Here is an 81267-nt window from a genome sequence, read left to right on the forward strand (position 1 = left end):
CGCCTGCAGGAACGACCAAGCCAAATCACTCGGCCGCAGGAACGTGAAGAAATAGTGGAAATAGACGCCCGACGACTGACCGTAGAGGTCTACGGTGATCAGTTGCGCCGCAAGAAAAGACATGACGACTGCGACGGAGTAGATCGGCACGATCGCAACCATGCCCGCGGTCACCCGCGTGGATACCAGGTACGACATGGACGGTATGCCCGTGACCTCGAGCGCGTCGATCTCTTCGCTGATCCGCATGGCACCCAATTGCGCCGTCGATCCCGCACCGATGGTGGCGGACAAGGCGATTCCGGCCGTGATCGGCGCCATGATTCGAACATTGCAGAAGGCGGCGAAGAATCCGGTGAGCGCCTCGACGCCGATATTGCCGAGCGAGTTGAAACCCTGGATCGCGGCCAGCGTGCCACCAGCGAAGGTCATGAAACCGACGATCGCTATGGTGCCGCCGAGGACGGCGAGTGTGCCTGTGCCCATGCCGATCTCGGCGATCAACCGCAGCGTCTCCCGCTTGTACGCGCGCAACGCGTGTGGTGCGTAGCGCGCAGCTCTCCAGTAGAAGATCGCCTGCTCGCCGAAGGACTCGAGGGTCCTGCGTGGCGCGGCGGCAAATGTCGATAACGTTGCCATGGTTACTTTCCCGTTCCGTATTTGACGCCGACCGCCGTGGCGATGACATTCACGGCGAACAGCGCCATGAAGGCATAGACCACGGTTTCGTTGACCGCGTCGCCCACGCTCTTCGCTCCGCCTTTCACCGTCAGCCCGCGGTAGCACGCGACCAGCCCGGCGATCAGCCCGAAAATAAAGCCTTTGGTCTCGGAGATGACGACCTCGGGAGTGCCGGTGACGAACGTCAGCGACGACACATAGGCGCCGGGCGTCACATTCTGAAAGAACACCGAGAATATGAAGCCCCCGACGATCCCGATCGTGATGACCAGTCCGTTCAACAGCAACGCGATCACCGTCGAGGCCAGGACCCGCGGCACCACCAGTCGCTGGATCGGATCGATGCCGAGCACCCGCATCGCGTCGATCTCCTCGCGAATGGTGCGAGCACCCAGATCAGCGCAAATCGCGGTCGCCCCGGCGCCGGCCACCACGAGAACGGTGACCAGCGGCCCGATCTGGGTGACCGCGCCCAGCGCGGCCCCGGCGCCGGACAGGTCGGCGGCGCCGAACTCCACCAGCAGCACATTCAGCGTAAAAACCACCAGCACGGTGAACGGCACCGCGACCATGAGCGTCGGCACCAGCGACACCCGCACGATGAACCAAGCCTGCAGCACGAATTCGCGCCATTGAAACGGCGGCTTGACCATGGCGCGAAATGTCGCCGCGCACATTTCGAAGAAGGCGCCGACGGAACGCAGGGTGTTATCGACCAGCTTGCTGGCCATGGCTTTTCCTCCTTGACACTCACGCCATCGAGAACTCACTCAACGTATGGCGAGAATCACGGGGGGCGCGATATACCCCGGGGGGAAGCAGGCCACCCGATCGGGGGAGATCCCGATCCGCGGTACTGCTCCAGCTACGGCCCTGACGTCGGGTTTTCCGTTGAACGCCACTCGAATTCGCTCGCCTCGGTGACCTCTCCCGGACGTCGGAGCCACCACTCTCCCCCCTTCGGGAGGGGATATCGCCTCTCGCCAGAGGATGTGGCGAAAAAGACCGCTGATCAAGATGGTTTACGGCTAGCAATCCATTCCAGAAGGGTGAGCTGATATGCCGGATCCGATTTCCGTGATCGCGACCATCGTGATGGCCGCGACGGGTGCGATCGACAACTCCGACCTTCCGACAGACGCCAAGCTGAATATCGACAATGCGATCACGGCAGTCGCGTCCTTGCTCGAGCCGAATGCGCCTGCCGCGCAGCCGGATACGGACTCCCTTCCCACGACATCACCGGAAGACTCCGACCAGCCCGCACCCGCCCCACCGTCCGCCCCGCACAACGCCGCTCCTGCGCGGGGGCACGACGACAGCGGATACCCGCTCCCCCCAGACCGTTTCGGATCGGTACCGGTGAGCGATGCCGCAGCGGTGCCGGTGATGGGCGGCGGGAACATCGCCGCATTCGTGCCATGGCTCCGCCAGGCCGGCGCCCTGTGCCCGGGTATCAAGGCACCGACCCTGGCGGCGCTCTACGCCGCCGAGAACGGATTCCGTTACGGCCCCGACGCTCCCGTCTCACCGGCCGGTGCCCTCGGCCCGGGCCAGTTCATGCCCGGCACCTGGGCGATCTACGGCAAGGACGTGCACGGCACCGGCGCGCCGGACGTGTTCGACATCGGCGATTCGGTGATGGCCTCCGGGCATCTGCTGTGTGACAGCTACCAGCAGATCGAATCCTGGAAGGCGCGGGGACTGGTCGCCGGAGACACGCTCGATCTGACCTTGGCCGCATACAACGCGGGTGCCGGAGCCGTGCTGCGATCGGGCGGAATGCCTTCTGGCAGTTACGATTACGAGAACCAGACCAAACCCTACGTCGTCCGGATCCGCGCCACCGAAGAACGCTACGACTGGCTCGACGCGGCACCGGACCTGCTGCGGTTCGCAACGGACCTCGGCCACCGGATCGTCACGCAGGCACTGGAATACCTCGGAACTCCGTATGTCTGGGGCGGCGGCGGTAGTGATGGGCCCAGTCACGGCGGCTTCGACTGTTCCGGGTTGACGTCCTTCGCGGTACACGCGGCCACCGGCGGCACGGTGACCCTGCCGCGCACCTCACAGCGTCAGTGGCAGATCGGCACCGAGGTTCCGCTCGCGGATGCGGCGCCCGGTGATCTGCTGTTCGGCAGCTGGGGCCCCGACGGCCCGGGTCACGTCGCGATCTACCTCGGAGACGGCCGGATGATCCACGCGCCCACGCCCGGCGGCGTGGTCAGCATCAGCCCGATCATGACCGGCATGCACGCCCGCCACCTCGAATGAACGTTGGAGGTCGCGGCACCACTGGGAAGTCCGTCCGGCGGTGCCGCGACATGTTCCATGAAATCAGCCGGCGGACGATACTCTCTGCACCCCGCCAGGGGATATCGGTAGCTCGAAAGGGGTGGATTTCGCTATTCGGTCCGGAAAGGTCAGCGGTTCAGCACGCCGACGTCCGAGGTGTGACCGAGACTGCAGGTCAGGTAGTCGATCTGGCGGTGTATGAAGTACAGTGTCGGCAGCGGAAAGACCATGAATGCCAGATTCATGAACAGGAACTTGAAGCCGAGGCCATAGATCCGTCCCTGACCGATGTCGCCGAATCCCGCCCGGACCTCGGAGATGAAGTACACGCACGTGGTTGCCGTGATCATCGCGATGTGCAGGAACGCCCACCATAGTGCACGCACTCGCTGCTCGTCGGTGGTCTCGGGGCGTATCAGCTTCAGCCACGGGAAGAGCACGGTAGCTCCGCTGCTCACGGCAACCAGTTCCAACGCGAACATATACGCGATGATGCTTGCGGCCAATCCGACGTTGCGCGGCTCGGAAACGCCGGCGATCTCCGAGTATCGCCGCGCTGTCACAGCGGAATTCGCTGCGGAGCTGGGTCGCCGACCGACCCCGTGGTGGTTCTCGCCGCCGGTGCCGTGATCGGGCTGATCTCGGCGCTGATGGATCTGGGCGGGTCCGAGGCCGATCTGGATGCCGCACTGAACACGGCCACCGTACTGCTCGACGCGATCATCGAACAGGCACGGAAGCCGGCCGGAGTTCGTCCGCTATTCGGCCCGCAGTGACCACGCGATGGCCTGTGCCCGGTTGGCCGCACCGAATTTCCGGAGAATGTGCTTCACGTGCGATTTCACGGTGCCCTCGGTGATGACCAGCTGTTCGGCGATCGCGCGGTTGGTGGCACCCGCGACCATCAGCGCGAACACCTCTGCCTCCCGCTCGGTGAGGTCTCCGACATTCCCATAGCCCGCCGGCGCGAGAATCGGTGTGGACTCCTGGTTCTCGGCGTGGCCCTGCCGCGCCATCTCGATTCCGGACTCGCACAGATCATCCATCCGGTCCACCGCGACCGCGAGCAGGTCTCGAACCTGATCGCGCTGTCGGCGCAGCCGCTCGAGCAGGACCGTGCGCTCGTAGATATGACTGAAGCCGTCGGTGAAGGCCCACAACACATCTCGGTCGCCTTCATCGGTGCGCCGCGTCAGGGGCGAATGGTCCGCGTGCACAAACCCCACCACCTCGTTCCCGTGCACGATCGGCGCGACGACGTACGAACGCGACCCCCCGGCGTCGACGATTATCGGCCGATAGACCTGGGCATTGGACGTGTCGTACACCAGCGACGGCCGGCGTTTGGCCAGTAACTGAGCCTCGGGCGCCCGGGGGTCGAGCGGGATGGTGCTGCCGATCCAGTTCGCGAACCAGGATTCCGACTGCCGCTCGGTCGTGAAGTGCGCCAGCCAGGGATGCCACGACTGCCCCTCGACGCGGGACATGACCGCGCGCTGAAAACCGCAGCGCAACACGATTTCCTCGCATGCGATATCCAGCAGCGCCGCGGTATCAGGAATGGCCCGCAATCGGCTCAGGCCGGCCGCGCATTCGGCCAGCCGCTGGCCGCGCTGACCCGTGTCGTGCAGATACAGATCGATGGCGAGCTGCTGTAGTTCGAGGGTCAGCCCGCACAGTCGCTCGGCGGTCGCGGTGTCGGCCGCTTTCACATGGCGTAGGCGGGCGATACAGAAATGGATGAGGTTGGCGACGACTTCCGCCGACCGCCAGGGCCCGTCCCACTCCACACGCGGCAGCGGGGTAGTTCCCCCGACCGTGTCGAACACCGCGTCCCGCAGGACCTCCAGCCGCGCCGCGAGTTCACCCTCGCGCCGCCGCCACCCCTGCCGGATACGACCCGCCGGACTGCACGCGGTGATATCACTGGCCATTGCGACTGCCATAGTCAGATCCGCCGTTCGTTGTTCCTTGCTCGCAGATAGCGTGCGATCGCGCCTGCCCGGTTGGGTGCGCCCATCTTGTGCAGGATGTGCTTGACGTGGGACTTCACGGTGCTTTCGGCCACCGTGAGCCGGTCTGCCACTTGCGCGTTGGTCGCGCCGCTGGCCAGCAGCGCCAGTACCTCGCGCTCGCGAGCGGTGAGTTGCGCCAGACCCTCGGACGGGGAACGCACCGTGCCCTCGAACGCGGGCAACGCAACCACCTCGCTCGCCGGGACCTCTACGGCGGTGCGAATCGCCGGACCCGGCAACCGAACCGACGGGTCCGCGGGGACGTCGAGGAGCTGCTCGGCGCCCAGGAATGCCTCGGACACCAGCTCGCGCTGGCGGGCGAGGCGCGATTCGAGCACAGCTCGTTCGTAGATCAGGCCGACGCCGTCGGCGAAGGTGCGCAGGCTGTCGCGATCGGCCTCGGTCAGCGGTCGCTCCGAGAGAAAGGCATCCGCATGCAGCAGGCCGACCACCGTGCCGTCGGCGACTATCGGCGCCACCACGTATTCGCGGGTGCGCGAGACCTTCATCAGAACACGGAAGGCGCGCGGTTCTTGCTGCGCGTCGTAGACCAGTGCGGGCAGCCGCCGCCTTACGATCTCCGCTTCCACCATCGGCGACGCCAGCGGGATCTCCAGTTCGGTGATGTAGTCACTGAGTTCACGATTGAAGCCGCTGTCATGGCCGTCGGAGAGGAACAACAGCCTGGGTACCCAGCTCGAGCCGCGGACCCTCGAGATCATGGCCCGGTCGAAGGCGCCAGCGGCGCACAGCTCCGCGGGTGCGGCGTCCAGCACCTCGTCGGCGGTGGTCTTCGCGCGCAGCCGCGCGAGGGCTTCGAAGATCCGGCCCGGCGCGTAGCTGGGCTGATCCAGGGCGTGTTTGCGCAGCGTCGAATGCACCGCACTGACATCGGTCAGCAGCTCGCACAGGTCGCCGGCATCGACCGTCCCGCTGTCCGCGGCGGCCAGGCGGCGGTTCATCCGTTCCAGAGTGACGTCGAGCAACTGCAGATACGCCCCGTTCGCACCACCGCCCGCGGCCTGCACCGCCAATTCGCTCACCCGTGCGTTGAGCTCGGAAATACGGGCTACCGACATGGCGAATGTCTGCCCTGATGCTGTTGCCGGTGCCCTCATCGATCCCTCGAACCTCGGGTTAACAATGTGTTTCTGAATTCACTTGGAAGTCATGATCGGTGATGCACATCACTGTGTCAAGTGACCGCTATTGGCGGATCTCGGCTGCACAGTGCTCCGCCTATCGCCACTTTCGGAGCTAACGGTGCCCGGCGAACATGGCACTGTCAGCACCTATGTGACTCGTGATTTACTTTTCCGATGGCATTGCCCGACTCTCTCGCCCATCGACTGACCATTCCCGCCATCGCCGCGCCCATGACGAGCGTTTCCGGACCGGAGCTCGTGATCGCGGCCTGCCGCAACGGCGTGATCGGTTCGTTCCCCACGCACAACGCCGCCACCACGACCGAACTCGACGCCTGGTTGCATGAGATGCAGGCGGCGCTGGACGTCGGGGATCGCACCCGGCCGATCGCCCCGATCGCCCCGAATCTGGTGGTGCACAAGACAAACGACCGCCTCCGCGCCGATCTCGACTGCCTGGTCCGGCACGGCGTCGAACTGGTGATCACCAGCGTCGGTTCACCCGAACCGGTGATCGAACCGTTGCACGAGATCGGCTGCCGAGTCTTCGCCGACGTGTCCAGCATGGCCCACGTGTGGCGCGCACTGGACATGGGTGCGGACGGACTGATCCTGCTCACCGCGGGTGCGGGCGGGCAGACCGGATGGGCCAACCCGCTGGCCTTCGTGCGGGCGGTCCGGCCGCACTTCGACGGTCCGATCGTGCTGGCGGGCGGCATCTGCGACGGTACCTCGATGCTCGCCGCCCAGGTCCTCGGCGCGGACCTGGTGTATCTCGGGACCCGGTTCATCGCGACCGGCGAGAGCCGTGCCGACGACGCCTACCGGACGGCGTTGATCGAGTCGACGCTCGATGATGTCAAGCTGTCCACCCGCGTCGGCGGCATCCCCGCCAGCCTGCTCGCGAGTTGGCTGGCGCTCGACGACGCGCACCCCGCATCCGAGGCTGCCTCCGGCTTCCAGCAGGATCGGCTGCTCCGAAATCGCACGGCCTGGAGCGCGGGACACAGCGTCACCGGGGTCGATGCGGTCACCTCGGTCGACGAGCTGATCGAGCTGATCGGCGGTCAGTACCGGCTGGCGCAGGAACAGCTGCGACTTCAGCTCACCAATAGTTACCTTCAGATCACTTCATAGCCTGCTGGTGGCAGTGATTAGGGAAGTCTCCGAGGTTTTACGCGGTCAAAGGTGGTTTCCAACACCGCCCTTCTTGAGTTAGTGTATCGCCATTCACTAACTCGGTCAGGTTTCCATGCCCGTCCGGGAGGTGATCGCGACACTCGAATCGAAAGGGCGTACGGATGCCCGTACTCAAGTCCGAGGTCGACACCGCATCGTCGACGTATCTGGAGAATCACCGCGTGCAGTCCGCCGCGGTCGGCGCATTGAACGACCAGTTGCGGCTGGTAGCGGCCGGCGGCGGCGAGCGTTACGCCCGGCGCCACCACGATCGCGGCAAGCTGCTGGTGCGGGAACGGATCGAACTGCTCATCGACCGTGATGCTCCGTTCCTGGAACTCTCCGCGCTCGCCGCCTGGGGCACCGAGTTCAATGTCGGCGCCGCCATCGTCACCGGTGTCGGCGTGGTCTCCGGCATCGAATGCATGATCATCGCGCACGATCCCACCGTGCGCGGTGGCACGATGAACCCCTACACGCTGCGAAAGAACCTGCGGGCCTTGGAAATCGCGCGTGTCAACCGGCTCCCGGTGGTGTACCTGGTGGAATCCGGCGGCGCCGACCTGCCGACCCAGGCGGAACTGTTCGTGCACGCCGGCCGGATCTTCCACGAACTGACCGAGATGTCGTCCATGGGCATACCGACCGTCTCGCTGGTCTTCGGCAACTCGACCGCGGGCGGGGCCTACGTGCCAGGCATGTGTGACTACGCCGTCCTGGTCGACCGGGCGGCCAAGGTCTTCCTGGGCGGACCGCCGCTGGTGAAAATGGCCACCGGCGAGGACGCCGACGACGAGGAGCTCGGCGGCGCGGACATGCACACCCGTGTCTCGGGCCTGGGCGACTACTTCGCGGTGGACGAGATCGACGCCATTCGCATCGGCCGCGACATCGTCGCTCACCTCAACTGGAACAAGCTCGGTCCCGGACCGTCGCAGCCTTCCGACGAGCCGCTCTACGACGCCGAAGAATTGCTCGGCATCGCCTCCGGAGACCCTCGCGTCCCGTTCGATCCGCGCGAAGTCATCGCCCGTATCGCGGACGGCTCGCGTTTCTCCGAGTACAAGCCGCGCTGGGGCACCAGCATCGCGACCGGGTGGGCCTCGATTCATGGTTTCCCGGTCGGCATCCTCGCCAACACCCGCGGCGTGCTGTTCAGCGACGAAGCCAAGAAGGCAACGGAATTCATCCTGCTGGCCAATCAGACCGACACCCCGCTGATCTTCTTGCACAACGTCACCGGGTTCATGGTCGGCACCGAGTACGAGCAGGGCGGCATCATCAAGGACGGCGCGAAGATGATCAACGCCGTCACCAACAGTGACGTCCCGCACATCAGCATCAATATGGGCGGTTCCTTCGGCGCCGGAAATTACGGAATGTCCGGTCGCGCATACGATCCCCGCTTCATGTTCACCTGGGCCAATGCCCGGCTCGCCGTGATGGGCGCGCAACAGCTCGCCGGCGTCATGTCCATTGTCGGCAAGGCATCCGCGGCCGCGGCCGGACGCGAATTCGACGCCCAGGCAGACGCCGAGCGCACCGCGGCCATCGAGCGGCAGATCGAGGCCGAATCGCACCCGTTCTTCCTCTCCGCGCGGCTGTACGACGACGGCGTGATCGATCCCCGCGATACCCGTGCCGTCCTCGCAATGTCCTTGTCCGCAGCCCATTCCGCCAAGGTCGCCGGCCGCCGCGGTTTCGGCGTCTTCAGGATGTGAGTAGTCCCATGCCCTCGATTACCAAGCTGCTCATCGCCAATCGCGGTGAGATCGCGTCCCGGGTCATCCGCACCGCCCGCCAGATGGACATCGCCACCGTGGCGCTGTACTCCGACGCCGACCGCGACGCGCCCCATGTGCTCCAGGCCGACGAATCGGTGCACCTGCCCGGAACCGCACCCGCCGACACCTATCTGCGCGGCGATCTCATCCTCGCCGCCGCGCGGCGCACCGGGGCGGACGCCATTCACCCCGGATACGGATTCCTCTCCGAGAATGAGCAATTCGCGCGCGACTGCGCAGCGGACGGGATCATCTTCGTGGGCCCGAGCCCCGAGGCCATTGCCGCGATGGGCTCGAAGATCGAAGCCAAGCGCATGATGGCCGCCGCGGGGGTGCCGGTCCTGCCCGGGGCCACGGTCGAGAACGAGTCGGACGAGGATCCGGACCGACTCAGTGCCGCAGCGCATCTGATCGGCTTCCCCATTCTGGTCAAGGCGGCCTTCGGCGGCGGCGGTCGCGGTATGCGAATCGTGACGGATCAGCATCAGCTGGTCGAAGCTGTGCGCAGCGCCCGGCGCGAGGCCGCGTCCGCCTTCGGCAACGGCACGGTGTTCCTCGAGAAGTTCGTGGAATCGCCCCGGCACATCGAGGTGCAGATCTTCGGCGACAGCTTCGGCACGGTCGTGCACCTCGGCGAACGCGAATGCTCGATCCAACGGCGCTATCAGAAGATCATCGAGGAGTCCCCTTCCACAGCGGTCGACGAGACACTGCGCGACGAACTCGGCCGAGCCGCGGTGGCGGCCGGCAAGGCGCTGTCCTATGAGGGCGCGGGCACGGTGGAATTCGTCATGGCCCAGGATGGCTCGTTCTACTTCCTGGAGGTCAACACCCGGCTCCAGGTCGAGCATCCGGTCACCGAGCTCGTCACCGGCATCGACCTGGTTCGCGGCCAGCTGCTGGTTGCCTCCGGCGCGCCGCTGCCGGAGGAGATGATCGACGCGATGCCACGCGGCCACGCGGTGGAGGTTCGCCTGTACGCCGAAGACGCGGCGGCGGGCTTCATCCCGGTGTCCGGCACCCTGACCACCCTCGAGTTCCCGGCGCTGGACGGCATCCGCGTGGACTCCGGATTCACCTCCGGCTCACAGGTCAGCACCTTCTACGACCCGATGCTCGCCAAGGTGATCGGCTACGGACCCGACCGTGCCTCGGCCTGCGACCTGGTCGCCCGGGCACTGCGCGAGACCCTGGTTCACGGTGTGACCACGAACCGAGACCTGCTCATCGGCATCCTGCGCGAGCACGAATTCCGTTCCGGCGCCATCGATACCGGATACCTCGACCGGCATACGCCGGCCGAGCTGATGGCACGGCCCGCGAATGCCGAATCGGTGGCGGCCGTGCACGCCCTGGTGGCTGCGCTCACCGCCCAGTCGGAACGCCGGACCCGCACCTCGGTACTGCCGGGCCTCCCGTCCGGATTCCGCACCCTGGCCAGCGCGCCCCAATCGGTCTCCTTTCTGACCGGTGACGAGACGATCGACGTCGAATACCGCTTCGACCGCTCGACGCTGACCGCCCGGGTCGGCGACTGGCAGCCGGAAGGCCTCGAGGTCATCGAGGCCGGTGCGGACCTGCTCGACGCCGTCATCGATGGCGTCCGGCGGCGCTACCGCGTCACCCGCTCCGGCGCAACGTATTTCGTCGACAGCATTCTCGGCTCCACCGAGCTTCGCGAGGTCGAACGGTTCCCGGATCCCAGCGATACCCAGGAGGCCGGATCACTGCTGGCCCCGATGCCCGGCACCGTGGTCCGAATCGAAGTCGCCGAGGGACAGACCGTGGCGGCCGGTGATCCGGTGGTCGTGCTGGAAGCCATGAAAATGGAGCACACCATCCGCACGCCCGCCGATGGCATCGTGGTGAAGATTCCGGTTTCGGTTGCGGCACAGGTCGATTCGGGTCAGGTGCTGGCCGTCGTGCAGGACGGAGCGGCCGATGAGTGACGCGGTGCGCTACCAGGTCTGCGATGGCGTGGCCTGGCTGACCATCGACTGCCCCGAGCGGCGCAACTGCCTGAGCAAGGCGGTACGGGACGGGCTGTTCGACGGGGTACGCCGGTTCAACAGCGACGACGCGGCGAAGGTCCTCGTCCTCACCGGCGCCGGTGAGAAGGCGTTCTGCGCGGGCGGCGATCTCGAGGAGATGAGCCAGGAACAGCTGGCGATTCCGCCGATCGACTACGTCCCGCAGTTCGGGCGCAATATCGAGGTCGCCAAACCGACCATCGCCGCGGTCAACGGCGCGGCCTTCGCCGGCGGCTTCCTGCTCGCCCAGACCTGCGATCTGTGCGTCGCCTCGACCACGGCCACCTTCGCGATCTCGGAGGTCAAGGTGGGCCGCGGATCCCCCTGGGCCGCACCGCTTCCGGCGATGATTCCGCGCCGGGTCGCGATGGAACTGGTGCTGACGGGCGCGCCCCTCACCGCCCGCCGGGCCCATGAGATCGGATTCGTCAACGTCCTGACCGAGCCCGATGAATTGCGTGAGCGTGCACAGGAATTGGCGCTTCGGATCGCGGCCAATGCGCCGCTGTCGGTGCTGGCGGGCAAGCGGACGATGGGACTGTCGGTGGAGTATCCGCTGCGCGAGGCATTCGAGCGGGCCGAGGAGATCTGGGCCCCGGTCTATACGAGCATGGACGCGCAGGAGGGCATGGCGGCCTTCGCCGCCAAGCGCGCCCCGCAATGGAGGGGAATCTGATGGGCTTGGACTATCCCGCGCTGCTGCGCGACCTGGAACGCGAATCCGACCGGCTCATCGACTGTCTCTATTCGGCCGCGGAATCGGATTGGGAGGCACCGACTCCCGCCGCGGGCTGGGCGGTCCGCGACCAGATCTCGCACCTGGCCTTCTTCGACGACTTCGCCCACCTGGCCATGACCAACGCGAATCTGTTCCGGGTCGAGGCCGCCGAGCTGACGTCGCTCGGACCTGACTTCCCGGACCGGGCAGCGGAACGATACCGGCACCTGACCCGGTGCGATCTGCTCAACTGGTTCACCGAATCCCGCCAGCGATTGCTCTCCCAGTTCACCACCGACGACCCGAAGCGGCGACTGCCGTGGTTCGGGCCGGATATGAGCGTGGCATCCTCGGCCACCGCTCGGCTGATGGAGACCTGGGCGCACGGCCGCGATGTCTACGACACCCTGGGCGTCGTGGCGCCCCCGAGCCCCGGGTTGCGCAGCATCGCCCATCTCGGGGTCAGCACCTTCGCGTTCGCGCATCGGCTGCGCGGGCTGCAGGTGCCCGCCGAGCCGGTGCACGTCACCTTGAACGCACCCGACCGCGACGAGGTGTGGACCTGGGGACCGGCCGACGCGGACAACCGGATCAGCGGCCCCGCCGAGGATTTCGTGCTCGTCGTCACCCAGCGCCGGCACCCCGACGACACCGAGCTCACCATCCAGGGCGATGTCGCATCGGCCTGGATGGCGATCGCGCAAGCCTACGCGGGCGAGCCGGGACCCGGACGTCCCAGCCGAACCGCCACTGCCCGAAGGGAATTCGACCGATGAGCCGACAGTCCACCCCGCGGCGTCCGATACGCATCGGGAACGCGTACGGGTTCTACGGCGACCGTCTGGCCGCGTTCCGGGAGATGGTGGAGAAGGGCCCGGTCGACGTGGTGACCGGTGACTATCTCGCCGAACTCACCATGCTGATCCTGTGGAAGGACAAGCAGCGCAACCCGGAGACCGGGTACGCGAAGACCTTCATCCCGCAGTTCCAGCAGGTCGCGCACATCTGCGCCGAGCGCGGTATCAAGATCGTGGTGAATGCCGGCGGACTCGACCCCGCGGGGCTGGCCGACCGGGTCCGCGCCGTCATCTCCGAGGCCGGGCTCGACCTGTCGGTCGCGCACATCGAAGGCGACGACCTGATTCCCGAACTGCCACAGTTGCAGGCGGCGGGACACTCGTTCCGCCACCTCGACACCGATGTCACCCTGAAAGAGTCCGGCGTCGAGCCGGTTTCGGCGAACGCCTACCTCGGCGGGTGGGGCATCGCCGCCGCGCTCGCCCGCGGGGCCGATGTGGTGATCACGCCGCGGGTGACCGACGCGGCACTGGTGCTGGGCGTCGGCGCATGGTGGCACGACTGGCGGCGCACCGATTTCGACGCGCTCGCCGGCGCCGTCGCCGCGGGCCACATCATCGAATGCGGGCCGCAGGCCACGGGCGGCAACTATTCGCAGATCCACGAGATCACCGACCGCCGCTATCCGGGTTCACCGATCGTCGAACTCGCTCACGACGGTAGCTTCGTCATCACCAAGCACGACGGCACCGGCGGGCTGGTGTCCCCGGGCACCGTGACCGCACAGCTGCTGTACGAGGTCGACTCCCCGATCTACCTGAATCCGGATGTCGTAGCGCATTTCAACTCGCTGTGGGTGACCCAGTCCGGTACCGACCGGGTCCAGGTGACCGGCGCGACCGGCTCGCCGCCGCCGTCGCGGCTCAAGGTCGCCATGAACTATCTCGGCGGGTACCGCAACACCATGACCCTGGTACTGACCGGGCTCGATATCGAGGAGAAGGCACGCTGGGCGACCGAGTTGCTGTTCGAAATCCTCGGCGGCCGTGAGTCCTTCGACGACGTCGACGTGCAGCTGCTGCGCTATGACCGCCCCGAACCGACCCGGCTGAGCGAAGCGTGCGCGCACCTGCGGATCACCGTGAAGGACCGCGAGCGGGCCAAGGTGGACCGGGCCTTCTCCAACGCGGTGCTGGAGCTGGCCGTCGCCGGATACGCCGGCTTCCACACCACCACCCCGCCGTCCTCGGCGTCGGAGTTCGGCGTCTACTGGCCGACCCTCGTACCGGCAGATGAGGTCGAACAGGTGGTGGTGCATGCCGACGGCACCCGCGAGCCCATCGCCCATTGCCCGCAGACCGACGACGGCTACAGCGGGGTGATCGATAGCGACGAACCGCCCTCGCACGCTTACGATTTCGGCCCGACCGCGCGGCATCCGCTGGGTTCGGTGGCGGCCGCCCGCTCGGGAGACAAGGGCGGCAAGGCCAACGTCGGCATCTGGACCGACACCCCGGAGCGGTGGGAATGGCTGCGGAACCACCTCACCGTGGAGAAATTCACCGAATTGGTGCCCGACGCACAGGGATTCGAGGTCCGCCGCTACGAGTTCCCCAACCTGCGCGCACTCAACTTCGTGGTCGTCGGATTCCTGGGTGACGGCGTCGCGTCCTGCACCCGGACCGATCCGCAGGCGAAGGGACTGGGCGAGTTCCTGCGCGCGACCTACACCGACATTCCCGACAAGCTGGTAGGAGCCTGCTGATGGACTTCGCTGAATCATCCGAACAGCAAGAACTTCGGCGTGCGGTCGCTGCAATCACCGGCAAGTACGGGCCCGGCTATTACGCCGAGCGGGCGCTCGCGCACGAGCCGACGACCGAACTCTGGCAAGAGCTGGCAGACCACGGTTTCATCGGTATCAACCTGCCCGAACAGTATGGCGGGGGCGGTGCCGGCATGACGGAACTCGCGATGGTGTGCGAGGAGACGGCCGCCCACGGGTGCCCGCAATTACTGTTGCTGGTTTCGAGCGCGATCTCGGGTGAACTGCTGACCAAGTACGGCACCGAGGCGCAGCGCCGGGAGTGGTTGCCGCGCATGGCGGCCGGCACCAAGGTCGTCTTCGCCATCACCGAGCCCGATGCCGGATCCAACAGTCATCGGATATCGACGACGGCGCAGCGTTCGGGCGACGACTACGTGCTGAAGGGGACCAAGTACTACATCTCGGGAGTCGACGAGGCCGCCGCTTTGATCGTGGTCGCCCGCACCGGGCTCGACGAAGCCACCGGCGCGGCCCGCATGTCGCTGTTCCTGGTGCCGACCGACGCGTCCGGACTTGTCAAACACCCGCTGCCGGTGGGAATCAGCCTCCCCGAAAAGCAGTTCACTCTGCACTTCGACGAGGTGCGACTCCCGGCCGATAGCCTCATCGGAGTCGAAGGCGAGGGCTTCCGCCAGGTATTCGACGGCCTCAATCCGGAACGGATCACCGGTGCGGCGGTGTGCGTGGGCATCGGCCGATTCGCGGTCGAACGCGGCGCGGACTACGCACGGACCCGATCGGTATGGGGATCGGCGATCGGCGGCTACCAAGGGATCTCGCATCCCCTCGCGAAGGCCAAGATCGAGGTCGATCTCGCGGCGATGATGACCGCGAAGGCCGCCTGGCTGTATGAGAACGGACTGCCGGCCGGCGAGGCGGCCAATATGGCGAAATACGCGGCCGCCGAAGCGGCCGTGGCCGCCGCCGACCAGGCCATTCAGATCCACGGCGGAAACGGGCTCAGCACCGAATACGGGCTGCTCCCCCAGTGGGGGCTGGCGCGATTACTGCGAATCGCGCCGGTCAGCCGCGAGATGATCCTCAATTACGTTGCCCAGCACAGCCTTCGGCTTCCGAAGTCGTACTGATGGAGACACCATGACCGAAGCCACCGCCGAACACGCGGATGCCTATCCGCCGAGCGCTGAGTTCGCGGCCGCCGCCAATGGCGATACCTTTCTCTACGATCGGGCCGCTGCCGACCGGGAGGGCTTCTGGGCCGAGCAGGCACAGCGACTGTACTGGGCACAGCCCTTCAGTCACGTCCTGGACTGGGACGAAGCACCTTTCGCCCGCTGGTTCGCCGACGGCAAGCTCAATGTCGCCTACAACTGCGTGGACCGGCACGTGCTCGACGGGCACGGCGACCGGGTCGCCATCCACTGGGAGGGCGAGCCCGGCGACTCCCGCGACATCACCTATGCCGAGCTGCTGGCCGAGGTATCGCGTGCCGCCAACTACTTCACCGGTCTGGGGCTGGCCGCGGGTGACCGGGTCGCCATCTACATGCCGATGGTCCCCGAGGCCATCGTGGCCATGCTGGCCTGCGCCCGTCTGGGCCTGACCCACTCGGTGGTCTTCGCCGGCTTCTCCCCCAGCGCCCTGCGCCAGCGCGTCGACGACGCCGCGGCCAAGCTGGTCGTCACCACCGACGGCCAGTGGCGGCGCGGCAAGCCGGCCCCGCTGAAGGCGGCCGTGGACGAGGCTCTCGCCGAGGGTGATTCGACCGTCGAGCACGTACTCGTGGTGCGCCGCACCGGCATCGAGACCGCGATGACCGAGGGCCGCGACCTGTGGTGGGACGAGACCGTCGCGCTCGGCTCTCCCGAGCACGAGGCGCAGGCCTTCGACGCCGAGCACCCGCTGTTCATCCTCTACACCTCCGGCACCACCGGAAAGCCCAAGGGCATCCTGCACACCTGCGGCGGCTACCTGACCCAGGCCGCCTACACCCACCACCACGTGTTCGACCACAAGCCCGGCCGCGACGTGTACTGGTGCACCGCCGACATCGGCTGGGTGACCGGGCACAGCTACATCGTGTACGGCCCGCTGGCCAACGGCGCCACCGAGGTCGTCTACGAGGGCACCCCGAACTTCCCCGACGAGCACCGGCACTGGCAGATCATCGAAAAGTACGGCGTCACCATCTATTACACGGCGCCGACGCTGGTGCGCACGTTCATGAAGTGGGGCCGCGAGATCCCGGATTCGCACGACCTGTCCAGCCTGCGGCTGCTGGGTTCGGTGGGCGAGCCGATCAACCCCGAGGCCTGGCGCTGGTACCGGGATGTGGTGGGCGGCAACCGGACTCCCATCGTGGACACCTGGTGGCAGACCGAGACCGGTGCCATCATGATCTCGCCGCTGCCGGGCGTCGCCGCGGCCAAGCCGGGTGCGGCCATGACCCCGCTGCCGGGCATCTCCGCGAAAGTCGTCGACGAGGAAGGCAATCCGGTCTCCCTGGGCGAGACCGAGGCCAACGGGTACCTGGTGCTCGACGAGCCGTGGCCGTCCATGCTGCGTGGCATCTGGGGCGACAACGAGCGGTACAAGGACACCTACTGGTCCCGCTACGCCGAGAAGGGCTGGTACTTCGCCGGTGACGGCGCCAAGCTCGACACCGACGGGGACCTGTGGGTGCTCGGCCGCGTCGACGACGTCATGAACGTGTCCGGCCACCGCATCTCGACCGCCGAGGTGGAGTCCGCGCTGGTGGGCCACTCCGGCGTCGCGGAGGCGGCCGTGGTCGGCGCGTCCGACGAGACCACCGGCCAGGGCATCGTGGCGTTCGTGATCCTCACCGCCGAGGCCACCGACACCGGCGCGGACCTGATCACCGAACTCAAGGCCGAGGTCTCCCGGGAGATCTCCCCCATCGCCCGCCCGCGCGAGATCCACGTGGTGCCGGAGCTGCCGAAGACGCGTTCGGGCAAGATCATGCGCCGCCTGCTGCGCGACGTGGCCGAGGGCCGCGAACTGGGTGACACCTCAACCCTGGTGGACCCCAACGTGTTCGAATCCATCCGCGCCCAAAGGTCATAGCAACCGCCCTGCATCCGCGAACACCCGAACGCCAATGGTGGACACGGCAAACGGCAACATCCACAAGTCGAAGACGACTTCCATACTCGGAATATCCAATGGGCGTTCGGGGCCGCCGGTCCGTTATGCGACATGGTTTGTCGGTCATAACCAGAGTGGTTGACACGGCAGGGGCCGCAGTGCTTTTCGCACATCGAGGTCGATCTGGACCATAACTGTTCCAGTTAGATTGGCGGCCTCGGCGAAGCGGCGAGCGGCCGCCCAGTCGGCCCGATAATGCAGTGGGGCGTGGCCCGGAAACCGCACGATCACATGGCATTGCACTCCGGCCATGGACGGACTCCTTCACAGCCACGGCATACCCTCCCTGGTACGCCAACCGCGTGCCGCTCGAAAATACCGAGCGAAACGTGTGGACGGGGCACAACTCGCACCCGGGCCGGTACGGCGGACAACTGGCTCATCAGGTCTCCTAACCTCGAAACCTAATGGTCCAACCATATACCTCTTGTCGCATCCCCCTGAGTGGGAAGTGGTGTGACCCGATAGGGTGAGCAGTCCGATCGGCGAGCGCAGTTGTCATGGGCGGCCGGGTGGCCAGCGAGGCGCTGCGATCTTCCGGCTCGCGAATCCGCAACAACGGACACTAGGGAACTTTATGGACCAATGTTAGTATTGGTCTAACCAAAAGAAGGTAGGTTCCCCTATGGTTTCCTTCGCATTCACAGACGAACACGAAGAGTTCCGCAAGACCCTCGAGGCATTCAGCCAACGCGTGCTGCTGCCCGGATACCGGGAACGCGCCGCCTCGGCGCAGTTCCCGTTCGATATCTACGAAAAGCTCGGCGACCTGGGCGTATTGGGTATCGGATTGCCGGAGGAGTACGGCGGAACCGGGCACGAGGACCCCATCCTGCTCGGCCTCGCGACCGAGACGCTGGCCTATGGCGACGTCAATATGGCGGGGGTTCCGGTGCAGATCGGACTGTCGGGCTCGCAGCTCGCCTACGCGTCGAAGGAGGTGCAGGAGCGCTACCTGCCGCCGCTCATCGCCGGTAAGGAAACCATCGCGATCGCGCTGACCGAGCCTGGATCGGGCTCCGATGCGGCCGGCCTGCGCACGACCGCGACCAAGGTGCCGGGCGGGTGGAAGCTCAACGGTGAGAAGACCGCCATCTCGTGGGCGATGAGCGCAACCGTCGCGCTCGTCTACGCGCGTGAAGGCGGGACCACCCGGGCGTCCGGCGTCAGCTGCTTCGTCGTTCCACTGGACTCCCCTGGCGTCGGCCGCAGCCATATGCCCGGCATGGGCTGTCTGCCATTGGGTTGGGGCGCACTGCATTTCGAGGACGTGTTCGTGCCGGACTCGCACATCGTCGGCGAAGCGGGCCGGGGCTTCCAGTCCGTGATGAACCACTTCGACTTCAGCCGGGCGGCGCTGGGTCTGCTCTGCCTGGGCGCCGCCAAGCAGAGCCTCGAGGAGGCCGCGCTGTACGCCCAGCAGCGCGAGGCGTTCGGCCGGCCCATCGCTGAAAACCAAGGCGTCTCTTTCCAGCTCGCGGAGCACGCCACGTATGTCGAAGGCGCACGGTGGACCTGCTATCGGGCGCTGTGGCTGCGAGAGACCGGTCAGCCGCACACTGCGCTCGCGTCGATGAGCAAATGGTGGGCTCCGGTCGTGGCCAAGAACGCGATCGAGGCGGCCATGCGTATTCACGGAAACCTCGGATACTCGGTGGAATTCCCACTACAGCAAAGGTTCCGGGACGTGATGGCGTATCTGGTCGCGGACGGCACCGCCGAGATCCAGAAGAAGATTATCGCCAAGGACATCTTCACCCGCGGAACGGTGTCGCTGTGACGGCCACGGCCCAGGCGGGTAAGTCCGCGAGCGAGCTTCCGGGTCCGAAGAAGCTGGCCGACAGCGGCGCGTTGATCGTCGGTGGCACCGCGGGGATCGGGCTCGCGACCGCGCGACAGCTCGCGGAAGCCGGCGTCCCCCGGATCGTCATCGTCGGGCGGACCCAGAAACGCGGCGAGCACGCGAAGGCGCTGATCGAGCAGGAGGGCTCGGATGTGACCTTCCTCCGGGGCAATCCGCTCGATCCGATCTCGGCGAACTACATCGCCGAACAGGCCGAGGCCCTGCTCGGCGGCATCGACATCCTGGTGTGTTCCACGGCGGCCGAGGTGCGCCCGGAACTGTTCTCCGACATCCCGATCGCCGATATCGAGAGGACCTTCACCCATCTGGCGCTGCCGTCGATGCACATGGCGAGTGCGGTACTACCCCTGATGCGCACCCGGCGTCAGGGCGTCATCGTCAATCTGGCCTCCGACGCGGGCAAGTCGGCGACGCCCGGAGAGGCCGTCATCGGCGCGGCAAAGGCGGGCATTGTCATGTTCACCAGAACCATCGCCATCGAGGCGAAGCGTGACGGCATTCGTGCCAATGTGCTGACGCCCTCGCTGGTGAACGAGACCGGCTCGACTGAACGCATCACCAGCGGCGGTTTCAGCGCGAAACTTTTCGCGAAGGCGGCCCAGCAGGCGCATCTCGGCGTGCCGGTCGCCGATGACATCGCCGCCGCCGCGGTCTTCCTCTGCTCCCCCGCCGCGAGCCGTCTCACCGGCCAGGCGATCAGCATCAACGGCGGCATCTCCGCGGTCTGAACAGCGCGGTGCCGACGGAAACTGCCCAGCAGGTTGCCGTCGGCACCGCGGTTTCCGGCAGGGCCGGAATTCTCAGCAAACGCTGTGACGGTGAATCGACCACTCGTCTGACGAGGTTCCGCTCGAGATGCCGGCGATCAGTTGCTGGGGCGGAACCGGAGTGCCGACCAAGTGTCGTCGATGGCGATTTGCCGCATGGGCTGCAGGCCCCGCTTCGAGAGTGCGGCAGTCAAGATGTCGCGGTTCAGATCCGTACCCAGCTGTCCACCCTTCGGGTAGGCCAGCCAGGCGAGAGCATCTCGCCGTGCGGCGTCGAGCACGGCATCCGCATCCGCTCCGACCAGGTCGTTGGAGTTGATCACAAAGCCGAGCACCGCATCGGCTGAGCCCGCGTTGCCTGCTGACTCGATGTCCAGTTGAACATCTTTGGGCTTGCCCAACACGACGACACTCTGTCCAGGCTTGATCTGCAGCTTCCGCGGAATGGTCATTCCATTATGTTGCCACGTCGAGGGCGGTGAACCCCTCGGCGACTACGTCCGTCGCACCAGCGCACACAAAGAAACTGGGCGGGAATCGGACTGATGATCCGAATCCCGCCCAGTTCGCTACCGCGAGTGTCGATCAGACGCCTCGCTGCGCTTTGCTCGCCGCACTGGCCGCCTTGCTGCGCTCGCGCGCGTCGGCCCAGTCCTCGGCGCTCATCGAGGTGAGACCGGCGAAAGTGCCCGGCCCGGCGAGCATTTGGCCGCCATCCATGGCGATGGTCTGCCCGGTGAGGTAGTCGCACGCGTCGGACAGCAGAAAGGCGGTCAGGTTCGCAAGCTCCTCGACGGTGCCCATGCGGCCCATCGGGATCTGGTCGGCCTGTGTCGCGCCGACCGAGCTCTTCTCATTGGGGTTCAACATCTCCCACGCGTAGTCGGTGGGAATGGGGCCGGGCGCCAGGGCATTGAGCCGGATACCGTAGCGCGCCCATTCGACGGCGAGGGACATGGTCATCGCATGGACCGCCGCCTTCGCCATCGCCGAGGGCACCACGAACGCCGACCCGGTCCACACCCACGTCGTCAGGGTGGACAGCACAACGCCCTTGTCGCCGCCGGCGATCCAGCGCCGGCCCGCGGCATGGGTGGTGTTGAACGAACCGCCCATGACGGTCGAGGTCACTGCCTCGAACGCCCGCGGACTCAGCGATTCGGTCGGCGCGATGAAGTTGGCCGCCGCGTTGTTCACCACGCCGGTCAACGGCCCGTGCTGCGCCCAGATCTCATCCATCGCCGCGTCGACCGCTTCGGCCTGTCGCACGTCGACGGCCTGCCAGTGCACCGTCCCGGGCGCGCTCGCCGATGCCTCCGCCGCCGCTTCGGTGAGAACTGCGGGACGCCGTCCCCACAGGTGCACCTGTGCACCCAGATCCACAAGATGCCGGGCCAGCCCCCTTCCCAGGCCCGTCCCACCCCCGGTGATCAGAATTCGCTTGCCCGCAAGCACATCGGGAGCGAAAAGGGAATTCGACATCCCTGCTGGTCCTCTCGGATCGGTGATGGGATCAATTACCGCGGTACTTGGCGAAGTCGGGCTTGCGCTTCTCGTTGAAGGCGGTGATGCCCTCGCGGGCCTCGTCGGTCTCGCCGAACATCTTCAGGCTCGAGTAGGCCATCTGGCCGATCGAGGCGAAGTGCTCGGTGTCGGTGTTGAGCGACTGCTTGAGCACCTTGAGCGCGGTCGGCGACAGCTGCAGGATCTCATCGGCCCAGGTCCGGACCTCGGCGCGCAACTGGTCGGCCGGGACCACCTTGTTGACCAGGCCCCATTCCTCGGCCTGCTGCGCGCTGTAGCGCCGGCACAGGAACCAGATCTCGCGGGTCCGCTTCTCACCGATCACGCGGGCCAGGTAGCCGCTACCGAAACCGGCGTCGAAGGAACCGACACGCGGGCCGTTCTGACCGAAGACCGCGTTGTCTGCCGCAATGGTCAGATCGCAGAGCACGTGCAGCACGTGGCCGCCGCCGATCGCGAACCCGTTGACCGCGGCGATCACCGGCTTGGGAACGTCGCGGATGACCCGGTGCAGGGCGTCCACCTCGAACAGACCGCTGTCGGACGGGCCGTAATCACCGGACTCCATGCGCTGCTTCTGGTCACCGCCGGTGCAGAACGCCTTCTCCCCCGCTCCGGTCAGTGCGATCGCACCCACTTCGTCACTGGCCCATGCCTTCTTGAACGCCTTGACCAGTTCGTCGACAGTGCGGGCACGGAACGAGTTGTACCGATCCGGCCGGTTGATGGTGATCCAGGCGAGGCCGTTGTCGACCTCATACGTCACGTCTGTGAAGTCAGTCATTGACTCGTTGATCCTTCCTGCGGACCCGGTTTGGTCCGACCGTATGACTAATGTAGAGCAGTTAACGGCCGTTATCAAGAGTCGAACGGTGACTACCTTGTGCAATAGCCTATCCTGATAACGCTGGTTAACCGTCGTGTAGATTGGCGCGATGGACAGAGAGCGGAAAATTCTCGATGCCGCCGCCGAGCTCTTCTACGAGAAGGGCTTCCACGGCACCAAGGTCGACGAACTCGGCGCCCGCGCCGGGGTCAGCGGGCCGGCCCTGTACCGGCACTTCGGCGGGAAGAACGAGATCCTGGCAACTCTGTTCAACGAGGCCATGGACGAACTGGGACGTGCGACCGGGGTTCAGCACGAAGATCCGGATCGCGATTTCGAGCGGCTGGTGCGCCACCATGTCGAGTTCGCGATCTCGAACCGGCACCTGGTCAATGTTGCGCAGCGGGAAGATCGTTCACTGGTCGAGCCGTGGCTGCGGCAGGTGAACAGGCGCCGGCTGAAGTATGTCGAAGGCTGGGAGGCGGCGGTACGGCGCTGCCTGCCGGATGCCACGACGGCGGAGGTCGCCATCGCGACCCAGTCCTGTCTCGGCATGCTCTTCTCGATCGCGTACTGGCCGACCAAGATCAGCCGTACGCCCGAACTCGCGGACACGATGGTAGCCAGCGCGCTCGGCATGCTCGACTCCTACCGGCAGCGCTGACTGGTGGCACCGATCAGGAATCGGCCGGGCACAACAGCTCCCGCACCGCGGCCGCATGGTCGATGCCGGCTTCGACGGACTCGGCCGCGACGTTGAGCGTGAGGGTCCCGGCGCCCGCGGCGACGAACGGCCGAAGCCAATCGGCCACCTGCTCCGGCGTACCCGCGGGCGCGACATTGCGGAACCGCTCCCGCGGCAGGTGATACAGCGCGGCCATTTTGCGACCGAGGAGGTCGTCGGCCTTGGCGGAGTCCGAGTCCAGGCCGCACCACACATTGATCCCGAACCAGTCAGGTTTGCGCCCAAGGGAATCCGCGGCTTCCATGATCTGCTCCCGGGTGGCACCGAACCTGCGCGCCGAGCAGAACACTCCCAGCCAGCCCTCGCCGTAGCGGGCTGCCCGCCAGATCGCGGCGTCGCCCTTGCCACCCACGATGATCGGAATGGAGGGCACGGGCGCGGGCAGGATTCGAGCGTGGTCCAGTTCGAAGAACTCGCCCCTATGGGTGACTTCCTCGCCGTCCAGCAGTGCCCGCACCAGCGCCAGGGTCTCGTCGAGTCGCCGCCCGCGGGTAGCCGGGTCGACACCGGAATTGCTGATCTCCGAGCGGTCCTCGCCGCCTACCCCCACCCCCAATACCAGTCTGGCGGGGGCGATTTCGGCCAGGGTCGAGAGCTGCCGCGCGGCGAGCATCGGATGCCGCAAGCCGAGCAGGTAGACGCCCAGGTGCACGGCGAGCTCGTCATGCGTCGCGAGCACCGTCGTGGCCGAGATCAGTCCATCGAACCCGGTGCCATCATGAAAGCTGATGTGATCGCCGACCGCGACATGGCCGATCCCCGCCGCGGCGATCCGCTCCAGGATCCGGCGGCGCCGGAGGGGGCTCGGATCCAGAATCGTGTCGTGCACGGACAACCCCAGCCGGATCATGCCCCGTGCCTTTCTCGTCCAGGTAGCCGAGTACTCACGCCAACTCCTCGATGTGCGATCAATCGGTATTGGACATACCATATACCCTTTGCGTCTGGACCTTGATACGCTGCCGCAATGAGATCGGACGAGCCCGGCGAGGACGAGGTGGCTTTGCTGGAAAACGTCGGTATCGCGTTGTACCAGTTGCGGCACCGAACCGTTCACACTCCGACCTCGACCACCGTGACGCGGCGAGATCTCGTCCGGGACCTGGTCGTCGATATCGTCGATCGTGCGGCCGGAACGGCGACGATCAATGACGTCGCCGAGCAACTGCTGGTCACTCCGTCCATCGCCCGGCGACTGGTCACCGAGTGCATCTACCGAGACCTCGTTCTCAGAGTGCCCGCCGATCACGACCGGCGACGCTATTCGCTGCACCTGACCGAGGCCGGCATTGCGTTACGCGATCGGCTCCGCCGCCACTATCGCCAGGCGTTCGAGCACGTCACCCGGGATTGGCCCGCCGACGAGCGACTCGAGTTCGCTCGCCTGCTGCACAAGTACGCCGCCCCGTGATCACGTCGGCTATCCGCAATGACCCGCCATTGGTCCGATAATAAACTCATTTCAGTACCGCCGTGCCCGCCCGTGTGTAGTCACGACCGACCCGTTGACGGCAGGTTTTGCTTGCTCACTTGTTCGCGAGAACAGAATCGGCCAGACCGTTTGTCGCTTGGACCATATGCTCGACAGGTGTAGAAGCGCCTGTCTATGGTGGGGCGGTGTTGAGGGCCAAGTTCGGTATCAGAGGCCGCATCCTGTCCATCGCCCTGGTGCCGAGTGCAGCCCTTCTCGTGGTCGGCGCCGTCATCGCCGAATACCTGCAGCACCTGCGCGAGTACGCCCATGAGGCCGGCTTCTACCGCACCGAGCTCGACCAGCTCGGTGCGCATCCGAGGCCGGAGGAGCGAACAGGGGAGGCAGGAAACAGATGAACTGGGTGGGAATCGCCGATGATCTGCGGCGGCATTGGTATCTGTACGCGGCGATGCCGTTCTTCGCGTCGGCGATCGGATGGTTCACCAAACTGGTCGCCGTCGAAATGCTGTACCGGCCATTGGAATTCAAGGGCATCCCACCGTATCTGGGCTGGCAGGGCCTGATCCCGCGGTATTCCGCGCGGATGGCGACCATGGCGGTGGACCTGATGCTGTCGCGGTTGCTCGATCCGCAGGAGATCATCGATCGGATCGATCCCGCCGAGCTGGCCGCGCATGTGCAGGAGCCGATGCTCGAGACGGTCGAAGGCATCGTGCACGAGCTGATGATGCGGCATCAGCCCGGGCTGTGGGAGTTGTTGCCGGATCAGGTGCGGCACTTTCTCATTCGGCGCATGCAGGGTGACGCGCCGCAGTTGATCGCGCAGATGATGGACGACCTCAAGGAAAACGTCGATCTCGTGTTCGACCTGCGCACCATGGCCATCGACGCGCTCATGCGTGACAAGGCGCTGACGGTGCGCCTGATGCGGGACCTCGCGACGCCGGAGCTGCGCTTCATGGTCCGCTCCGGTCTGGTCTTCGGATTCGTCCTCGGACTGGTCCAGGCGATCGTCTGGGCACTGACGCACTCCACGCTGATCATGCCGCTGTTCGGTGCGTTCGTCGGGTACTTCACCGACTGGCTGGCCTTGCAGATGATCTTCCGGCCCATCTACCCGAAGCGCTATCTCGGCGTATTTACTTGGCACGGACTGTTTCACAAACGCCGGGACGAGGTCGCGCTCGACTACGGCGAACTCGTCGCCGCCGAGATCCTCACCCCGGCCAACATCATTCACGCCATGATGACCGGTCCGCAGTCCGACAGATTGTTCTCGCTCATCGACCACGAGATCCAGCGTGCGATGGATCAGCAGCTGGGGCCGGCCAAGCCGATCGTCGAATTCGCTTTCGGCAGCAGCCTCAATGCCATGAAGCACGATTTGGTGAACACTGTGCGGGAACGGCTGCCCGAGAGCACCGAGCAGATCGAGCGGTACACCATGGAAGCTCTCGATGTCACCGGCCTGATCATCGAGAAGATGAAGCTGATGACCAACGAGGAGTACGAGAACCTGCTTCGCCCCGCCTTCAAACAGGACGAATGGAAGATCGTCCTGGTGGGCGCGGTGCTCGGCTTCCTGGTCGGCGAGCTCCAGGTGGCAGTCCTGCTGCACTGACCATCCCTTGCTATTTGGTCCGTCCTTTTGTATATTCAGACCGTGACCATCCTGGGCGACGTGGACAGGAGCTTCGGCAGCGCGGGTGGCGCATCCGGCCGATTCCGGCGATCGCCGGGCATAAACTGAACACGCACGATCCCACCCCGACATGAAGCAAGACCATGGCCGACCCCCACCCATTGGCGACACAGCGTGATCGGCCTCCAGACATAGACAAGGAACTGGAGGACGCGGGTTTCGATACCCCCCGCATCGTGGGCCAGGGCGGTTTCGGCATCGTCTACCGGTGCCGGCAGCCGGCTCTGAGCCGCGACGTCGCGGTGAAGGTACTGACCGCACGGCCGGAGCTGGATCCGGAGAACGTGGAGCGATTCCTTCGCGAGCAGCACGCGATGGGCGCGCTCTCCGGCCATCCCAATATCGTGCCGGTGCTCGAAGCAGGCACCACCAGCCATGGGCAGCCGTATCTGGTGATGCCCTACCACTCCCATGGTTCGCTGCACGCGAGGATTCGCCGCGACGGCCGGCTCCCGCTCGAGGAGGCGCTGCGGATCACCGTCAAACTGGCCGGCGCCCTCGAGACCGCGCATCGGGCCGGAATCCTGCACCGCGATATCAAGCCCGACAATGTGTTGCTCACCGATTACGGGGAGCCCCAGCTCACCGACTTCGGGATCGCCCGCATCGACGGCGGATTCGAAACGACCACCGGGGTGGTGACCGGGTCACCGGCCTTCACCGCGCCCGAGGTGCTGCGTCGCGGAGTTCCCACCGCGGCCTCCGATGTCTACGGGCTCGGGGCGACGCTGTTCTGCATGATCACCGGCCATGCTGCCTACGAACGCCGCTCCGGCGAGCAGCTGGTCGCCCAATTCCTCCGGATCGCCGGCGAATCCACGCCCGATCTGCGCCCCGACGGCATCCCGGACGACGTGTGCGCCGCCATCGAGGCCAGCATGTCGCACAACCCCTCGGATCGTCCGAAATCGGCCGCCGAATTCGGTGAGCTGCTCCGCACCATCCAGGGCGCGCACGGGATGCTGGTCGAGACCATGATGCTGCCCGCCGACGGTGATCTCGTGGACCAGCACGACGGTGGCCTTGCGGAAGAAATCCGGACCGGCCGAGCCCGATCACTGCGGCGAACGCCGACCCCGCCCACCCCCGACACCAAGTACCGGCCGACCACCTCGGCCCGGGCTCAGGTCCAGCGGGACCGGCTGCTCGAGCTGTTGCGCACCGATGTCAGGCCGCGACTCATCGTCATTCATGCTCCCGCTGGGTTCGGAAAGAGCACGCTGGCCGTGCAGTGGGCCCGCTACCTCGACGAGGACCAGCACGTGGCGGTGGCCTGGTTGAATGCCGATCACGACGACAACAATCCCGTCTGGTTCCTCACTCACCTGGTCGAGGCCGTCCACCGAGCCTGTCCGGAGCTGGCCCCCGGGCTGGTCAGCGTTCTCGAGGAGCAGGGCGAACAGGCCATGCGCTCCGCGCTCACGACACTGATCAACGACATCCACAGTCGCCGGACGCGCGTCGCGGTCGTGATCGAGGACTGGCATCGGGTCACCGACGCCAAGGCCGTCGGCGCGCTGCGTTTCCTGCTCGAGAACGGCTGCCACCACCTGCAGATCATCGTCACCAGCCGGTCATTGGAGGGACTTCCGCTGGCGACCATGCGGGTCCGCCGCGAACTCATCGAAATAGATTCCACCGCACTGCGTTTCGATGTCACAGAGGCGAAGGCCTTCCTCGTCGAGCTGGGCGGGCTCGGCCTGGACGCCGCCGCGGTGACCAAGCTTCGGGACTGCACCGAGGGCTGGGCTGCCGCGCTGCAGCTGGCCAGCTTGTCATTGGCCGGGCACTCCGATCCGACGGCATTGATCGGGCAGCTGACGGGACGTCATCACTCCATCGCGGAGTACCTGGCCGAGAACGTGCTCGACGCGGTGAGTCCCGAATTACTCGATGTACTCCTCGAAACCTCACTGCCCGAGCGGATCTGCGGCAGCCTGGTGACGGCACTGACGGGCCGTCCGTGCGGGCATGAGCTGCTCGAGGATATCGAGCGGCGAAACCTGTTCCTGCGCCGCGTCGACGAGGACGGCGAATGGTTCCGCTATCATCACCTGTTCGCGCAATTCCTGCGGCAACGACTGGAGCGTCGCGGTCCCGGACCCGTGGCCGAATTACACCGGGCGGCCGCAACGTGGTTCGGCGACCACGAAATGCTCAGCGAGGCAATCGATCACTGGTCAGCCTGCGGCGATACCGAGCAGGCGGTAGACCTCATCGACGCCCGCGCCGCGGGCCTGGTCCAGCACGCTCAGTTCGCAACCCTGTGCGGGCTGGCCGCGAAACTCCCACCGGCACAAACCTCCGGTCGTCCCCGCCTCCAGCTCGCACTGGCCTGGGCCCATGCGCTGCTGCGCCAACCCGACGACTTACACGCGGCGCTACGACTCGCCCGGGGCGCACTCGAATCCGGCGAGGCCGATCCCGATCTCCTGTTCGAGGCAGACCTTATCGATTGCGTGGAGGCCGCTTTCGCCGATCACATCGACGAACGCGTCGACACCCTGGTCGCCGATTGCCTATCCAGAACCGCCACTCTCACCCCGTGGGTCCTGTGCGCGGCGGCGAACCTCGCCGCATATCTGTCGAACTGCCGCTTCGAATACGATCGCGCACGAGAATGGCTCGACTGGGCCGCGCCCTATCATCGGCAGATCAGCGGGACATTCAGCCTGATGTACAGCCATTGCCTGGCCGGCGTCGCCGCCCGGGAACAGCTCGACATCAACGCGGCCGAACGCAGCTTTCGCCGCGCACTCGAGATCGCCAGGGCCGACTCCGGTGCTCAGTCCTACGAAGCGCGGCTAGCCGGTGCGATGCTCGGCGATCTCCTCTACGACCGCGACCAACTCGACACCGCCGAACAATTGCTCGACGCTGCCTTCGAACTCGGAATCCAAGGCGGCCCGGTCGAATTCCTGATGGCGATCTATGCGACCGGCAGCCGGATCAAGGCCCTGCGCGGAGATCTCGAGGCCGCGACACGACGACTCGATCAGGGCGCCCAGATCGCCCGCACCCTGATGCTGCCGCGGCTGGCCGCACGCATCGCCGACGAGCGGGTCCGGCTCGGACTCACCACCACCGCCACCAACCACACGGAACCACCCACCGCGGGCGACGGCATCGCGAGGCTGACCGCTGAACTCCACGAGGACGCCGCCATCCGGTCACTTCTGCTGTCCGGAACGCCCACCGCAACGGCCACCGCATGCGCGCGCGCCGCGGCCCTGCGGGATTCCATCGATGCCGATCGCCGCCCGAGAACCGCGCTGTCGGCCCAATTGCTGCACGCTGCGTGCCTCGCGGCGGCGGGCCGCACCACCGAAGCCGAGAACGCACTCATCCCGGTCCTGGTGAGCTGCGCCGACATCGGCCTTATCCGACCGCTGTGTGATGACAGTCCCCAGATCACCGCGTTGCTTCGAGCCCTCGACACGGATCTGAGCGAAGGGCGCTGGGAGACAGGCCGGCCGGAGATTCCGGCACGCTTCCTCACGATCGTCCTGAACGCCGGTAACAGCGCGCCGCTGCCCGCTACTCGAGCGCCGGGTCTCCGATAATGCCAAATGGTCTAATAGTTTGCGCATGGAGATAAGCTTGCCCGACCGGTACGAGGGGAGCGGACGTGCCGCAGCACATCGATCACGACTGGATCGCCGAGTTCGCGGCGAAGCAGCAGTTGCGCGAGGATATCGATCACATTGTCACCCACGTCAAGGACCGGGTGCGGACGGAACTGCCGGAGCTGCCCAGGGACGTGGAATTGAGCCGCGCCAACGAGGCGAGCATCCGCGCCCAATTCCGGGAGTTCCTGGTGGCCCTCGACCGCACCCCCTTCGAAGTCAGGGTTCCCCCCGAGACGACAGACCTGGCTCGCACCATCGCGCGCCGCAACCTCGATATCGGAATACCGGTCAAAGGGTTTCGGATCGGCCAGAAGGTGTTCTGGCAGTATGTGACACGGACGGTCGACGAAACGATCAACGACGCGTCCGAGCGACCGGCCGCACTGGTCGCCCTGTGGGAGTACGCCACCGAGTGGATGGACGCGATGCTCGAAGCCGGTATCGCCGCCTACAGTCACGAGCGCGAACAATTGCAGCGCGGCGCGATCGGCCGGCGGACCGCGGCCATCCACGCCGTATTACGCGGCGAATCGGTCGATGTCGACGATCTGTCGCTCACCTTGGGACACCCGTTGCGGCAATTCCAGACCGCCTTCGTGCTGGAGGCCGACCAGAACGCCGCTGAACCCGATGCGATCCGCTTACTCGAACGGCAGGCCGCCGACTTCGCCGCCGCACTGGGTAGCTCTCGGCCATTGACGTTTCCCAGTGCGGCCCGCGGGCTGTGGGCATGGGTGGCGACGCCCCGGCCGCCCGGGGATGCGGACGGGTTGCCGGAACCGCGTGCGGGAGTGCGCGTCTCGGTGGGCACCTCCATCCACGGGGTAGCCGGATTCGTGCGTAGCCATCGCGAGGCCGTGGCCGCGCAGCGAGTCTCGGCAACCGGCGTCCGCGGCGGCTCGCTGACCAGATACTCGGACGTGGAACTGGTCTGCCTCACCACGGGGGACGGCAGTATCGACGCGATGCGCGCACTCATCGCACGTGAGCTGGGGCCCTTGGCAGTTCGAGGTGATTCGGCCGCGCGGTTGCGTGAAACGGTACGCGTGTACCTCGCCGATGGTTGCAATGCTGCCCGGGCCGGAGAAGAACTCGGCGTTCACCCCAATACCGTGCGCTATCGCGTGCGCCATGCCGAGGAAGTCCTCGGTCACCTGATCGACGAGCGACGCGTGCACATCGAGCTCGCATTGCGAGCGCTGCATGCCTTCGGCGACAGTCTGCTGACCGAGGAACGACCGACCGACCGCTGACAGGGCGGCCGGATCGACGCAGCCTTCTCAGGCGTTGCCGGTGAGCCCGAGGAAGTCGGCGACCACGCGGTTGAACTCGTCCGCACGCTCGATCTGCGTCCAATGTCCGCAACGGGAGAAGACGTGCAGATCCGCCTCCGGCAGCAGATGCAGCATGTTCCAGGAGACGTCCACCGGGACCACTCGGTCTTCCCGGCCGTGAATCAGCAAGGTGGGCACCGTGATAGCCCTGACCTGATCCTCGGTGATACCGAGACGACCGCCAGCGTGATCAGGGTGGAAGAACATGGTGCGATACGCCTCGTGCGCTCCCGGCGCGGCGCTAGCCTCGTACCGGATCCGGACGAGATCGTCGGTGATCATCGACTTGTCGACCGCGAAGTAATTCCGCAGCAGGTTTCCCATCGCCTCCAGCGAGGGCTCATAACCGCGCAGCGCGTCGAGCCCCTCGGTCGGCGTCATTCCGACGCCGGGCGAGCCCATCAGCACCAGGCGGTCGAGGCGTGCCTGATCATCCTCGGCCATCTGCATCGCGATCCGGCCCCCGAGAGAATTGCCGACCACGGAGACCTTCTCGAGGCCGAGAGCGTCCAGGAAACGCCACGCGTGGTCGGTCCAGGTCCGGAGTGAATAGTGCACGTCGGCCGGACGCTCGGTGTGGCCGAAACCGACCAGATCCAGCGCGACGACCCGTGCTGAGCGGGCCAGCGCCGGGATGGCGTGACGCCAGTTCGCCCACGCCGACACTCCCGGGCCGGACCCGTGCAGCATCAGCACCGGATTCCCTTGCCCCGCATCGTGATAGTGCGTCGAGATCCCTCCGGCATCGAGGTACCCGCCGGTTTCCAGGCTCGCGGTCGCAGTCATGAAATTCCTTGTTCCTTTGTCTCTGGAATGTCGTCTGTCTCGGGGATGTCGGCTGCGGTCAGCGACCGGCGGAATCGAGCGGCGAACGGCCTTCGAGTTCTCTGTTGAACAGCAACAGATCCCGTAGTGCGCCGGGATCCGCGCTCGCCCTCCGGTAGTACTCGAGCTCCGTCTCCAGCCGGTCATGGTCGCTGATCTGGGAGATGAGGTGTTTGCGGCTCGCACTCAGCGGTGCGGCGTGGTCGTGGAAGATCCGGCGCCGGTCCGCGGCGTACACGTCGAGCACGGTGTCGTCGGCGTGCCCGCCCAGAACCGCGCTCAGCGCCTCGGTGAGGCGGAACGCGTCGAAGAAGGCGCTGATCGGGCTGTGGCCGACCATACGATTGGTGACATGGGCCGCCTCACCCGCCAGCAGGACGCGGCCCACCCGGTACCGCTCCGCGCTCCGCTGGTGCATACGTGCCGAATGCCATTCCAGGACAGCGTATTCGGCCTCGTCGCCCACGGCCCGCAGAGCTTCGGGTATCCGCTCGGCCACCCGATCCACCGGCAGTGTCAGCGGCTCGGCGAAGGTGTAGCGCCACCGTCGGTCGTCCACACGCTGCACGACGGCGCCGTACCGGTCATCGACCTGGAATGTGGTGCCCGCGTAGCCCAGCTCGGCAAGATCACCGTCGATCAGCGCCACCACACTGCGCTCGGGCCAGGTGTATCCGGGAAACCCGAGGCCGATGTGGCGACGTACCGCGCTGTGAATGCCGTCGGCTCCGACCACCCAGTCCGCACGTATCCGACCGGGTGCGCCCCCACCGTCCAGGATCACATCGACGCCCGCATCATCTTGTGCGAGACCGACCAGGCGCACATCGCGCTCGATCCGCGCCGTGCTCTCGATCGCCAAGTGCTGCTCCAAGATCCGGCAGAGGGCCGCTTGCTCGAGATGCAGGGTGAGGGGAAAGGGCGTGATCCCGTCCAGCACCCGCAGATCGAGGTCGATCCGCTCCCCGCTGCGCAGCACGCGCAGGCACCACCTGGTCGATGCGAACCCGGCCCGCAGCGCGTCGTCCAAGACTCCGAGCCGATCGAGCCCGGGTAGCACCGACCAATCGTGCGCGCAGTAGGCGGATGCTATGCCATCGCGTCCGGTGTCGGCCACGAGCACCCGGAACCCGGCGCGCGCCAACCCCAGCGCGGTCACCAATCCGGTGGGATCCGCTCCCACCACGACGACATCGGCCTCGCTCATCGGATGCTCCTCGGCGTGTACCGTTCCGCGGCAACGGCTCCGACGTCGACCGGCTTGCCGATGAACGCGAAACCGTTGGCCGCGAGGATGTCTCGCGCGGTATCCGCACTCAACGCCCCGGCCGCCCGCGCGGCCGCGAGGAAATCCCGGGCACCCTCGAGCTGGCCGGGGATGAAGGGGTAATCCGTGCCGAGCATGACGTGTCCTGGACCGAAGCGGCTGACCAGTAGCCGCAGGTGCTCGGGGTCGAAAACCAGGGAGTCGACCCAGAGCGAGCGCAACAGTTCGTCGAGCCGGTCCTGATCCGCGTCGTGCCAGATCCGCGCGCCGAGGCTGAGCCTGGGATAGGCCCATGCGAATGAGCCGCAACCGTGCGCCAACGCGACCCGCAGAGCGGGGAAACGCGCGAGCACACCACCGAAGACCAGGGCCGTGGCGGCGATCGCCGTGTCGGTGATCATGCCGAGCCCGAAGTCGTAGGGCTGCCCGGCCCGGCGGATCACCCCTCCCCCGCCGTCGGTGGGATGCACGAACAGAACCGCGCCGAGAGACTCCGCGGCCTCGAAGAAGGGAGCCAGCCGGGGTGCGTCCAGATCTTCACCCGCGATCTGGGTGCCGATCTCGACGCCCACCAGGCCGAGATCGACCACCACGCGCCGCAACTCCTCGATGGCCGCGCCCACATGGGGCAGCGGAACGGTGCCCAGCCCGGCCAGCCTGCCGCGCGAGCCGGCAACGGCAGCCGCGATCGAGTCGTTGGTGGCCCTGGCGCAGGCGACACCGAACGCCTCCTCGGCCCAGTAGGCCAGCATCACCGGCACCGGGGAGATGAGCTGCACCGCGACGCCAGCGACGTCCAGTTCGGCGATACGGGCGTCTACATCCCACAACGCTGAGCGGACGGTCCGGAAAGACTTGTCCCCCAGCATGATCGAGCCACCGTCCGGGCTGTCCACTCGGAGCGTCGGCCAGCGCGAGTCCTCGATGCCCGCGAGGGCATCGGACACGTCGAGGCCGAAAAAGTGGGCATGGGTGTCGACTGCCGCTGTCGAGGATGTGCGCTCGGTTGTCAGGTCCACGTCGTGTCCGAATCCGATTGGAAGTAGGGGCTGTCCTGGCACTTCGGAAGCTAGCCGCACACAGACTCGGCGAGTATGCCCGGTTCCAGCCGCCGGAACCGCCGACCCGGATCCGGGTGAGGGAGGCCACGATGTGCGTAGTACCGTGAGTCGAGTCGCCTCATCCGAGGCAAGAGGTGCACAATGCCGTTCGCCGATGCCCAAAATCGTGAATCCGCCGAGGGCGAACCGCCGTCGATCCTGTCGAAGGCGTTCGATCTGCTGCGCGCGTTCAACCCCCATACGCGCGTGATGACCCTCAGCGAACTGTCCCGCGCCTCCGGGCTGCCCAAATCCACGGTGCATCGCCTGCTGGCCCGGCTGGTCGATCTGGGCGCGGTCGAGCACCACCGCGCCGGCTACAAGATCGGCCTGGCCATGCTGCAACTCGGCTCGTCCACCCCGGCCGGATACATGCGGGACCTGGCCATGCCGCACCTGACCACGCTGCACCGCTGGAGCGGGCTGACCGTGCACATGGCCGTGTTGCGGCAATACGACGTGGTCTATCTCGAGAAGCTGGCCCTCAGCGACTCCCCGTCATCGATCACCGCCATCGGCGCTCGGCTGCCCGCGCACTGCACCGCGCTGGGCAAGGCCCTGCTCGCGCACGAGAACTTCGACGACCTCGCTGACTTCCTGCCCCGCCCCTTGCCGATGATGACACCGAACTCGATCGCCGACGTCGAGGTTCTCATCGAGCAACTGCGGCAGATCCGCGCGGAAGGCGTCGCACGCGAGTCCGAGGAAGCCCAACCGGGACTCGCCTGCATCGCCGCGCCGATCTGCATGAACGGTTTTGCAGTGGGCGCGATCTCGGTGGGATTCCCGGCGGCGCTCTCGGTGCCGCCCAATCTGGCAGGCGCGCTGCGCACCACCGCCGCGCAGATCGGCCGCGAGGTCGATGCTGGGCTGGCCCGGGGCCGGGAGAGCTGGTTCCCGCGGGAGTTGTGACCCCTCGAAGTGGCTCGTGAGCGCCGGTGACGAGAAGAGTCGCTTGCGCGCGTCGGCCACCTCCCGGAACGCCGCGTACAGGCCATGGGCGAGCTCGGCGAGCGCGCCAGAGGAGTACGACAACACTTCGGTTCGGAAGAGTCGTCGGTCAGCGAATCGGTTCCAGTCTGCTTGCGTAGCAGCGCATGTACGGTGCAAGCCCTGTGCAAGGTGGGGCGCCGACAGTGCTGGCATGACTTCTTCCCCCGTACCCGAGGCCGATGATCGTGCTAGATCAGCAGTTTGGTCAGCCGCTACTACAGCGCCGTCGACGAGCAGCGCGTGGACCGCGCACTTGTCGATGCTGTGTTCGCCGAGGATGCTCGGTGGGTCAGTCCGACCGGGATAGTCCGTGTCGGTCGTGACGTGATCGCCGATCAGCAGGCCAAAGCGGTGAGCATGTTCCGCGCAACCCACCATGTCACCTCGGACTATCTGGTCGATATCGAGGGTGATGCGGCTCGTCTGCGCGCGAACCTGACCGCGATGCACCTGTGGGGTGCTGGTGCCAACGATCCTGCCGCGCTCGAATCGCATTTCCTGGCAGGCGGTGTGTTCGAAGGACGTGCGGTCCGAACCGATGCGGGGTGGCGGTTGGTGGAGTTGAGGCTGCGGATCGTGTGGCGGACAGGCGCTCTGCCGATCCATGTCGATCCCGAATCTGTGAGGTAGTAGCGGGCCGATGAGCCGCAGGGGCCCTCGACAGAGCCACCGAACCGCGGCCGAAACCGCCAACGAAACCGCAGCGGATTCCGCGGCCAGAACCGACACCGGGACCTGCGTGCAGGCAGCCGCAGCCTAGGACGACTCACCAACGAACCAAACGCGCCCCGGCAATGGTTGCCGAGGCGTGTTTTTCGGGGTTTCAGCCCGTAACAACCTGCCAGCGTTCCAGCTCGGATTTCACCGATGGCTTGCCGTTCCACAGGTGGAGCTGAAAATCGGGATCCTTGATCTTCGCTTCCGTCTTGAAAGCTGGATCCAGGTCCGCGACGTACAGCGCGAACGTCCGGCCGCCGAGGTCGGTCCCTTTGAGCGCCTTCGCGATATCGGTTGCGATCGGCCGCAGCGCGTCGGCGTTCTTGGATGTCGGGACACACAGGTCGATCGCGACGCCGACAAGCCCCGGCTTGTCGTGCTGAGTGCTCACGCGCCCGGTCACCACCTTGACGCCGGCAGGCAACTGGAGACCGTCAGTGAACGCCTGAAGCTCAGGATCATTCGCGGGCGCCGCGGGATAGCAGGCGGCCGGATCCGCGCCCGCCGCAGCAGACGACGACGCGGCCGTCGTGACTGGCGGCGCAGTGGCGGCCGCGGCCGTCGTCGTGCTGGCAGGCGGCGAGCTGGGCGCGGCGTGGGGCTCATCGTCGGCAGTCCCGCAACCGGCGAGCAGCAGGGCAGAAAACGTGAACGGAAGTGCGACAGTGGCTCTCATATCGTCCCCTCGGTGAATGTGCCGCGAGAGTACAGCTAACGACCGCTCGCGGGCTACGAATACGGACTATTCGGGCACGCATTGTCAGCGCACAAGCGAGAGCCCCCAGCCTTCTCCTATGGCTGGGGGCTCCGGAAGGCCCTGGGCACGGTTGCAATCGGGGGCCGGGCCTTCGTGCGAAGTGCTCTCAGTCGTCTATCGCTTCACCCCCTCTCTCGGCTCCCGGGCATCGGAGTGGCCTACGGGCTCGAGCGCCAGCGCCTCGGCCAAGTCGGTGGCGAATACCTTGGTTCGCCAGTGGTGGCACTCGGCCGGGTTTACGGTCTGGAGGTCCGCGAAAGCCGTTACGCGCCGCGGGTTTCCGCCTACGTGCGCCATGCTGGGAGTGATCACGACCGCGCAATCGATCTGGCGCAGAAGCCGGTACAGCATCCCCATTCGATCCTGATTCGAGTTGTCCACCGTGAGCACCTGAGCAACGCGCAGGCCCAACGCGTGGGCTCTCTGCCGGGCGTAGAACTCCGCCCAGTCCAGATCCGCCTTCGTAGTCAGCAGCGGACGGAAGATGTAGATCACGGCCTTGTCCGGTTGCGCGAGGCTCCTTGCCATTTCGAGCGCTTCAGCTAGCTGGTCCGGGTTGTCGTCTGGTTCCGGCGCGTCGGTCACGGTCCGCCCCTTGTCGTCGTCTCGTCGTCGTTTGGGGCGACTCGAGGCCGGGACGACGAGCACCGGCCCCGAGTGCCCACCTGGACGGTAGGAATCGAGCGCGGTCAGCAGCGAGGAGTGTGCAAGAACTTGGAAGAAATACCCAAACACCAACCAAGTTCTTGCACGCGGGCGGATGATGGAAATGCGTGGGAATACCGCGCATTCCACAACTGAGGGAGCCGAATCATGCGGCTGACATTCCTTGGCAAGGGCGGATCCGGAGATCGAGACTGCCCGTCCCTGTACGCCACCGACCGGGACAGTTTCCTCGTCCAGGGCTGGAAGACCGACCAGCCTGACACCGTCGAAATCCCGCATCTACTGCCAGGTTTCGCGGACCCGGATACGTTCATCGGTGCGACCATGACCGACACTGGGCGCGGCACGTTCGCGGTGTCGGGCCGTCCGATCACCGACGCCGAGACGATCGGCCAACTCACCTTGGCGACCGACGAGACCGCGGTCGAGGTACCGAAGCGAGAGAGGACGTTCTACGGTGCTGATAGTCCCCGGACCCGCCGGTGATGATCTGTTCCGCGAGGCGCAACGCGAGGCGTTCCACCTCGAGGTGCGCGACTCGTATGCAGTCGCATCGGAATCCGAAGGGCTGAGGCGGTTTCTCGCGGGCGAGCCCGACACCACCGACTATGACCGGCGCCCGTGGGCGCAGTTCATGCGGGAGACGACCGCCCGCGGGGTCGCAGTTCGAAGGGTGCGGGTCGTGAGTGCCCCGCACTCGGACTATCAGCGCTGGTTGCTGTCGATCACCGGCAGCAACGTCGCCGCTGGCGAAGACATCCGGTATGTCCCGCGGCACCTCGCCGGAGACGTCCCGCCGGATGACTGGTGGCTGTTCGACGGCGAGCTCGTCGCGTACAACCTCGTCGACGACGACGGCTGGCCCGCGGGAATGGCGGTAACCAGCGACCCGCGAATCGCCGAGTACTGCCGCAGGGTGCGAGACCGGCTCTGGTCCATCGCGACGCCGTACGCCGAATACGTCGGCACCGTCCCCAGGTGACGAACGCCGCCCAGGACGCTCGGGAAGCCCTCGGCCAGCGCTTGCGTGAAATCAGGCGCAGGGCACAGCTTTCCGGGCGTCAGCTCGCCGCACTGGCAGGCTGGCACGAGTCCAAAGTTTCCAAGCTCGAATATGGCAAGCTGCGCGTCTCGGACGCCGACGTGCGCGCCTACTGCACGCACGCCCACGCCGAGGCCCACCTCGACGATCTGCTCGCCACGCTGCACAACATCGACACCGCATACATGGAAATGCGGCGCCTGCTCAGCGGCGGCACCGGGCGCAGTCAAGACGTACTGGTCCGGCTCGCCGAACGAACCAAACTCACCCGCATCTATCAGAACGTGCTGATACCAGGCATTTTGCAGACACCCGACTATGCGCGCGCGATCCTGGAACGGTCCGTCGCCCGGCACGGATTGACCGACGACATAGACGCCGGCGTCGCGAAACGCATGGAACGTCAGCAGTTCCTCTATCGCGGCGACCGGCGGTTTCATATCGTGCTGGCCGAGCAAGCCCTGCTGACCACCATCGGCGACAACTGCGTGATGACCGGGCAGCTCGACCGCCTGCTCGTCGCAATCGGACTTCCTCGGGTCACTATCGGAGTCGTCCCGGCCATCGCTGAGATTCCACAGCAGACAACCAATTTCGTCATGTTCGACGACCGCATGACCACCGTAGAGACCATAACGGCCGAGCTGACGATCACCCAGCCGCGCGAGATCGCTGTGTATGGACGGACATTCGACATGCTCGCCGAGCTCTCGGTTACCGGCAGCGCCGCCCGCGCACTCATTCTGGCTGCGGCCGAACGCCGCAGCGCCGACGGTCAGTAGCGGTTGTCGACCTCATCGTCCAAACTCGGCCGGCCGATCCGGCACCTCGACGTTAAACATGCACGCAACGTCAACCTCAAGACCCACGAGCCGACTCCGCCATGCCAGCCGACTCATGGGCCGAAGCCGTCGGGGCTCAACGGAAGACGGCGAACGTCTTGTTCGAGTTGAAGATCTCCGTGACGACGAAGTCCGACCAATCCAGCCGCATATCGAGTTCGGACATGGCCCCGAGCAGGCAGTACCAGTTCAGCATCTCATGCTGGCCCGAATCGATGATCTGCTTGCTCGTGCGTGCATTCCACAGGTCGTAGTCGGCGGCCACCATCGCGTCGTACAGCTCCTGATCCGACTCGGTGTCGGGCCGCAGGTGCCAGCCTTTGTCGTGCAGGAACGCATGCGACCAGCTCGACGAGGCCACCAACGCGACGCGTTCACCGCTGTCTCGCGCGAATCTTCCTACGGCACGCCCGAATTCGAAGCAGCGCAGCGGTGACGGACCCGGCGGATCGAGGTCTTCGCCCGCGTTGATGTCCGCGAAGCGCGCGATGCCGCCCTTGCGGGCGATGACGTGCTCGCCGTAGCAGTTCACCGCCATCGGCACTATCGGGTAGGGGAATTCGCGTCCGACATGCTCGTAATCGAGGAAGAGCTGGGTGTTGCCGAACGCATGCGGGAAGTGGATGCCCGTACGCGGCTGATAGGAGTACGCGACGTCCACTCCGGAGTCCAGAACCCCGCTCACCACGGACTTGGCGAACTCCGGAGCGCCGCGCATGACGAACGATGTATCCGACGGCAGGCCCCATACATTGGGCACCTTCAACATGTCGAGCACCCCGAACGGCTCGACCACCGTGTCCGGATAGGCCAGCACGCAGAAGGAAGGGATCACCTCCTCTCGAAAGTTCTCGTACTGGTCGTCGCCCCATACCATCAGCACGTCCGGACGGAATTCGTCGATCGCCGTGCGACACCGGCGCAAATTCTCGAGCAGCCGGTTCCGGTGCGCGGCCGCAGCATTCAAACCTTTGTCGTCACCCCACTCCTCGCGGGCGAGTTCACGCCATCCGGCCGGATCCTTCATCGCCTGCGGGATGTCGGGATCTTTGAGCGTGCTCACGAGCAGACTCGCCATATGCGTGTCCGCGCCGGCCAGCAGCGGATAGTGGGTCAGACCCACACCGAGTACTTCAGCCACAACTTTCACCTCGATTGCTCTTCGATATCGGGCCTGTTTTGCGATGTCAGGACGGGGCCCCGACGGACTCCGCCGCGAGCTGTCCGCGGGCGATGGCCCTGCGGAACTTCATCAGCAGGCGCGGGTTGTCGACGACCAGCGCCCCGACCAGCACGCCGTTCTCGTCGGCGTACACGGCGACCAGGTCATCGGTCTCCACGCCGCCTCGGATGATCGCCGTCCCGAGCGCCGGCCTGCCGATGATCTGGATTCGCCTGCCGTACTGGTCGGACCAGACGTAGGGCAGGGTCGCGCGCGGGAGCGGCTCGCCGAGCAGCGCCGCCGCGACGACGGCGGCGTGGTCGTTCGCGTTGGTCCAGTGCTCGACGCGCAGGGGCTCGCCGTAGAACGGATGCTGCCAGCGGGCCACGTCGCCGACGGCGTACACACCGGGAAAGCCGAGCACGCCCAAGGACTCGTCACAGCTGATGCCATCCGCGAGCGGCAGACCGGACCTCGCGAGCCAGTCGGTGGCGGGTCGCGCGCCGATACCCACCACGACGAAGTCGGCCGGCAACTGTGTTCCATCCGAAAGTCGCACTGCCGTCACGCGTTCGGCACCGACGAAGCCGTCGAACCGTACGCCGGTCCGGAGACCTGATCCGTGCAGCGCGTGCAGGCGGCCCAATGCCTGCCCCACATCGACGCCGAGTTGCTGGGCGTGTGGCGCCTGCTGCGTCTCGACCAGGGTCACCTCGACACCGTGGGCCCGGGCAGCGGAGGCAACCTCGGCGCCGATGAAACCCGCGCCGATGATCACGCCACGCCTGCCGCGTATCAGCTCGCGGCGGAGCGCGGCCGCATCGTCAGCCGTGCGCAACGTATAGACGTTGTCCAGCGATTCGGCGCCGGGCAGGGTTCGCGCGCTGACACCGGTGGCGATGACCACGTTGTCGTAGCCGATTTCCGAACCGTCGTCGGTGACAACCACTTTCCGCTGGACGTCGAGTCCGACAGCGCGGACACCGGTCCGCAGATCGACCTCGAGCGCATCGATCTCCTCCTGTGTCAGCAACCGGACCGGTGCAGCCCCCGCGCGGGTGTCGAGCATTTCCTTGGAGAGCGGGGGCTTGTCGTATGGCAGCTGACATTCCTCGCCGATGATCGTCACGGCGTCCCGATATCCGCGCGCACGCAACGCCTGTACGGTTCTCACTCCGGCGACCGAGGCGCCGACTACCAACAGTCCCACTGTGTTTCCCATTTTTTCGTCGCGCCTCAGCCGAGGACGTAGACGTTTCCGTCGATGATCTCCACGCCGAATGTCGCGAGGGCGACGGTCGCGGGGAAGCACAGCGGACGGCCCGTGCGAATGTCGAAGCGTGCCATGTGCAGCGGGCAGATCACCTCGTTTCCCTCGAGGTCGCTGTCCTGACCGAGTGACCACTCCTCATGGGTGCAGATGTCGGCGGTGGCGTAGAAATCGCCTTCGTCCGTGCGGAAAAGGGCGATCGGAATGTCGCCGGGCACGGTCATGGACGTGCCCTTGTCCAACTCGTCCACGGTGCAGGCGAACCGCCGGTGCTTCGTCCCGATGCCTTCCATCAAGCGCCTCTCAGACATTTCTCGCTCGGTCGACGGGATTCGGTCGAATCCCTTGACCGCAGTGTGGGACGTGGGGAAGGGCTGACACAGAGCCGGTTTCACTCGCCGGAACCCGTCGGCCGATGCGGTGGTTCCGACGGACGGAACCGGACCCTGCTTTCCCGCACGGAATGGTGCACCGTCGCGACATCCGGCAATGGGCGACCGAAGGAGTTCTGTGGTGTCTGAATATGTGATCGATGACAGGGATATGCCGCGGTTCAAAGTCAACCGGCAAGTCATGACCGATCCCGAGGTGTTCGCCAGAGAACGAGACCGCATCTTCGAGCACAGCTGGCTGTACCTGGGCCATGAAACGGAGCTGCGGAAGAAGAACGACTTCAAGACGCGCACGGTCGCGGGCCGGCCGTTGATCTTCGCACGCGACAACACCGGAGAGATTCGTGTCTGGATCAACTCGTGCCCCCATCGCGGCGCCATGCTGTGCCGGGAGCCGCGCGGCAACGCCCGCTTCCTGACGTGCTTCTATCACGGATGGAGTTTCAGTACCGCCGGGGACATGGTCTCGATGCCGGGCGACGATTCCTACAGTGAGGATTTCGCGCGCCCCGACCTCGCGGCGCCGCCCCGGGTCGACTCCTACCGTGGGTTCGTGTTCGTCAGCTTCGATCCCGCCATCGTCGACCTCGAGACCTATCTCGCGGGCGCGACCGAATACCTCGACCTCGTCTGCGACCAATCCGAATCGGGGATGGAGGTTCTCGACGGCACCCACGAGTACTCGGTGAAGGCCAACTGGAAACTGTTGGTGGAGAACAGTGTCGATGGCTACCACGCGGTGTCGACGCATCAGCGGTATTTCGAGATGGTGCTCGCCGCCCGCGGCAAGCTGGACCCGAACGCGCTCGGCGAGTCCCGCGGCATCGACCTCGGGAACGGGCACGCCGTGATGGCCGGCTCCCCGACCACCGAGGGGCTGTTCGGACGACCGCTGTCGGAGGCCGGTACCGCGGACCGGGCCGCGCGGTTCGACCGGCTGCGCGAACGCTACGGCGACGGCTGGGTCGATCGGATGCAGGGCAATCGGAACATGATCATCTTCCCGAACCTGGTGATCATCGACCTGGTCATGGGCGTGCTCATCCGCAAGATCGACCCGATCAGCCCGGACTACATGGAGGTCACCGCCTGGGAGCTGGCCCCGCCCGAAGAGGGCGGCGAACTGCGCAAGCAGCGCCTGGACAACTTCCTCACCTTCTGGGGGCCCGGCGGGCTGGCCTCACCGGACGACGTCGAAGCGCTCGAGACCTGCCAGGTCGGATATGGGGGACGCAAGGAGCTCGGGTGGTCCGATATCTCGCGCGGCATGAACAAGACGGCCAACTCGGGCACCGACGAGCTCCAGATGCGGGCGTGGTGGCGCCGTTGGAACGAGCTGATCACCGGTGAGCAGTTGCCGCCCGAGCAACAGGACGAGCTGGCAGACGTTCTGAAAGCGCCCAGGCAAAGTCCGAACCCCGCCCAAGCGACGGTCTGAGGACGCCGGCCAACACGACACCAGCTTGCGCAAACCGAGAAGGCGGTCGGAAGAAGATCTCTTCCGACCGCCTTCTCGATCGCCGAGCCCCGACGTCAGGCGGAGAGCGCCGTCCGGCGCCGGCTCCAGCGTTCGGCCCGCGGTGTCAAGCGCGGAGCCACCCTGGCCACCAGCCACTCGATCGTGCGCTGCCAGCCGTCGTAGGAGGCTGCATAGCCGAGTCCGGTACTGCCGCCGCGGTAGAAGTCACGCCCGACACCCGGATAGATGACGGTGTGGGTGAATACCTCTGACCCGGTGCGGAGCCGGTTCGCGAGCGCATCCACGTCCGCGATAGCGACATCGGGATCGACCGCACCGAACAGGCCGAGCCAGGGTGTGCGCATCGCGCCTTCGAAGTCCGCCAGCGAGGCTGGGCTGCCGGTGTCCGGATCGACGGTCGGTGACATGCTGACCGCCGCTCCGAAACGGAACTCGGCGGCCGCGGAAAGCACGGCTCGGCCACCGGAGCCCAGACCGACCATTCCGATCTGTTCATCGGCCCAACCTCGTTCGGCGGCGCACTCGACCAGAAGCTCAGGGCGGACGCGGGCGGGCCCAGCTTCGACCGCAAGTGACTCGTACCCGTGCTCAGCCAACAGGTTCATCACCACATCGGCATCGCGGTCGAGGCCGCCACGGTCGCAGAGCACCAGCACGAAGCCCTGCGGGATACTACCGAGCGAGATCTCCAGGACCGGAACCGTGGCGGTCGCGACCGCCACCGTCGAGCGGGCGGGCGGAATCAGCACCGTGTCGTTCATGACTGCTCCTGCACCGGATGCGGGGTCCACGGCCAGTACTTCGCCGTCGCGCCGCCATCCACGGTGATATTGGTCCCGGTGACCATCGCGCTCTCGTTGGACGCCAGGAACACCACGGCCCCAACATAATCCGCGGGTGTCGGCAGCCGCGACAGTGGTAGTTGACCCTCGAAATCCATCCGATATTCACCAGGTCGGCCCATCAGCTCCGCCATCCGGCTCCGCATGGCCGGATCCGTCGGCGCCGTGGCAGTCGGGGTGAACCCGTTGACCCGAATACCGTATTGCGCCAACTCCATTGCGGCCGATCTGGTGAAGTTCACCAGCCCGCTCTTGCCCGTTGCGTAGCCGATATTTCCCGGCTGTCCCTGCCATGCCGCCGTCGACAGCACGTTGATGATGCTGCCGGCGGTCTTCGTCTCGATCATCGAGTTGGCCACGGCGCGGGTGAAGAGAAAGGACCCACCGAGGATGACATCGAGCTGGCGCCGGAAGTCGGTGTACGCCATTGTCAGCACGCCCTGCTGTTGGAAGAACACGGCATTGTTGACGAGGATGTCGATCTTTCCCCACCTCTCGACGGCCGCGGCCGCGGCCGATTCGGCATGTCCCTGGTCGGTGACATCACCCGAGATGGCCACAGCCTCACCGCCTGCCGCGATGATCTTGTCGGCGCAGTCCGCGGCGACCTCGGCCGAGAGGTCGGTGCACAACACCCGTGCGCCTTCCGCGGCCAGGCCGAGGGCGAGGGTTCCGCCGATGTTCGGGCTGGCGCCGGTGACGATGGCAACCTTGCCGGTCAGGCGGTTCACAGGATGATGCTCACTTTCCCGTGTGGCCGCAGCGCGTCGAGGTCCAGCACCGAGCGCCGGATCAGGAACCGGAATCCGCCATCCTCGGCCCGCTCCACGAGATGCTCGTAATGGCCGACGTAGGTGTCCATGGCACCGGACCGCATGCGGTACACGGCGAAGTTGGCCGCGATGCCGAACGTGCCGTCCGGGCCCTGGTCGGTGACTCGCACATTGGTGATCAGCCGACGCGTTCGGGAATGGGGGTATTCGGCGTGCGCGGCGCGCCGCATCAGGGAATTGACCCGCTGTTCGAGCAGGAAGCGGTCGTCCTGGACCAGGAACAGATCCCGGGCCGGGTCACCATCCGGTTTGTCCGTCGCCGGAATCAGGTACTGACCGGTCGGGCCGAAGAAATCCAGCCACTCCGGCAGTCGCCACGAATCCAGCAGAGCGGCTTCGTAATACAGAAATTGCTCGACTTCATGACAGAGCGCGAGCGACTCGACGGGCGGCAATGCCGATTGAACAGCAACCACGGTTCTTCTCCTCCGGTCGGATGCCTCCGACTGTCCCGCGCGTCCGGCTGGGCTGCTACGCGATGTTCCGGGCCTCGGAACCCCGCGGGGCACGCTTCATCGGGACGAATTGATCAGATCGAGGGCGATATCGACGAGCATGTCCTCCTGGCCTCCGACCAGACGCCGTCGTCCCACCTCCATCAGCAGGGTTCGGGCGTCGATGCCGTAGCGTGCGGCGACGTTCTCGGCATGACGGAGGAACGACGAGTACACCCCGGCGAAGCCGAGTGTGAGAGTTTCGCGGTCGACCTGCACCGGACGATCACGCAGGGGCCGCACCAGGTCATCGGCGGCGTCCTGGAGCGCGAACAGGTCGCAATCGTGTTGCCACCCCTGCAAATCGGCGACCGCGATGAACGGTTCGATCGGGCAGTTACCGGCACCGGCCCCCTGGCCCGCCAGTGAGGCATCGACACGGGTGACGCCTTCCTCCACGGCTACCACGCTGTTGGCGACCGAGAGGGAGAGGTTTTCGTGTGCGTGGATACCGATCTGCGTCTCGGGGTCGAGGACGTCCCGGTAGGCACGGATCCGCTCTCGCACGCCGTCCATCGTCAGACGACCACCGGAATCGGTGACGTAAACACAGTGTGCGCCATACGCTTCCATGAGCTCGGCTTGATCCGCCAACTGGTCGGGCGTGGCCATGTGGCTCATCATCAGGAAGCCGGAGACATCCATGCCGAGTTCGCGCGCGGTGGCGATGTGTTGGGCGGCGATGTCGGCCTCGCTGCAGTGGGTGGCGATCCGCACCGAACGGACACCGAGATCGTAGGCACGTTTCAGATCCGCGATGGTGCCGATTCCAGGCAGCAGCAGCGTCGTGAGTACCGCATTGGTGATGTTCGCCGCGGCGGCCTCGATCCATTCCCAGTCGGTGTGGCTACCGGGGCCGTAGTTCACCGATCCACCCGCCAGACCGTCGCCGTGGGCGACCTCGATCGCGTCGACACCCGCGGCGTCGAGTGCGGCGACGATCCGGCCGACGTCGGCCGGATCGATACGGTGCCGGATGGCGTGCATGCCATCGCGGAGGGTGACGTCCTGAATGTACAGTCGATGGGTCATCGAGCGGCCTCCGCGGTGGTGCTCATATCCAGTGCCGCAGCGGAATTCCGTCGGGCGATCGATTCGGCGACACGCAGCGCCGCCGAGGTCATGATGTCGAGGTTGCCGGCGTAGGCGGGCAAGTAGTGCGCGGCGCCTTCGACCTCGAGGAACACCGACACCACCGTGGTCACCGGACCCGCTCCCGCGGGTACCAGCGTGTGCATCGGTTCCCCCGGAGCGATCGGCGTGAACTGCACATCCTGCTTCAGCCGGTACCCGGGGACGTACTGCCCGACCCGCGCCGCCATGTCGGCGATGGAGGCCCGGATGGCGTCCTGGTCCGCATCGCCGATCAGGCAGAACACGGTGTCGCGCATGATCATTGGCGGCTCGGCCGGATTGAGGATGATGATCGCCTTGCCCCTGGCCGCGCCACCGACGGATTCGATTGCCAGGGAGGTGGTTTCGGTGAACTCGTCGATGTTCGCGCGGGTCCCCGGACCCGCGGATTTCGAGGCGATCGAGGCCACGATCTCCGCATAATGCACGGGAGTCACCGCAGAGACGGCGGCCACCATCGGGATGGTCGCCTGGCCACCGCAGGTCACCATATTGACGTTGTCCGCATCGGCGTCGAGATGTTCGGCGAGATTGACCGGTGGCACCACGAACGGCCCGATCGCGGCCGGGGTCAGGTCGATCAACTTCTTCCCGTACGGTGCCAGCTTCTCGGCATTGGCGCGGTGCGCCTTGGCCGAGGTGGCGTCGAAGACGATCTCTATCTCGTCGAAATGCGGTAGCGCGATGAGCCCATCGACACCCTCGTGCGTTGTCGGCACCTTCAATCTCCCGGCGCGGGCGAGCCCGTCGGACTCCGGGTCGATACCCACCATGGCGCCCATTTCCAAGTAGTCCGACAGCCGCAGCACCTTGATCATCAGGTCGGTGCCGATGTTGCCGGAGCCGATGATGGCCACCTTCGTCTTGGGCAGGACGGTCGTGCTCATCGCTCCTCCTCCGGGGCGAACGTCGCGAAAACCGAACCGAGCGGGCCGATATCGGCACGAACACGGGTTCCGGGCGCCACAGCCGCCATCGGTCCGAGCGCTCCGGAAAGGACGACCTGGCCGGCGCGCAGCGGATTTCCGAATTCCCTGGCGGTACGCGCCAACCAGGCCAGTGCCTCGAGTGGGTCTCCGAGGCAAGCGGCCCCGTTGCCCTCCGAGACCTGCACCTCGTCGATGTACATCCGCATAGTCACCGCACGTGGCTCGAACTTGTCGAGGGTGAGCTTCTTGCCGGCGAGGACGAACAGACCGCTGGACGCATTGTCGGCGACGGTGTCGGTGAGGGTGATGTCCCAGTTCGCGATTCGGCTGTCGACAATCTCGAGGGCCGCCACCGCGTAGTCGACGGCCTCGCGGATCTGTGCGTAGTCGAGATCCCCGCTGTCGAGATCGTTCCTGAGGATGAAGGCGACCTCGGCCTCGACCTTCGGCTGCAACAGTCGCCGTGACGGCACCTCGACAGCACCGGAGAAATCCATGTCGGCGAACAGCACACCGAAATCGGGCTGGTCGACTCCGAGCTGCTGCTGCACGGCGGGCGAGGTCAGACCGATCTTCCGGCCCACCACCACCCCGCCCGCGGCTATCCGGCGGGCGACCAGCTCCTCCTGCACGGCGTACGCGCGCGCGATGTCACCCACGCCGAGCAGGTCGCGAACCGGTTCGACCGGTCGATGCGCACGAATCCCGCCGGTAATGCGGTCGGCGGCCCGCTCGACTACGTTCGAGTCGATCCCCGTTGTACTCACGATGAAATCCCGTGGCTGACACAACGATCGCCACCCAACGGTGCCGCGCACAGCCTCGCGTTCCGGCGTACGGAACGACGATCCACTCCCGGCGAGCACGAGCCGAGGCGATCGGGTGGGCTGCGGTAAATCCGCGCTGCGGCCGCACCGAAATTGCAGGAAATCCTCGCATCCCTCAAATGGGCTTCCTCCGGGACACCGGTCAACTCGATGGTGGCGTCCCGCGACGGCGGCATGGACGGCGCCCTTCCCGGGAAATGATTGTGGCGCCGCACAAAGCCACGGCCGGCGATTGTGCGCGAGGCCGAGAAAACTCGCCGGTAATACTGCGATGCTGATCTTCGCACGCGTTGCGAAATCGGCCGCAGTGCACTGCTTTACCAATGAAGGTGATCAATGATGATCGGAAGTTTGCCGTCGATGCTCGGCTTCGGTCCCGACAAGCGAACGGTGGTCGCCGGGGATCTCGACGCCATCACCACCATCGGCCCCGAGGCCGATCCCGAGCAGGCCGGCGTGGATCACGCTGCGGTGGAATCGATCTGGGCGTCTGTGCGCCAGTGGTACCGGACCGGCGCAAACCCCGCGATCCAGATCTGCCTGCGCCGCGAGGGCACAGTGATCCTCAACCGCTCGATCGGATACTCACCCCATCGCGCCACGACCGCCCTCCGTGCCCTCGACTCGAGCCCCGTCACGCCGGACACACCCGCGTGCGTGTACTCGGCATCGAAGGGCATCACCGCGACCGTCGTCCACATGCTGGCCGAACGCGGAGCTTTCGGACTCGACGACCGGGTCTGCACCTACTTGCCCGGATTCGTCGGTCACGGCAAGGACCGCATCACGATCCAGCACCTGCTCGACTACAGCGCGGGCATCCCCGCCCTGCCCGGCGATGTGCCACTCATCGAACTGATCGCCGACAACGACCGGATGCGAGTCACCCTGGAATCACTGCGTCCCTTGCATCGACCCGGACTCCGGCACATCTATCACCCGGTGACCGCGGGACTCGTGCTCGGCGCGATCGTGCACGCCGCCACCGGACGGCGCATCCGCGATGTTCTCGCCGATGAGATCCTCGGGCCGCTCGGCTTCCGGTGGACGAATTACGGTGTCGCACAGGATGATCTGCCGCTCGTGGCGCGATGCGCAACCACCGGCCGCACTCCGCCGGCCAGCCTGTCCGGCATGATGCGCCGCAGCATGTCGGCCTCACTCGAGGAAATCGTCGACCTGGCGAACGACCGGCTGTTCCTGACCACCGAGCTACCGCCCGCGAACATCGTATCGACCGCGGCCGAAATGGCCAGATTCTACGAAATCCTGCTGCGCGGAGGAGAACTCGACGGAGTCCGGGTGATGTCGCCACGGACCGTACGCCGCGCAATCGCACCGCGGGGCCGGCTTCTCGGCGTCCCGGGCCTCCGAGTCGGCTCCGGTTTCGTACTCGGCCAGCGGGTCGGAATCCTCGGCCGCCATACCGAGACGCTCTTCGGCCACTTCGGCTTCACCTCGGTCTTCGCCTGGGCGGACCCGGCTCGCGGCCTGAGCGGAGCCATCGTGCCGACCGGAAAATCGATGACTGCCGGGAACATTCAGCTGCCGCTGCTGCTAGACCGGATCGCCGGCCGAATTCCGCGGGTATCCCGCCCGCTGGACATGGCCGGTGTAAGGAGCTGGGCCGCGTAGGCGCGCTACAGCGAGACAACGTTCGTCAGCCCGGCACCGGCGCTGCTCGATGCATGGAGGTTTCCCATCGTGACCGTTATTCCGACGACCTTCAGCGAGAAGCTGGGCGCTGCGTTCTTCCGCGGCCTCGGCAAGCTGCCCCCGAGGATCCAGCGCGGCCTGGCCGGCGGCGGAATCGTCGAATTCCGCGACCGGCAACTCGATCCCGGCATCCAATTGCTGCTGCGTATCGTCAATACGCAGCAGCCGGTTGATGAGCTCGCGTTGCCCGTTGGCAGGCAGAAGTTCAGGAAAATGGGCAGGATGCTGTCCGGTGCGCCGGTACCCGTCGATGCGGTCCACGACGTGAGCATCCCCGGCCTGGCGGGCGATATCCCCGGTCGGCTGTATCTCCCCACACAACCCGCCGAGCCCTCCTCCCTGTTGCTGTTCGCCCATGGCGGCGGTTTCGGCATCGGGGATCTGGACGGCTACGACAACGTGTGCCGAATCCTCGCCGAGCACAGCGGTTCCCGCGTGCTGTCGATCGACTACCGACTGGCACCGGAGCATCGGTTCCCGGCCGGATACGACGACTGCGTCGCGACCTACCGCTACCTGCTCGACCACGCCGCCGATTTCGGCGTGGAACCCTCGCGCATCGCAGTCGGCGGCGAAAGCGCCGGCGCGAACTTGATGACGAGCGTCTGCCGTGAAGCCCGCGACCGCGGCTGGCAGCAGCCCGCTTTCCAGGTACTTTTCGTTCCGCCACCGGATCTGACGGTCGTCGGTCACACGGCGCCCGAGCTCGATGACGGATACATGCTGACCACGGCGCTGATGAAATGGTTCCTCGCGCGCTACGCCGACGAATCCGAGTGGCGCGATGTGCGCTGCTCCCCCCGGTTCGCCGACGACCTCTCCGGCCTCGCGCCCGCCTACATCGCCACCGCGGGGTTCGACCCGGTCTGCGAATCGGGCGAGGAGTACGTCGAACAGTTGCGCGCCGCGGGCGTCACCGTCGCGCATCGCAGGCACCCCGGCCTGGCCCACCCGTTCGTCCTGATGGCGGGCTACAGCCGCGTCGCGCGAGACGCGCTGGTCGAGGCCGCCGGGGCCCTGCGCACCGGCCTCGCGCCCGCGACCACCGCCGACCCGGCAGTGATACGAACGGCTCGTTGACGAAATCGATTCAGGTCGGTCGGTCCGATGCTGGAAGGGACCCGATTCAGTCGTCGTACGGCACGGCGTACGCGGGCAGCGGGTGCTCGGCGGGAACCCAATTGCCGGGGTCCAGCAGCCCGGGCGTCAGCGTCGTAAGGGTCGCGGAGAGCTCGACGGCGCTCGCCGGATCGGAGCCGGGCAGCACTGCCTGCGAACACACCGAACGGTCGACCCGGTCCGGGTCGACCGAACCCTCGTGGCCGAGTGCATCCAGCACCAGACCGTAGGCCACCGCATCGAACAGCAACGTCCCGTGATCGGCTAGGTGGCCGGGGCACACATCCTGAACCATGACCGTCCGTCCACCGCGCATCGAGCCCGCGCCGGGCTGCGGGAAGACGAGCTCATCCTGCAGGGACTGAATCGAGGTGAAGGCGATACCGGCAGGCACCGGGGCGTTGGCGAATGCTCTTTCCACATGCGAGTGGGTACCCATCTGCCATGCGATCGGCGAGCACATTCCGCCAGCGCACAGGCTGTCGGCCAATGCGGTGCCGCTCAAGGGCGCCGCTATCGGGATGACCGCGGCGGTGACCGCGGAGACTTCGGGCCAGAACTTCGCGATCCACGCCGCCATGGCGCCGCCCTGGCTGTGCCCGACGATAGCGATCGGCCGACCCGACACCCGGTGGGCCTCGAGTGCGGCGTACGCCGCATACTCGGCGGAGGTCGAAAAGTCCCCCATAGCCCGGCCCGGCAGGGTCACCGTGCACCACCCGTACCCCGCGGCGGGAAGTGCCCTTTCGTAGTTCCACGACCACACCTCATCCGGTGTGCCGCCGGTTCCCGGGATCAGCAACACGGTCGGCCGATCGCCCGACCGGGCGCCGTCGTCGCATCGCACGGCGCCGGCCAAATTCGCTCGAGCGACGGTGAACCTGTGCTCCTGGACAGCCGGGAACCCCGAGTCCGGTTGATCTGCCGAGCCGAGTGGAGCACAGACCCCGAGAATCCCGAGGCCGGCCGTCACACTCGCAACGAAGCGAGCTACACGCATACAGCACCCACAAACATCATTGGTTGGATTGAAGATTGGGCCGACGGTCGATCGAGCCAGAAGTAGACGGGGCCGTCTTCCTCGCGGGCCGTCGATCGTCGATCAGCCGAGCTTCCGGTCGATCCAGGTGAACAGGTCGGCACAGACCTCATCCCGGTTGGTCTCGTTGAAGATCTCGTGTCGAGCGTCTTCCCACACCTTCAGCGTGATGTCGGTCAGGCCTCCGTTCGCATAGCGGTCGACCAGCGGATGGATCAGTGCGAGCTGCCCATTGACCGGGTCCTGCTCGCCGACGGCGAGGTAAATCGGCAGATCCGGGCGCATCGCCGAAACCAGCGACTTGTCGGCCAGCTTCCGCGTGCCGGCGAACATCGCCTTCATGCCCGGGATATCCAGCCCGAACCCGCACAGCGGGTCTGCGACATAGGCATCCACCTGGGCCTCGTCACGGCTGAGCCAGTCGAAATCGGTGCGGGCCGGCTGGAATGGCGCATTGAATGCCGCCAGGTCGACCGGGGCGTCCAAGTCCAGCGGTAGCAGGTCCACCGCGGCCGTGCCGGTCATTGCCACCGCGTCGACCGCGTCGCTGTGCTCCAGCAAGAACTGCTGGGCGGCGTACGACCCGAGGCTGTGCGCGATGAGCACCAGCTTCAACGACGGGTGGGCGGTGCGGGCGGCTCGGCCCACCCGCCCCACGTCGGCCACGAGTTCGGCCCAGCCGTCGGCGCCGATCGCGCCGGGCTCCTGGCCCGCGAGCAGGGTGGCGCCGTGACCACGGTGATCGTGGGCGTAGACGACAAGTCCACGCCCCGCGAGCCGCTCTGCCAGCGGTGCGTACCGAAGGGCATGCTCGCCGACCCCGTGCACGATCTGGGCGATCGCACCTGGCGGGCCTTGTGGATCCCAGCGATAGGCGGCGATTGTCACGCCACCGGCGCTGGGGACATCGACACGTTCGGGCTGCTGGGGCACTGTGCGCCTCCCTCTGAACATGACCATTGGTTGGATCATATGAAGCATTTGATGGTCAGTCCATAGTGTGTCAGACCGCATTCCGCCGCAGGGCAACTTGCCGATTTCACCGGGCGATGCATCCCATCGCTGTTGGTGGCGGCGGCGGGAACCCCGCTCCGTCGGCGCGTGACATTTCGGTCTGACAATTCATATAATATGGCCAGTATCCGCAAAGTTGAGGAAGGTCTCATGCCCGGTACCGATACCCCCGCCGTCACCTGGAATATCGCCGACAACTGCATCATGACGATCACGCTGCAGCGCCGACCCGCCAATGCGCTCGGCCCGGCCATCATCGAGGGGCTCGGGACGGCGCTCGATGCCGCCGACGCCGCCGGGAACGTGAAAGTGGCCGTGATCGAATCCAGTATTCCCGGATTCTTCGCTGCCGGCGCCGACATCAAACACATGTCCGGCGGGGATGCCGAGTCCTTCACCGCCTACGGCGACCAGCTGCGCGCCGCGCTCGATCGGCTCGCGGCACCCGGCCGGATCACCATCGCCGCTGTCGAGGGGGTGGCCCTCGGTGGCGGTCTGGAGCTCGCCATGGCCTGCACGCTGCGCGTCGGGGCGGCCTCGGCCAAGTTCGGGCTCCCGGAGGTGAAGCTCGGATTGATTCCCGGGGCGGGCGGGACGCAGCGACTCCCCCGGCTGGTGGGCCGTGGCCGCGCGCTCGACATCATGCTCAGCGCCCGGCAGGTGCCCGCCGACGAGGCATACACCATCGGCCTCATCGACCGGCTCGTCGCCGACGGCACGGCCACGGCGACAGCGCTCGAGCTCGCCGCCGAACTGTCCACGATGTCGTTGCCCGCACAACAGGCGGTGATCCGCACCGTGGACGCCGCGTTCGATCTCCCGCTCGAGGAGGGGTTCCGCTTCGAGGTCGGACAGGTGCAGCAGCTGTTCGAGAGCGGCGAAGCCAAGGAAGGTTTGGCGGCATTCCTGGAGAAGCGCGCACCGAAGTTCGCGTGAACCACTCCGAGGAGGGGTGAACTCCTTCCATCGGGGGGTCGTTCCGCCTCAGCGGCATTGCCACCGTGGACGGTAGCCGGTGACACCCACAGCATTGAAAGTGAGCCCTGCATGAGCACCCGCCGACAGCTGGAGACGATCCGGCTGGATCGCCCGAAGCCCGGAATCGCCGTCGCCACGCTCGACCGCGCCGAGCGGATGAACGCCATGACGAACACCATGTTCGCCGAGCTCGAGTGGCTCGCACACACCCTCGATCGCGAAGACGATCTGCGCGTACTGATCCTGACCGGAGCGGGCAAGGCGTTCTGCGCGGGCTATGACCTCGCCGACGCCGACCACCTGACGGAGCTGACGGCGCTGGGGATGCTCGATCAGCAGGAGCTCGCGGCCCGCGCACTCACCGCCATCCGCGGCATGCGCATTCCCGTCATCGCGGCCGTCAACGGTGCGGCCGCGGGCGGCGGCCTGGCGCTCGCGCTGGCCGCCGACATCCGGATCGGCGCCCCGGCGGCCCGATTCAATGCCGCGTTCGTCCGCATCGGCCTGTCAGCGGGAGACCTCGGCACCTCATGGCTGCTCACCCGGCTCATCGGTCCGGCCAACGCCGCCGAATTCGCCTACACCGCACGCGTGATGGAAGCCCCCGAGGCCGAGCGAGTGGGCCTGCTCAATTCCGTGGTCCCGGCCGAGTCCCTGCTCGACGAGGCGATCGCACTCGCCGATCAGATCTGCGCGAATTCCCCTGGCGGCGTCCAGCTTTCCAAGCGGGCGCTGCAGGCGAACATGGAGATCGGCTCGTTCGCGGCGGCGCTGGAGCTGGAGAACCGCGGTCAGGCGCTGCTCACCCGCGGCGCGGATATGCCCGAGGCGCTGGCCGCGTTCAAGGAGAAGCGCCGGCCCAACTTCACGGGACGGTGATCGTGATGACACAGACCGTGGGTGGCCCCGACACCGCCGTACTCGCGAATTATGAACCGCCACAACTGGAGACGCTGACGCTGGACATTCATCCCGGCCGGATCGCGGTGCTGACCGTCAACCGGCCAGAGCGGATGAACTCCCAGACCGTCACCATGTTCGGCGAGTTCGGCATCGCCGCACACGCGTTGCGTGACACCGATGCGAGAGCGCTGATCATCCGCGGCGCGGGCGATCGTGCCTTCTGCACCGGATTCGACCTGGACGAGATCTCGGTGCTCACCCGGATGGGCGCCCGGGAGTTCCTGCAGTTCCTGGAGTTGTCCGCAGGTGGCATGGCCGCGATACGGCATCTGCCTTTCCCTGTGATCGCCGCGGTCAACGGCGCGGCCGCCGGCGGCGGACTGTCGCTGTCGCTGGCGGCGGACTTCCGGCTCATCGCACCGCACGCGAAATTCAATGCCGCGTTCGTGCGGGTCGGTCTCTCCGTCGGCGAGCTCAGCAATTCCTGGCAGTTGACCCGGTTGATCGGATACGGCCGTGCCGCCGAGCTGTCGTTCACCGGCCGGGTCGTCGGCGCGGAGGAAGCGGTGCGCATCGGCCTGGCCAACCGCATCGTCGCCGCCGACCGGCTGATGGACGAGGCCTTCGCGGTCGCGCACGCCATCGCCGAGCACTCACTCGGCGAGGTCCGCATGGCCAAACGCGCGCTCCAGCGCAATCAGGAAGTCGGATCCTTCTCGGCCGCACTGGAACTCGAACGACGCGGCCGCGCCCTGCTCGCATTCGCGGGCGAGGCCGACACCCGCTGATCTTCTCGCGGCACTCCGGACACCAACGGCGCCGGGGCGGTGGCACGAACCACCAGCCTCGGCGCCGATTCGTATCATCGCGGCTTGTGTGCGACCGATCTCCGGCGGAATGGAGCCCGCCCTATAATTTTTTGGACATACCATATACATATAGCGTATTGTGTGGTGGGTCACATGCCGTCCGGTGACTCGAACCGGCAGCACATGGGTCCATCGGTTTCGAGGAGTGATCAGTGGTTCCGTACACCAACCCGGGCAACGCCGCGTACGTCGCCGAACAGGCGCTGGCCCAGTTGCGGGAGCTCATCGGTCCTGATCCGGAACTTCTCCGCCTGCAAGACCGATATCCGAGTCTCTCGCTGACACGAAGTTACCTGACCCGCACACTGCGCGCCGGATTGCCGGTACCCGAGCACACGGCCGACGTCGCCGTGATCCTCGCATCGGTGGACGCCGCCATTCGCGCCGACCTCACCCGCCGAATGCGCATCCACAGCAACCATGTCAACGGCCTGACCCGGGTGGTGCGCGCAATCAGCTGCGCGAGCGGCATACTTCTGCCCGAGGTGGTCACCCGCGAACTGTGCACCGCGGTCGGGTTCGGCAAAGCGATGTTCTCGGTGGTATCCGGCTCCTCGTGGTCGCCGATGTCGGTGGCGGTGAATCCCGAGCTCGGCGATGGCTTCCGCGAATTGATCGCGGCGGTCGACGGCCATCCGATCTCGCTGCGTGACGCCCCGCGGGAGGCCGAGCTGGTGCGCAAGCGCCGTTCCTTCGCCGTCGCGCCGTCGGATATCCACCACGACACCTACCGGCCACTGCTCGACCTGAGCAGATCCGCCGCCTATCTGGCGGTTCCGGTCGTCGTCGGCGAGCGCGCGGTCGGAATCGTGCACGTCGACCGCAACGACAGCGATCTGTCCGAGGAGGATTTCCACCTCGTCGGCGCCCTGGCCGAAGTGTGCGCGCTGGCAACAGAATCCCATCGGTTACGCGGCCAGATAGCCGAGGAGAACGAGCGCACCGAAGCCGAACTTCAGCGGCTGGTCCGCTCCTTGCGCGACCTCGAGGATTCCGAGGTCACCCTGGGCGAGATCGCCGCACCTGAAAGATTGCCCGAGCGAACCGACGGCGAAACGGACGGCGCGCGATCCGCGGGCCTGTTGAGCCCGCGCGAACGCGACGTGCTGGCGCTGATGGCGACCGGCGCGACCAATGCGGCCATCTCACGGCGCCTGTGTATCTCCGACGGCACGGTGAAATCGCATGCGCAGCAGATATTCAAGAAGCTCAATGTGACGACGCGCGCCGAAGCGGCGGCGTGGTATGCCGGGCGAAGACTGCCCGAGAGGATATCGGCGTGATCGACGGCGACCTCCCCGGGCCACCACCCGATTCGGAGGCGGAGCTGGAGCGGGCGATCGCCGACACCCTGGCCGAGATGCGCGATGCGTCGGGCCCCCGGCTCGTCGACCTCGGCGCCCGAATGGTCGAGCTGGTCGAACTCCGGGATCAGTACCGAGACAGCACCAAGGACGACCTGCGTCACACCATGTCGCAGATCGAGCAGACAGTGCGGGCGCTGGGCGACGCGGCGTCGAGCGAGGAGCTGATGCGGCGAGCCTGCCGGGGGTTCGCCGATCTCTGCCGATCCGAGCGCGTAGTTCTCTGCAAACTCGAGGACGCCCAAGCGATTCCGGTCATGGCCTTCGACTCGGGCGATGTGGGCTCGCCGGAACTTCCACCGGCGCTCGACATCACTCCCGGATCCGCCGAGGCGGCGGCGTTGGCGGGACAACCACAATTCGACGCCGCACCCCTCGCGGCTCTGCGCCCGGTGTTCGGTGACGGCTGCGTGATCGTGGTCGTGCCCATCGAAGCGAAACCAGCCGGGATCGTGTACCTGGCCGGGACAATCGATGCGGCGCTGCATGATTCGGTCACCATGCTGGCCGAAGTGCTCGGCGCCTGCTTCGCCCGGCTCGGTTTGGCGGCACGTCGCACCAGGCAACTGAACCTCTTGCGGGCCAGCACCCGCTCCTGGGTCCGCGATATCGAAACTCCTTCGCATACAGACCTTTCCGCAGCCTCGGTCGATGCCGGGCCGCTGGTGGAGCCGCTGACCGGCAGGGAGATCGAAGTGCTGCGCCTGATCCTGACGGGCGCGTCCAACTCGGCGATCGCAGACGAACTCGTCATCACTGTCGACACAGTGAAATCGCACGTCAAACGTGTCCTGCGCAAGCTGGGCGCGACGAATCGCGGGGAATTGATCGCCAAGTACGACGGCGCGGACCTCGCTAACCTTCGGACTGCGCGACCGTGACATTCACCGTGCCCATGTCGGCCCGCATGATCAGCTGACATGCGAGCCGCGAGCGAGAACTCGCGCCGTCGAGAAATTCCAGCAGATCCTGCTCCTCCATGGACGCTTCATCGAAGCGCTCCGCCGCCTCCTGGTCCAGAAAGACGTGACAGGTCGCGCAGGAACAGCTGCCGCCACACTCGGCGACGATGCCCGGGAGGTTGTTCCGGACAGATCCGTCCATGACCGACTGTCCGGCGGGGACCTCGACGGCGCTCCTCGAACCGTCGGGCAGGTGATAGACGACGGTGGGCATGGTGGCCTCCTTCACGACCGAATCACCGAAGTGATCCCAGTGTCTGCGGCGGTGTGGCGGCCACACATCCCCACGACGGTCGATCGGCACCTCTCGCCGGAGTGACGCCACCATCGGATTTGCCCCCTCCTGCAGACCCCGATCCCCCATCGGTGTGATGTGCCTCACCCAGCCCGCTGCGACGCTGGGTGCACTCCCGGCTCGTGCGACAACCACCCCGGGTACCGCCCTGCGTGATGTCGCGCGGGACGGCCCCATTCATGCCGGCGCAGCAGGCTCCCGGCCTCACACCCGAAGGATCAGATCATGGAAATACTGGCCGCGGTGGCTCGAGCACCACAGACCGAATTCACCCTCGAATCCCTCACACTCGACGGGCCGCAGGCCGGCGAGGTATTGGTTCGCGTCGAAGCGGTCGGCATCTGTCACACCGACATCGCCACCCGTGACGGTGCGATTCCGGTGTCTCTGCCCGCCGTCCTGGGCCACGAGGGTTGCGGCGTCGTCGAGGCTGTCGGCGCGGGCGTCACCAAGGTGGCTCCCGGTGATCGCGTCGGCATCACCTTCGCCAGCTGCGGGACGTGCCCCGCGTGCGTGGCCGACTCGCCGTCCTACTGCCATAACTTCATGCCGCTCAACTACTCCGGATTGCGGCCCGACGGCACCGGCCCGCTGTCCGCGGACGGGGAATCGGTGACAGGGCTGTTCTTCGGGCAGTCGTCGTTCGCGACGTACAGCCTGGCGTGGGAACGCAATGTCGTGAAGGTCCCCGACGATGTCCCCGCCGCGATCATCGCCCCGATCGGCTGTGGTATCCAGACCGGAGCAGGCGCGGTACTGCGGTCATTGGACTGCCGCCCCGGCTCGGCGCTGCTCGTCGCGGGTGCGGGCTCGGTCGGACTGTCAGCGGTCATGGCCGCGGCCGTGCGCGAGTGCGCCACCATCATCGTCGTCGAACCGCACGAGTCGCGCCGGACGCTGGCCCTCGAACTGGGCGCGACTCACGTCGTGAATCCGGCGGACGGCCCGGTCGAGGAGCAGGTCCGGGCCATCCTCCCGGCCGGTGTCGACTACGCGATCGACACCTCCGGCCTGCCCGCGGTGATCGGAAGCCTCATCAAATCGATGACCTTCCACGGCAAACTCGGACTGATCGGCGTCCCAGCGGATCCCACGGCGACCCTCCCACTGAGCATTCTCGAAGCACTCGTTCTCGGCATCACCGTCACCGGCATCGTCGAGGGCGACAGCGATCCCGACAGCTTCATGCCCGAGCTGATCGAGCTCTACCGGTCCGGACGATTCCCGATCGACAAGCTGGTGACCACGTTCCCCTTCGCCAAGATCAACGACGCCATCGAGGCGCAGCACCGCGGCGAAGTCCTCAAGCCCGTGCTCGTGCACGACTGAACGAATCCGAATCAGCAAGAAGGACAAGACCAATGACGATCGACTACCAAGATCTGTATGTGGGTGGCGGCTGGTCGCAACCCGCCGGCGATTCGGTCATCCCGGTGATCTCACCCGCGACCGAAGAACGAATCGGATCGGTGCCCGAGGGCACCGAGGCCGACATCGACAGCGCTGTCACGTCCGCGCGCATCGCCTTCGACGATCCGGCCGGCTGGGCCGCGTGGGAGCCCGCCCAGCGCGCCCGGGCCCTCGAGGCGTTCGCTGCGCAGCTGCAGGAGCGCGGCGAGGAGACCGCGCGACGGGTGAGCAGCCAGAACGGCATGCCCATTACGCTGGCCCGGCAATTCGAGGCCGGATTCCCGGCCATGCTGCTGCTCTACTACGGCCAGTTGGTCGCCAACCAGCTCGATGACGTCCGGCCCGGCATGCTCGGCGGATCCACCGTGGTCACCAAGTCCCCGATCGGCGTCGTGGGCGCGATCGTGCCCTGGAACGTCCCGCAGGCCATCACTTTCCTCAAGATCGCCCCCGCGCTGGCCGCCGGCTGCACCGTGGTGCTCAAGCCCTCGCCGGAGACAGTGCTCGACGCGTTCCTGATGGCCGAGGCCGCCATCGCGGCCGGGCTTCCGCCGGGCGTGCTCAATGTGGTGCCGGGCGGGCGGGAACTCGGCGCGTACCTGGTCAGTCATCCCGGCATCGACAAGGTCTCGTTCACGGGATCGACAGGTGCGGGCCGGGATATCGCCCGCACCTGCGGCGAGCTGTTGCGCCCGGTCACTCTGGAACTGGGCGGAAAATCCGCCGCCATCGTGCTGGACGACGCGCAATTGTCGGAGAATCTCGAATCGTTCTTCGGCGCAACACTACTGAACAATGGTCAGATCTGCTGGCTCGGCACCCGGGTACTCGCGCCCCGGTCCCGATACGCGGAGATCGTCGATACGATCACCGCCCTCGCCAAGGGCATCGTGGTGGGCGACCCGCTTGCCGAGACGACCCAGATGGGCCCGCTCGTCTCGGCGCGCCAGCGCGACCGTGTCGAGGGGTTCATCGAAAAGGGCCGGTCCGACGGCGGGCGGATCACCACCGGCGGTGGCCGGCCCGGCGACCGTGGCTGGTTCGTGGAGCCGACCATCGTCGCCGACGTCGACCCGGGCCACACCATTGCCAGGGAGGAGATCTTCGGCCCGGTGCTGTCTGTCATCCCGTATACCGATGAGGCCGAGGCCGTGGCGATCGCCAACGGCTCGAATTACGGTCTGGGCGGTTCGGTCTGGACCGCGGATCCCGAACGCGGTGCACGGTTCGCGCGGCGGATCGCCACCGGATCCATCGGTGTCAATGGTTACGTCAACGACCCAACCGCGCCGTTCGGCGGCATCAAGTCCAGTGGCATGGGCCGCGAATTGGGCCCGGAGGGCCTGAGCGGCTATCAGTACGCGAAGAGCATCTACCTCGACGTGAGGTAGCCCTGCAACCATATCTCCATATGGTCGGACCTATTAGACACTCACCCTGGTTTGGGTTGTTCCACCGCAGTTCGATCAGTTAAGGTCTAATGGTACGACCATAGGAGGCATGGTGCAGGCAGTTTTGCTCGACCAGTTCGGCGACCCCGGTGTGCTGCGGCTGCAATCGACGCCGGATCCGACCCCCGAACCGGGCTGGGTCACGGTGCGATTGAAGGCCGCCGCACTCAACTGGCACGACGTACTGGTACGCCAGGGCAGGTACGGCTCCCCGCTGCCGCACGTGCTGGGCGCGGACGGCGCGGGCATCCGCACCGATACCGGTGAAGAAGTGATCATTCTGCCGTCCCTGCGTTGGGGACCGGATGATTCCGCCCCCGGGCGGGACTGGCAGATACTCGGCGATCACGAGCGCGGCACCTATGCCGAATTGGTCCGCGTCCCAGTCGAATGCGTCGCACCGAAGCCATCGAAACTCACTTGGGAACACGCGGCCGCGCTACCGCTGGTCGGATTGACCGTCTATCGCGCGCTGTTCACCAGGGGTCGTCTGCGCGCCGGTGAGAACCTGTTGGTACTGGGCGCCGGCGGCGGGGTCGCGACAATGGCGGTACAGCTCGCCGCGGCGGTCGGCGCCACGGTGACCGTGACCTCCTCGTCGGAAGCCAAGATCGCACAGGCGGTAACCCTGGGCGCCCGCGGCGGCGTGTTGTACACCGATCCCGCATGGCCCGAGGCGGCCCGCGAATCATGTGAGGGCGCAGGAGGTTTCGACCTCGTGCTGGATTCGGTGGGCACCTGGGCGCAGTCGCTGGCGGCCCTCCGCCCCGGCGGGCGCCTGGTCGTGCTGGGAGCGTCCCGCGGCGAGACTGCAGCCTTGGACATCCGCCCGTTCTATTTCGGCCAGTACGAATTGATCGGCACCACGATGGGCAGCCCGCGCGATTTCACGGGCCTGCTGCACCTGCTCGACACCCACGATGTCGCCCCGGTGCCCGTCAACACGGTCTTCCCGCTCGACGAAGCCCGTCATGCTCACGAATTCCTCGAAGCCGGAACCGGTTTCGGCAAAGTCGTGCTCAGCATCGGCTGAGCCCGTTTTCCCGAAGGGACGCCAATGCAATCCATGGTGCGCTACGAGCACGAGGGCAACGTCGCCGTCATCACGCTCGACCATCCGGAGAGCCGCAATGCGCTCGGTGACGACATGCTCGATCATCTGATCGCGGCATTCGAACGCGCCCGCGCGGCGGATTCGGTCCGAGTCGTCGTCCTCACGTCCTCCCACGACCGGATCTTTTCGGCGGGCGGGGATCTCAAGGCCTTCGCAGGCGAGACCCCGACCATCCAGAAGTACGCCGGACTGGATCGCTTTCCACGCCTGTACGAACTCATCGGCGGTCTCGGCAAGCCGGTGATCTGTGCCGCCAACGGCGATGTGCTGGCCGGCGCCTTCGGCCTGGCACTGGCCTGCGATCTCGTCCTGGCCAAAGAATCGGTCCACTTCGGTTGCCCCGAAATCAATGTCGGCGTCTTTCCCTTCATGATCTCGGCATTGATCTACCGGAACATCGGACGTATGCGGGCCAATGAACTGATGATGCTGGGCGACAAGATCACCGCGGCCGAGGCACTCGAACTCGGCATCGTCAACCGCGTGATTCCGGCGGAACAGTTCGATGAAACGGTCCGGTCCTGGGCCCATCGGCTGGCGCAGAAATCCCCGCTGCTCATGCGACTCGGCAAGGACGCCATCAACGCGACCCGGGACCTGTCGTTGCCCGAGGCGCTCAAGGCGCTGCAGGCCCAGTTGGCCCTCGCATTCACCACCGAGGACATCCGCGAAGGCGTCTCGGCCTTCCGCGAGAAGCGCGATCCGCAGTGGACGATGCGCTGAATCGGCGTGTGTTCCGGTTCACAGCCCGCCATTGACCATTAGGTCAGACCATTCTATTATCAGTCCGAATGTAGGCGTCAACGCCGCACAGCCGTAAAGCTGCTTCAGAAGGGCCCCTCCCATGACGATCGCCACGGTGACCGACCGTTTCTCCGAAGAGGAGATCCGGCACTTCTACGCCACCGGGCAGTGGCACACCGAGAATCTGTTCGAAGTCCTCGACGCCCAGGCCGCCGCGAATCCCGATCGAGCCTTCGTCATCGACGACGCCTCCACGCTCACCTTCGCGGAGCTGCGCACGCAGGCGCTGCGCCTGGCCGTCGGCCTGCGGCGCCGGGGTATCGGACGCGGTGACCGGGTGTCGGCTCAGGTTCCGAACTGGTCGGAGTTCGTGGTCATCGCCGTGGCGCTGTCCCGGATCGGCGCAATCCTCGTGCCGATCATGCCGATCTATCGCCGCGACGAGGTCGGCTATGTACTGGCCAATGCCGGGGTCCGGCTGGCCATCTGTCCCCAGAGCTTCAAGAAGTTCGACTATCTCGGCATGTACCAGGAGCTGCGCGGCGAACTGCCCGAACTCCAGGACGTCGTGGTGCTCCGCGGCACCGATACCCAAGACAATGTGCTGCGCTTCGAATCGCTCCTGGCCGACATCGAATCGGCCGAGGCCGCAGCCGAACTCGGCCCGGACGCCGGGCCCGACGCGCCCTTCGTCATCGTGTACACCAGCGGCACCACCTCCCGCCCGAAGGGGTGTGTGCACACTTTCAACACCTATGCGTGCGCATCTCGGTTGCTGGGGAAAGCCCTCGGCTATACAGCCGACGACGTCCAGTTCGGCCCCTCACCCATCACCCACTCGACCGGTCTGGTGACCAGCGTCATCATGCCGCTGCTGCACGGCGCCTCGACATATCTGATGGAAGCGTGGGAGCCCAGGCGCGGGATCGCGCAGATCCAGAAGCACGGCTGCACCTCGGTCGTCTGCGCCACCGCCTTCCTCCAAATGCTGATGGACGCATACGATCCCGGCATCGACGACATCTCGAGTATGCGGGTCTGGGTCTGCGCGGGCTCGCCGATTCCCGGCAGCATCGTCGAACGAGGCACCAGGCTGTTCCCCGATATGCGGATTCTGAGTCTGTACGGACGCTCGGAGAACCTCGTCACCACCGTCTGCACCGTCGACGACGATCCGCGCCGCTCGGTGACCTCCGACGGTCACGCCCTGCCGATGCTCTCGGTGAAGATCGTCGACCCGGCCGGCGCTGAGGTCCCGCACGGACAGGAAGGCGACATCGCGTTCAAGGGTGCTTCGCACATGCTCGAGTACCTGAGCCAGCCCGAGGAAACGGCCGCGTTGTTCACTCCGGAGGGCTACTCGCGCTCCGGGGATCTGGGGTTCATGGACGCCGACGGGTTCGTCCGAGTCAGCGGTCGCACCAAGGACATCGTCATCCGGGGCGGTCTCAATATCAGCGTCCGCGAGATCGAAGACCTGCTGACCGCACATTCCGCAGTCCACGGTGTCGCGGTGGTCGGCATGCCGGATCCGAAACTGGGCGAGGCGGTCTGCTGCTATCTGGTTCCCGCCGATCCGGCGGCTCCGCTCACGCTCGAGGAGATCAAGAAGTACCTGCTCGACGCCGGCCTGGCCATCCAGAAGGTCCCCCAACGCCTGGAGATCGTCGAGGAGCTTCCGATGACGGCCACCGGCAAGATTCAGAAGCACATTCTGCGCGCCCGCATCGCCGAGCAACTCGAGGCGTGAACCGGCAATGGGCGGTGACCACACCCGGTCACCGCCCATTGCTCTTGCCTGCCAGCGGATTCAGCCGTCGATCGAGCTCATCCGTCCACCACAACGGCCGCCTTGCCGAGCACCACCGCGGTGCCATCACCCTTGGCTGCCGACAGTTCGATCGTCGCCAGCCGTTCGACACCCTGCTGCCGGATCGCGGAGACCTTTCCGCCGAAAGTCAGCACATCGCCCACGAATACCGGTGCCACGAACCGGATCTCGTACTCCCGCACATGTTCGACGCCGACCCAATCGGAAAGCCAGCCGGCCAGCATCCCGGCCTGCAACTGGCCCATCGACACGATCGCGGGAAATCCTGCGGCGGTGACGAATTCGGAATCATGGTGCAGTGGGTTGAAATCGCCACCGGCCCCGGCGAACCGGACCACGTCGGTCAGTGTCAAGGGTCCGATTGTGCGTTCCTGATGCGTCTGTCCCACCAGCACTCTCACGGGCGATCTCATGCGTTCTTTCCTCTCTCGATCAGCACTTCCTGAACCGTCAACACCGTGTCGCCGGCCCCATCCCGATAATCGGTCTCGAGCGTCACGACCCGCATTGCGCCGCCCCGCTTGCCGGCCCTGGTTTCGTCACCGACGACGGTTCGAACACCACGCAGCGAATCACCGGCGGCCAACGGCCGCAGGTACTTCCACTTCACCGAGCCCACCACGATCCGGCTCAGTTCCAGCCCGAGCGCCGCCACGAAACCGGCTTGGTCGCGATAGTGGCCGGCGACCACGCTGTGGGTGAGCGTCGCGGGGACGCGCTCGAAGCCCGCGGCCGCGGCGGCCACCGGGTCTCGATGCACCGCGTTCTCGGTCCGGGTCGCTCGGCTGAACTCGCCGATTTTGCCCCGTTCGACCTCGTATTCCACCCGATCGACGATCATCCCGAGCGTCGTCTCCGCCATCTGTCCACTCTCCCGTCACCACTCTCCGTATTTGGACTGACCTATAGTATTATTGCACCAGCAAACGGAGGAGAATCAACCATGAACCTTGCCGATTCCCCGGATGAGGCGCAGTTCCGCGGCGAAGTCCGGCACTGGCTGGCCGAGACGTTGCCCACCCTGCCGTGGCCCGAACCCGTGGACCTGGTCGGCAAAGTCCCGTTCTGGCAGCGGTGGCAGCAGCTGTTGTTCGACGCCGGATACGCCGGGCTGTCCTGGCCGAAGGAGTTCGGCGGGCAGGGCGCGGACGCCATCCGGCGGGCAATTTTCACCGAGGAACTCGATCGGGCCGGGGCTCCCGAGCGGCTGAATACCATCGGCGAGGATTTCGCGGGGCCGACCATCATCGACTTCGGTACCGACGCGCAGAAGGAACGTTTTCTCCGCCCGATCCTCACCGGTGAGGAGATCTGGTGCCAGCTGTTCTCCGAGCCCGAAGCCGGCTCCGATCTCGCCTCATTGCGCACCAAGGCCACCAAGGTCGACGGCGGGTGGCAGATCAACGGCCAGAAGATCTGGACCAGCCGTGCCCATATCGCCGCGCACGCGATTCTGCTCGCCCGCACCGGCGGCGGACCGCGGCACAAGGGCATCACCTTCTTCCTGTTGCCGATGGACAGCCCCGGCGTCCAGGTCCGGCCACTGCCGCACATGCTCGGTGAGGCCGAATTCAATGAGGTCTTCCTCGACGATGTCTTCATTCCCGACGATCTCGTCGTCGGTGCGGTGGACGGCGGCTGGAAGGTCGCGATGGGCACGCTGGCCTATGAGCGGGTCGCGATTGCAACCGGCCGGGTGAATACCAAACGCGCGGTGGACGAGCTGATCACCGACATCGCCACGATGACGGACGATTCGGGAAAGCCGTTGGGACAGAGCCCGACCGTGCGCCAGAAGATCGCCGACCTCTACGGGCGCGCACTGGTGCACTACCTGATCGGCCAGCGGGTGATCACCCTCGCCGCGGCCGACGGACCGCCCGGGCCCGTGACCTCCATCGGCAAGCTGTACTTCTGCCCGCTCGTCGAGGACCTCACCGATTTCCGGCTCTCGCTCGAACCCCTCGGTGGTCAACTCGCCGCCGAGGACGAACACCAGCACGCCGCCAAGTGGCTGCGCCTGGCGTACCAGGCTCGCGGCACTGCCATTGCCGGGGGATCGACCTTCATCCAGCGCAACATCGTTGCCGAACGCATGCTCGACATGCCGAGGAGCTGACCGTGACCGACTACACCTGGCTGCCGACACCCGAGTACATCGACGCCGCGAATGTCACCAGGTTGGCGCGAAACAACGGTCTGACAACGCTTTCCGAACTGCGGGCACGGTCGGTAACGGACGTTTCGTGGTACTGGGACGCGGTCGTGCGCGATCTCGGCCTGCCCTTCCGCGAGCCGTACACCGAGGTGCTCGACATCTCCAAGGGGATCGAGCATCCGGACTGGTTCGTCGGGGGCCGGCTCAATATCGTCGACGCCTGCCTGGACCGCTGGATGCGGAACGAGGAAGCGGCCGATCGTATTGCCGTCGTTCACGAATCCGAGGACGGGTCCGTCCGGGCGATGACCTATCGGGAGCTGGCTCGCACCGTCGCCGATTGCGCGGCCGGTCTGCACGCACTCGGTGTGCGCAAGGGCGACACCGTGGCCGTCTACCTGCCGATGATCCCGGAGGCCGTGGTCGCTGTGTACGCGATCGCACATCTGGGAGCCGTTCTGGTTCCGCTGTTTTCGGGCTTCGCCGCGAACGCGATCGCCTCGCGCATCCAGGACGCCGCAGCGAAGGTGATCATCACCGCGGACGGAACCATCCGCCGCGGCAAGAAGATCGCCATGAAGCCCGCGCTGGACGAGGCGTTGACCAGCTGCTCGTCCGTGGATCGGGTCGTGGTGGTCGAGAACGCGGGTGATCCGATCCGGCTGGGCGATCGGGAAACCGCGTGGCACGACCTGCTCGTGTCCGGCACGACTCCGGTGGCGAGCGAGGCCCTCGACGCCACCGAACCGCTGCTGCTGGCCTACACCTCCGGCACCACCGGCAAACCCAAGGGCGCGGTGCACACGCACGCCGGCTTCCTGGTCAAGACCGCGAGCGAGGTCGCGTACTCGTTCGATCTCGGTCCCGGCGGCGTCTTCTGCTGGATCACCGACATGGGCTGGATCATGGGTCCGCTGTCCATCATCGGCACCCACGCCAATGGCGGCACCCTGGTGCTCTACGAGGGCTCCCCGGACGTCCCCGATCTGAATCGACTGTGGCACCTCGCCGAACGGCACCGGGTCACCATGCTCGGCGTCTCCCCCACTCTGATCCGAACGTTGCGGACCAGTGCCGCAACAACAGTCGACGATATCGACCTGTCCTCGGTCCACACGCTGGGCTCGACGGGCGAGCCCTGGGACCCCGACTCCTACGAATGGCTGGCCCGCGATGTCTTCGGCGGCCGCGTTCCGGTGATCAACTTCTCCGGCGGCACCGAGGTCGGCGGCTCGTTCCTCGCGCCGTACCCGGTGGAGCCCATCCGCAGCTGCTCATTGGGCGGCCCGTCGCTCGGCATGGACGTCGACGTGGTCGACCACACCGGCGCCCCGGTCCGCGGCGAGCCCGGCGAACTCGTCTGCCGCCAGCCCTGGCCCTCGATGACCCGAGGCATCTGGAAGGACGAACAGCGCTACCTCGAGGCCTACTGGTCCGACTTCCCCGGAATGTGGCGCCACGGCGACTACGCACTCGTGGACGCGGACGGTCAGTGGTACATCCGCGGCCGCTCGGACGATGTGATGAACGTGGCGGGAAAGCGCCTGGCCTCCGCGGAGGTCGAAGCGGCGATGGCCACCCACCCGGCGGTGTCCGAGGCGGCGGCGATCGGTGTCCCCGACCCCAAGAAGGGCGAAACCGTGTGGGCCTTCTGGGTCCCGCGGCCCGGGTACACCGCGGACGTCTCCTCGGAGCTGGCGAAGATCGTGGCCGACGAACTGGGAAAGCCGTTCGCGCCCAGCGCCGTTCACCAGGTAACGCGACTGCCCAAGACACGCTCGGCCAAGATCATGCGCCGCGCCATTCGCGCGGCGGCGCTGGGTACCGATCCCGGAGACATGTCCGGCGCCGAGAACCCGGAGTCGCTCGACGAGATCCGTGCCGTCGTCGGTGGCGGTCAGTGAGCGCGAATCCCCGCCGTGCCGGGATGCCGACGAAACGTCGTCATCCCGGCGCACTCGCGGCCGGGATCCACTCGGACATGGTGGATCCCGGCCGGGAACGTGCGCTAGCCCTCGTTTTCGAGCGGGATCTCGGTGCGCTTCTCGAATTCGAGGACGGCCTTCGCATAGGTGTGCACGTGCCGGGACATGCGGCGCGCCGCGGCATCCGGGTCACCATCGCGGATCGCCTTGGTCACCGAGCGGTGCGCGCGCAACGTCGTGGCCCGCACCTCCTCGTCGACGAAACCCTCATTGGCCGTGGCGGTGTAGATCGCCCGGGACAGTGCGATCATCAGGCCGGTCAGCAGTTCGTTGTGGCTGGCCGCCGAGACCGCGACATGCCAGTCGACGTTCGCCTGCAGGAACTTGTCCAGATCGGTGCCGGCGTCGGCGATGGCGTCGTTGGCCGCACCCAGTGCGACCAGATCGGCGTCGGTGCGGTTGGCCGCGGCCAGCTGCGCGCAGAACGGTTCGATCGCCTCGCGGGTCTCGAGCAGGGCGGCCAGCCGGATCTGCTGCCCGCGGATCAGCAGCGCGACCGAGTCGGCCATCGACTGCTCACCCGGGCGCCGCACGAACGCGCCGCCGTTGCGGCCCGCCTTGATACGCACGAATCCCTGAACCTCGAGGATCCGCAACGCTTCTCGCACGGTGGTGCGGCTCATTCCCGTCTGGGTGACGAGTTCTCGTTCGGGCGGCAGGGGGGTATTGTCCACGAATTCGCCACTGAGGATGCGTTCCCGCAATTCGGTGGCCAGCACGTCCGACGCCTTCGGAACCGCCATCGGCTGCAGCTGAATGGCGGAGCGCCGGTTCGTCGTTCCTCCGCTTGCTGCGGCGTTCGGCATCACATGCCCCCGTTCTCTGGTCTAAGGGTCAGACCTCAATATAACATCCGCCCCCTTTTCACCCGGACTGCGCGGAGCGTAGTCCGCATCACGATCGAAAGGATCAAGGCATGCGCTGGGAACTGACGGAAGAACAGGAACTGTTCCGCGAATCCTTCGCGGGCTGGCTGGATCGGTTCGCGTCCGCCGAATCCGTTCGGAAATTGCTGGATTCCGGCGAGTCATCGGCCTTCGACAAACAGTTCGCCGAAGAAGGCTGGGCCAGCGTCGGACTGCCCGAATCGCTGGGCGGACAGGGCGGCGGATTGCTCGAACTCGCCCTTGCCGCAGAAGAATTGGGGCGGCACGCGGCACCCTCGACCGCCTGGCTCTGCGCAGCGCTGACGGCGCCGCTGCTGCCCGCGGAGACAGCGGAGCGCGTCTTGTCCGGCGAGATCACCGCCGCTCTCGCGGTGGATGCCTCGCGTGCGGCCGACGCTGCCGCGCCGTTCCGCGTGGCCGAGGACGGCTCGATATCCGGCGAGGTCGCCACCGTTCTCGGCGCCGAACGGGCGTCGCTCCTGATCGTGCCCGCCCGGGGCCCCGAGGGTGTCCGGCTCCATCTCGTGGACGCCACCGCTGATGCGGTATCGGTCGCACCGAGAAACCTGCTGGACCGCTCACGCCGCGCCGCCGATGTAACACTGACCGGTGCGGCGGGGACCCTGCTCGACGCCGACGCGGAATCCGCGCTGGCCGATGTCGCGCTGCGGGCCGCGGTCCTGATCTCCGCCGACGCGCTGGGCGCCATGGAACGGATGCTCGACCTGGCGGTGAGCTACAGCAAGACGCGGCAGCAGTTCGGCGCGCCGATCGGCTCTTTCCAGGCAGTAAAGCACTCCGCCGCAACGATGTTGGTGTCCGTCGAAGCCGCCCGCTCGATCGTCTACTTCGCTGCGCAATCGGTCCAGGAGCGACACCCGCAGTGTGCGATCCATGCCGCCGTGGCGAAGGCGCAGGTGACCGCGTCCGCGGTCGCCGCGGCCGACAGTGCGCTGACCCTGCACGGCGCGGTCGGCTACACCTGGGAGCACGACCTGCACTTCTACTACAAGCGCGCCAAGCTCGATGCCCAGCTGTTCGGCTCGGCCGCGGCGTGGAACGAGCGCCTGGCCGATCTGCTGCCGCTGCTGCCAGCGGCTTCATGAGATTGCTATTTGGTCAGTCCTTTTGTACATTTGGTCCAAAGACCTATCAGTGACCGACGGGACGTGTGCGGTGGACTTCGATCTGACAGAGGATCAACAGACGATTCGCGACGCGGTGCGCGAACTCGCGGGGAAATTCGACGAGCAGTACTGGGTGGAGAAGGACTCGGCCCACGAGTTCCCCACCGAGTTCTACAACGCATTCGCCAAAGGCGGCTGGCTGGGCATCACCACTCCGGAGGAGTACGGCGGCCACGGTCTCGGCATCACCGAGGCATCGCTGCTGCTGGAGGAAGTGGCGGCATCCGGTGCCGGCATGAACGGCGCCAGCTCGATGCACCTGTCCATCTTCGGTATGCACCCGGTGATCGTGCACGGCTCCGAGGAACTCAAGCAGCGCACGCTCCCCCGCATCGTCGAGGGCGACCTGCACGTATGCTTCGGCGTCACCGAGCCGGGCGCCGGCCTGGACACCACTCGGATCACCACCTTCGCCCGGCGCGAGGGCGACAAGTACATCGTCAACGGCCGCAAGGTGTGGATCTCCAAGGCGGTGGAGTCCGAAAAGGTCCTCTTGCTGACTCGGACCACCAAGTTCGAGGACGTCAAGAAGAAGACCGACGGACTGACGCTGTTCCTGACCGATCTCGATCGCGCGAAGGTGGACATCCGCCCCATCAAGAAGATGGGCCGCAATGCCGTCACCTCCAACGAGCTGTTCATCGACGGCCTCGAGATCCCGGTCGAAGACCGGGTCGGCGAGGAAGGCAAGGGCTTCAAGTACATCCTGGACGGCCTGAACCCGGAGCGGATGCTGGTCGCCTCGGAGGCGCTCGGCATCGGCCGCGCCGCCCTGCGGCGGGCCACCCAGTACGGCAAGGAACGCCACGTGTTCGGGCGGCCCATCGGCATGAACCAGGGCGTGCAGTTCCCGCTCGCCGACTCCCTCGCCCGGCTGGACGCCGCCGAACTCGTGCTGCGCAAGGCGACCTGGCTCTACGACAACGGCAAACCGTGTGCCCGCGAGGCCAATACGGCCAAGTACCTGTGCGCCGACGCCGGCTTCCAAGCCGCCGACCGTGCCCTGCAGACCCACGGCGGGATGGGCTACTCGGAGGAGTACCACGTCGCGCGGTACTTCCGCGAGGCCCGGCTCACCCGCATCGCACCGCTCAGTCAGGAGATGGTGCTCAACTACCTGGGCGAGCACGTGCTCGGCCTGCCGAGGAGCTACTGATGTTCGAACTCACCGGACGATCGGCCCTACTCACCGGCGCGGGTAGCGGCATCGGCGCGGCCGTGGCCGAGGCCTTCGCGAAAGCGGGTGCCGCAGTGCTGGTTACGGACGTCAACGGCGATGCGGCCGCCGCGGTCGCCGATCGCATCGTCGCCGCGGGCGGTACCGCACAGTCCGCGATCCTGGACGTGCGCGACGCCGAGCAGGCGGCCAAGGCCGCCGCGCAGGCCGCTGCCCTCAATGACGGCACGCTCAACATTCTGGTGAACAACGCGGGCGCGACCGCTCCGGCCATGTTCCAGAACCTGGAGCAGGAGGCGTTCTCCCGGATCGTCGATATTCACCTTCTTGGTTCGTTCGTCTGCAGCAAGGCGGCGCTGGACTATCTCCCCGACGACGGCACCGGGCGCATCATCAATGTGACGTCGGCCGCCGGGCTCACCGGCACCATCGGCCAGGCGAACTACGGTGCGGCCAAGGCCGGCATCATCGGCCTCACCAAATCGCTGGCCAAGGAACTGGCCAGGCGGCGGATCACCGCCAATGCGATCGCGCCGCTCGCGGCGACCGCCATGACCGAGAACATCCGCTCGAACGAGAAGCTGGCGGCCAAGACACTGGCGCGAATTCCGCTGGGGCGCTGGGCCGAGCCGAGCGAGATCGCGGCGAGCTTCGTCTTCTTCGCCTCCGACGCAGGCTCCTACATCACAGGACAGGTGCTGCCTGTCGACGGCGGGACGGTGATCTGATGACCACATCGAAGAATGCGGGTCCATTCCGGCGGACAGCGCGCGAGGTGCTCATCGCCGAGGCGGTACGGACGCCGATCGGCCGATCGCATCCGGACAAGGGCTGGTTCCGCGACACGCATCCCAACGCGATCCTGTCCGCGGTGTACCGAGATCTGATCCGCCGCAGCGGAATTCCACCCGTGGCGGTGGAGGACCTGGTGATCGGCTGCACCGCGCCCTTCGGCGAGCAGTCGCGCAACATCGGCCGCAATGCCTGGCTGCAATCGGGGTACCCGGCCGAGGTTCCCGCGGTGACGCTGGACCGGCGATGCGGGTCCGCGCAGACCGCCGTCGAGATGGCCGCGGCTCTGATCGGGTCCGGCACCCACGATCTCGTCATCGCGGGCGGTGTCGAGCACATGGGTCACGTCCCGATGAACTCCCCCGCGAAGATCTCCGAGTTGTACGGCGATCCCTGGCCGCCGGAGCTGCGCGAACTGTATTCCTTCGTGAATCAGGGAGAAAGCGCCGAACTGATCGCGGACACGTGGGGCATCACACGCGATGAGATGGACGAGTTCGCCGTCCGCTCACACGCTTTGGCCGCCGCCGCCATCGAGGCCGGACGCTTCGACGAGGAGATGATTCCACTCGAGCTCGACGGCGAGGTCCGCACCTCCGACCAGACGGTGCGACCCGGAACCGACAGGGCGGCACTCGCGAAGCTGAAGACCGTGTTCCGTGAGAACGGCCGGATCACCGCGGGCAGCTCATCGCCCATCTGCGACGGTGCGGCCGGCGTGCTGCTCGCCTCCCGGGAAGCCGTTGCCGCGCACGGTCTTCGGGCCCGAGCTCGGATCGTGGACCAGACCACCGTCGGCGTCGATCCCATCATCATGCTGACCGGGCCGATCCCCGCCACGCACAAGATCCTCGAACGCAACGGGATGACGATCGACGACATCGATCTGTTCGAGGTCAACGAGGCGTTCAGCTCCGTCGTCCTCGCCTGGGAGCGGGAACTGAAGCCGGATATGGACCGGGTCAACGTCAATGGCGGCGCCATCGCCCTCGGCCATCCGGTCGGCGCGACGGGCTCCCGGCTGATCGCGACCATCGTTGCCGAATTGGCGCGCCGCGATAAGGAATTCGGTCTGGTCACCATGTGCTGCGGTGGCGGGCTCGGCACTGCCACGCTGGTTCAGCGGGTCGACAGATGATCGATCTGCGGCCGCATATCCGGGCGGGCTCGGGCGTCTGGTGGAACCAGGCGGGCGCCGAGCCGACTCCGCTGGTGAACGCCCTGCTCGAGCAGATCACCCAGATCGGGCCCGTGCGCGCCTTCGTGGGTCTCACCTGGAATCGGGCGATCGCCCACCTGCCTGCGCCGGAGCTGGCGGTGACCTCCTACGGAGGCCTCGGCGACCTGTGGCGGCTGAGCAAGCTCGGCCTGCTCGACATTGTGCCGTGCCACTATTCGGCGCTGCCGAGGCTCTTCGCGGAAGGCGCGTTGCCCAGCGACGTCGGGCTGCTGCAGGTTTCGCCCCCGGACGCGGACGGAAACTGTTCGCTGGGGATCGGAGTCGATTACATCGCCGACGCGATCGAGCACACACCGGTGCTGATCGCCGAGATCAACCGCCGGATGCCGGTCACCCGAGGCGCGCCGAAGATTCCGCTGAGCCGCTTCGCCGCGGTGATCGAGACCGACCGGCCGCTGCTGGAGATACCCGAACGTGAACCCGACGAGGTGGAACGACGGATCGCCGATCACGTGGCAAGCCTGGTCCGCGATGGCGACACCATTCAGATCGGCATCGGAACACTGCCGGCCGCAGTGCTTTCCGCGCTGGAGAGCCACGCAGATCTCGGCATGCATTCCGGCATGATCTCCGATGCGGTACTGCGCCTCATCGACACGGGCGTCCTGACCGGCGCACGCAAGGAGATCGATGCGGGCACAGTGGTCACCGGTACCGCCATCGGCACGTCCAAGCTGTACGACCGGGTGAGCTCCATGCCCGTCGACTTCCGGCCCGCCAGCTATACCCACGACCCCGTCGTGCTGGCCGGACTGCGATCGTTCGTGTCCATCAACTCCGCCATCGAGGTCGACCTGACCGGGCAGGTGGGTGCAGAACGCCGCGGCAACATCTACGCCGGAGCCGTCGGCGGCCAAACCGACTTCACCAGAGCCGCCTCCCTCACTGGCGCACGCTCGATCATCGCCTTGCGGGCCGCGCGGAAGGGCGAATCGAACATCAAGGCTGAGCTCGAATACGGCTCGGTGACGACCGCCCGCACCGATGTCGATTTCGTGGTCACCGAATACGGCATCGCCAAGCTGCGCGGCCTCGACCTGGCCGGCCGCGCACGGCAGTTGATCGCGGTGTCCGCACCCGAACACCGCGAACGACTCGAGCGTGCCGCGCACGACCTCAGATCCTGACGGGCACAAAGGAAGAGGATCCTTCGAAATGACACACCCCAAGCAGGTACACATCCGGGAAGTCGGTCCCCGCGACGGTTTCCAGAACGAACCGGAACATATCCCGACGCCCGACAAGATCCGGCTGATCAATGCGCTCGGGCAATCGGGGGTGAAGCGGATCGAGGTCGCGAGTTTCGTTCGCCCCGATGTGATTCCCCAATTGTCCGATGGTGCGACGGTGCTCGACGAGATCGACGTACCCGATGATGTCTCGCTGATGGTGCTGGTTCCGAACACGCGTGGACTGGAGAACGCACTCGAGGTGCGTGACAAGTTCCACGAGGTGGCGATCTTCGTCAGCGCGTCGGAGACACACAACAAGAAGAACGTCAATCGAACCGTCGCCGAGTCGATGGCCGACAACGATGTCATGGCCAAGCGAATCGTCGACGAAGGGCTGCGCTGCGCGGCCGTCGTCGCCACCTCCTTCGGCTGCCCCTACGAGGGCAGGGTCGAGATGTCGCGAGTGCTCGACATCGCCGAGCGATTCGCCGCCGCCGGAGCCACCGAGATCGGGTTCGGGGACACGACCGGCATGTGCAATCCCGCCTATGCCGCGGAGTTCTTCGCCGCCGCACTGGAACGGCTGCCGGGCGTCGAGGTCACCGCGCATTTCCACAACACCCGTGGCCAGGGTCTGGCCAATGCCTATGCCGCCTTGCAGGCCGGGTGCACCAGCTTCGAGTCCAGCTTCGGAGAATTGGGCGGTTGTCCGGTGCCCGCTGGATCGACCGGCAATATCGCCACCGAGGATCTGGTCAGCATGTTCCACGAGATGGGTGTCGAGACCGGCATCGACCTCCCGAAGATGATTCTGGCCGCGCTGGAAGCGCAGAACGTGCTGGGGCGCAAGCTCACCAGCCACTCGATCGTCGCGGGTCCCATCGACTGGCACCGCGCCGCCAACTGAATTCCATCGGTCACCGACAACACAACGGAGTAGTGAACATGACCAATCGAGTCGCATTCGTCACCGGCGGTGCCCAGGGCATCGGCAAGGGTATCTCGAAGACGCTGGGCGCCAGCGGATTCCGCGTCGCGGTCGCCGACCTCAATCTGGCCGCCGCCGAGGCCACCGCGGCCGAGATCACCGCCGAGGGCGGCACCGCCGTCGCCGTCCAGGTCGATGTGACCGATACTGCGTCGGTGCAGGCCGCCGTCAAGGCCGTCACCGAGCAGCTCGGGCCGGTCGAGATCGCGGTGAACAACGCGGGCTGGGACGACTTCATGAAGTTCGTCGACACCACCGAGGACTTCTGGGACCGCATCTTGGACATCAACTTCAAGGGCATGCTGCGGGTCACCCAGGCGGTCGTGCCCGGGATGATCGAGCGTGGCTGGGGCCGGGTCATCAATATCGGCTCGGACGCCGGCCGCGTGGGATCTTCTCTGGAGGCCGTCTACTCCGGAGCCAAGGGCGGCACCATCGCCTTCACCAAGACTCTCGCTCGTGAGGTCGCCACCAAGGGCGTCACCGCCAACACCGTGTGCCCCGGCCCGACCGACACCCCGGCGCTGCGCAAGTTCGCCGACAATGCCGGTCAGGACGCCGAGAAGGTCATCTCCGGCATGACCCGCAACGTGCCGATGAAGCGGCTCGCCCAGCCCAGCGATGTGGCCGCGGCGGTCGCGTTCTTCGCTTCGGACGCAACCGATTACATCACCGGCCAGACCCTGTCGGTGAGCGGCGGCCTCACCATGGCGTGAGCAGGACCAACTGAATAAGGCTCCGACCGGTTTCCCTCTCACCGGTCGGAGCCTTTCCCGTCTATAGGCGCCGACAACGACGTCAACTCCGATGGAAGGACTCTCCCACCCATGTCCACGACAACCGACGAACACGTGACCTGGTCCCAGGTAGGCGAATACGACGACATCCGTTACGAGCACAGCGGCGACGGCATCGCGAAGATCACCATCTGCCGGCCCGAGGTTCGCAATGCGTTTCGCCCCCAGACCCTGATGGAGATCTCCGACGCCCTGATCGACGCTCGCGAGGACTCCTCGGTCGGCGTCATCCTGCTCACCGGCGAAGGCACCGACGCGTTCTGCTCCGGCGGCGATCAGCGGGTCCGCGGTGATACCGGATATCTGACCGAGCCGCGCGACGCCCGCAGCGTGGGCCGCTTCCATGTCACCGACCTGCAGATCCAGATCCGGCGCCTGCCCAAGCCGGTCGTCGCGATGGTCGCCGGCTACGCGATCGGCGGTGGCCACGTTCTGCACCTGGTGTGCGACCTCACCATTGCCGCCGACAACGCCCGGTTCGGCCAGGTGGGCCCGAAGGTCGGTTCCTTCGACGGCGGATTCGGCGCGGGGCTGCTCGCCGAACTCGTCGGCGTCAAGAAGGCGAAGGAGATCTGGTTCCTCTGCCGCCAGTACAGCGCGCAACAGGCGCTCGACATGGGACTTGTCAATACCGTTGTCCCGGTGGCGGAGCTGGAGCGCGAGACCGTCGCCTGGTGCCGCGAGATGCTGCAGATGTCGCCGTTCGCCCTGCGCCTCATGAAGGCCAGCTTCAATGCCGCCGAGGACGGGCTCTCCGGGATTCAGCAACTGGCGCATGACGCGAACCTGCTCTTCTACGCCACCGAGGAGGCCAAGGAGGGGCGGGAGGCGTACAAGGAGAAGCGGCGGCCCGAATTCGAGCGGTTCCCCAGGCGCGCATAGGTTTCCACGTTGCAGCGCACCGCCCCGGATCCTCCGGGGCGGTGCGCCGTTCGGCCCGTGACGGCACGATCAGCTACGCGCCTTCTCCCCCGCCGCCATGATGTCGCGGAGAGGCACGCTCTCATCGGCCAGCAGCGTCGGATCGACCGGAATCCGTTCGGAAATCAGCTTCTTCCCGGCCATGAAGTCCTTCGGGCTGTTCGCCGTCTCGACCGCGCACACGGTCCGGTCCGGACGCAGGTGGAACAATCCGAAGGAGCCAGGCACCTCGCCCTCCCTCGCGATCGTGCTGATCCCCTCCTCCAGCAACCCGGCGATCTTCAGCTTCAGATCGAACTGATCGGACCAGAACCAAGGGGTCTCGTGGGCTCCCCCATGAGCGCGGCCGATCGCTGCGGCGGCATGTTTGGCCTGTTCCACCGCACTCGGAATGGATTCGAGCCGGTAGAGCCCGTCGAGCGCATCGTGCGGCCTGCGGGTGACGTCGCCGATCGCCATGATGCCCGGCACGTTGGTGTGCCCGACCCGATCGACCAGGATGCCGCCGTCGCAATGGACCCCGCACTGTTGCGCCAGTTCGACATTGGGAACCGCACCGATTCCGATCAGAGCGTGGTCACACGCGATCGCGGTGCCGTCGCCGGACAACACGGACGTGATGTCCCCGTCGGTGGTCTCGAATCCCGCAACATCGAAGTTCGTGACCACACGGGTACCACGGGCAACGTGATAGTCGGTCAGTCGCCGCGAAAGCTCCCGGCTCGCAACACGAGCCAGAATCCGGTCTTCTCGTTCGACGACTGTCACATCGATACCTCTGGACCGCGCGACAGCCGCGACCTCCATGCCGACATACCCGCCGCCGATCACCGCGAGGGCCTTCGTCCGATCGAGCGCCGTACCGAGTTGCTGCGCGTCGGGAATCGTACGCAGGGTCAGCACTCCCGCGGCATCCGCGCCCGGGACCGGGATCATCCTGGGCGTCGCACCCGTTGCGATGACAACGGTGCCGTATTTCCGGTGGTCACCGTTGTCGAGGATCACCTGACGAGAATCCCGGTCGATGCGCACTGCGCGCACACCCAGCAATAGTTCGATGTCATTGTCCGCGTAGAACTCGATCGGCTTGAGCCACTGCACCATCGAGTCGTCGGTGAACTTCTTCGACAGCGGCGGCCGGTGATACGGCGCGTGCGACTCGTCGCCGATCACCGTGATCGCCCCCGCGAAGCGCTGCTGACGCAGCAACCCCGCGAGCGTGGCCCCAGCGTGCCCGGCCCCGATGATGACGACAGGTTCCACGGTTCCCTCGATCGAACTCATGAGGACTTCACCTCGACCGGATCCGCCGACCGGCTCGCATTACGGTCGCGCGCGTCCAGAAAACGTTCGCGGGTAACCAGGTACACCGGGAACGCCATGGACACCCCGATATACGACAGCAGCACGAAGAACACACCCCACCTGGGGCCCAAACCGATTCGCACGCAGTCGGAAACCACCCAGACCATGAATACCGCCCAGGCGATCAACATGTCGATACTCAGGAACGCGGCCGTCCCGCCCGCGGCGATCGCATCCCCGAAGAAAGCGATCGGATTCAGGATGTTCCCACCCGCGCGCATCCAGTCGAACGCATGCGGCCACGTCAGCAGCAGCGCCGCGACACCGGCGCCGAGGTACAGCGCATGCCGCAGGTTCATCGACATCGGGTACCCACTCCACAGTTTCGCCACGGCATTACCTGCTGTCGGCCACGCGGACGTGGATCTCGTCCAGGGTGTCGGACACGATGAGCTGGCAGGACAACCGAGATTCGTCGGTCGCGCCGTCGAGGTACTCGATGAGTTCGGCTTCCTCGTCGGTCGGCTCCGCGAACAGTTCCCGGTACTCGTCCGAGAGAAACACGTGGCAGGTTGCGCACGCGCAGCTGCCACCGCACTCGGCCACGATGCCGGGCAGGTTGTTGTTGACGGATCCACTCATGATGCTCTGTCCGGCATCGACGTCGACCTCCGACGTGGTTCCGTCCGGCAGGTGGTAGACGACTTTAGCCATGGCGGTGTTGCACTTTCTCTTCGATGAAATCGGCGGTGGGGGGGGGGGCCGCCCCCCCCCCCCCCCCCCCCCCCCCGCCGACGCGCGGGGCCGGCCCCGCCGCGCCACCCCCCCCCCCCCCCAGCTAAGGGGAGG

At 66.3% G+C, this 81267-nt stretch carries 78 protein-coding genes (1 of these 78 running past the window's edge); 46 read left to right on the top strand and 32 right to left on the bottom strand.

All coding sequences use genetic code 11. The features are described 5' to 3' along the window. Together ABZV44_RS28490 and ABZV44_RS28495 are read right to left on the bottom strand one after the other, a co-directional pair. Positions 1–639 carry the 5' portion of an ABC transporter permease gene (locus tag ABZV44_RS28490; RefSeq protein ID WP_354842576.1) on the bottom strand. 189 nt of this gene lie to the left of the window's left edge, so only the first 639 of its 828 coding nucleotides appear in the window; the start codon lies at positions 637–639; its stop codon lies off the left edge, out of view. Between the two features lie 2 nt (positions 640–641). Further along, positions 642–1358 carry an ABC transporter permease gene (locus ABZV44_RS28495; protein ID WP_354842794.1) on the bottom strand — a complete coding sequence of 239 codons (717 nt, stop codon included), beginning with the start codon at positions 1356–1358 and terminating at the stop codon, positions 642–644. Positions 1359–1740: 382 nt separating this feature from the next. Between ABZV44_RS28495 and ABZV44_RS28500 the strand changes: the two genes are divergently transcribed. Beyond that, the gene (locus ABZV44_RS28500) at positions 1741–2958 is read left to right on the top strand and encodes an NlpC/P60 family protein (RefSeq protein ID WP_354842579.1); all 1218 of its coding nucleotides are present in this window, start codon (positions 1741–1743) and stop codon (positions 2956–2958) included. A 149-nt stretch (positions 2959–3107) separates the two neighbouring features. Here the strand turns inward: ABZV44_RS28500 and ABZV44_RS28505 are convergent, their stop codons facing one another. Further along, positions 3108–3461, bottom strand: coding sequence for a hypothetical protein (locus ABZV44_RS28505; RefSeq protein WP_354842582.1), 354 nt, complete (start codon positions 3459–3461; stop codon positions 3108–3110). A gap of 123 nt (positions 3462–3584) precedes the next feature. Here ABZV44_RS28505 and ABZV44_RS28510 point away from each other — a divergent pair, with 123 nt between their 5' ends. After that, entirely contained in the window at positions 3585–3755 is a 171-nt protein-coding gene (locus ABZV44_RS28510) for a hypothetical protein (RefSeq protein WP_354842585.1), read from the top strand. Here the strand turns inward: ABZV44_RS28510 and ABZV44_RS28515 are convergent. Together ABZV44_RS28515 and ABZV44_RS28520 are read right to left on the bottom strand one after the other, a co-directional pair. Continuing rightward, positions 3738–4925: a LuxR C-terminal-related transcriptional regulator gene (locus ABZV44_RS28515; protein WP_354842588.1), complete on the bottom strand. Its 1188-nt coding sequence runs from the start codon at positions 4923–4925 to the stop codon at positions 3738–3740. The two genes, ABZV44_RS28510 and ABZV44_RS28515, sit on opposite strands and share 18 nt — an antisense overlap. A gap of 2 nt (positions 4926–4927) precedes the next feature. Beyond that, positions 4928–6073: a LuxR C-terminal-related transcriptional regulator gene (locus tag ABZV44_RS28520; protein ID WP_354842590.1), complete on the bottom strand. Its 1146-nt coding sequence runs from the start codon at positions 6071–6073 to the stop codon at positions 4928–4930. 240 nt (positions 6074–6313) lie between these two features. Here ABZV44_RS28520 and ABZV44_RS28525 point away from each other — a divergent pair, with 240 nt between their 5' ends. The 10 genes from ABZV44_RS28525 to ABZV44_RS28570 all read left to right on the top strand — a co-directional run bounded on the left by ABZV44_RS28525 (position 6314) and on the right by ABZV44_RS28570 (position 20194). After that, the gene (locus ABZV44_RS28525) at positions 6314–7276 is read left to right on the top strand and encodes a nitronate monooxygenase (protein ID WP_354842593.1); all 963 of its coding nucleotides are present in this window, start codon (positions 6314–6316) and stop codon (positions 7274–7276) included. Positions 7277–7440: 164 nt separating this feature from the next. Then, positions 7441–9039 carry a carboxyl transferase domain-containing protein gene (locus tag ABZV44_RS28530; RefSeq protein WP_354842596.1) on the top strand — a complete coding sequence of 533 codons (1599 nt, stop codon included), beginning with the start codon at positions 7441–7443 and terminating at the stop codon, positions 9037–9039. An 8-nt stretch (positions 9040–9047) separates the two neighbouring features. After that, positions 9048–11051 carry a biotin carboxylase N-terminal domain-containing protein gene (locus tag ABZV44_RS28535; RefSeq protein ID WP_354842599.1) on the top strand — a complete coding sequence of 668 codons (2004 nt, stop codon included), beginning with the start codon at positions 9048–9050 and terminating at the stop codon, positions 11049–11051. After that, on the top strand, positions 11044–11808 hold the full coding sequence (locus ABZV44_RS28540; RefSeq protein ID WP_354842602.1) for an enoyl-CoA hydratase-related protein: 765 nt from the start codon (positions 11044–11046) through the stop codon (positions 11806–11808). The genes ABZV44_RS28535 and ABZV44_RS28540 overlap by 8 nt, the downstream gene beginning before the upstream one ends. Then, positions 11808–12626 (top strand): TIGR03084 family metal-binding protein, encoded by an 819-nt coding sequence (locus ABZV44_RS28545; protein ID WP_354842604.1) that lies wholly within the window; start codon positions 11808–11810, stop codon positions 12624–12626. Before ABZV44_RS28540 ends, ABZV44_RS28545 begins: the two co-directional genes overlap by 1 nt. Beyond that, positions 12623–14413: an acyclic terpene utilization AtuA family protein gene (locus ABZV44_RS28550; protein ID WP_354842607.1), complete on the top strand. Its 1791-nt coding sequence runs from the start codon at positions 12623–12625 to the stop codon at positions 14411–14413. Before ABZV44_RS28545 ends, ABZV44_RS28550 begins: the two co-directional genes overlap by 4 nt. Then, the gene (locus ABZV44_RS28555; protein ID WP_354842610.1) at positions 14413–15564 is read left to right on the top strand and encodes an acyl-CoA dehydrogenase family protein; all 1152 of its coding nucleotides are present in this window, start codon (positions 14413–14415) and stop codon (positions 15562–15564) included. Before ABZV44_RS28550 ends, ABZV44_RS28555 begins: the two co-directional genes overlap by 1 nt. Before the next feature lie 10 nt (positions 15565–15574). After that, entirely contained in the window at positions 15575–17521 is a 1947-nt protein-coding gene (gene acs / locus ABZV44_RS28560; RefSeq protein ID WP_354842613.1) for an acetate--CoA ligase, read from the top strand. Positions 17522–18227: 706 nt separating this feature from the next. Next, the gene (locus tag ABZV44_RS28565; RefSeq protein WP_354842615.1) at positions 18228–19382 is read left to right on the top strand and encodes an acyl-CoA dehydrogenase; all 1155 of its coding nucleotides are present in this window, start codon (positions 18228–18230) and stop codon (positions 19380–19382) included. Continuing rightward, complete coding sequence (locus tag ABZV44_RS28570; RefSeq protein WP_354842618.1) at positions 19379–20194, top strand: SDR family oxidoreductase; 816 nt, start codon at positions 19379–19381, stop codon at positions 20192–20194. The genes ABZV44_RS28565 and ABZV44_RS28570 overlap by 4 nt, the downstream gene beginning before the upstream one ends. Positions 20195–20331: 137 nt before the next feature. On the opposite strand, the gene ABZV44_RS28575 is transcribed toward ABZV44_RS28570, so the two are convergent. The 3 genes from ABZV44_RS28575 to ABZV44_RS28585 form a co-directional block, all read right to left on the bottom strand. Beyond that, positions 20332–20685, bottom strand: coding sequence for a hypothetical protein (locus ABZV44_RS28575; RefSeq protein ID WP_354842621.1), 354 nt, complete (start codon positions 20683–20685; stop codon positions 20332–20334). A 133-nt stretch (positions 20686–20818) separates the two neighbouring features. Beyond that, positions 20819–21715, bottom strand: coding sequence for an SDR family oxidoreductase (locus tag ABZV44_RS28580; protein WP_354842624.1), 897 nt, complete (start codon positions 21713–21715; stop codon positions 20819–20821). 31 nt (positions 21716–21746) lie between these two features. Beyond that, a complete protein-coding gene (locus tag ABZV44_RS28585; protein WP_354842627.1) occupies positions 21747–22541 on the bottom strand; it encodes an enoyl-CoA hydratase-related protein in 795 nt (264 codons plus the stop codon). A gap of 151 nt (positions 22542–22692) precedes the next feature. Here ABZV44_RS28585 and ABZV44_RS28590 point away from each other — a divergent pair, with 151 nt between their 5' ends. Beyond that, on the top strand, positions 22693–23247 hold the full coding sequence (locus ABZV44_RS28590; RefSeq protein ID WP_354842630.1) for a TetR/AcrR family transcriptional regulator: 555 nt from the start codon (positions 22693–22695) through the stop codon (positions 23245–23247). Between the two features lie 13 nt (positions 23248–23260). On the opposite strand, the gene ABZV44_RS28595 is transcribed toward ABZV44_RS28590, so the two are convergent. Continuing rightward, positions 23261–24178, bottom strand: a complete 918-nt coding sequence (locus tag ABZV44_RS28595) for an LLM class flavin-dependent oxidoreductase (RefSeq protein WP_354842633.1) — start codon at positions 24176–24178, stop codon at positions 23261–23263. 117 nt (positions 24179–24295) lie between these two features. Here ABZV44_RS28595 and ABZV44_RS28600 point away from each other — a divergent pair, with 117 nt between their 5' ends. From ABZV44_RS28600 to ABZV44_RS28620, 5 genes are all read left to right on the top strand, one after another. Continuing rightward, positions 24296–24739, top strand: coding sequence for a MarR family winged helix-turn-helix transcriptional regulator (locus ABZV44_RS28600; protein ID WP_354842636.1), 444 nt, complete (start codon positions 24296–24298; stop codon positions 24737–24739). A gap of 206 nt (positions 24740–24945) precedes the next feature. Continuing rightward, a complete protein-coding gene (locus ABZV44_RS28605) occupies positions 24946–25158 on the top strand; it encodes a hypothetical protein (protein WP_354842639.1) in 213 nt (70 codons plus the stop codon). Beyond that, the gene (locus ABZV44_RS28610; RefSeq protein ID WP_354842642.1) at positions 25155–26384 is read left to right on the top strand and encodes a DUF445 family protein; all 1230 of its coding nucleotides are present in this window, start codon (positions 25155–25157) and stop codon (positions 26382–26384) included. Before ABZV44_RS28605 ends, ABZV44_RS28610 begins: the two co-directional genes overlap by 4 nt. Before the next feature lie 164 nt (positions 26385–26548). Then, complete coding sequence (locus tag ABZV44_RS28615) at positions 26549–30028, top strand: protein kinase (protein ID WP_354842645.1); 3480 nt, start codon at positions 26549–26551, stop codon at positions 30026–30028. Between the two features lie 65 nt (positions 30029–30093). After that, a complete protein-coding gene (locus ABZV44_RS28620; protein ID WP_354842648.1) occupies positions 30094–31347 on the top strand; it encodes a helix-turn-helix domain-containing protein in 1254 nt (417 codons plus the stop codon). Positions 31348–31374: 27 nt separating this feature from the next. On the opposite strand, the gene ABZV44_RS28625 is transcribed toward ABZV44_RS28620, so the two are convergent. Genes ABZV44_RS28625 through ABZV44_RS28635 form a run of 3 tightly spaced genes read right to left on the bottom strand, consistent with a single transcriptional unit; the run spans position 31375 to position 34539 of the window. Next, entirely contained in the window at positions 31375–32214 is an 840-nt protein-coding gene (locus ABZV44_RS28625) for an alpha/beta hydrolase (RefSeq protein WP_354842651.1), read from the bottom strand. 58 nt (positions 32215–32272) lie between these two features. Next, positions 32273–33460, bottom strand: coding sequence for an FAD-dependent monooxygenase (locus ABZV44_RS28630; protein ID WP_354842654.1), 1188 nt, complete (start codon positions 33458–33460; stop codon positions 32273–32275). Further along, a complete protein-coding gene (locus ABZV44_RS28635) occupies positions 33457–34539 on the bottom strand; it encodes an amidohydrolase family protein (protein ID WP_354842656.1) in 1083 nt (360 codons plus the stop codon). The genes ABZV44_RS28630 and ABZV44_RS28635 overlap by 4 nt, the downstream gene beginning before the upstream one ends. Positions 34540–34722: 183 nt before the next feature. Between ABZV44_RS28635 and ABZV44_RS28640 the strand changes: the two genes are divergently transcribed. After that, a complete protein-coding gene (locus tag ABZV44_RS28640; protein WP_354842659.1) occupies positions 34723–35532 on the top strand; it encodes an IclR family transcriptional regulator in 810 nt (269 codons plus the stop codon). Positions 35533–35814: 282 nt separating this feature from the next. Further along, a complete protein-coding gene (locus ABZV44_RS28645; RefSeq protein WP_354842662.1) occupies positions 35815–36243 on the top strand; it encodes a nuclear transport factor 2 family protein in 429 nt (142 codons plus the stop codon). Between the two features lie 193 nt (positions 36244–36436). On the opposite strand, the gene ABZV44_RS28650 is transcribed toward ABZV44_RS28645, so the two are convergent. Together ABZV44_RS28650 and ABZV44_RS28655 are read right to left on the bottom strand one after the other, a co-directional pair. After that, positions 36437–37006, bottom strand: coding sequence for a hypothetical protein (locus ABZV44_RS28650; protein ID WP_354842665.1), 570 nt, complete (start codon positions 37004–37006; stop codon positions 36437–36439). Between the two features lie 195 nt (positions 37007–37201). Beyond that, a complete protein-coding gene (locus ABZV44_RS28655; protein WP_354842668.1) occupies positions 37202–37672 on the bottom strand; it encodes a hypothetical protein in 471 nt (156 codons plus the stop codon). 228 nt (positions 37673–37900) lie between these two features. Between ABZV44_RS28655 and ABZV44_RS28660 the strand changes: the two genes are divergently transcribed. From ABZV44_RS28660 to ABZV44_RS28670, 3 genes are read left to right on the top strand one after another with little or no spacing between them, the layout of a single operon-like run. Continuing rightward, positions 37901–38239: a hypothetical protein gene (locus tag ABZV44_RS28660; RefSeq protein WP_354842671.1), complete on the top strand. Its 339-nt coding sequence runs from the start codon at positions 37901–37903 to the stop codon at positions 38237–38239. Next, positions 38211–38735, top strand: coding sequence for a DUF6879 family protein (locus ABZV44_RS28665; protein WP_354842673.1), 525 nt, complete (start codon positions 38211–38213; stop codon positions 38733–38735). The genes ABZV44_RS28660 and ABZV44_RS28665 overlap by 29 nt, the downstream gene beginning before the upstream one ends. Further along, positions 38732–39577 carry a helix-turn-helix transcriptional regulator gene (locus ABZV44_RS28670; protein WP_354842675.1) on the top strand — a complete coding sequence of 282 codons (846 nt, stop codon included), beginning with the start codon at positions 38732–38734 and terminating at the stop codon, positions 39575–39577. Before ABZV44_RS28665 ends, ABZV44_RS28670 begins: the two co-directional genes overlap by 4 nt. A gap of 136 nt (positions 39578–39713) precedes the next feature. On the opposite strand, the gene ABZV44_RS28675 is transcribed toward ABZV44_RS28670, so the two are convergent. The 3 genes from ABZV44_RS28675 to ABZV44_RS28685 are packed head-to-tail and all read right to left on the bottom strand — an operon-like array spanning position 39714 to position 42380. Further along, a complete protein-coding gene (locus ABZV44_RS28675; RefSeq protein ID WP_354842677.1) occupies positions 39714–40778 on the bottom strand; it encodes an extradiol ring-cleavage dioxygenase in 1065 nt (354 codons plus the stop codon). Between the two features lie 46 nt (positions 40779–40824). After that, positions 40825–42009 carry an FAD-dependent oxidoreductase gene (locus ABZV44_RS28680; RefSeq protein WP_354842680.1) on the bottom strand — a complete coding sequence of 395 codons (1185 nt, stop codon included), beginning with the start codon at positions 42007–42009 and terminating at the stop codon, positions 40825–40827. A gap of 26 nt (positions 42010–42035) precedes the next feature. After that, positions 42036–42380, bottom strand: coding sequence for a non-heme iron oxygenase ferredoxin subunit (locus tag ABZV44_RS28685; RefSeq protein WP_354842683.1), 345 nt, complete (start codon positions 42378–42380; stop codon positions 42036–42038). A gap of 202 nt (positions 42381–42582) precedes the next feature. Between ABZV44_RS28685 and ABZV44_RS28690 the strand changes: the two genes are divergently transcribed. Then, positions 42583–43899, top strand: a complete 1317-nt coding sequence (locus ABZV44_RS28690) for an aromatic ring-hydroxylating dioxygenase subunit alpha (RefSeq protein ID WP_354842685.1) — start codon at positions 42583–42585, stop codon at positions 43897–43899. A 95-nt stretch (positions 43900–43994) separates the two neighbouring features. Here ABZV44_RS28690 and ABZV44_RS28695 read toward each other — a convergent pair whose 3' ends face one another. The 6 genes from ABZV44_RS28695 to ABZV44_RS28720 all read right to left on the bottom strand — a co-directional run bounded on the left by ABZV44_RS28695 (position 43995) and on the right by ABZV44_RS28720 (position 48889). Then, entirely contained in the window at positions 43995–44702 is a 708-nt protein-coding gene (locus ABZV44_RS28695; protein ID WP_354842687.1) for a dienelactone hydrolase family protein, read from the bottom strand. Beyond that, on the bottom strand, positions 44699–45514 hold the full coding sequence (locus ABZV44_RS28700) for an SDR family oxidoreductase (RefSeq protein ID WP_354842689.1): 816 nt from the start codon (positions 45512–45514) through the stop codon (positions 44699–44701). Before ABZV44_RS28700 ends, ABZV44_RS28695 begins: the two co-directional genes overlap by 4 nt. After that, positions 45511–46032, bottom strand: coding sequence for an aromatic-ring-hydroxylating dioxygenase subunit beta (locus tag ABZV44_RS28705; protein ID WP_354842692.1), 522 nt, complete (start codon positions 46030–46032; stop codon positions 45511–45513). Before ABZV44_RS28705 ends, ABZV44_RS28700 begins: the two co-directional genes overlap by 4 nt. 96 nt (positions 46033–46128) lie before the next feature. Further along, positions 46129–47142, bottom strand: a complete 1014-nt coding sequence (dmpG, locus tag ABZV44_RS28710) for a 4-hydroxy-2-oxovalerate aldolase (protein ID WP_354842695.1) — start codon at positions 47140–47142, stop codon at positions 46129–46131. Beyond that, on the bottom strand, positions 47139–48131 hold the full coding sequence (locus ABZV44_RS28715; RefSeq protein WP_354842698.1) for an acetaldehyde dehydrogenase (acetylating): 993 nt from the start codon (positions 48129–48131) through the stop codon (positions 47139–47141). Before ABZV44_RS28715 ends, dmpG begins: the two co-directional genes overlap by 4 nt. After that, positions 48128–48889: a fumarylacetoacetate hydrolase family protein gene (locus ABZV44_RS28720; protein WP_354842797.1), complete on the bottom strand. Its 762-nt coding sequence runs from the start codon at positions 48887–48889 to the stop codon at positions 48128–48130. The genes ABZV44_RS28715 and ABZV44_RS28720 overlap by 4 nt, the downstream gene beginning before the upstream one ends. A 450-nt stretch (positions 48890–49339) precedes the next feature. Here ABZV44_RS28720 and ABZV44_RS28725 point away from each other — a divergent pair, with 450 nt between their 5' ends. Continuing rightward, positions 49340–50635: a serine hydrolase domain-containing protein gene (locus ABZV44_RS28725; protein WP_354842701.1), complete on the top strand. Its 1296-nt coding sequence runs from the start codon at positions 49340–49342 to the stop codon at positions 50633–50635. Positions 50636–50704: 69 nt separating this feature from the next. After that, positions 50705–51796, top strand: a complete 1092-nt coding sequence (locus ABZV44_RS28730) for an alpha/beta hydrolase (protein ID WP_354842704.1) — start codon at positions 50705–50707, stop codon at positions 51794–51796. A gap of 46 nt (positions 51797–51842) precedes the next feature. Here the strand turns inward: ABZV44_RS28730 and ABZV44_RS28735 are convergent, their stop codons facing one another. Continuing rightward, a complete protein-coding gene (locus ABZV44_RS28735; RefSeq protein WP_354842707.1) occupies positions 51843–52682 on the bottom strand; it encodes an alpha/beta fold hydrolase in 840 nt (279 codons plus the stop codon). A gap of 255 nt (positions 52683–52937) precedes the next feature. Next, positions 52938–53807: an alpha/beta hydrolase gene (locus tag ABZV44_RS28740; RefSeq protein WP_354842710.1), complete on the bottom strand. Its 870-nt coding sequence runs from the start codon at positions 53805–53807 to the stop codon at positions 52938–52940. Between the two features lie 231 nt (positions 53808–54038). On the opposite strand from ABZV44_RS28740, the gene ABZV44_RS28745 reads away from it, so the two are divergent. The 5 genes from ABZV44_RS28745 to ABZV44_RS28765 all read left to right on the top strand — a co-directional run bounded on the left by ABZV44_RS28745 (position 54039) and on the right by ABZV44_RS28765 (position 58883). Continuing rightward, positions 54039–54824, top strand: a complete 786-nt coding sequence (locus ABZV44_RS28745; RefSeq protein ID WP_354842713.1) for an enoyl-CoA hydratase-related protein — start codon at positions 54039–54041, stop codon at positions 54822–54824. A gap of 111 nt (positions 54825–54935) precedes the next feature. Continuing rightward, positions 54936–55745 (top strand): enoyl-CoA hydratase-related protein, encoded by an 810-nt coding sequence (locus ABZV44_RS28750; protein WP_354842716.1) that lies wholly within the window; start codon positions 54936–54938, stop codon positions 55743–55745. A 5-nt stretch (positions 55746–55750) separates the two neighbouring features. Beyond that, on the top strand, positions 55751–56557 hold the full coding sequence (locus tag ABZV44_RS28755; protein WP_354842719.1) for an enoyl-CoA hydratase-related protein: 807 nt from the start codon (positions 55751–55753) through the stop codon (positions 56555–56557). Positions 56558–56790: 233 nt separating this feature from the next. Next, the gene (locus ABZV44_RS28760) at positions 56791–57921 is read left to right on the top strand and encodes a LuxR C-terminal-related transcriptional regulator (protein ID WP_354842721.1); all 1131 of its coding nucleotides are present in this window, start codon (positions 56791–56793) and stop codon (positions 57919–57921) included. Next, positions 57918–58883 carry a LuxR C-terminal-related transcriptional regulator gene (locus tag ABZV44_RS28765; protein WP_354842724.1) on the top strand — a complete coding sequence of 322 codons (966 nt, stop codon included), beginning with the start codon at positions 57918–57920 and terminating at the stop codon, positions 58881–58883. Before ABZV44_RS28760 ends, ABZV44_RS28765 begins: the two co-directional genes overlap by 4 nt. Here the strand turns inward: ABZV44_RS28765 and ABZV44_RS28770 are convergent. After that, on the bottom strand, positions 58858–59178 hold the full coding sequence (locus ABZV44_RS28770; protein WP_354842727.1) for a 2Fe-2S iron-sulfur cluster-binding protein: 321 nt from the start codon (positions 59176–59178) through the stop codon (positions 58858–58860). The genes ABZV44_RS28765 and ABZV44_RS28770 overlap by 26 nt on opposite strands. 306 nt (positions 59179–59484) lie before the next feature. On the opposite strand from ABZV44_RS28770, the gene ABZV44_RS28775 reads away from it, so the two are divergent. The 5 genes from ABZV44_RS28775 (at position 59485) to ABZV44_RS28795 (ending at position 65728) form a co-directional block, all read left to right on the top strand. Beyond that, positions 59485–60588 (top strand): NAD(P)-dependent alcohol dehydrogenase, encoded by a 1104-nt coding sequence (locus tag ABZV44_RS28775; RefSeq protein WP_354842730.1) that lies wholly within the window; start codon positions 59485–59487, stop codon positions 60586–60588. A gap of 32 nt (positions 60589–60620) precedes the next feature. Beyond that, positions 60621–62060 carry an aldehyde dehydrogenase gene (locus ABZV44_RS28780; protein WP_354842733.1) on the top strand — a complete coding sequence of 480 codons (1440 nt, stop codon included), beginning with the start codon at positions 60621–60623 and terminating at the stop codon, positions 62058–62060. A 112-nt stretch (positions 62061–62172) separates the two neighbouring features. Next, positions 62173–63153, top strand: a complete 981-nt coding sequence (locus ABZV44_RS28785; RefSeq protein WP_354842800.1) for a zinc-binding dehydrogenase — start codon at positions 62173–62175, stop codon at positions 63151–63153. 24 nt (positions 63154–63177) lie between these two features. Further along, a complete protein-coding gene (locus tag ABZV44_RS28790) occupies positions 63178–63957 on the top strand; it encodes an enoyl-CoA hydratase/isomerase family protein (RefSeq protein WP_354842736.1) in 780 nt (259 codons plus the stop codon). Positions 63958–64078: 121 nt separating this feature from the next. Beyond that, positions 64079–65728, top strand: coding sequence for an AMP-binding protein (locus ABZV44_RS28795; protein WP_354842739.1), 1650 nt, complete (start codon positions 64079–64081; stop codon positions 65726–65728). Between the two features lie 77 nt (positions 65729–65805). Here the strand turns inward: ABZV44_RS28795 and ABZV44_RS28800 are convergent, their stop codons facing one another. Together ABZV44_RS28800 and ABZV44_RS28805 are read right to left on the bottom strand one after the other, a co-directional pair. Further along, positions 65806–66222 carry a MaoC/PaaZ C-terminal domain-containing protein gene (locus tag ABZV44_RS28800; RefSeq protein ID WP_354842742.1) on the bottom strand — a complete coding sequence of 139 codons (417 nt, stop codon included), beginning with the start codon at positions 66220–66222 and terminating at the stop codon, positions 65806–65808. Next, on the bottom strand, positions 66219–66671 hold the full coding sequence (locus ABZV44_RS28805; RefSeq protein ID WP_354842745.1) for a MaoC family dehydratase N-terminal domain-containing protein: 453 nt from the start codon (positions 66669–66671) through the stop codon (positions 66219–66221). The genes ABZV44_RS28800 and ABZV44_RS28805 overlap by 4 nt, the downstream gene beginning before the upstream one ends. An 81-nt stretch (positions 66672–66752) precedes the next feature. On the opposite strand from ABZV44_RS28805, the gene ABZV44_RS28810 reads away from it, so the two are divergent. After that, on the top strand, positions 66753–67928 hold the full coding sequence (locus ABZV44_RS28810; RefSeq protein ID WP_354842748.1) for an acyl-CoA dehydrogenase family protein: 1176 nt from the start codon (positions 66753–66755) through the stop codon (positions 67926–67928). A 2-nt stretch (positions 67929–67930) separates the two neighbouring features. Then, positions 67931–69871, top strand: a complete 1941-nt coding sequence (locus ABZV44_RS28815) for an AMP-binding protein (RefSeq protein WP_354842750.1) — start codon at positions 67931–67933, stop codon at positions 69869–69871. Positions 69872–69975: 104 nt separating this feature from the next. Here the strand turns inward: ABZV44_RS28815 and ABZV44_RS28820 are convergent, their stop codons facing one another. Next, entirely contained in the window at positions 69976–70695 is a 720-nt protein-coding gene (locus ABZV44_RS28820; protein ID WP_354842753.1) for a FadR/GntR family transcriptional regulator, read from the bottom strand. A 173-nt stretch (positions 70696–70868) separates the two neighbouring features. Here ABZV44_RS28820 and ABZV44_RS28825 point away from each other — a divergent pair, with 173 nt between their 5' ends. The 8 genes from ABZV44_RS28825 (at position 70869) to menB (ending at position 79074) form a co-directional block, all read left to right on the top strand. Further along, complete coding sequence (locus ABZV44_RS28825) at positions 70869–71945, top strand: acyl-CoA dehydrogenase family protein (protein ID WP_354842756.1); 1077 nt, start codon at positions 70869–70871, stop codon at positions 71943–71945. A 70-nt stretch (positions 71946–72015) separates the two neighbouring features. Next, on the top strand, positions 72016–73182 hold the full coding sequence (locus tag ABZV44_RS28830; RefSeq protein ID WP_354842803.1) for an acyl-CoA dehydrogenase family protein: 1167 nt from the start codon (positions 72016–72018) through the stop codon (positions 73180–73182). Next, positions 73182–73931, top strand: coding sequence for an SDR family NAD(P)-dependent oxidoreductase (locus tag ABZV44_RS28835; protein WP_354842759.1), 750 nt, complete (start codon positions 73182–73184; stop codon positions 73929–73931). Before ABZV44_RS28830 ends, ABZV44_RS28835 begins: the two co-directional genes overlap by 1 nt. Continuing rightward, positions 73931–75133, top strand: a complete 1203-nt coding sequence (locus tag ABZV44_RS28840; protein ID WP_354842762.1) for a thiolase family protein — start codon at positions 73931–73933, stop codon at positions 75131–75133. The genes ABZV44_RS28835 and ABZV44_RS28840 overlap by 1 nt, the downstream gene beginning before the upstream one ends. Next, positions 75130–76362 carry an acetyl-CoA hydrolase/transferase C-terminal domain-containing protein gene (locus tag ABZV44_RS28845; RefSeq protein ID WP_354842765.1) on the top strand — a complete coding sequence of 411 codons (1233 nt, stop codon included), beginning with the start codon at positions 75130–75132 and terminating at the stop codon, positions 76360–76362. Before ABZV44_RS28840 ends, ABZV44_RS28845 begins: the two co-directional genes overlap by 4 nt. Before the next feature lie 28 nt (positions 76363–76390). Further along, a complete protein-coding gene (locus ABZV44_RS28850) occupies positions 76391–77314 on the top strand; it encodes a hydroxymethylglutaryl-CoA lyase (RefSeq protein ID WP_354842768.1) in 924 nt (307 codons plus the stop codon). Positions 77315–77352: 38 nt separating this feature from the next. Beyond that, complete coding sequence (locus ABZV44_RS28855; protein ID WP_354842770.1) at positions 77353–78111, top strand: SDR family oxidoreductase; 759 nt, start codon at positions 77353–77355, stop codon at positions 78109–78111. Positions 78112–78222: 111 nt separating this feature from the next. Further along, a complete protein-coding gene (gene menB, locus ABZV44_RS28860) occupies positions 78223–79074 on the top strand; it encodes a 1,4-dihydroxy-2-naphthoyl-CoA synthase (RefSeq protein WP_354842773.1) in 852 nt (283 codons plus the stop codon). Between the two features lie 69 nt (positions 79075–79143). Here menB and ABZV44_RS28865 read toward each other — a convergent pair whose 3' ends face one another. Genes ABZV44_RS28865 through ABZV44_RS28875 form a run of 3 tightly spaced genes read right to left on the bottom strand, consistent with a single transcriptional unit; the run spans position 79144 to position 81132 of the window. Continuing rightward, positions 79144–80397, bottom strand: a complete 1254-nt coding sequence (locus tag ABZV44_RS28865; protein WP_354842776.1) for an FAD-dependent oxidoreductase — start codon at positions 80395–80397, stop codon at positions 79144–79146. Then, positions 80394–80810, bottom strand: a complete 417-nt coding sequence (locus ABZV44_RS28870) for a DUF2834 domain-containing protein (protein ID WP_354842779.1) — start codon at positions 80808–80810, stop codon at positions 80394–80396. The genes ABZV44_RS28865 and ABZV44_RS28870 overlap by 4 nt, the downstream gene beginning before the upstream one ends. Before the next feature lie 4 nt (positions 80811–80814). After that, positions 80815–81132 (bottom strand): 2Fe-2S iron-sulfur cluster-binding protein, encoded by a 318-nt coding sequence (locus ABZV44_RS28875; protein WP_354842782.1) that lies wholly within the window; start codon positions 81130–81132, stop codon positions 80815–80817. Positions 81133–81267 lie beyond the last annotated feature (135 nt).

It is taken from the genome of Nocardia sp. NPDC004860 (assembly GCF_040609015.1).
GTDB lineage: Bacteria > Actinomycetota > Actinomycetes > Mycobacteriales > Mycobacteriaceae > Nocardia.

Bases quoted from the DNA above. Each gene is read 5' to 3' on its own strand.
- ABZV44_RS28495 (WP_354842794.1), bottom strand. From the start codon at position 1,358: ATGTGCGCGGCGACATTTCGCGCCATGGTCAAGCCGCCGTTTCAATGG.
- ABZV44_RS28500 (WP_354842579.1), top strand. From the start codon at position 1,741: ATGCCGGATCCGATTTCCGTGATCGCGACCATCGTGATGGCCGCGACG.
- ABZV44_RS28505 (WP_354842582.1), bottom strand. From the start codon at position 3,461: ATGTTCGCGTTGGAACTGGTTGCCGTGAGCAGCGGAGCTACCGTGCTC.
- ABZV44_RS28515 (WP_354842588.1), bottom strand. From the start codon at position 4,925: ATGGCAGTCGCAATGGCCAGTGATATCACCGCGTGCAGTCCGGCGGGT.
- ABZV44_RS28520 (WP_354842590.1), bottom strand. From the start codon at position 6,073: ATGTCGGTAGCCCGTATTTCCGAGCTCAACGCACGGGTGAGCGAATTG.
- ABZV44_RS28525 (WP_354842593.1), top strand. From the start codon at position 6,314: ATGGCATTGCCCGACTCTCTCGCCCATCGACTGACCATTCCCGCCATC.
- ABZV44_RS28530 (WP_354842596.1), top strand. From the start codon at position 7,441: ATGCCCGTACTCAAGTCCGAGGTCGACACCGCATCGTCGACGTATCTG.
- ABZV44_RS28535 (WP_354842599.1), top strand. From the start codon at position 9,048: ATGCCCTCGATTACCAAGCTGCTCATCGCCAATCGCGGTGAGATCGCG.
- ABZV44_RS28540 (WP_354842602.1), top strand. From the start codon at position 11,044: ATGAGTGACGCGGTGCGCTACCAGGTCTGCGATGGCGTGGCCTGGCTG.
- ABZV44_RS28545 (WP_354842604.1), top strand. From the start codon at position 11,808: ATGGGCTTGGACTATCCCGCGCTGCTGCGCGACCTGGAACGCGAATCC.
- ABZV44_RS28550 (WP_354842607.1), top strand. From the start codon at position 12,623: ATGAGCCGACAGTCCACCCCGCGGCGTCCGATACGCATCGGGAACGCG.
- ABZV44_RS28555 (WP_354842610.1), top strand. From the start codon at position 14,413: ATGGACTTCGCTGAATCATCCGAACAGCAAGAACTTCGGCGTGCGGTC.
- acs (WP_354842613.1), top strand. From the start codon at position 15,575: ATGACCGAAGCCACCGCCGAACACGCGGATGCCTATCCGCCGAGCGCT.
- ABZV44_RS28565 (WP_354842615.1), top strand. From the start codon at position 18,228: ATGGTTTCCTTCGCATTCACAGACGAACACGAAGAGTTCCGCAAGACC.
- ABZV44_RS28575 (WP_354842621.1), bottom strand. From the start codon at position 20,685: ATGACCATTCCGCGGAAGCTGCAGATCAAGCCTGGACAGAGTGTCGTC.
- ABZV44_RS28580 (WP_354842624.1), bottom strand. From the start codon at position 21,715: ATGTCGAATTCCCTTTTCGCTCCCGATGTGCTTGCGGGCAAGCGAATT.
- ABZV44_RS28585 (WP_354842627.1), bottom strand. From the start codon at position 22,541: ATGACTGACTTCACAGACGTGACGTATGAGGTCGACAACGGCCTCGCC.
- ABZV44_RS28590 (WP_354842630.1), top strand. From the start codon at position 22,693: ATGGACAGAGAGCGGAAAATTCTCGATGCCGCCGCCGAGCTCTTCTAC.
- ABZV44_RS28595 (WP_354842633.1), bottom strand. From the start codon at position 24,178: ATGATCCGGCTGGGGTTGTCCGTGCACGACACGATTCTGGATCCGAGC.
- ABZV44_RS28600 (WP_354842636.1), top strand. From the start codon at position 24,296: ATGAGATCGGACGAGCCCGGCGAGGACGAGGTGGCTTTGCTGGAAAAC.
- ABZV44_RS28610 (WP_354842642.1), top strand. From the start codon at position 25,155: ATGAACTGGGTGGGAATCGCCGATGATCTGCGGCGGCATTGGTATCTG.
- ABZV44_RS28615 (WP_354842645.1), top strand. From the start codon at position 26,549: ATGGCCGACCCCCACCCATTGGCGACACAGCGTGATCGGCCTCCAGAC.
- ABZV44_RS28625 (WP_354842651.1), bottom strand. From the start codon at position 32,214: ATGACTGCGACCGCGAGCCTGGAAACCGGCGGGTACCTCGATGCCGGA.
- ABZV44_RS28630 (WP_354842654.1), bottom strand. From the start codon at position 33,460: ATGAGCGAGGCCGATGTCGTCGTGGTGGGAGCGGATCCCACCGGATTG.
- ABZV44_RS28640 (WP_354842659.1), top strand. From the start codon at position 34,723: ATGCCGTTCGCCGATGCCCAAAATCGTGAATCCGCCGAGGGCGAACCG.
- ABZV44_RS28650 (WP_354842665.1), bottom strand. From the start codon at position 37,006: ATGAGAGCCACTGTCGCACTTCCGTTCACGTTTTCTGCCCTGCTGCTC.
- ABZV44_RS28660 (WP_354842671.1), top strand. From the start codon at position 37,901: ATGCGGCTGACATTCCTTGGCAAGGGCGGATCCGGAGATCGAGACTGC.
- ABZV44_RS28685 (WP_354842683.1), bottom strand. From the start codon at position 42,380: ATGTCTGAGAGGCGCTTGATGGAAGGCATCGGGACGAAGCACCGGCGG.
- ABZV44_RS28695 (WP_354842687.1), bottom strand. From the start codon at position 44,702: ATGAACGACACGGTGCTGATTCCGCCCGCCCGCTCGACGGTGGCGGTC.
- dmpG (WP_354842695.1), bottom strand. From the start codon at position 47,142: ATGACCCATCGACTGTACATTCAGGACGTCACCCTCCGCGATGGCATG.
- ABZV44_RS28715 (WP_354842698.1), bottom strand. From the start codon at position 48,131: ATGAGCACGACCGTCCTGCCCAAGACGAAGGTGGCCATCATCGGCTCC.
- ABZV44_RS28725 (WP_354842701.1), top strand. From the start codon at position 49,340: ATGATCGGAAGTTTGCCGTCGATGCTCGGCTTCGGTCCCGACAAGCGA.
- ABZV44_RS28745 (WP_354842713.1), top strand. From the start codon at position 54,039: ATGCCCGGTACCGATACCCCCGCCGTCACCTGGAATATCGCCGACAAC.
- ABZV44_RS28750 (WP_354842716.1), top strand. From the start codon at position 54,936: ATGAGCACCCGCCGACAGCTGGAGACGATCCGGCTGGATCGCCCGAAG.
- ABZV44_RS28755 (WP_354842719.1), top strand. From the start codon at position 55,751: ATGACACAGACCGTGGGTGGCCCCGACACCGCCGTACTCGCGAATTAT.
- ABZV44_RS28770 (WP_354842727.1), bottom strand. From the start codon at position 59,178: ATGCCCACCGTCGTCTATCACCTGCCCGACGGTTCGAGGAGCGCCGTC.
- ABZV44_RS28775 (WP_354842730.1), top strand. From the start codon at position 59,485: ATGGAAATACTGGCCGCGGTGGCTCGAGCACCACAGACCGAATTCACC.
- ABZV44_RS28780 (WP_354842733.1), top strand. From the start codon at position 60,621: ATGACGATCGACTACCAAGATCTGTATGTGGGTGGCGGCTGGTCGCAA.
- ABZV44_RS28790 (WP_354842736.1), top strand. From the start codon at position 63,178: ATGCAATCCATGGTGCGCTACGAGCACGAGGGCAACGTCGCCGTCATC.
- ABZV44_RS28795 (WP_354842739.1), top strand. From the start codon at position 64,079: ATGACGATCGCCACGGTGACCGACCGTTTCTCCGAAGAGGAGATCCGG.
- ABZV44_RS28800 (WP_354842742.1), bottom strand. From the start codon at position 66,222: ATGAGATCGCCCGTGAGAGTGCTGGTGGGACAGACGCATCAGGAACGC.
- ABZV44_RS28805 (WP_354842745.1), bottom strand. From the start codon at position 66,671: ATGGCGGAGACGACGCTCGGGATGATCGTCGATCGGGTGGAATACGAG.
- ABZV44_RS28810 (WP_354842748.1), top strand. From the start codon at position 66,753: ATGAACCTTGCCGATTCCCCGGATGAGGCGCAGTTCCGCGGCGAAGTC.
- ABZV44_RS28820 (WP_354842753.1), bottom strand. From the start codon at position 70,695: ATGGCGGTTCCGAAGGCGTCGGACGTGCTGGCCACCGAATTGCGGGAA.
- ABZV44_RS28825 (WP_354842756.1), top strand. From the start codon at position 70,869: ATGCGCTGGGAACTGACGGAAGAACAGGAACTGTTCCGCGAATCCTTC.
- ABZV44_RS28835 (WP_354842759.1), top strand. From the start codon at position 73,182: ATGTTCGAACTCACCGGACGATCGGCCCTACTCACCGGCGCGGGTAGC.
- ABZV44_RS28840 (WP_354842762.1), top strand. From the start codon at position 73,931: ATGACCACATCGAAGAATGCGGGTCCATTCCGGCGGACAGCGCGCGAG.
- ABZV44_RS28845 (WP_354842765.1), top strand. From the start codon at position 75,130: ATGATCGATCTGCGGCCGCATATCCGGGCGGGCTCGGGCGTCTGGTGG.
- ABZV44_RS28850 (WP_354842768.1), top strand. From the start codon at position 76,391: ATGACACACCCCAAGCAGGTACACATCCGGGAAGTCGGTCCCCGCGAC.
- ABZV44_RS28855 (WP_354842770.1), top strand. From the start codon at position 77,353: ATGACCAATCGAGTCGCATTCGTCACCGGCGGTGCCCAGGGCATCGGC.
- menB (WP_354842773.1), top strand. From the start codon at position 78,223: ATGTCCACGACAACCGACGAACACGTGACCTGGTCCCAGGTAGGCGAA.
- ABZV44_RS28865 (WP_354842776.1), bottom strand. From the start codon at position 80,397: ATGAGTTCGATCGAGGGAACCGTGGAACCTGTCGTCATCATCGGGGCC.
- ABZV44_RS28875 (WP_354842782.1), bottom strand. From the start codon at position 81,132: ATGGCTAAAGTCGTCTACCACCTGCCGGACGGAACCACGTCGGAGGTC.